Source organism: Mycobacterium noviomagense, assembly GCF_010731635.1.
GTDB classification, from domain to species: Bacteria; Actinomycetota; Actinomycetes; order Mycobacteriales; family Mycobacteriaceae; genus Mycobacterium; species Mycobacterium noviomagense.
This window is the reverse complement of record NZ_AP022583.1, coordinates 4442002-4557344: the sequence shown is the minus strand read 5'-3', so window position 1 is coordinate 4557344 and position 115343 is coordinate 4442002. Positions and strand designations below refer to the sequence as shown.

The window sequence follows — 115343 nt, the reverse complement described above, 5'->3', positions numbered from 1 at the left end:
ACGCGGGCCGGAGCTTCGGCTGTATGACACGGCCGATCGGCAGGTTCGCCCAGTGGCGGCAGGCAAGACGGCAACCATGTATGTCTGCGGTATCACCCCGTATGACGCCACCCATCTGGGCCACGCTGCCACCTATCTGGCCTTCGACCTGGTGCACCGGTTGTGGCTGGATCTGGGGCACGACGTGCAGTACGTGCAGAACGTCACCGACGTCGACGACCCACTGTTCGAGCGGGCCGACCGCGACGGCGTCGACTGGCGCGAGCTCGCCGAGCGCGAGGTCGCCTTGTTCCGCGACGATATGGCGGCGCTACGGGTACTGCCGCCGCAGCAATACGTTTCAGCGACCGAGGCCATCGCGGAAGTCGTCGAGCTCGTCGAGAAGATGCTGGCCTCCGGCGCGGCATACGTGGTCGACGGCGAATACCCCGACGTCTACTACCGGGCCGACGCCACACTGCAGTTCGGCTACGAATCCGGCTATGACCGCGACACGATGCTGCGGCTGTTCGCCGAGCGTGGCGGCGACCCGAACCGCCAAGGCAAAAGTGACGAACTCGACGCGCTGATGTGGCGTGCCGCGCGGCCGGGAGAACCGAGTTGGCCGGCGCCGTTCGGGCCCGGCCGGCCCGGCTGGCACGTCGAGTGCGCCGCGATCGCGTTGAGCCACATCGGTACGGGCCTCGACATCCAGGGCGGCGGTAGCGATTTGATCTTTCCGCATCACGAGTTCACCGCCGCCCATGCCGAATGTGTAAGCGGGGAGCGCCGATTCGCCCGCCACTACGTACACGCCGGGATGATCGGTTGGGACGGCCACAAGATGTCTAAGAGCCGGGGCAATCTCGTGCTCGTATCGACGCTGCGCGGTCAAGGCGTCGAGCCGTCGGCTATCCGGCTGGGCTTGCTGGCCGGGCATTACCGAGCTGACCGCTACTGGAACGCACAACTGCTCGACGAGGCGACCGCTCGGCTGCACCGGTGGCGCACCGCGACTGCGCTGCCCGCCGGTCCCGACGTCGCCGACACCATCGCCCGGGCTCGCCGCTACTTGGCCGACGACCTCGACACCCCGAAAGCCCTTGCTGCCGTTGATGGTTGGGTCACCGACGCGCTGGAGTACGGGGGACAGGACCCCGCCGCTCCGCAGGAGTTGGCAGCCGCGGTGGACGCGCTGTTGGGTGTAGACCTGTAATCGCCGCGGCGGTACGTTCGTCCCATGACGCCCGTCAGCTCACAAGTCGTATTAATCACCGGTGCTGCAGCGGGAATCGGCGCGGAAGTCGCCCGCCGGCTGCGCGACAAGGGCGCCAAACTAGTGCTGACCGACTTGGACGAAGCGCAGCTGGGGAAACTGTGCGCCGAACTCGGTGACCAGTGGGCGCTTGGCGTGGCGGCCGACGTCCGCGACCGCGCGGCGATGCAGGCCGCGGTCGACCAGGCCGTCGAACGGTTCGGCGGCATCGACACGGTGATAGCCAACGCCGGAATTATCAGCTACGGCTCGGTACTTCAGGTCGATCCGGACGCCTTCCGCCGGCTCATCGACGTCAACGTGCTCGGGGTGTACCACACGGTGCGGGCCGCACTTCCGTCGGTGATCGAGCGTCGTGGCTACGTGCTGATCGTCTCGTCGCTGGCCGCCTACGCCGCCCCCGCCGGTCTGGCGCCCTACTGCGCTTCCAAAGCCGCGGTCGAGCACTTCGCCAACGCATTGCGGCTGGAAGTGGCGCATCTGGGCGTCGACGTCGGATCGGCCCACATGTCGTGGATCGACACCGCGATGGTGCAAGACACCGAGGCGGACTTGTCGACGTTCGCCGAGATGATCAGCAAGCTGCCGTACCCGATGAACCGCACCACGTCGGTGCACAAGTGCGCGCGGGCCTTCGTCAAGGGCATCGAGCGGCGCAAGCGCCGCATCAACTGCCCGCCCTGGGTCGGAGCGATCCGTTGGCTGCGCCCGGTGCTGTCGACTCCGGTGGGCGAAGCGCCGGTGCGGCGGCTCGTGCCGGATGTGCTGCCCCGCATGGACGCCGAAGTGGCCGCGCTCGGTCGTTCCACCAGCGCCCACACTGAGGCGCTCGAGAACCGCTAGCATCCACGGGCGCGAGCGTGCGTGTTTGTCCACGACACGCCGGGTCAGCACGGCATTCTGTGCACGCTCGGCGCCCGAGATAATGCCCGAACTACCGCCCGAAACCGGGGCGGCGGCGCCGTAGATAACGCTCGAATTCGGCGGCCAGCGCGTCGCCGTCGATCTTGCCCAGCGCCTCATGCATGTCGACTTCGGCGTCGCCGCGCTGCTCGAGCGAGGTCACGTACTCGGCGATCTCCTCGTCCTCGGCGGTCATCTCGCTGACCGCCTGCTCCCACTCCTCGGCTTGGGCCGGTAAATCCGCCAGCGGCACCTCGATGTCGAGCACGTCCTCGACGCGGCGCAGCAGCGCGACCGTGGCCTTAGGGTTGGGGGGCTGAGACACGTAGTGCGGCACTGCAGCCCAGAAGGTGACCGCGGGAATACCGGCCGCTACGCAAGCGTCCTGGAACACGCCCGCGATGCCGGTTGGGCCTTCATAGCGGGTTTCCTCCAAGCCGAAGCGGCGCGCCGACTCCGGCGAGTAGGCCGCCCCGGACACCGGCACCGGCCGAGTGTGCGGTGTGTCGGCCAGCAGCGCCCCGAGGATCACGACGGTCTCCACATTGAGCTTGTCGGCGATGGCCAGCAGCTCAGCGCAAAACGTGCGCCAGCGCATATTGGGCTCCACCCCGTGCATCAGCACGATGTCGCGGTCGCTGCCCGGCGGGTGGCAGTGCGTAATCCGCATTGCCGGCCACACCAGCTCTCGCGTCACCCCGTCGACCTGGCGGATCACCGGCCGGTTCACCTGGTAGTCGTAGTAGGCCTCGTCGTCGATCTCGACGATCGGCTCGGCCTCCCAGATGGCGTCTAGGTGCTCCACAGCGTCGCTGGCGGCGTCGCCGGCGTCGTTCCAGCCCTCGAAAGCCGCCACCACGACGGTGTTGTGCAATTCGGGCAGCGCGGCCCTGGAATCGGGCGGGGTCACAGGATCAGCGTACGGCGTCGCACAGGCTGTTCGCGCTGTGACGAACAGACCATTTGAATAGGCCAGCTATGCTTGTCCGGGTGACTTTCTCCAACGATCACGCCTACGACACCGACTTACTCGACACCTTGGCGCAGCGCGTCATGGTGGGCGACGGCGCCATGGGCACCCAGCTGCAGGCCGCGGAGCTGACGCTCGACGACTTCCGCGGCCTGGAGGGCTGCAACGAGATCCTCAACGAGACTCGCCCCGACGTGATCGAGACCATCCACCGCAACTACTTCGAGGCCGGCGCCGAGGCGGTGGAGACCAACACCTTCGGCTGCAACCTGTCCAACCTCGGCGACTACGACATCGCCGACAAGATCCGCGACCTCGCACACCGCGGCACCGCGATCGCGCGGCGGGTGGCCGACGAGCTTTCCACGCAGCAGCGCAAACGCTACGTGCTGGGCTCGATGGGACCGGGCACCAAGCTGCCCACCCTCGGCCACACCGAATACGCGCTGATCCGCGACGCCTACACCGAGGCGGCGCTGGGCATGCTCGAGGGCGGCGCGGACGCCGTCCTGGTGGAGACCTGCCAGGACCTGCTGCAGCTCAAGGCGGCGGTGCTGGGGGCACGGCGGGCGATGACGCAGGCCGGGCGGCACATCCCGGTGATCACCCACGTCACCGTAGAGACCACCGGCACCATGTTGCTGGGCAGCGAGATCGGGGCGGCGCTGACCGCGATCGAGCCGCTCGGTGTCGACATGGTCGGCCTGAACTGCGCCACCGGGCCTGCCGAGATGAGCGAGCACCTGCGCTACCTGTCGCGGCACGCCCGCATCCCGGTGTCGGTGATGCCCAACGCGGGCCTGCCTGTGCTGGGCGCCAACGGCGCCGAATACCCGCTGCAGCCCGACGAGCTGGCCGAGGCCCTGGCCGGATTCATCGCCGAGTTCGGAGTCGCGCTGGTCGGCGGCTGCTGCGGCACAACCCCAGACCACATCCGCCAGGTCGCCGAGGCCGTGCGCACCGTCACCCCCGCTCAGCGGCAGATCACCTACGAGCCGGCGGTGTCCTCGCTGTACACCTCGGTCCCGTTCAAGCAAGAGGCGTCGGTGCTGGTCATCGGGGAACGCACAAACGCCAACGGCTCCAAGGCTTTCCGTGAGGCGATGATCGCCGAGGATTACCAGAAGTGTCTGGACATCGCCAAGGAGCAGACCCGCGACGGGGCACATCTGCTGGACCTGTGCGTCGACTACGTGGGCCGCGATGGGGCGGCCGACATGACCGCGCTGGCCAGCCGGCTGGCCACCGCGTCGACGCTGCCGATCATGCTGGACTCCACCGAAACCGCCGTGCTGCGAGCGGGTTTGGAGCACCTAGGCGGGCGCTGTGCTATCAACTCGGTCAATTACGAAGACGGCGACGGCCCTGACTCCCGGTTCCACAAGACCATGGAACTGGTCGCCGAGCACGGCGCAGCGGTGGTCGCGCTGACCATCGACGAAGAGGGCCAGGCCCGCACCGCCGACAAGAAGGTGGCGATCGCCGGACGGCTGATCGACGACATCACCCGCAACTGGGGTGTCGATGAGTCCTCCATCCTCATCGACTGCCTGACCTTCACCATCGCCACCGGACAGGAGGAGTCGCGCCGCGACGGCATCGAGACCATCGAGGCGATCCGCGAACTGAAGAAACGCCACCCGAACGTGCAAACCACGCTCGGGTTGTCCAACATCTCGTTCGGGCTCAATCCCGCTGCGCGCCAAGTGCTCAACTCGGTGTTCCTGCACGAATGCCAGGAAGCGGGGCTGGATTCGGCGATCGTGCACGCGTCGAAGATCCTGCCGATCAACCGGATTCCGGAAGACCAGCGCACGGTGGCGCTGGATCTGGTCTACGACCGCCGCCGCGACGGCTATGACCCACTGCAAGAGCTGATGGGCATGTTCGAGGGCGTGTCGGCGGCGTCGTCGAAAGAATCCCGCGCCGCCGAGTTGGCCAAGCTGCCGTTGTTCGAGCGATTGGCGCAGCGGATCGTCGACGGCGAGCGCAACGGCCTGGAAGCCGATCTCGACGAGGCGATGACCCAGAAGGCGCCGCTGGCCATCATCAACGAGGACCTGCTGGCCGGCATGAAAACCGTTGGGGAGCTGTTCGGTTCGGGTCAGATGCAGCTGCCGTTCGTGCTGCAGTCGGCCGAGGTGATGAAAGCCGCGGTGGCCTATCTTGAACCGCACATGGAGAAGTCCGAGGACGACCAAGGCAAGGGCCGGATCGTGCTGGCGACCGTCAAGGGCGACGTGCACGACATCGGCAAGAACCTCGTCGACATCATCTTGAGCAACAACGGCTACGAAGTCGTCAACCTCGGCATCAAGCAGCCGATCGGCAACATCCTCGAAGTCGCGGAAGACAAGAGCGCCGATGTTGTCGGCATGTCGGGGTTGCTGGTGAAATCCACTGTGGTGATGAAGGAAAACCTCGAGGAGATGAACACCCGGGGGGTCGCCGAGAAGTTCCCGGTGCTGCTCGGCGGCGCGGCGTTGACCCGCAGCTACGTGGAAAACGACCTCGCCGAGGTCTATGAGGGCGAAGTGCATTACGCCCGCGATGCGTTCGAGGGCCTGAAGTTGATGGACACCATCATGAGCGCCAAGCGGGGGGAGGCGCCCGACACCGACAGCCCGGAGGCAATCGCGGCCCGCGAAAAGGAAGCCGAACGCAAGGCCCGCCACGAGCGCTCGAAACGCATTGCGGCACAACGCAAAGCAGCTGAGACGCCGATCGAGGTACCCGAGCGCTCCGACGTCGCAGCCGACGTCGAGGTGCCGACGCCGCCGTTCTGGGGGTCGCGGATCGTCAAGGGCCTGGCTGTTGCCGACTACAGCGCGTTGCTCGACGAGCGTGCTTTGTTCCTGGGCCAGTGGGGCCTGCGCGGTGCACGCGGCGGCAAAGGCCCGTCCTATGAAGAGCTGGTGGAGACCGAAGGGCGGCCGCGGTTGCGCTACTGGCTGGACCGGCTGTCGACTGACGGGGTGCTGGCGCACGCCGCGGTGGTGTACGGCTACTTCCCGGCGGTCTCCGAGCGCGACGACGTCATCATCCTCACTGAACCGACACCGGATGCGCCGGAGCGGTTCCGGTTCACCTTCCCGCGCCAGCAACGCGACCGGTTCCTCTGTATCGCGGACTTCGTCAGGCCACGGTCACTGGCCACCGAACGTGGCCAGGTTGACGTCCTGCCCTTCCAGCTGGTGACGATGGGCGATCCGATCGCCGACTTCGCCAATAAGCTGTTCGCCTCCAACTCCTACCGCGACTACCTCGAGGTGCACGGCATCGGCGTGCAGCTCACCGAGGCGCTGGCCGAGTACTGGCACCGACGGATCCGCGAGGAGCTGCGCTTCTCCGGCGATCGGGCGATGTCCAGCGAGGACCCGGAATCTGTGGAGGACTACTTCAAGCTGGGCTACCGTGGCGCCCGGTTCTCGTTCGGCTATGGCGCCTGCCCTGACCTGGAGGACCGGGTCAAGACCATGGCGCTGCTGCAGCCAGACCGCATCGGGGTGAGCCTGTCGGAGGAGATGCAGCTGCATCCCGAGCAGTCCACCGATGCGTTCATCCTGCATCACCCCGAGGCCAAGTACTTCAACGTCTGACGCCTATGGCTTACTCAGCGTCGGTCCGGACCGCCGTACGGTTCGCGTCGATCGCTGCGCTCGGCGGGCTGTTCTTCGGCTACGACGTCTCGGTGACAAACGGCGCGGTGGCTGCACTGCAAGACCAATTCCGTGTCGGCAACGCGCTGCTGGGTTTGGCGGCCGGCGCCGGGCTGCTGGGTGCCGCGGCAGGAGCGATTACCGCGGGCCGAATCGCCGACCGGATGGGCCGGCGGTCAATGATGAAGCTCGCGGCCGCGCTGTTTCTGGTGTGCGGAGCGGGTACCGGGCTGGCCGGCAGCATCTGGATCTTCATCGTCTGCCACGCGGTCGGCGGCGTCGGTATCGGAATCGCATCTGTGGTGGCGCCGGCCTACATAGCCGAGATTTCGCCACCGCGTATCCGCGGTCGCCTCGGCTCGCTGCAGCAGCTCGCCATCGTGTGCGGCATTTTCTTGGCCCTGGCAGTGGACTGGGTGCCGTTTCACATCGCGGGCGGTTCCCGCGAACAACTGTGGCTGGGGCTGGCCGCTTGGCGCTGGACCTTCCTCGCCGAGACCATCCCGGCGATCCTCTACGGTGCGCTGGCTTTCAGGATTCCGGAATCACCGCGCTATCTGGTTGCCGCACAACAACTCCCAGAAGCGCGCCGGGTGCTTTCCCTGGTGCTCGACGACCGTGACGTCGACGTCACGGTCCATCGCGTCCAGGAGACGCTCAGGCGAGACCATCCGCCGTCGTGGCGTGATTTGCGCAAGCCGTCCGGCGGCCTGTACGGCATCGTGTGGGTGGGGCTCGGAGTGGCGGTCTTTCAGCAACTGGTCGGCATCACCGTGATCTTCTACTACGGCAGCGTGCTGTGGCAGGCGGTCGGTTTCGAGGAGAGCGCGTCGTTCGGCATCGCGGTGGCCACCTCCGTCGTCAACGTGGCGATCACGTTGATCGCCATGGCGCTGATCGACAAGGTCGGCCGCAAGCCGCTGCTGTTGACCGGGTCGGCCGGCATGGCAGCGATGTTGGCCACGTTGTCGGTCGTCTTCGCTCACGTCCCGATCGTCGGCGGCAAGCCGCACCTCACCGGAGCCTCCGGTGTGGTCGCGCTGATCGCCGCCAACGTCTTCGTGGTGGCGTTCGCAGTGTCGTGGGGGCCGGGGCTTTGGGTGCTGCTGGGCGAGATATTTCCGAACCGCATCCGTGCTGCGGCGCTGGGATTGGCGTCGGCCTGCCAGTGGTTGACCAACTTTGCGGTTGCGTTCACCTTTCCGTCGCTGCGTGAGGCGCTCGGTGTGGCGTACGGCTTCTACGCGCTGTGTGCCACGTTGTCGTTTGTGTTCGTGTGGCGATATGTCCGGGAGACCAAGGGCGTATCGCTGGAAGACATGCACGCCGGGTTGTTGCATGAGTGAACCGTTCCGTGTTCGTGGCGGCTCACGGCTCAAGCGAGCGACACCGGAAACTGCCGTGACTTTGCTGGCCGGCACGTGAAACAATCGCTGCCCGTGAAGACTTTCGAGGATCTGTTCGCCGAACTCGGCGAGCGTGCCCGCAACCGACCGGCTGGCAGCGCCACCGTTGCCGCGCTGGACGGCGGAGTCCATCAGCTGGGCAAGAAGATCCTCGAGGAAGCCGGCGAAGTGTGGCTGGCCGCCGAATATGAGCCCGACGACGCGCTGGCCCAGGAAATCAGCCAGTTGCTCTACTGGACACAGGTGTTGATGATCTCGCGCGGGCTGACCCTCGACGACGTGTACCGGAAGCTGTGATGGCATCGACTGACCGCGGCGGTGCATCGTCGATGCTGCGGGTCGCCGTGCCCAACAAGGGTGCGCTCAGCGAGCCGGCCACCGAGATCTTGTCGGAAGCCGGCTACCGTCGCCGGACCGACCCGAAGGATCTGACCGTCCTGGATCCCATCAACAACGTCGAGTTCTTTTTCCTGCGGCCCAAAGACATTGCGGTCTACGTCGGATCCGGTGACCTTGACTTCGGGATCACCGGACGGGACCTGGTGCGTGAGTCCGATGCGCCGGTGCGGGAACGCTTGGCGCTGGGTTTCGGGTCCTCCAGCTTCCGATATGCGGCCCCGGCCGGCCGCGAGTGGACCACCGCCGATTTAGCCGGCGCGCGAATCGCCACCGCCTACCCGAATCTGGTACGAAAAGATCTGGCCACCAAGGGAATTGAGGCGACGGTAATCCGGCTCGATGGCGCTGTGGAGATTTCGGTGCAGCTGGGAGTCGCCGACGCCATCGCCGACGTGGTGGGCTCCGGTCGCACGCTGGGGCTGCATGATTTGGTGGCCTTCGGTGAACCGCTGTGTGATTCCGAGGCGGTGCTCGTCGAACGAGCCGACCCCGACCGGCATGACCCCGTCCACCCTGCCGCCCGCGACCAGATGGTGGCCCGCATACAGGGGGTGGTGTTCGGCCAGCAGTATCTGATGTTGGACTACGACTGTCCGCGTTCGGCGCTTGACCAAGCCACCTCGATCACACCGGGGTTGGAGTCACCGACCATCGCGCCGCTCGCCGAGCCTGACTGGGTAGCGGTCCGCGCACTGGTACCGCGCCGCGACGTCAACGCGATCATGGACGAGCTTGCCGCTATCGGAGCCAAGGCGATCCTGGCTTCCGACATCCGTTTCTGTCGATTCTGAGCACTCGCGGTATCCGCGCCGCCGCTGTGTTAGCGTGCCGGACTGTCCCCGTGCCAGGAGGATCGCCGTGACGCACACACTTGTGCTGCTGCTCGCATTGTTGATCGGTGTCGTCGCCGGATTACGTGCCCTGACAGCTCCCGCGGTGGTGGCATGGGCGGCCCTGCTCGACTGGATCAACCTCGACGGGACGTGGGCGTCGTGGACGGCTCACCCGGTGACGGTCGCCATCCTCACCGTCCTTGCGGTCATCGAACTGGTCACCGACAAGCTCCCGATGACACCCAGCCGCACCGTCGTCGCCTCGTTCGTCGCCCGAATTGTCCTGGGCGCGTTCGCCGGCGCCGTTATCGGCACCGCCTGGGGCTACACCTGGAGCGGCCTCGGCGCGGGCGCCGTCGGCGCGGTGGTCGGCACCGTCGGCGGCTACGAGGCACGGGTCCGGCTGGTCAGCGCCACTGGCGGCCACGACCGCTCAGCGGCGCTCCTGGAAGATACGGTCGCGGTCCTGGGCGGGGTCGCCGTAGCCGTGATGACAGCGGTTCTCTAGCAAAGCATTTCAGCGGCGTCGCCGGCCGCAACCGCGGTCGGCTCCGTCGGCTGGCTGGCGGGCCAACCCGGATACGGCGGCGGCGTTCCCCCGAAAGCCGGGCAGTGCTGCTGGTGCGGGCACCAATCGCAGAGCCGCGACGGCCTGGAACGGAAATCCCCAGTGGCACCTGCGGATTGGATGGCCCGCCAGATCGCCATCAGCGTCTTCTCGAAGCGCAGCAGCTCTTCGTGGTCGGGGGAGTAGTCGAGCAGCTCACCGTCGGCCAAGTAGATGAGCCGCAGCCGAGTCGGAAGCACACCGCGCGACCGCAGCAGCGCCACGGCGTAGAACTTCATCTGAAACAAAGCCTTGAACTCCGCCAGTGCGCGCGCCGCCGGCGGTGCCTTGCCTGTCTTGTAGTCGACCACCCGCAACTCACCGGTCGGCGCGACGTCGATGCGGTCGATGAAGCCGCGCAGCAGCGTGCCGTCGGCCAGCTCGACCTCGACGCGCTGCTCGCAGCTTTGCGGGTCGAATCGGGTCGGGTCTTCCAGCCGGTAGTACCCGGACAACAATGCGCGGGCCTCGTCGAGCAATTCGGCCTGCTGTTGCGGGTCAAGCGCGGCGGCCAACTCCGGTTGCTCGGCGACCATCTGCTCCCAGGCCGGCGCGACCAGCGTCAGTGCGGTGTCATGGCCACGCTGCACCGGCGGCAACGCGTAGAGCTGTTCCAGCGCCGCATGGACCACTGAGCCCCGTAGCTGGGCCGTCGACGGCGGCTCGGGCAACCGGTCGATCGCACGGAACCGATACAGCAGAGGGCACTGCTTGAAGTCGGCCGCCCGTGACGGGGACAACGCCGCCGGCCGTGCCACCTGCGCGGAAGCAGGTGTACCGGTGCATGTCGACGTCATGGCCTGATGCAATCACAAAGCTCCGACAAAAACCCGCTACCACACCGATGTCTGTGTCCAGACGATTGTGGAGACGTGCGGAGCCCCCTGCTGCGATCGACACCTCGTCGTGGCGTCGGCCACAAGGTTTCCTGACCGCGCAAACAGGGAAAGTTGCATGCGTGGGTGCAAGGCGTTCGCTACGCCAGCCACAAGCAATTGACTTCACCAAGGATCGTCAACCGATGACTCAGGCCAGACACGGGCGTGCAGTCGGACACGCCGATCGCGGCCCGGTGCCCGTTGGCATGGTCGGCACAGACGGCGTGGTTCACGGTCGGCACGAGCTTCGGTATCACCACGGCATTCACCGGCGGGCGCTGCACCGCCCGCTGCCGAGCCGCAGTGGCGGCAGCGACCACATCGCCGTGCCCGACGCCATTCAAACCGACGCCGCAATTAACCCCGGAAGCTCCGGCGGTGCCCTTGTCGACATGAACGGTGCGCTCGTCGGAGTCAACTGTGCGATCGCGGTGGTGGCCGACGACAGCGGCCAGGGCCGAATCGGTTCCACCGGTTTGGGTTTCGCCATACCGGCCGATCACGCCAAGCGCGTCGCGGATGCACTCATCGCCGACGGCGTCGCCCCGCGCACATAAAGCGGACGGTCTGCCTGATCCGGATATCGGCTTGGCGCAAAGGCGAATCCGTCAATGGGTGCCGGCAATCACCGAAGTACCCGATGCACTCGGCGCCCCGCGCACCGGTTACCGCCCGTGTGCTGGCACGCTAGACGACTGTGTCAATGATGTCGGGGACCGGCCCGTTCGCTGTGGGTGACCGTGTCCAGCTAACCGACACCAAGGGTCGCCACTACACGATGCTGCTCACCGCGGGCGCCGAGTTCCACACCCACCGCGGCGCGATCGCCCACGACGCGGTGATCGGCCTGCCCGAAGGCAGCGTGGTGAAATCCAGCAACGGCGACGACTTCTTGGCGCTGCGCCCGCTGCTCGTGGACTACGTGATGTCGATGCCGCGCGGTGCCCAGGTGGTCTATCCGAAAGACGCCGCGCAGATCGTGCATGAGGGCGACATCTTCCCAGGGGCCCGGGTCCTGGAAGCCGGCGCCGGATCAGGCGCGTTGACCTGCTCACTGCTGCGGGCGGTCGGGCCGCACGGGCAGGTGATCTCCTACGAGGTGCGGGCCGACCACGCCGAGCATGCCCGCCGCAATGTCGAGGCGTTCCACGGCCGCCGACCGGACAACTGGCAACTTGTCATCGCCGACCTCGCCGACTGCGATCTGGCCGCAGGCGCCGTGGACCGGGCGGTGCTGGACATGCTCGCGCCATGGGACGTACTGGACGCGGTGTCGCAGATGCTGGTCGCCGGTGGTGTGCTGATGATCTACGTGGCCACCGTCACCCAGCTGTCGAAGACCGTGGAGACCTTGCGCCAACAGCAGTGCTGGACTGAGCCGCGAGCGTGGGAAACGCTGCAACGGGGGTGGAACGTCGTCGGGCTGGCGGTTCGCCCGGAGCACACCATGCGCGGCCATACCGCGTTTTTGGTCTCGGCGCGCCGGCTTGCCCCCGGCACCGTCACGCCGACGGTCTTGCGCCGCAAGCGACAGCTGTAGGTAGCTCGGTCAGTCGTCGTCGCTGCGATGCAGGCCGCGGCGCACCGACAGCAACTCGAACTCCGGGTGCGCGGCCACCAAACGTTCGGCGGCGTCGAGCACCTCGACGGCATGGCCGCGATCGCCCGACACCATGGCCACACCGATGCCGGCCCGCCGGTAGAGGTCGTGCGACCCGGTCTCGCCGGCCGACACGCTGAACTTGCGCTGCAGTTCGGCTACGAGAGGGCGTATCACCGAGCGTTTTTGTTTCAGTGAGCGCACGTCGCCGAGCAGCACGTCGAATTCGAGCCAGCCGATCCACATACGGGTTGACTACGGCGTCGGCATGGGCGGCGTAGCGGTCTGCGGGCTGCCGAAGCCCAGCAGCATGTCCGCGGTCTGATGCGACAACTGCCAGCCACTTTGGTAGGGCTTGAACTCCATCGGGAACGAGAACCCGGGAGCGTCCCGTTTCGGTGAGCTGACGTTGACGGTGGCCACCACATCGGCCGGATCTTTGTCCGACCAGGCGAGGTCTGTCGCGTTGAAAGTCACAGGCGCGTAGCCGCCGTCGACCAATGCGGTGGCAAACTTTTCCAGAGCCGCGGCATTATCCGGTGTCGCGCTTTCGACGAGGTTGACCTTCTGGGCGCCCGGCACCGCCGGGTCGGCGAGCCGGTACAACACGTCGGTGAGCGCTTCGGGTGGGGGCAGCGGCGGAGTCTGCGGAGTGGGCGGGGGACTCGACGCCACCGCTGTCGACGCAACCGATGACGACCCTGCACGTGACGACGACGACGGGGCAGAGCCGCGCCCGCTATGCGAGCACCCTGATAGCCCAAGTGCCGCCACAACGGTGGCGGCACTCAAGACGACCAACAGCTTCCGGCGCATCCATCCAGGAGCGGTCAGCCCGAGGCCTGCACGGCCTGCAGCAGCGACATCGCCGAACTCCGGGACAGCTTCCAGCCGCCCTGGTTGACGAATGTGATGTTCTGGGTCGTCGGCGCAAGATTCGGGCCTGAGGCAGTGATATCCGCCGAGGCGGCACCGGGTCCCGCCGGCGCAATGTTCGCGACGGTGAACGACAGCGGGAGCGAACCGTTTTGGGCCGCTTTTTGCAGCTTCCGGTCGGCGATGCGGCCTTCGACCCCGCCGACGCCGCCTTCGACCAGGCTGCTCTTGCTCGCAAACGGAACGTTGGGGTTCTGCAGGCCGTTGAGAACGCTGACGAGTTGGTCGGGGGTCGGCACGTCGGCCGCCGGATCGAGCGGCAGCGGCGCGCCGAAGGCGACCGGCTGCACGTGAGGCGCCGACACGGCTATTGATGCAATCGATGTCACACCAGCGGCCGCTGCACCTATTGCGGCGACGGCCGCCAAGCCTGTGGCTAGGGATTTCACGTTTTTGGGTGTCCTTTCGATCGGCCTGATTCGGTGCGAAGGCTACCAGTGGGTACTTATGTGTTGAATTTTGATCCCTACATGAATCCCAAATCGCCGGTAGCGTTGAAGTATCCGCCGCGCCAACTTCCGGCGCCGCGAAAGGAGCTCAACATGGGTGACTCAGAGCGTGAAATGTTCGGAACCCCTCGGGAACGAGAGTTGTCCAGCGACGACGCCGCCGAATTAGAAGAGTTGCGGCGCGAAGCCGCCCTGCTTCGAGAGCAACTCGACAACGCTGTCGGATCGCAAGGACCTGTCCGCGGAGCCCGTGATGTGCACCAACTCGAGGCGCGTATCGACTCCCTGGCTGCGCGCAACTCCAAGCTGATGGAAACGCTGAAGGAAGCGCGCCAGCAGCTGCTGGCGCTGCGCGAGGAAGTCGACCGGTTGGGCCAGCCGCCCAGTGGTTACGGCGTGCTGCTGGCAACCCACGACGACGACACGGTCGACGTGTTCACCTCCGGCCGCAAAATGCGACTGACGTGCTCTCCGAACATTGACGTCCACACCCTAAAGAAGGGCCAAACCGTCCGGTTGAATGAAGCCCTGACCGTTGTCGAGGCCGGCACATTCGAATCGGTCGGCGAAATTTCCACCTTGCGCGAAATTCTTTCCGACGGTCACCGGGCCCTGGTCGTCGGCCACGCGGACGAGGAACGCATCGTCTGGCTTGCCGAGCCGCTGGTTGCCGAGGACCTGCCTGACGGGATTCCGGACGCCCTGAACGACGACACGAGACCGCGTAAGTTGCGTCCCGGCGACTCGTTGCTGGTCGACACCAAGGCCGGCTATGCGTTCGAGCGCATCCCGAAGGCAGAAGTCGAAGACCTCGTGCTGGAGGAGGTGCCCGACGTCAGCTACGACGACATTGGTGGCCTCTCTCGCCAGATCGAGCAGATCCGCGACGCGGTCGAACTGCCGTTCCTGCACAAGGAGCTCTACAAGGAGTATGCGCTGCGCCCGCCCAAGGGTGTGCTGCTTTACGGACCGCCGGGCTGCGGCAAGACGCTGATCGCCAAGGCGGTGGCCAACTCGCTGGCCAAGAAGATGGCCGAGGTCCGCGGCGACGACGCCAAGGAAGCCAAGTCGTACTTCCTCAACATCAAGGGCCCCGAGCTGCTTAACAAGTTCGTCGGCGAGACCGAGCGCCACATCCGGTTGATCTTCCAGCGGGCCCGCGAGAAAGCCTCCGAAGGAACGCCGGTGATCGTGTTCTTCGACGAGATGGACTCGATCTTCCGCACCCGCGGCACCGGGGTTTCCTCCGATGTGGAGACGACGGTGGTCCCGCAGCTGCTGTCCGAGATCGACGGGGTGGAGGGGCTGGAGAACGTCATCGTGATCGGCGCCTCCAATCGGGAGGACATGATCGACCCCGCGATCCTGCGGCCCGGCCGCCTCGACGTCAAGATCAAGATCGAACGGCCGGACGCCGAAGCCGCGCAAGACATCTTCTCCAAGTACCTCACCGAGGAGCTGCCGCTGCACGCCGACGACCTCGCCGAATTCGGCGGCGACCGTTCGGCCTGCATCAAGGCGATGATCGAAAAGGTTGTCGAGCGGATGTACGCCGAGATCGACGAGAACCGGTTCCTGGAGGTCACTTACGCCAACGGTGACAAGGAAGTCATGTACTTCAAGGACTTCAACTCCGGGGCGATGATCCAAAACGTCGTCGACCGGGCGAAGAAGAACGCGATCAAGTCGGTGCTGGAGACCGGTCAGCCCGGGTTGCGTATCCAGCACCTGCTGGATTCGATCGTCGACGAGTTCGCGGAGAACGAGGACCTGCCCAACACCACCAACCCGGATGACTGGGCGCGGATCTCTGGCAAGAAGGGCGAGCGAATCGTCTACATCCGCACGCTGGTCACCGGCAAGAGCTCCAGCGCGTCGCGGGCCATCGACACCGAGTCGAACCTGGGCCAGTACCTGTAGGCGCACCCTCGTGCGCGAGCGGGCGCGTGTTTGTACACCGACACGCCGCAAAGCCCGTACAACTGCGCCCGCTCGCACCCGGCGCCGGCGGGTCAGTCGGCCAGCAGCGAATAGCTGTTTTTCAGGTCGTCCTGCAGAACCTGCGCGGCGTGGGTGGTGGTGTCAATGCGCAAAGGGGCCTCCAGCACTCGTGACTGGTAGGTCCATCCCTCCGGCAAGTTGAGCCGCTCGCCCAGTTTGGGCAAGTCCGCGCGCGACAGGTTGGGGTCCACGATCTGGCTCCAGGTCTGCATCACCCAGCGTCGGAAAGCGGGGTCGTGCAGTTCGTATATCTCTTCTCCGGCGTCGAAGGTGAAGACCGTGTTGCGGTCGACCTGATTCGCGGTGTAGGGCGCCGGGTTCAACGCGGTCAGCAAGACGGTGGCCTGCAGCTGCATCTCGATGCCGCCGAAGTTCTTGATCAGCCGCGGACCCTGGGACGTCTTCTCGATGCTGTTCATCAGCCAGTAGCGCGGCCCGTTGAGCAGCGCTGCGGCCGCGCCGTTCTCCGCCGCGATGGCCTGCGGGTCAAGCTTGGACCACAGTTCGGCGGGGCAGTCGTTGAGCGGGAAGCTGTTGTAGACGTTGGCCTGCGGGCCCGCTTCGCCGGGGGTTACCAGCAGCACTTCGCCATAGCGCTTCCCGGACAACCCGGTCAGCGGCTCACGCAGCGCTTCGGCGGACACCAGGGTGAAGTTAGTCATTGGGCGTCACATGCGTCAATGCCGGCGGTCACCGTTAGCAAAGCCTTAGCCCGCCGTTTGCCGACGGGCGCCCGGCGTAGCCGGGCCCGCCGTCCGGCATGCGGCTCCTCCTCGCCCCGCTTCGCGGGCCGCATCGTCGCCGTCGCTGGGTTGGATTGTGCGGCTCCTCCTCGCCCCGCTTCGCGGGCCGCATCCTCGCCGTCGCCTAGGCTTTAGCCATGCAAAGGATTATCGGGACGGAGGTCGAGTACGGCATCTCGTCGCCGTCGGACCCGACCGCGAACCCGATCCTCACCTCGACCCAGGCGGTGCTGGCCTACGCGGCGGCCGCCGGCATTCAGCGCGCCAAGCGCACCCGCTGGGACTACGAGGTGGAATCACCGCTGCGTGATGCCCGCGGGTTTGACCTGAGCCGCTCAGCCGGCCCGCCGCCGGTGGTCGACGCCGACGAGGTCGGCGCCGCCAACATGATCTTGACCAACGGGGCGCGACTCTACGTCGACCACGCACACCCCGAATACTCCGCGCCCGAATGCACCGACCCGCTGGACGCGGTCATCTGGGACAAGGCCGGGGAGCGGGTGATGGAGGCGGCCGCCCGCCACGTCGCCAGCGTGCCCGGGGCGGTGAGGCTGCAGCTGTACAAAAACAACGTCGACGGCAAGGGCGCCTCCTACGGGTCGCACGAGAACTACCTGATGAGCCGCCAGACCCCGTTCTCGGCCGTCATCGTGGGTCTGACCCCGTTTCTGGTGTCCCGCCAGGTGATCACCGGCCAAGGCCGGGTGGGCATCGGCCCCGCGGGCGACGAACCCGGGTTTCAGCTCGCGCAGCGCGCCGACTACATCGAGGTCGAGGTCGGCCTGGAAACCACGCTCAAACGCGGCATCATCAATACCCGCGACGAGCCCCACGCCGACGCCGACCGATACCGGCGACTGCATGTCATCATCGGCGACGCCAACCTCGCCGAGACATCGACATACCTGAAACTCGGTACCACGGCGCTGGTGCTCGACCTGATCGAAGAGGGCATCGACTTAAGCGATCTGGCGCTCGCGCGCCCGGTGCACGCCGTGCACACCATCAGCCGCGACCCGTCGCTGCGGGCCACGGTGGCGCTGGCCGACGGCCGGGAACTGACCGGGCTTGCCCTCCAACGGATTTACCTGGACCGGGTGGCGAAGCTGGTCGACTCCCGCGACCCCGACCCGCGCGCTAACGACATCGTGGAAACCTGGGCGCACGTACTCGACCTGCTCGAGCGCGATCCGATGGAGTGCGCCGAGCTGCTGGACTGGCCGGCCAAGCTGCGCCTGCTCGAAGGGTTCCGCCAGCGGGAGAACCTCAACTGGTCGGCCCCGCGGCTGCATCTGGTCGACCTGCAGTACTCCGACGTCCGGTTGGACAAGGGCCTCTACAACCGCCTGGTCGCCCGCGGCTCGATGAAGCGGCTGGTCACCGAACAACAGGTGCTCAACGCGGTGGAGAACCCGCCCACCGACACCCGCGCCTACTTCCGCGGCGAGTGCCTGCGCCGATTCGGCGCCGACATCGCCGCCGCCAGCTGGGACTCGGTGATCTTCGACCTGGGCGGCGACTCGCTGGTGCGCATTCCCACGCTCGAGCCGCTGCGTGGCAGCAAGGCGCACGTCGGGGCGTTGCTGGATTCGGTCGACAGTGCGGGTGAACTGGTGGAACAACTGACGACGTGAGCTTCGTTACGGAAGGAAAGGTCGGCGTGGACCGGTAGGGTAGAGGAACCGGCGCCGGCGTGATGCGGCGCCGATGACGAAGCAGGAGGCAGCGATGGCTCAGGAGCAGACCAAGCGTGGCGGTGGCGGCGGCGATGACGACGACCTCACCGGCAGCAACGCCGCGGGCCAGGAGCGTCGCGAAAAGCTGACCGAGGAAACCGACGATCTGCTCGACGAGATCGACGACGTTCTCGAGGAGAACGCCGAGGACTTCGTGCGCGCGTACGTCCAAAAGGGCGGACAGTGACCTGGCCGTTCCGCGATCGCCTTGTCACGAATTCAGCACTTCCCGGAGTCCCCGCTAGCCCCGTAGATCTGTCCTCGTTCGCCGACTTCCTGCGCCGCCAGGCGCCGGAGCTATTGCCGGTCTCCGCCGGCGCCCCCGAGCCCGTCGGAACCGGTGCGCCCAGTCACCAGCTGCCGCATGGGACAACGATCGTCGCGCTCAAATACCCCGGTGGTGCGGTCATGGCCGGTGACCGCCGATCCACCCAGGGCAACATGATCGCCGGGCGCGACATCAAGAAGGTCTACATCACCGACGACTACACCGCGACGGGCATCGCCGGCACTGCCGCCATCGCGGTCGAGTTCGCCCGGCTCTACGCCGTCGAACTCGAACACTACGAAAAGTTGGAAGGCGTCCCGCTCACCTTCAACGGCAAAGTCAACCGCCTGGCGATCATGGTCCGCGGCAACCTCGGCGCGGCCATGCAGGGGTTGGTCGCGCTGCCGCTGCTCGCCGGCCTCGACATCGACGATCCTGATCCACAAAAGGCCGGCCGCATCGTGTCGTTCGACGCCGCTGGAGGCTGGAACATCGAAGAAGAGGGCTACCAGGCGGTGGGGTCGGGTTCGATCTTCGCCAAATCGTCGATGAAAAAGCTCTACTCGCAGGTCACCGACGCCGATTCGGCGCTGCGGGTGGCGGTGGAGGCGCTCTACGACGCCGCCGACGACGACTCCGCCACCGGCGGGCCGGATCTGGTTCGCGGCATCTTCCCCACGGCGGTCAACATCGGACCCGAGGGCGCCGTCGACGTGCCCGAGGAGCGCATCGCCGAGCTGGCCCGCGAGGTCATCGAAAGCCGGTCGCGCGCCGACACTTTCGGCCCGGACGCGCAAGCGGGTGAGAAGTGAGCTTCCCGTATTTCATTTCGCCCGAGCAGGCGATGCGCGAGCGCAGCGAGCTCGCCCGCAAGGGCATCGCCCGGGGCCGCAGCGTGGTGGCGCTGGCCTACGCGGGCGGTGTGTTGTTCGTCGCCGAAAACCCGTCGCGCTCGCTGCAGAAGATCAGCGAGCTCTACGACCGGGTCGGCTTCGCGGCCGCGGGTAAGTTCAACGAATTCGACAACCTGCGCCGCGGCGGCATCCAGTTCGCCGACACCCGCGGCTACGCCTACGACCGCCGCGACGTCACCGGCCGACAGCTGGCCAACGTGTACGCGCAGACCCTGGGCACCATCTTCACCGAGCAGGCCAAGCCGTATGAGGTCGAGCTGTGCGTGGCCGAGGTGGCGCACTACGGCGAATCCAAACCCCCTGAGCTGTACCGGATCACCTACGACGGGTCGATCAACGACGAGCCGCACTACGTCGTCATGGGTGGCACAACCGAGCCGATCGCCAACGCGCTCAAGGATTCCTACACCGAAAACGCCGACCTGGCCGACGCGGTGCGGATCGCCGTCGAGGCGCTGCGGGCGGGCAGCGGCAACGGCTCGGGCGACCAGCCGGCCTTGGGTGTGTCGACCCTGGAAGTCGCGATCCTCGACCAGAACCGGCCGCGACGGGCGTTTCGGCGGATCACCGGCGCGGCGCTGGAAGCGCTGCTGCCCAAACCCGAGGCTTCTGGCTCGGCTGACGGCAAGTCGTCGAAGTAGCCCGCCGATTGAACGTCGCGCACTTCGCGTGACGCGTATTCGGCGGGTCGCGTAGCTTGGCCCACAGGACAGGATTGCAAGCTGCGGAGGTCGCCCGATGAACGCGCTGCATATCCCGATAATCGACTCCTTCGCGGGGCAGTACCTGTTCTTGTCGAACTTCGCACCTGCGCCCACCCCGCATCGGGGCTGGCTGTATCCAACCAGCGAACATGCCTTCGCCGCGGCGAAGACGCGCGACCCTGCGGCGGTTGCGGCCATTCGTGACACCGATGATCCGGCACGCGCCAAGCAGATCGGGCGTGCCGCGCCGCTGGTCGAGGGCTGGGAAGCCGGCGGCAAATTCGCGGCGATGGAAGAGGTGGTCAGCGCCAAGTTCGATAACAACCCCGGCTTGGCTCGCCGGCTCCTGGACACCCACGGCGTACTGCTGGTGGAAGGAAACACCTGGCATGATCAGGTGTGGGGGTCCTGCCGGTGTGACGACCATTGCGACATCCCCGGCGGAAACGCGCTCGGTGTCATCCTGATGGCCGTGCGGTTACGGCTGGCGGCGCGGCATCGGTGACCGGTTCGGCCGCGACGCGGGACCCGAACAACACCAACGGCTTTGGCCGCAGCCCGGACAGTGTTGCCACAGTGTTGCCGAACGCTGAAATCGGTGCTACCTTGCGGGAGCACCTCGTTAGGCGAGGCTCCTGGACGAACATAGGCCACTGATCTGACGACGTCGAGAGACGCCCAAGATCAGGACAGATCTCCCCGGCTTAAGGGGTGGTCCCAAGTGGCTTTCCCGCCTCGGCGGGCATACGTCGGCCAGTGCCAAAGCTCAACGTGTGAGGGCAATGTCGCCGCTCGACCCGCATCTGCGGTGTCCCTCTGTGTGCATGTTGTGACCGGGATCGAGTACGGAAGGCGGGTGTTCCCATGACCAGCACGATCGACTTCCACGTCGTCGGTTCAGCCGATGGGCTGCGCCTGACTCCGTACGAGGCTATGCAGCAGGACTTGCTGTACATCCGCGGCGAGCTGGAGCGCGCCGGTATTCCGTTCCTACTCATCCGCGGCGCGGACGGACGCCCGGCACTCGTGGTCGATATCGCCCTGCGCGCCCGGGTGGCCGACGCTTTGATGGCGGCCTGCCTGGACGCGCCGCTGCGCGCCAAGGTTCTCGACGGCACTGGCCGCCGCTCTGTGTATCTCGGTGACGGGCTGCTCTCTGTGTCACCGGACCCGCGGTTGCTGCGGATATTCCGCCGGCGCGAATGCCCGCGCTCCGGCATGCGTTACGGCGCCTCGGCCGGCGTCGAACTGCAGTTCTGGGTGTTCGACGGCGAGCAGGCGGTCTGCCCCATCGAGAACTCGCTGACCCGCAAGACCTTGGCGCTCAGCGAGGTTGAATACACAGAAGTCGAACTGCACGGCCGGACATGGCCGACGATCGCCGGGATGTTCACCCCGCACGCCGGGGACATCACGTTCGACATCGACATGGTGTTCTCCTGGGTGGACGGCAACGACCCGGAGTTCCGGGCGCGCCGGGCGGCGGCGATGGCGAATCACGTTGTGGGGGAAGGTGATGACGCCGACGCGCGGATCCGCCACATCGACGAGCTGAAGTACGCCCTGCGGTCGGTGCACGCATTCGCGCCGTGGGTGCGCCGGATCTTCATCGCGACCGACTCGCCGGTACCGCAGTGGCTGGCTCCGCACCCGAAGATCACGATCGTGCGTGCCGAGGAGCACTTCACCGACCGTTCCGCGCTGCCCGTGTACAACAGCCACGCCGTGGAGACCCAGCTGCACCACATCCCTGGCCTGGCTGAGCATTTCCTGTACTCCAACGACGACATGTTCTTCGGGCGGACGCTGTCGCCGGCGATGTTCTTCTCCCCGGGCGGGGTCACCAAGTTCATCGAAGCGGGAACCCGAATCGGGTTGGGCGTCAACCACCCCGAGCGCAGCGGCTTCGAGAACGCCGCACGGGTCAACCGGCAACTGCTGTGGGAGAGGTTCGGCAAGATCATCACCCGTCACCTGGAGCACACCGCTGCTCCGTTGCGCAAGAGCGTCCTGTTCGAGCTCGAGCGCGAGTTCGCGGAGGACTTCGCCCGCACTCAGGCGAGCCGTTTCCGGTGCAGCACCGACATTTCGGTGACCAACTCGCTGTATCACTACTACGCGTTGATGACCGGGCGGGCGGTGCAGAACGAGGCGGCGAAGGTGCTCTACGTGGACACCACCTTGCGGTCTGGGCTGGCGAAACTGCCGAAACTGCTGAGGAAGCGCAAGTTCGACTTCTTCTGCCTCAATGACGGCAGCTTCCCCGAGGTGAGCGCCGAGGAGCGAGCGCGTGCGGTTGGCGAGTTCCTGGAAGGCTACTTCCCAGTGCCGGCACCGTGGGAGCGGGCCGTCGCCGACGAGTGAGACGACCCAGCGGGCGGGTGCGTTGGTCCCGTCCGCTGGGAATCACCTGCGGTGTGCCAATTGCGGTGGGATGCGCGGTATTCGGGCCGCCGGCAGGATGCTCACCTGAGCGTCGCTGAGTTCACGCTGCACCGTTCCGGGCGGGACGAACCGCCCGACCGTGGGTCCGGCGGCCAGCGGAATGACGGTGTGTACGACAGTGTCTGGGTAACAGTGCACGAGATTGAACGCCTGTGCGCCGTCGCGCCCACGAGTTCCCGGCGTCAGCAGATCTTGGGTGTAGCAGCTGGCCGAGGCCACCGACACCGGGATGCCGGCGAAAGTGGCTGTGGTCGAGTAGTGCAGGTGTCCGGCCAGGATGCTGCGCACGTCGGTGCCGCGTAGCACGTCGGCCAACGCTGTCTGGTCGCGCAGCTCCACCATGACAGCGAGATCCTGCACGCAGGGGATCGGGGGGTGGTGCATGGCGAGGATGGTGCCGAACGGAGCTGGGTCGGCCAGCTGGTCGGCCAGCCACCGCAACTGCTCGGGCGCGATCTCGCCGTGGTGGTGGCCGGGAACCGAAGTGTCCAGCACCACTACGCGCAATCCGCCGATATCGTGCACGCGGTCCATCGGCGCCATCGTCGGGCTCTCGCGCAACAGATGTTCGCGCAGCGCGGCTCGATGGTCGTGGTTGCCCATCACCCAAATGACCTGAGCGCCAAGGCGGTCGGCCAACGGCTCGACGAGTTCGCGCAACTTGCGGTAGGCGTCCGGCTGGCCGGTGTCGGCCAGGTCGCCGGTGAAGATCAACGCGTCGGGACAAGTTTGGGAGGCCTCCAGCCGCTCGAGCAGCTCGGAAAACCGGGCGTCCGCGTCGACGTGTCCGTAAAGGTCGTCGTCGCCGGCTACTAGATGGGTGTCGCTGATGTGTGCAATGACGTGGTCCGGCCGCGGATGCTCCGCGGCCCTGGGTCTATCCACCGGACTACAAGCACCTCTCTGATGAGCAACTAGCACCCTCGACTTTACCGAAGCGGTATCGGAATGCCGGTAAAGCGTGCCTTGACGTCGAGTGACGTTACGACGAACTACCTGGAGCGGCGCCCGTCGGTGTCCGAGGCCGCCGTGGTTCGTCGCAGCTCATCGAGCTTGTCGGCCAACCCGGTGAAGCCGGCGGCGTGCGTGCGTAGCCGCGCGGTCTCGGTCGCTGAGGCCGGCATGCCTCACCCTGGCACGTGAGCGCAGCATGTCACCTGCACCATCCACAGCGGGGCTTCCACACCCTATGCGCGTTTAACCAGTACGCTCGAATCGTGCAGCGGCGAATCATGGGCATCGAGACCGAATTCGGTGTCACCTGCACATTTCACGGCCACCGGCGTCTGTCACCGGACGAGGTGGCCCGATACTTGTTTCGTCGCGTCGTGTCCTGGGGCCGCAGCTCGAACGTGTTCCTGCGCAATGGCGCCCGGCTCTACCTCGACGTGGGCAGCCATCCGGAGTACGCGACCGCCGAATGCGACAACCTGGTGCAGCTGGTCACCCACGACCGCGCGGGCGAGCGGGTGCTTGAAGACCTGCTGATCGACGCCGAGCAGCGGCTGGCCGACGAGGGCATCGGCGGCGACATCTACCTGTTCAAGAACAACACCGACTCGGCCGGCAACTCCTACGGCTGCCACGAGAACTACCTGATCGTGCGGGCCGGCGAGTTTTCCCGGATCTCCGACGTGCTGCTGCCGTTCCTGGTGACCCGCCAGCTCATCTGTGGGGCCGGCAAGGTGCTGCAAACGCCCAAGGCCGCCACGTTCTGCCTGAGTCAGCGCGCCGAGCACATCTGGGAAGGCGTCTCGTCGGCCACCACCCGCAGCCGCCCCATCATCAACACCCGCGACGAGCCGCACGCCGACGCCGAAAAGTACCGGCGCCTGCACGTCATCGTCGGCGACTCCAACATGTGCGAGACCACCACCATGCTCAAGGTCGGCACGGCGGCGCTGGTGCTGGAGATGATCGAAGCGGGCGTGGCGTTCCGGGACTTCTCGCTGGACAACCCCATCCGGGCCATCCGGGAGGTCAGCCACGACGTCACCGGCCGGCGCCCGGTGCGGTTGGCCGGCGGGCGGCAGGCCAGCGCGCTGGACATCCAGCGCGAGTACTACGCCCGCGCCGTCGAACACCTGCAGACCCGGGAGCCCAACGCCCAGATCGAGCAGGTGGTCGACCTGTGGGGCCGCCAGCTCGACGCCGTCGAAAGCCAGGACTTCGCCAAGGTCGACACCGAGATCGACTGGGTGATCAAGCGCAAGCTGTTCCAGCGCTACCAGGACCGTTACAACATCGAGCTGTCCGACCCCAAGATCGCGCAGCTCGACTTGGCCTACCACGACATCAAACGCGGTCGCGGGGTGTTCGACCTGCTGCAGCGCAAGGGCCTGGCGGCGCGGATCACCACCGACGAGGAAATCGAAGAGGCCGTCGACACGCCGCCGCAGACCACCCGCGCCCGGTTGCGCGGCGAGTTCATCAGCGCCGCGCAGGCAGCCGGACGTGACTTCACCGTCGACTGGGTGCATCTCAAGCTCAACGACCAGGCGCAGCGCACGGTGTTGTGCAAAGACCCGTTCCGGTCGGTCGACGAACGGGTCAAGCGGCTCATCGCCAGCATGTAGCGGTTACTCTGCTAGGCGATGCCGACCTCCAAAGTCGAACGGTTGACGAACCTCGTCATCGCGCTGCTGTCCACCCGCGGCTACATCACCGCCGAGAAAATCAGGGCAACTGTGGCCGGCTACTCCGAAAGCCCCAGCGACGAGGCGTTCTCCCGCATGTTCGAGCGCGACAAAAGCGAGTTGCGCGACCTCGGTATCCCCCTGGAGACCGGCAGGGTGTCAGCGCTGGACCCGACCGAGGGCTATCGCATCAACCGCGACGCCTATGCGCTGCCGCCGGTGGAGCTGACGCCCGACGAGGCGGCCGCCGTCGCCGTGGCCACCCGACTGTGGGAGTCGCCCGAACTGATCACCGCCACCCAGGGAGCATTGCTCAAGCTGCGGGCGGCCGGGGTGGACGTCGACCCCGACGCCCCGGTGGCGATTGCCTCGACCGCCGCGCTGCCGGGGTTGCGCGGGTCGGAGAACGTACTGAGCGTGCTGTTGGCAGCCATCGACGCCGGGCGAGCGGTACAGTTTCCGCACCGGCCGTCGCGCAGCGAGCCCTACACCACCCGCACCGTTGAACCCTGGGGTGTGGTGACCCACCAGGGCCGCTGGTATCTCGTCGGGCATGACCGCGACCGCGACGCCACCCGCGTCTTCCGGTTGTCCCGCATCGGCGCCGAGGTGACACCGATCGGTCCAGCCGGCGCGGTCACCCGTCCCGAAGGCGTCGACCTTCGCCAGATCGTGGCCCAGACCGTCGCCGAGGCGCCGACGGGTTTGCAGGCGCAGGTGTGGGTGGCCGACGGGCGGGCCACCGCGTTGCGGCGCGCTGGCAAATCGCTGGGTCCGCGCCAGTTGGCGGGCCGCGACGGCGAGGTGATCGAACTCGACATCGGATCCAGCGACCGGCTCGCGCGGGAAGTCACCGGCTACGGCGCGGACGCCGTCGTACTCGAGCCGGCGTCCCTGCGTGACGAGGTGCTGGCCCGCCTGCGGGCCCAGGCGGAGGTCAGCGAAGTGCAGCGCTCATGACTGCCGTGTCGACTCGGCTGGTGCGGCTGCTGAACATGGTGCCGTATTTCCAGGCCAACCCACGGATCACCCGCGCCGAGGCCGCCGCGGACCTGGGCGTGACCGTCAAACAACTGCAGGACGATCTCGACCAGCTGTGGTGTTGCGGTCTTCCCGGCTACGGGCCCGGCGACTTGATCGACTTCGAATTCTCGGGCGACACCATCGAAGTGACGTTTTCGGCGGGTATCGACCGGCCGCTGCAGCTCACCTCCCCGGAGGCCACCGGTCTGCTGGTGGCGCTGCGGGCACTGGCCGACATCCCCGGCCTGGTAGATCCCGAGGCCGCGCGCAGCGCGATTGCCAAAATCGAATCGGCCGCCGGCAGTGCCGCACACGGCACCCACGCAGCCGCGGTCGAGGAGCCGGCGCCCGCCGAAAGCGAAGCCGCGGCCGCGGTCCGCGCCGCGGTGCGCGACAACCGCGCACTGGCCATCGACTACTACTCCGCCTCGCACGACACGCTGTCCAGCCGGATCGTCGACCCGATCCGGGTGCTGTTGATCGGCGACCACAGCTACTTGGAGGCGTGGTCCCGCGAGGCCGAAGGGGTGCGGCTGTTCCGGTTCGACCGCATCGTCGAGGCCCGGGTGCTCGACGAGCCGTCGGCGCCTCCGGAGCCGGCAGTGCAATCGCCACCCGACACCTCGCTGTTCGACGCCGATCCCTCGCTGCCGTCGGCGACATTGCGGATCGCGCCGTCGGCGTCGTGGATGTTCGAGTACTACCCGATGCGCCTGCTGCGCGAGCTGCCCGACGGCCACTGCGAGGCGGCCATGACGTATGCCTCCGACGATTGGATGACGCGGCTGGTGCTCGGCTTCGGGTCGGCGGTGCAGGTACTGGCGCCGGAATCCTTGGCCAAGCGGGTGCGCGAGGCGGCCGTGGCGGCGCTGGACGCATACCAGGCCGCGGCGCGGTCCGGGTAAGACCCCTGCGAGCTGCGGTAGCATCGGGTGGACGTCTGGAGGTAATCAAAGTGGGCAGTCTGAGTCCGTGGCACTGGGCGATCCTTGCCGTCGTGGTGGTCCTGCTGTTCGGTGCCAAGCGGCTTCCCGACGCGGCACGCTCGCTGGGCAAGTCGTTGCGCATCTTCAAGTCAGAAGTCCGTGAACTGCAAAACGAACACAAGTCGGAGACGCCTGCCACTCCCACCGCGCCGACCACCCCGGTGCAGTCCGAGCGGGTCGAGCCGCCGGCGGCCGGCGGCCAGTCGGCCTAGCCCGGCGTCCTCGTCGCGGTGCCCTGAGCGGCACTGATTCGCCCGTCGTGCGCACCACCCGAATACTGCGGCGCCTCGATCCGCGTCTGCGCCGCAGCCGTACCAACCCCGACGGCACGATGTCGCTGGTGGATCACCTCACCGAGCTGCGCACCCGGTTGTTGATCTCGCTGGCCACGATCGCGCTTACCACCGCAGTCGGATTTGTCTGGTATTCGCACTCCTTGTTCGGCCTGGAAAGCCTCGGTGAGTGGCTGCGGCATCCGTACTGCGCGCTACCGCAGTCGGCCCGCGCCGAAATCGCCCCTAACGGCCAATGCCGGTTGCTGGCGACTGCGCCGTTCGACCAGTTCATGCTGCGACTGAAAGTCGGGCTGACCGCGGGGTTGGTGTTGGCCTGCCCGATGTGGCTGTATCAGCTGTGGGCATTCATCACCCCGGGGCTGTACAAAAAGGAGCGCCGCTTCGCTGTGGCGTTCGTGATTCCGGCGGCGCTGCTGTTCATGGCCGGGGCGGTGCTGGCCTACCTGGTCTTGTCGAAGGCGTTGCGGTTCCTGTTGACCGTGGGCAGCGACGTGCAGGTGACCGCGCTGTCGGGCGATCGCTATTTCGGGTTCCTGATCAACCTGCTGCTGGTGTTCGGGATCAGCTTCGAGTTTCCGCTGCTGATCGTCATGCTCAACCTGGCGGGTGTGCTCAGCTACGCCCGGCTCAAATCCTGGCGGCGCGGACTGATCTTCGCGATGTTCGTGTTCGCGGCGGTATTCACGCCCGGGTCTGATCCGTTTTCGATGATTGCGCTGGGCCTGGCGCTGACCCTGCTGCTCGAGCTGGCCATCCAGATCGCCCGGCTGCACGACAAGCGCAAAGCCAAGCGGCAGGCCATGATTCCCGACGACGAAGCCTCGCCCATCGAGCAGCCGTCGCCGATACCGGAACCCTCGCACATCGCCGGAGCCCATGACGACATCACCTAGGCCCCGATGTGCCGACCGTGCGTGTCTGTACGCGGACACGCCGCCGCAGACGTACAACTGCGCACGCTCGCGCACGTCGGCGGCGGCGCCGTGACCGGGGTGCCGGAGCTGACCCGGTTTGCCGCGGAACTGCCCTTTGCGCTGGACGACTTCCAGCAGCGCGCCTGCGCTGCTCTGGAGCGGGGCCACGGTGTGCTGGTGTGCGCGCCGACCGGGGCGGGCAAGACGGTGGTCGGCGAGTTCGCCGTGCATTTGGCGCTGGCCGCCAGCGGCAAATGCTTTTACACCACGCCGCTGAAAGCGCTGAGCAACCAGAAACACACCGACCTGACCGCACGCTACGGCCGGGATGCGATCGGGCTGCTCACCGGCGACCTGTCGGTCAACGCCAATGCGCCCGTGGTGGTGATGACCACCGAAGTGCTACGCAACATGCTCTACGCGGATTCACCTGTGCTGCAAGGGCTTTCCTACGTCGTGATGGACGAGGTGCATTTCCTCGCCGACCGGATGCGCGGCCCGGTCTGGGAAGAGGTCATCCTGCATCTGCCCGACGAGGTGCGGCTGGTCAGCCTGTCGGCGACAGTCAGCAACGCCGAGGAGTTTGGCGGCTGGATCCAGACCGTGCGCGGCGACACCACCGTGGTGGTGGACGAACACCGGCCGGTGCCGCTGTGGCAGCACATGCTCGTCGGCAGACGACTTTTCGACCTGTTCGACTATGACACCGACGCCGGCAAGCCGCGGGTATCGCCAAACCTGGTGCGGCACATCGCCAATCGGCGCGAAGCGGATCGTCTCGTCGACTGGCGGGGCCCCCGCCGGCAGGCGGGAAGAGCAGGACCCGGCCGATCCGGTTCCCGACAGGGTTTCTACCGGCCACCCAGCCGGCCTGACGTCATCGCGACGTTGGACCGCGAAGGGCTGCTACCCGCGATCACGTTCGTGTTCTCCCGCGCCGGCTGCGACGCCGCGGTCGCCCAATGCCTGCGCTCGCCGCTGCGGTTGACCACCGAGGAGGATCGGGCGCGGATCGCCGAGGTCATCGATCACCGCTGCGGCGACCTGGCCGACGAAGACCTTGCCGTCCTCGGCTACTACGAGTGGCGCGAAGGACTGATGCGCGGGCTGGCCGCCCACCACGCCGGGATGCTGCCGGCGTTCCGGCACACCGTCGAGGAGCTGTTCACCGCCGGATTGGTCAAGGCCGTGTTCGCCACCGAGACGTTGGCGCTGGGAATCAACATGCCCGCCCGCACAGTGGTGCTCGAACGGCTGGTGAAGTTCAACGGTGAGCAGCACCTGCCGCTGACACCGGGGGAGTACACCCAACTGACCGGCCGGGCCGGTCGGCGCGGCATCGACGTCGAGGGCCACGCGGTGGTGATCTGGCACCCCGACATCGACCCCGCCGAAGTCGCCGGCCTAGCCTCCACCCGCACCTTCCCGCTGCGCAGCTCGTTTGCCCCGTCGTACAACATGACGATCAACCTGGTGAACCGGATGGGACCCGAGCAGGCCCACCAGTTGCTGGAGCAGTCGTTCGCCCAATACCAAGCCGACCGTTCGGTGGTGGGGCTGGTCCGTGGTATCGAGCGCGGCCAGCGGCTGCTCGACGAGATCGCCGGCGAGCTGGGCGGCCACGACGCGCCGATCCTCGACTATGCGCGGCTACGGGAGCGGATCTCGCAGCGGGAGCGCGCCCAGGCCCGGGCGTCGCGCGCGCAGCGGCGGCAGGCAGCCAACGACGCGCTGGCCTCGCTGCGCCGCGGCGACATCATCACGATCACCCACGGGCGCCGCGGCGGCTTGGCGGTGGTCCTGGAATCCGACCGCGACAGCACCGATCCGCGGCCGCTGGTGCTCACCGAAAACCGTTGGGCAGGCCGGATTTCCTCGGCCGACTACTCGGGCGCGTCGGCGCCGGTCGGGTCGATGACCTTGCCCAAGCGGGTCGAACACCGTCAGCCTCGGGTGCGCCGCGATTTGGCGTCGGCGCTGCGGTCCGCCGCCGCCGGGCTGCCGAACCCCACGCGGAGCAAGCGGGGTTCGAAGGGTGAGAGCAGCGACGGTGCTTTTCAGGACCGTGAGCTGGTGTCGCTGCGTGAACAGCTGCGCCGTCATCCGGCCCACCACGCGGCCGGTCGGGAAGCGAAGATGCGGGTCGCCGAGCGCTACCTGCGCATCGAACGCGAGAACGCGCAGCTGCAGCAGAAGGTGGCCGCGGCCACCAACTCGCTGGCCCGCACGTTCGACCGCATCGTCGGGCTGCTGACTGAGCGCGGTTTCATCGAGATGGCCGACGGTGATCCACAGGTCACCGATGACGGCCGGCTGCTGGCTCGCATCTACAGCGAGAGTGACCTGTTGGTTGCCGAATGCCTGCGTACAGGCGCGTGGAACGATCTGCGGCCTGCAGAGTTGGCGGCGGTGCTGTCGGCGGTGCTGTACGAATCACGCGGAGGTGAAGGCCCCGGCGCGCCAGCTGGCACGGAAGTACCCACTGCGCCGTTGCGCCGCGCGCTTTCTCGCACCCGCCGGCTGTCGGAGGAATTGCGCGCTGAAGAGCAGCGGCACCGGATCAGCCTGAGCCGCGAACCCGACGAGGGCTTCGTCACCGCCATCTACCGCTGGGCCAGCACCGGGGATCTGACCGCAGCGCTGGTCGCCGCCGACGAGTCAGGCGCCGGGGTGTCGGCGGGGGATTTTGTGCGGTGGTGCCGACAGGTGCTGGATCTGCTCGATCAGGTGCGCAAAGCTGCCCGCGAACCCGAGCTGCGGGCTACCGCCCAGCGTGCGATCGACGACGTCCGGCGCGGCGTCGTCGCAGTTGACGCGGGGTAGGCTGACGCCGAGCTACGGTTACATCCGGTGAAGCAGGACCAGGACTGAGAGGACCTAACACACGATGAGCGGACCGCAGGGATCCGACCCCACCCAGCCGTGGCAGCCGGCCGGCCAGGGGGAGAACCAGCAATCGACGGGCGGTGACCAGCCGACTGCTCAGCCCTCGTCGCCGTGGCAGCAGCCCTCCGGGGAACACTCGACGTGGCAGCAGCCCTCCGGGGAACACTCGACGTGGCAGCAGCCCTCCGGGGAACAGTCGACATGGCACCCGCCTGCGTACACGTCCTCGGAATACCCCCAGTACCAGCAGCCGACTGGTCAGGTCTACCCGCCATACCAGCAGACCATGCCCGGCTATCCGCAGGCTGAGCAATACGGCCAGCCAACCCAGTACGGCCAGCCAACCCAGTACGGCCAGCCAACCCAGTACGGCCAGCCAACCCAGTACGGCCAGCCGGGCCAGTACGGCCAGACGGAGCGATACGGCCAAACCGACCAGTACGGCCAGCCCGGCCAGTATCCGCAGCAGCCCGGCCAGTTCGGCCCGCAAGGGCCGTACGGTCAACCGGGTCAGTATCCCGGCCAATACGGTCAATATCCCGGCCAGTATGGCCCGCTGGGCGAACAGCGGCCGCAGCGCTCACGTGCGGTGATCGGCACCGTGATCGGCGTATTCGCCGCGATCGTGGTCGCGGTCGTGCTGGTGCTCGGCTTCTGGGCGCCCGGATTCTTCGTCACGACCAAGCTGGACATCAACAAGGCGCAAGCCGGGGTACAGCAGATCCTCAGCGATGAGACCAACGGGTACGGCGCCAAGAACGTCAAAGACGTCAAGTGCAACAACGGCCAGAACCCGACCGTCAAGAAGGGCGCCAGTTTCGACTGCGACGTCAGCATCGACGGCACCAAGCGTCAGGTGACGGTGACCTTCCAGGACAACAAAGGCACCTACGAGGTCGGCCGGCCGAAGTAGGCCAGCAGACGTAAAGATCCCTTTTCCTGCCCGAAAAAGGGCGATTTTGCGTTCTGCTCGCGCAGTTGGTTTAGGGCAGGGAGTCCAACGCCTTTTGCAGCCGGGCGACCGGGGACCCGACCCCGAGCCGGGTCGCCAGTTCCGCGGTGCGCCGGGGATGGGCAGCCGCCAGCGGCAGGGCATCGCTGCGCGTCGACAACTTGACGGGTGCATCGGTGGCCACCCGCACCACCGGCCCGGCGGCCTCGATGTAGTCGGCCGCCTTGCGCAGCTTCGCCCGAACACCTTTGGGCACAGACGATTTCGGGTCTTCAGCGGCGGCCAGGATGGCGGCCAGCGAGCCGTGCTGAGCCAGCAACGTCGCAGCGGTCTTCTCGCCGATGCCCGGCACACCGGGAAGACCGTCGGACGGGTCGCCGCGCAGCAAGGCCAGCTCGGCGTAGGCGGCGCCGGCCCGATCGGGGGGCAGCCCGTAGCGGTCGGCTACCTCACGCGGCCCCAGCAGCGTCGCCTTGGTCAACCCACGCGCCAGGTAGAGCACCCGGACCGGGGCCGGGTCGTCGGCTACCAGTTGCAGCAGGTCGCGGTCCCCGCTCACGACGACGACCGGGTCGCGGCGTTCTCGGGCGGCCAGTGTGCCGATCACGTCGTCGGCTTCGTAGCCAGCTGCTCCGGCAGTGCAGATGCCGAACGCGTCGAGGATGTCCTCGATCATCTCCACTTGCGGGGTCAGCTCGTCGGGCACGTCCTCGACGTCTTGGCCTGTCGGGTTTTCCTGTTCGACCCGGTGCGCTTTGTATGACGGGATGGCGTCCACCCGAAACTGCGGACGCCAGTCCAGATCCAGGCACACTACCAAGCGGGCGGGCCGTTGCTGGGTGATGACCACGGCCATCGAGTCCAGGAAGCCCCGCACCGCGTTCACCGGTCGCCCGTCGGGCGAGGTGATCGAGGACGGCACCCCGTAGAAGGCTCGAAACCACATGCTGGCGCCGTCGAGCAGCAACAAGGGTGCGGGCATGCAGGTCACGTTAGCCTGATGCCATGCGTTCGCGCCGATTCGACGCCGACATCTATGCACGCCGGCTCTCCGCGGCGACCGCCGCCACAGCCAAGGCGGGACTTGCCGGGCTGGTCATCACCCCTGGCTACGACCTGCAGTACCTGATCGGTTCGCGCGCACAGACTTTCGAGCGGCTCACTGCGCTGGTGTTGCCGGTCTCCGGTGATCCCAGCGTGGTGGTGCCGCGACTGGAGCTGGCTTCGCTCAAGGAGTCGGCCGTGCCGGAACTGGGCCTGACGGTGCGGGATTGGGTCGACGGCGAGAACCCTTATCGGCTGGTGGCCGACGCCCTGGGCGGGGCCAAAGTGGCGGTGACCGAATCCATGCCCGCACTGCACCTGCTGCCACTCACCGACGTGCTGGGTGTGACGCCGGTGTTGGCGACCGGTGTGCTGCGCGACTTGCGGATGGTCAAGGATGCGGCCGAGGTCGATATGCTTCGCACCGCGGGTGCGGCCATCGACCGGGTGCATGCCCGAGTGCCCGGGTTTCTGGCGCCCGGTCGAAGAGAGGCCGACGTCGCCGCCGACATCGCGGAAGTCATTGTCGCCGAGGGCCATTCGGAGGTTGCGTTCGTCATTGTCGGGTCTGGCCCGCACAGCGCCGACCCGCACCACGAGTGTTCGGATCGCGAATTGCAGGCCGGTGACATGGTCGTCGTCGACATCGGCGGCGCCTGCGGGCCCGGCTACCACTCGGACTCGACGCGCACCTACAGCCTCGGCGAACCGAATCCCGAAGTTGCGCAGCATTATTCGGTGCTGCAGCGCGCCCAGCGCGCCGCTGTCGAGGCAGTGCGTCCGGGAATAACCGCCGAAGAAGTCGACGCCGCCGCCCGCGATGTGCTGGCCGAAGCCGGCTTAGGGGAGTATTTCGTGCACCGCACCGGCCACGGCATCGGTCTGGCGGTACACGAAGAGCCATACATCGTCGCCGGCAACCAGCTGCCACTGGCCACGGGCATGGCGTTTTCGGTCGAGCCCGGCGTCTACTTCCCGGGCCGCTGGGGGGCGCGCATCGAAGACATCGTCGTCGTCACCGACGACGGTGCGATGCCTGTCAACCACCGGCCGCACGAGCTGATCGTGGTTCCGGCCTAGCGGCTCGTCGCCGCGGTGCTGATGGTGGAGACCCGCTGCGCCCGGCCCCGCCGCGCTTGCGATCGCCACGTAGGTTGGCGTTGTGTCGCTGCTGAACCTCGCGTTGTTGCCGATCCGTATCGCGCTCCGTGTCGCCGACGCCGTCGTGCACACCGTCGCACCCACGCCCGCACCGTCCGGTGAACTGGTCGTGGTCCACGGCATGCCCGAAGGTGTGCCGCCCGCAGCGCTGCAGCCGGAGCCGCCGCTTCCAACACCGGCCGGATGGCCGTTCGGTGAAGAGTTTCCCCGTACCTGCGGCACTGGTCGCCTCGCCGGCGGTGCGCTGTTCTGGACCGATTTCCTATACGACGACCACGGCGCCACCGGCCTGCCGATAGGCGACCTGAAGATCCAGGCCCCGCCGCGCGGCACCTACGTCTATCCGAAGGGGCCCGCGGCCAACAACGGCGCCGACATCTTCCGGGTCGCGATCGGGCTGACCGACACCGATACCTGGTGGCGCGTCGACTGGAACACGCTGGTGGACCCGGCGGTGCCGATCGCGCTGTTCACCTTCGACACCGACCGCGGCGGCGCGACTTCCGAGGTATGGCCAGCCGGCGCCGGAATACGTTCCGCAGGCATCGACTTGGCGCTGCTGGTCTCCAGCAGCGGCGCGCGGCTGATCGACCTCGCCACCCAGGTGACAACGCCGGTCGAGCACAGAGTCGATAAGAAATCGCGTTCATTCCTGGCATGGATACCGCGCTCGGTGGTGGAACCCGCTGGTACCTGGACCGTTCGGCTGGCGGCGGGCCTGGCCAACCCGGCGGGCGACGGTTTCGCCGATGTGACCCTCGAGCACGGCGCGCGAGACGGCCAACCCAACGTCTACAACGTCACCTTCCGCACCAACGAACAGGAGCCGCCGCACCTGAACTTCTGGTCGGACAAGGCCCAAGCCGCCGCCCTGACCGAGGGCGACGTATCGCAGTTCTCGGTGGCCGTCGCATGGGACCAGCTTGCGGGCCGCGCAAAAACCCCCGACCCGGTCATCACCGGGCCCTCCACCCGGTGGTACGTGTCCTCGGTCGAGCTGGGCCAAGGCGGCGTAGCCGACCAGAACATCCTGGACATCTTGAACACCAAGCCACTTTTCCTCGGGCGGGTGCAGCCTTACTCGGTTTGCCTGCCGGCGACGTACGCGCCGGGCCGCAAGCTGCCGCTGACCCTGCTGCTGCACTCGCTTTCCCTGGGGCAAAGCCAATTCGCCGCGCTCGACCCACGCCTGCTGCACGAAGTGTGCGACGCACGTGACTCGGTGGTGGTCACCCCGCTGGCCCGCGGACCATCGTGTTGGTACTTCGACGAAGGCGAACTCGACGTCTGGGAAGTGTGGGCGCGGGTCGCCGAACAGCTCGGCACCGACCCCAATCGCACTGTGATTTCCGGCTATTCCATGGGCGGCTACGGCACATACAAACTCGGGCTGGCCTACCCGGAAGTGTTCGCGCAGGCGGTCGTGCTCGCCGGCCCACCGACATGTGGCGTTCGGCTGCTGCCCGACATCGACATTCCAGCAGACTTGGACCTCGAGTCGCACTGCGCACGTGAGGGCGACACATGGCGGCTGCTGGTCAATGCCCGTTGGCTTCCGTTCGTCATTGCCCACGGGCAGCTCGACGAACTGGTGCCGTTCGCGTCGGCTGCTGAGCAGGCGCTGGAACTCGACCGGCTCGGCTACCGGTACCGGTTCACGGACTATCTGTTCGAGGACCACATCGCCTGGGTGTTTCAGGACAGGTTCGACGACCCGGTCGCCCACATGGGCACCGGTCTGCGGCAAGCCGATCCGGGCCACATCACCTTCGCGTGGTATCCACAGCTGGTGCGGGACGACCTCGGTATCGGGCCGCACCAGGTGTGGTGGTTGTCCAAGTTGGCGGCCGACCCGAAGCTGGCGGCGAGCCGCGGGGCGATCGCCGAGGTCGACGCGCGCTCTTACGCCCGCCCGGACCCCACTCACACCACGCGGCGCCACACCGGATTGGCGCTGTTCGACCACACGCCGGGGTTGGTCTCGGAGCTCAAATGGCTGCCAGGGTCGGCTGTGGCGCCGCTGCCGTATCTGACCCTGCGTCTCACCGGGGTGGCCAGCCTGACCGTGGACGTCGCCCGAGCGGGTTTGACGTCGCTGCCGTCGTCGACGATCGCGGTGGCCACCGACAGCGCCGCCCAGATCACCCTTGCCGCCCTGCCGGCGGATGCGACTGTGCAGCTCGACGGTAAGCCGACCGGCGCAGTCGTCGCGGTGTCCGCTGGCCGGCATCAGATCACACTGACCCGCTCACAAGCGAAGTCGGGTGTGAGTGCGTCCGCGCGATTAGGCTGATGCGATGATCGATCAAGACCGCGCCGCCGCCCGCCGTGACATCACCGACGCCTTGATCAAGGCCCTCGAACGCCGGCATGAAGTGTTGGACGCGATCGTGGACGCTGACGATCGACCCGCTGCCGTCGACGCGATCGTCGCCTTGCTCGGTACCTCCCGCCTGGGCGGCGAGGCGGTGATGTCGATGGCGTTCGACCAGCTCACCAAGGACGCGCGACGCAAGATCGCCGCCGAGCTCGACGACCTCAACAGCCAATTGAGCTTCACCCTCAACGAGCGCCCGGCCAGCGCGGGCGACACCCTGGAGTTGCGGCCGTTCGCCGGCGAATCGGACCGTGACATCTTCGCCGCTCGGACCGCCAACATGGGCGCCTCGGGCGACGGATCCGGCGGGCCCGCCGGGGGTCTCGACGACGAAATCCGCGAGGCAATGGCACGCATCGACGCCGAGGAGGCGGCCTGGTTCGTCGCCGTCGACGGAACGCAGAAGGTGGGAATGGTCTTCGGCGAGCTGGCCGACCGCGAGGTTCACGTCCGGATCTGGATTCATCCCGATTACCGGCATCGCGGCTACGGCACTGCCGCGCTGGCCAAGTCGCGACCTGAGATGGCGCGCTATTTCCCCGCGGTGCCGCTGGTGATCCGAGCGCCCGGCGCCACGCCGGTCTGACGACCGCTAGGTATCGGCGCGCAGCCGAACCATGCGTGTCGTGCTGCTCTCATCCAGCTCCACCAGTTCGCTGCGCGACCGCAGGAAGTCGCTGAACGAGCGGAAGCCCAGCGACTTTTCACTGAACGACGGGTCCATCCGCTTCATCTGCGCTTTGACCGCCGAATTGTGCAGCCACTCCGCGTCGTCCTTCTCGTGACCCATCCGCAGAGCGCGCTCCAACAAGCCGGTAGCCGCGGCCTGCGGGTCGGGCGCAGCCGGCTCCTCGTCAGGCTCTTGCGCTGCCTTGGTGCGACGGGGACGGCGCGTCGGCGTCGCACCGTCCTTGGCCTGCGGGGCCGGAACGCCCGGCAACGCGTCGTAGGTGACGAACTCGTCACACGCGGCAGTCAGCGACCGGCTGGTCGAACCAGCCACACCGATCCCGACCACATAGCGGCCAAGCCGCTTGCAGCGCTGGGCAAGCGCGATGTAGTCCGAGTCGCCCGCCACGATGACAACATGGGTCAGGTCGGGCAACCGGAACATGTCTTCGACCGCGTCCACCGCCAGGCGGATATCCGCGCCGTTTTTGCCGTACGCCGCGGCCGGGAAAAGCTGCACCAAATCGACTGCGCGACCGACCAATTGGCCGCGATAGCTGGCGTTGACATCGGCTGACCAGTCGGCATAGGCCTTGGTGAGCACCAAAGTGCCGAACGACGAGGCGAAATCGATGATTGCTCCGACATCGACGGTCGCCTTCGCCAGCCGCTCGGGCTCCTTGTCGAAGCCGCGCGCCTTGTCGCGCTGGAACGAGTTGCGGCCGTGAACCTGGTCATACCGCGACATCACGATGTTGTCGAAGTCCAGATAGACCGCAACACGCGTCGCGGCAGGTTCCGTCATAGCTTTAGTCTGGCTCAGCGATCCCAGCTCGTCGCGAGTTTTCCACCGGCAAGAGCTGTCCGGAAGTCAGCCCTCGGTCCGCTCCAGCAGGTCGGCGGATCCCAGCACACGCTCCACGTGCACCTCGATGACCACCCGTCGCGGGTTGGGCCGCGGGGTGCGGTAGCGCTGAGCGTAGCGCAGCTCGGCGTCGCGCACCGCGTCGATGTCGCTGTTCACACTGGCCCGCCCCTCCAACGACAGCCAGCGGGCGCCGTCGACCTGGCTGAGCACAGCAACCCCGCCGCGCTCGGCGTTGACCGCCTTTTGCGAACCGCCGGTGGTGATCACCCGGGCGATGTGTGTCTTGGGGTCGAAGGTGAAACCCACCGCCACCACGTGCGGCGACCCGTCGGCGCGCAGCGTGGTCAGCATCGCCAGATGGCGCTCGGTGAGGAACGCCAGCGCGTCGGCGCTGAGCCGGGTAGTGGTTTTCGCCATCGCGGCCCACGTTAGCGCAGGCCATAATCGCAGCCGTGGATGACACGGGTGGCGGGCCTCTCGTCATTTTCGGTGGCCGCAGCGAAATCGGGACCGAGGTGGCGCTGCGTCTGGCACCCGGCGCGACCGTGGTCCTGGCCGCGCGGCGAGCCGACCAGCTCGGCGAGCAGGCCGCGATGATGCGCACGGCCGGTGCCGCGGCCGTACACACCCGCGAGTTCGACGCCGACGACCTGGACTCCCACGGGCCGCTGGTCGAGTCGATCATTGCCGAGCACGGGCCCATCGGCACCGCCGTGCTGGCGTTCGGGATCCTCGGCGACCAGGCCCGCGCCGAGACCGACGCCGAGCACGCGGTGGCGATCGTGCACACCGACTACGTTGCGCAGGTCAGCTTGCTGACCCACCTGGTCGCGACGATGCGAGCGTCGGGCCGCGGATCGCTGGTCGTGTTCTCGTCGATCGCCGGGGCGCGGGTGCGCCGCGCCAACTACGTCTACGGCTCGGCCAAGGCCGGCCTGGACGGCTTCGCCAGCGGATTGGCCGACGCGCTGCACGGTACGGGTGTGCGGGTTCTGATCGTTCGGCCCGGGTTCGTGATCGGCCGCATGACGCAGGGTATGACGCCCGCGCCGCTCTCGAGCACTCCCGCCCAGGTGGCTGCCGCGACGGTCCGCGCCCTGGCCAAGGGCCGGCGCACGGTGTGGGTTCCCTGCGCATTGGGGCCGGCGGCTGTCGTGATGCGGCTGCTGCCTCAGTTCGTCTGGCGCAGGATGCCACGATGAACCGCGCTGGCGACGATGCAGGGCGAAGCGATGGGGAGGAGCGGCGCCAAATGATTGTGGTCGTGGGGATCGGCGCCGACGGCATGGCGGGCCTGTCGGAGGTGTCCCGGTGCGAGTTGCGCAGCGCCATAATCATCTACGGGTCACAGCGGCAACTCGACCTGCTCGACGACAGTGTGGCCGCGGCGCGCCGGCCATGGCTGTCCCCGATGTTGCCCGCGCTGGAGGGTCTGCTCGACTGTGACACCGACGTGCATGTGCTGGCCAGCGGTGATCCGCTGCTTTACGGGATCGGTGGCACGTTGATTCGGCTGTTCGGCGCGGAGCGGGTGCGGGTCCTGCCGCACGTGTCTGCGGTGACGCTGGCGTGCGCGCGGATGGGCTGGACCGTTGCCGACACCGAAGTGATCAGCCTCGTCACCGCCGAGCCACACACAGCGGTACGCCGCGGCGGGCAGGCGGTCGTACTGTCTCGCGACGCCGCCACTCCGGCGACTCTGGCGCGGCTGCTCACCGAAAACGGCCGGGGCGACTCCGAATTCAGTGTGCTCGAGCAGCTCGGCGGTCCCGGGGAGCGCCGCCGCGACGGCACCGCCCGCGAGTGGGCGGCCAACGCGCTGGGCGACGTCGACGACCTCAACGTGGTCGCGGTGCGTTACCTGCCCGACGAGCGGGTGGCGCCGTTGCCCGACAACGCTTTTTTCCACGATGGCCAGATCACCAAGCAGAGCATGCGGGCGGTGACGCTGGCCGCGCTGGCGCCACGGCCGGGGGAGCGGTTGTGGGACGTGGGCTCGGGTTCAGGCAGCATCGCTGTCGAGTGGTGCCAAAGTTGGCGTGGCTGCACCGCTGTGGCGTTCGAACGCGATGCAGCGCGCCGCGACCGCATTGGCCGCAACGCCGTTGCGTCCGGTGTGAGCATCGACGTACGTGGCTCAGCGCCTGACGCTTTCGACGGCGCGCCGACGCCGTCGGTAGTCTTCATCGGCGGCGGCCTCACCCAGCCGGGGCTGCTCGATGCCTGCCTCACGCATCTGCCGACCGATGGCCGTTTGGTCGCCAACGCTGTCACGGCGGAGTCGGAAGCCTTTGTAAGTCAAGCACATGCGCGGCTGGGTGGGCAGCTGCGGCGCTTCCAGTATTACCAGGGCGAGCCGCTGGGCGGTTTCACGACCTGGCGCCCGCACCTGCCGGTCACCCAGTGGGAGGTGACCAAGCGGTGACCGTGTACTTCATCGGCGCCGGCCCCGGCGCCGCCGACTTGATCACCGTGCGCGGACAGCGGCTGCTCGAACAGTGCCCGGTATGCCTTTACGCCGGGTCGATCATGCCCGACGACGTGCTCGCGCTGTGCCCACCCGGCGCCCGGATCGTCGACACCGGTCCGCTCACCTTGGAGCAGATCATCGGCGAGATCGCCGACGCCCACGCCGCCGGCCACGATGTAGCCCGTCTGCATTCCGGTGACCCGTCGCTGTACAGTGCGCTGGCCGAACAGTGCCGCCGCCTCGATGCCCTGGGCGTCGACTACGAAATCGTGCCCGGCGTACCGGCTTTCGCCGCAGCGGCCGCGGCTTTACGCCGGGAGCTGACCGTCCCCGGTGTGGCGCAGACGGTGACGTTGAGCAGGGTCGCGACGCTGTCGACGCCCATGCCGCCGGGTGAAGAGATCACCGCCCTGGCCCGATCAGGAGCCACCCTGGTGTTGCACTTGGCCGCTACCCAGATCGCCGCGATCGTTCCGCAACTGCTCGCTGGCGGCTACCGGCCCGGAACACCCACGGCCGTCGTTGCTTTCGCGAGCTGGCCGCAACAGATCGTGCTGCGCGGGACGCTGGCCAATATCGCCGAACAGATGCACGCCGCGGGCGTCACCAAGACGGCGGTCATCATCGTCGGCGATGTGCTGGCCGCGCAGGGATTCACTGATAGCTACCTGTATTCGACCAGGCGATCCCGGGGGAGTCGGCACTGATGCGGGTCTTATTGCTCGGCGGAACCGCCGAGGCCAGAGCACTGGCGCCCCGGCTCCATCCTGACGTCGACGTCATCAGCTCGCTGGCCGGCCGGGTGCCTGACCCGGCACTGCCGGTGGGTGCGGTCCGCATCGGCGGGTTCGGCGGTGTCGACGGGCTGCGCCGGTGGCTGCGCGACGAAAAGGTCGACGCCGTCGTCGATGCCACACACCCGTTCGCGGCTACCATCACGGCCCATGCGGCGCAAGTGTGCGAGGAACTGGGGCTGCCACATCTGGTGCTGGCCCGCCCTGCCTGGGATCACGGCGATGCGATCGTCGTCACGTCCGATACTGAAGCGGCGAAAGTGGTTGCCGAGCAGGAGTATTCGCGAGTGTTTCTGACTACCGGCCGGTCCGGTGTCGGGGCGTTCGTCCACAGCGACGCGTGGTTTTTGATCCGCGCGGTGACTGCACCGGATTCCGATCGCCTGCCTCGCCGCCACCAGTTGCTGCTCTCGCGAGGACCGTATGACTACGCCGGGGAATACGCGCTGATGCGCGAGCACCGCATCGACGCGCTGGTCACCAAAAACAGCGGCGGACAGATGACTCGGGCGAAGCTCGACGCTGCCGCGGCGCTGGATATTCCGGTGGTGATGGTGGACCGCCCGCCGCTGCCACCGGGTGTGACCACAGTGGGCAGTGTCGCTGAAGCCGTCGAATGGGTTGGCGGAATTGATGCTGAGACGATGTAGCGACCGCTAGATCGCTACCTGGTCGACCAAAGCGGCTGGCTCGCTTGGCTGCTCGCCCCGTTGCCGTCGATGGTGGTTGGCCGAGGCCGCACGCCACAGCATGGCAGGACGCAGCAGTCGCGTCGGCGGATCAACGAGGGCAATCACCTTGTTGAACTGGTTAAATGCGGCAGCATCGAATTCGGCAGCCGCCAACACGCGATCCACATACCCGTTGAGCAGCCTTGTTGCCAGGGGTCGCGCGCCTTCGATTTCAGGTAGCGCCAGATCGCCACCGGCCGCCAGCTGCCACGCCTGGCGGATCGCCGGCGCGGTAGCCCTGAAAAATCGAGAAGCCAAATCGGTTGCGCCCCCGGTCAAACAGCTACGCAGCGCTAGCGCTTCCAGCGCAGCCACCGTCATACCTTGCCCGTATACCGGGTTGAAGCTGCAGACCGCGTCACCTGTGACGAGCAGCCCGCGCGGAAAGCGCCGCATCTTGTCATAGCGGCGCCACCGGCTGGACGGAAGACGGTGTTGCGCCACGGCGCCGATGGGTTCGGCGTCGCGCAGCGCGGCCACCACATGCGGCGGCGCGAATTCCTCGGCAAAGTCGCATATGGCGGAAAGCTGGCAGGGGGGCACCCGGCCCGCCATCCCGAACACGGTGAGCATCCCCCTCTCATGCTCACAACGCAGGAAGCCCATGCCGGTGGGCCTCCCGGGCACAACACCGATCATCACGCCCATCTCATGAAGGGCGGAGGGCCGCAACCGGAGGAGTTGACTGGCGTAGGCCAGGCGTACCACCACCTGGTCTTCGACTGGACGGCCGTAGCCGAGCTTCTCCAGCCAGAGCGGCGTGCGGGCTGCGCGTCCGGTCGCGTCGACGACCAGATCGGCCGACACAGTGACCCCTCGCCCGCTGTGTCGGTCGATCGTCTGGGCGCCCGTGACCCGGGCGTGGTCCGTCGTCGACGTCAAGGCCACCACATCGCGATCCTCGAGAAACGTGACGTTGTCGATGGAGCGGACGCATTGCCGGACGTGGTGTTCCAAGAACGGCCTGCTCGTCAGATACGCAGTGAGATCCTCGGCAGAACCGGTGTTGACCGCCCGGTGACCGGCAAGGCTGAAATGCAGCTTCGACAAGTCGCTGCCGTCGAAGTGAGGCGCGCCGTCGAGCACCAGCTCGTCGAGAATCCCGGGGAACAACTTTTCCAGCGCCCGCGCACCCCCCGCGAGCAGGGCATGTAGGTGACGCCCTTGCGGTACGCCGCGGCGGTTGGTGGGTTGGTCAGGCAGCATGTCGCGCTCTACCACTGTGACCGTCTCGAAGAAGTCCGACAGCGCACGGGCGGCCAGCAAGCCGGCCATGCTCGCACCCAAGACCACTGCGCGGTCCCCAACCTTGTCCATTGCACACCCGCCTTCGTCGAGTTGTCTGGCGACGAAACCCATACTCATGGCGACGGCCGGGACGGCATAGCGTAGTCGACTACTCGCGAATCACTGCTGAACTGCCACGTCACAGACCGGTGCACGGCTATAGTCGGCGCGTGATCAGCGGCGATCCGCTGACCGGGCGTGAGAGCGAACTGAAAGTTATTCGCCGTGCGCTGAGCGGGTTTGGCAATTGCTCTGGCGTCGTCATCGCCGGAGCCGCCGGCGTGGGTAAGACCCGGCTCGCGCGAGAGGTACTGGCCCGCGCTGCCGCTGCCGGTGACCGCACCAACTGGATTGCCGGCACTGAATCGGCGCGACCACTTCCGCTGGGCGCATTCGCCGCACTGCTCACCGACGCGATCGCCGACCCGTTGCCCAATGTGCGGCGCGTGATCAACACCTTTGTCGCCCAACAAAATCGGACCCGGGTCCTGATCGGCGTGGACGACGCGCACCTTCTTGACGGGCTGTCGGCACACGTCGTGCACCAGTTGGCGTCGACCCGCGGTGTGCGACTTGTCGTCACAGTGCGAACAGGCGCGGACGAGCCCGATGCCGTCACGGCATTGTGGAAAGACGAGCTGCTGATGCGGCTGAATCTTGGGCCGCTGTCAGCCGAGGCAACACGTTCGCTGATCGAATCCTCCGTCGGCGGGTCGGTGGATGCCCGCAGCGCCGAGCGGTTCTGGCAGCTAACCGGCGGCAACGCGCTGTTCTTGCGGCAACTCCTCGCCGACCAGATCGAGGCCGGCCGAATGCGACAGGTAGCGGGGGTGTGGATGTGGGACGGCGACGTCGCGGTATCGCCCAACCTCAGCGACATGCTGGGTCGGCAGCTGAGCCGGATGAGCCCGGGGGTGGCACGTGTCGTCGACACCTTGTCGCAGTGCGAACCTCTTGGCGTCGAAGTGCTTTGCGATCTGGTGCGCCGACGAGACCTCGAATCTGCTGAGCAGATGCATTTGGTCACGGTCGAGCGAGCGGGAAGCGAGCGCTTGGCGCGGCTGGCGCATCCGCTGTTCGGCGAGCTTCGACGCGCAACCGCCGGGGAACTGTATCTGTCGAAGATCCGTGGACGGTTGGCGCGACGACTGGGTCAGGAGGTCGACCGCGACATGCGGGCGACAGTGCGCCGGGCCCTGCTCACCCTCGACTCCGATTTGGATCCCGATCCTGACCTATATCTCACGGCGGCACGCTACGCGATGATGCTGTTAGATCCCGATGCGGCCGAGCGGTTCGCGGCCGCGGCAGCGGCGTGCGATGCACCTGACGCGGCGCCGATGCGGGCAATGACGCTCGTGCTTCTCGGCCGAGGGGAACAAGCCGAGGAGGTTCTCCGCGGCGTGTGTGAGAGCGGTCGCGAAGATACTCACCGATGGTCGACCATCCGGGCCGCCAACCTGATCTGGATGCTCGGCCGGCCGAAGGAGGCAGAGGCCATCCTCGACGACTTGGCTGCGGCAACCGAATCACCATCCGAGGGCAATGCACGGATCGCCATCGAAGCCTGCGTCGATGCGGTGTCTGCGCGCTGCGCTGCGGCAGAAGAGAAGGCCAGGGCAGCACTTGGCTCGGGCAAGCTCTCCGACTTTCACGCGATGATGGCCTCGATCGCGCTGGTCATGGCAATGGGCGCACTTGGTCACGTCGACGACCTGAGCGTCGTCGCCGAGCGGGCCATCGACCGAGCGATCGCCGCGTTCGAATCGTCGCCGATGCGATTCTGGTTCGGCGCTGTGCACGCCCGCGCCTGCCGATTGACCGGCCGGATCGACGAGTGCGTGCAGTCCGCACAGCGGATCTCGGACTCGGCACGAGACGTTCCCGGTCTCGCATACGCCAACCTTGCCTTCTTGTTGGGGCACGCCGAACTGGTGCGCGGCTCCGTTGCCAATGCCGTCGGGCTCCTGCGCGAAGCCCGTGCCGGAGTTCAAAAACACGGCGCCACAACGGGTTTACGTCCAGCCAGTTGCTTCGGATTGGCCGAAGCGCACGCCAAACTGGGGCAGGTGGCCGCAGCGGAGGAAGCACTCGCCGACACTCAGCGGTTCGTGCCGGCCGAATATCTGTTCATGCAGACCGCGTTGTCCCTGGCGACTGGCTGGACACTGGCGGCCAAAGGGTTTCTGAGCGACGCCATCGCGGCCGCGCATGAGGCGGGCATCGAGGCGCGCGAGCGCGGTCAGCCGACCCATGAGCTTGCGTGCCTTCAGGCAGCGGCCCAATGGGGTGACGCGTCCGACGCGAATCGAGCCCGTGAACTAGCTGACGCATTGTCGCTTCCTCTCGCGAATATCGTTGCGCAGCATGCTAAATCATTGCTGGCCGGCGACGGCGAGGGTCTGCTCGCGGCATCGTCGGGATACCGAGCGATCGGTGATCGTGCCGCCGCCGCCGATGCCGCCGCACAGGCCGCTGCGGTCTTCACCGGCGGGCAGCAACGGCAGCGGGGACTCTACGCGGGGGCGATCGCGCGGGAGCTGGCCGACGAATGCGGCGGGCTGTGCACCCCGGCGTTGCACAGCATGGTGGGGCTTCCGCTGAAGGGCCGCCAGCGTGAGGTGGTCGAATTAGCCGTTGCCGGTCTGTCCAACCGCGAGATCGCCGAGCGGCTGGTGATGTCGGTGCGCACCGTTGAGGGCCACCTCTACCGGGCCTGCCAGCGCGTTGGGGTGAGCACACGCGACGAGCTCAGTACGGTGATTCGGGCCGGCGCAGCCGATGAAGGCTGACGTCGTCGAGTTGCATCTGGCGGTGTGCCGACGATTCGGTGCTGCAGTCCGGGTAGGCGACAGGAAGTGGGATCGCCCGTCTCCATGTGAGTTGTGGAGCGCACGGGACGTCGTCGAGCACGTGATCGGCTTTCACGACGCACTGGTTTTGCGGCCCTTGGGATTAAAGCCGGATCGTCCGCGCGACGACCCACGCCGGCGCTGGGAGCTGACGTTCGACCGGTTGTGCGCGGCATTCGATTGCGGCGATGTCTTGGAGCGCGTCGTCGAGGTGCCGGCCGTCGGGAACAATCCACCCGCCCGCCGCGAGCTGACCACGCTGCTGTCACGGCTGACTCAAGACGTGTTGGTGCATACCTGGGACCTGGCTCGCGCGGTCGGGGTGGACGACCGGCTTGATCCGGATTGGTGTGCAATGTTTTTCGAGCAACTGCCCGCGGATCGCGACACGCGTAGCGCATCGGGGATGTTCGCGGCCCCGGTTCCCATCGACGACGACGCCGACATCCAGTCGAAGCTGCTCGCTCGGCTCGGGCGCGACCGGTCCTGGGAGGCGCGAGCAGACGCAAAAGCACCCAAAAGGGCCCCGTTTGAGGGGCTTTAGCGTCTGCTCGCCGGTCTATGACGGGTAGCGCCGCGGTGTGAACACGCGGTCGTCGGATTCTGAGGAATACCACTGCGTTTGCGACGAGCCGACGATCAGCAGGCAGCGCATGTCGACCTCGGCGGGATTGAGATCGGCCAGCCGCACCACCGTGACCTGCTCACCGGGCCCGGACACGTCGCGGCCGATCACCACCGGGGTGCCCGGGTCGCGGTGGGCCAGCAGCAGATCCCGCATGGCGGGGACCTGCCAGGTGCGCGTCTTGGAGGCCGGGTTGTAGATCGCCAACACCATGTCGGCGGCAGCCGCGGCCGACAGCCGGGCCGCGATCACGTCCCACGGTTTAAGCCGGTCGGACAACGAAATCACCGCATAGTCATGGCCCAGCGGCGCGCCCACCCGGCTGGCGACCGCCTGCGCGGCGGTCATCGCGGGAATCACCCGGACCTGCACGCCTGGCCACTGCTTGGCCTCCTCGAGCACCGCGGTGGCCATCGCGAACACCCCGGGATCGCCGGAGGACACCACCGCCACCGCGCGGCCTTGCTCGGCCAGCGCACAGGCGAGCCGAGCGCGTGCCGCCTCGTCGGTGTTGTCGCTGGGATGACGACGTTGACCGTCGCGGGCTGGGACGCGATCCAGGTAGGGGCTGTAGCCGACCAGGTCCGTGGCGGCGGCCAGTTCGCGGCGGCTTTCCGGTGTCATCCAGTCGGTGTGTCCCGGGCCCAGGCCCACCACCGCGACGGCGCCGGCTCGCGCTTGGCGGCACTGACCACCCGGCAACAGCGCCAGCGAAAAGTACGGCACGGTGGTCTGGTCGACGTCGGCGGCGGGCAGCACCCGCTGCCCGGTGGTGCTGGCCCGCTCCACATAAAACGCGTCATCGAGCCGGCCGGCCAGCGAAAGCGCTTCGCGCACAGCAGGGTAGGAGCGTCCGAGTTTCAGAACCACTGCGGCGTCAGCGTCGGCCAGCCGCCGGGACAACTCGGCGACACCCAAGGTGCCGGGCAGCACCGACAGCACCTCGTCGCCGGCCACCAGCGGTGTCGCGATCGCCGCCGACGCGGCGCTGACCGACGTCACACCCGGCACGATGACCGCGTCGAACCGCTGCGTCAGCCGGGTGTGCAAATGCATATACGAGCTGTAAAACAGCGGGTCGCCCTCGGCCAGCAACGCCACATCGCGTCCCGCGTCTAGGTGCGCAGCGATCCGCTGCGTGGCCACTACATAGAAATCCTCCAGCGCGCCCGCATAGCCGCCAGGGTGATCGGTCCCCTCGGTGGTCACCGGGTAGACCAGGTGCTCCTCGATCTGGCCCGGCCGCAGATACGGCTCGGCGATACCGCGGGCGATGCTGCGGCCGTGGCGGGCGCTGTGATAGGCCACCACGTCGGCCTCGCCGATCACCCGGGCCGCCTTGACCGTCACCAACTCCGGGTCGCCGGGCCCCAACCCGACGCCGAACAGCGTGCCGCGCTTCGTCACCGGGTGCTCGCCGCTATCGCGTTGACGGCGGCGGCGGCCATCGCGCTACCGCCGCGGCGGCCCAGCACGATCAAGTACGACATCCCGCGCGGGCGGTCGATCAGCTCCTGCTTGGACTGCGCCGACCCGACGAAGCCGACCGGCCCGCCCAACACCGCCTCCGGTGCGGGCACGCCCTCGTCCACCAATTCCAGTAACCGAAACAGAGCAGTGGGCGCGTTCCCGATGGCCACCACCGCGCCCGCCAACCGATCGGCCCACAGCTCCACGCCAGCGGCCGAGCGGGTGGTGTGCCGGCGAGCGGCCAGCTCAGCGGCCCGTGGGTCGGCAACCAAAGACACCACCTCGTTGCCTCCGGGAAGCCGGGTAATTCCGGCGGCGACCATCGAGGAATCGCACAGCACCGGGGCTCCGCCGCTCAGGGCGCCGCCGGCACGGGCGACGACGTCGTCGGTGTAGGCGACATGCTCGGTCAGGTCCACCTGACCGCAGGTGTGAATCAGCCGGACCACGACCTGCTCGACGGCGGCGGGAAACCGGGTCAGGTCCGCCTCGGCCCTAATGGTCGTGAACGACTGCCGGTAGATCTCGGCGGCATCGCGAACGTAGTCGAGCACCCGCTCACCTTAAGACGTGCTCTGCCGGCGGCGACCCGGCAGCAGCCGGTAGCCGTCTGCGGTCGCGACCAGGACCTCACCCGCCGGCGGGCTGCCGCACGCCCGCTCGCAGCCGACGAAATGGCGGTGCACGCCGGAATCCCCACCTAACGACGCCGCCGCGTCGGCCCGCACATCGGCGGCCGACCGGGCGCAGCCCGGGCTGCCGGTGCAGGCGCTGACCGACAACCACGGGGAGTTCTCGTCGAATACCAGACTCGACGGCGCCAGCACCCGCAGCGCCGCGTCGGCCGTCGCCTCGTCAAGATCGCACACCAGTACCGAGCGCCACGGGGTGACCACCAGCGGCGCCTCGATCGCGGCCAGCACCTCGGCGACCCGAGTGGTCAACACCCCAAGCGGTACGGCCGCACCCAACGCGATGCGCCCGTCGTCCTGCGGTAGCCAGCCCACCGGCGGCCGAAGAACCACAGGAAACTTGGCGGCAGCGAGCTCCACACCCGGCAGCAGAACCGAGACGTCAGCCAATTCGATTACCCGCCAAGCTTTTCCGCGAACGGCGACAAATCTTGCTGCCAGCCCCACCAATGTTAAAACGACGTCGTCGATCTCGAGTCGAATGCCGGTATCGCGCCCGGCAAGCAGCAGCGCGACGCCGTCGTCGCCAACATGCACGCCCAAGTCGGCCGCCAACCCCGACACGTCACCGCGTCCGTCGTCGATGCTGAACCAGAATCGGCCCGGTAAGTCCGTCAGCGTCGGCTCAGCCTGGAGCGCCGCATCCAGCTCGGCCACCCATCGCCGCACATCGGCTCGGCCTCCGACCCGCCCGGATAGCGGCGAGGCGACGATATTGCGAACCCGCTCATGCGTCGCCGACGGCAGCAGACCGGCCTCGGCCAGCGCACCGGCCACCGCCTGCGTGTGGGTGATGCCGCGAATCTGGATGTTGCCGCGCGCCGTCAGCTCCAACACCGCCGACCCGAACCGGCTCGACACGTCGGCCAGCACCGCCCACTGCCGGGCCGTGATCATCCCGCCGGGCAGCCGCACCCGCACCAGCGCGCCGTCGGCGGCCCGGTGTACCTGCAGGGCGCCAGGGCACTGGTCCCGGTCACGCGCTCTGGGCATGAGCTTACGGTACGGGCTTCTCGCAACCGAGATTGCGTCACACGGAAGAAAACCCTTATGCCATCGGTTGACTGCCGCTTAGCGTGTGAGCCCGTAACGACGCGTTGCGTCGGATTCGCATGCGTCCCAACCGCTTCGGTCAAACCTTGCCGACACGAACCCGGTGCACCAGGCCGCAGGCGGATGACCCCATCCGCCGCCCTGGTGGCAGCCCGGGATCGGCGGGAGGGAAAATCTGGTATGCGGCGCAACTCGGCGTTCAATACTGCGAGTGACAGCGGTTGAAGCCCGGCTTGAGCGAGGCGACCATGGCTGAAAGCCCGATGACATGGGTGGACGGGGCGCTGGTCACCGTCGACCAGCGTGCGCTTCCGCACGAGCTGCGTTGGCTAAGGATCACGACGGTCGATGAGCTCATCGAGGCGATCCAGACATTGGCCATTCGCGGGGCTCCGGCGATCGGGCTATCCGGGGCGTTCGGTGTGGCGCTGGCGGCGTTCACGTACGACGGTGACGCCGAGAAAGTGGCGTCCGAAGCCGCCCGAATCGCCTCGGCACGACCGACCGCCGCCAACCTTGCCTGGGGTGTGCAGCGCGCCTTGGCCAAGCTGCCGCAGGGCGCCCAGGCGGTGCTGGACGAGGCCCTCGAGATCCTCGCTGAGGGCGACCGCGTCAACCGGGCCGCCGCCACTCATGCGGCCGATCTGGTGCAGCGGTTGTGCCCGGACCGGCCGCTACGGATCCTCACCCACTGCAACACCGGGCCACTGGCCACGGCCACCTTCGGCACGGCGCTGGGCACGCTACAGGTACTGCATACCCGCGATGCGATCGACGAGGTCTTGGTCAACGAGACCCGCCCGCTGCTGCAGGGAGCCCGGCTGACGACCTGGGAGCTTGCCCAGGCCGGAATCCCGCACCGGCTGGCCGTCGACTCGGCCGCGGCGTGGGCGATGGCCACCGGACAGGTGGACTGCGTGGTGGTGGGCGCCGACCGGATCAGCGCCGACGGGTCGGTCGCCAACAAGATCGGTACGTACGGACTGGCGGTGGCCGCTCACCGCCACGGCATCCCGTTCATCGTCGTCGCACCCGAATCGACTCGCGATCTGGCCACCGCGACCGGACACGGCATCGTGGTCGAAGAGCGCGACCCGGCGGAGATTACCCATCTCGTTGACGTCGCCACCGCACCGACCGGCACCGCGGTGTTCAATCCCGCGTTCGACGTCACCCCGGCAGAGCTCGTCACCGCCGTGGTCACCGAAAACGGCGTCATCGACGATGCCAACCATGTTGCCACGGGCCAAATCCCGCGCATCGCAGGCGAACTGTATGCCCGCGGTTGGATGCCAGGCACCGCAGGCAACATCTCGGTGCGTATCGGCCAGACCGCGCTGATCACCGGCAGCGGGCTGTCCAAAGGAGAGCTCACGACGGGCGACCTGGTAACAGTGAATATCGCTGACTCCCAGCAAGTTTCGGGAACGCGACGGCCTTCGGCGGAGACTGCGATCCACACCGCCATCTACCGCGCCACCGACGCCCAGGCGGTCGTTCATGTCCACCCGCCCCACGCCACCACCCAGTCGATCGACGCACCAGCTGCCTTGCGGTTCAGTGGCTATGAACTCATCAAGGGACTCGGAGCAACGGACACCATCGACATCCCGGTGTTTGACAACCACGCTGACGTGGCCCACATCGGCGCCGACATCCAGCGCCATTTGACCGAGCATCCGGAAGCGCCGCCGGTGCTTTTCGTCGCCGGACATGGCGTCACCGCCTGGGGCGTCGACCTGGCACAGGCCCGCGACCGCGTGGAATGCCTGGAGGCCATGTGCGAGCTGGCGACGCTGAGCGGTCGCCGCGAGATCGGAACCCACCGGGAGGAAGCGAGATGACCCTCTTGCAAGTGATGGCCGACGGCGACGCCGCCGACGTGCGGTTGCGCACCGACGACCCAGGCGAGATCGGTGCTGAGCTCGCCAAACGCGACATCGTTTTCGACCGCTGGCCCGCATTGCCCGGCCTCGACAAGACCATGCCCACCACCGAAATCCTGGCCGGCTACGACGAGCGCATCGCCGAACTGAACGCCGACGGTCGCTACAAGTTCGTCGACGTGGCGCGGCTGCACCCGGATGACAGCGACCCGGGATGGCCGGACCTCGCCGCGGCCGCCCGGGACAAGTTCCGCTCCGAGCATCGCCACGCCGAGGACGAAGTGCGCTTCTTTGCCGCCGGCCGCGGCTGCTTCTACCTACATCTCCCCGGCGAAGTGGTTGCGGTGGTGTGCGAGGGCGGTGACCTGCTGTCGGTGCCGGCCGGCACTCGGCACTGGTTCGACATGGGTGAGCGCCCCGATTTCGTAGCGGTCCGGTTTTTCGAGCACGAGGACGGCTGGATCGGCGACTTCACCGGTGACACCATCGGCGAACGCTTCCCGACGCTGGACGAGCTCGTTGCGGCATGATCGCGGCCATCGTTCTCGATATCGAGGGCACCACCAGTCCCGCCCGCTCGGTGCGGGAGGATCTGTACGGCTATACCAGGAAGCGCCTTGCGCAGTGGCTGTCCGAAAACCGTGATGGTGCAGCTTCATCGGTGATCGCCGCCACCCGCGAGCTCGCCGGACAACCCGACGCCGACACCGCGGAGATCGCCGAAATCTTGCGCGGCTGGCTGGATTCGGATGTGAAAGCAGAGCCACTGAAAATCGCGCAAGGTCTGATCTGCGCCGAAGGTTTCCGCAGCGGCGCCCTGCACGGCGAATTCTTCGACGACGTGCCGCCCGCACTGAGCGCGTGGCACGACGCCGGCATCGCGCTCTGCGTGTACTCCTCGGGTTCAGTGCGCAACCAACAAGATTGGTTCGCTCACGCCCGCGGCGGGTCGCTGGCGTCGTTGATCAGCGGCTGGTTCGACCTCACCACCGCAGGCCCGAAACGCGACGCTGCGTCCTACCGGAAGATCGCCGAAGCCATCGGGCGGCCCGCGGAGCAGATTCTGTTGCTGTCCGACCTCGCCGACGAACTCGACGCTGCAGCGGCCGCCGGCTGGTCGGTGCTCGGCGTGACCCGACCTGGCGAGCCGAACGCGCCGCGGTCCCCGCACCGCTGGATCAGTTCCTTCGCCGAGGTGGATGTGCTGTCGTCGCTGCGTTGAGCGACACCTAGTCCATCAGAAATCACGCCGCAGGCTCATCGGTGTGGTGGCCGGCATGTCGCCACCGGCGATCACGGTGCGGGCGATCGGCGTCAAAGCGTCGAGCAGCGTTGTGATTTCATCGTCGTCAAGACCGTCGAACGCGCGCAGCGACAGCGCATCGGTGGTGTCCTCGACGTGGTGTTTGATCTCGATGCCGGCGGCAGAAAGCGAGCCGTCGCCATTCAGCAGTCCGCGGTCGGCGAGGCTTTGTTGGCAGGAGAGCCACTCGGCGTCCTCGTAGTGGCGGGTGCGTTTGATGTAGTCCGCGGGCACCGCTCCGGCCGCGGCATGCAGCACATTGGATTCCCGCCCGGAGACCCCGGCGGCGGCCAGCGCCGCGACATGGCCGTCGCCGCGATGCTCGCGCAGCAGAGTGGTCGCATGCCACAGCGCGGCCACCGGATCGGTCGGCCAGGGCAGCGCCAGGTTTGCCGCATACAGCGCCCGACCGTCCACGGACGCTGCCTGCGCCGCTTTGACGACTAATTCGACTGCAGCGCAGATATTCTCGTCGTCGCCGTGCACGCCGTATCGGTGTAGCGCGGCCACCGCGGACTCTTCACGAGCCTGCAGCGCCAGCTGCGGGCCGGCGATGTCCCACGCCGCGGGAAGGGCTTTGGCTACGCGCGCCGGCGCGAAGTTGTAGAACAGCGCCGTGACAACGGGCGGCGGCACCGGCCCCAGCGGCGCCGACCGCGCAGCGAAGTAGCCCATCCAGAATCCGCGATAGCCCAACGCGTCCAAGGCGGCGCGCGCCTCGGGCGCGAAGTAGGTGACGGCATGAATGGGTTCGAAGCGATCGTAGAAGCGGCGGGCGAGTTCTGGTTTACGTTGCACTACTGCAGTCAACCATCAGGCGGAACTGGCGCCGGATTTGGTGCCGTCGGCAGAGCGCTGCTGTCGGCACGGTGCGAGTGGTGGAGGGTTAGGGCGGTTAATTCCGATTAACAGCCGCATTGCCTTCGACGCCGCAAATCCTAGCCGCCGCAGTAGTTGTGGGTGGTGTCGTTGCAGAAATTCCAGTCCCGCATCGAACCCATGCTGACTTGAAGGGCCACACCGTTGTTGCCTGAAACGGATGCCGGCGGCCCGGTGAACGGGGCACCGACGCCGGTGACGAGCTTGATCGTCACCGGCTCGCCCACGGTGTGATTGCTCAGATTCGAGGCAGCTTTGACGTTCCCGGTGGCGGTGCCACCCGAGACTGACGTCAGCATGAAGTTCACGCTGGCGGGCGGTGCGTCGGCATAGTCGTCGTGCCCAGAACACGCGGCTGGGCAGGCCGAGATGTCGGCATACGTCAGCCGACCCGACCCATCGTTGTTGATGGTGAGTCGCGACGCGTGCGCGTGCCAGGACCCGGTGAACGAAGCTATACCCGGCATGTCGGTGGCCGAACACGGCGTGAACGCGAGCGCGGCAATCGCCAATCCTGCCAAGGCAAGCAATGACATGAATAAGATATGCCGCACACCATCGCGTCGCGATGGCCATCTCACTCGGGCCATTGCCATGCGCGCTCCCTTCTCGTCCTGATAGGACCGCGGGCCCTATCCTGCCCGCGTTTGTGACCTAACGGAAGCGTGAGCCGAGCTGGTTCGGTGAACGCCGGAACGGCACTGCGAACTGCTGTGTCAGCCCACGATTTTTGACTTGGACGTGCGCACCGCCTGGCACCCACATCGGAGCTGTCCCGGCAGTATGCGGTACGAATGACGGGTGCCCGAGCCGACCGTGGTGTTGTTGTCGACGTCCGACACCGACCTGATCACCGCGCGCGCCAGCCGCGCCAACTACCGGTGGGCCAACCCGGCGCGGCTGCTGCGCGATGAGCTGCCCGAGTTGCTCAACGGCGCAGACATTGCGGTTGTCCGCTTACTCGGCGGCTACCAGGCCTGGCAGGACGGCATCGACACAGTGCTGGCCAGCGGGGTGCCGGCGATCCTGGTCAGCGGGGAGCAGTCACCGGACGCCGACCTGACCGAGCGGTCGACAGTGCCCGCGGGGATCGCGGTGCAGACGCACATCTACCTGGCCCAGGGCGGGGTGGCCAACCTGCGCCAACTGCACGCGTTCCTCTCCGACACGTTGATGATGACCGGGTATGGGTTCAGCCCGCCGGTGAGCACACCGATGTGGGGTGTGCTGGAGCGCGCGTTCGCCGCAGCCGCCATCCCCGGCCGGTTTGATGCTGGCCGACCCGCTGCCCCCGGCTCCGCCGCGGTTGCGATCGGCCCGACGATCGCGGTGCTGTACTACCGGGCCCAGCAGCTCGCCGGCAACACCGCCTACGTCGAAGCGCTGTGCGACGCGATTGAAGCCGCAGGCGGTCGACCGCTACCGGTGTATTGCGCATCGCTGCGCACCGCAGAGCCCGACATGCTGGCGAAATTGGCCCAAGCCGACGCAATGGTGGTCACCGTGCTGGCTGCCGGAGGAGTTACGCCGGCCAAAGCCGCAGCCGGCGGCGACGACGATTCATGGAACGTCGAACACCTTGCCGCCCTTGATATCCCGATCCTACAGGGATTGTGCCTGACCAGCTCGCGACAACAATGGCACGACAACGACGACGGGCTCAGCCCGCTGGACGCAGCCAGCCAGGTCGCGGTGCCGGAATTCGACGGCCGCATCATCACAGTGCCGTTCTCGTTCAAAGAAATCGACGAGGAAGGCCTGATCTCCTACGTCGCCGACCCGGAGCGCTGCGCCCGAGTCGCCGGGCTCGCGGTTCGGCACGCCCAGTTACGCCGCACCCCAGCCGCCGACAAGCGGGTGGCGATCGTGTTTTCGGCGTATCCGACCAAGCACGCCCGAATCGGCAACGCGGTTGGTCTCGACACCCCGGCCAGCGCCGTCAAGCTGTTGCGGGCCATGCGTGAGCACGGCTACCGGATTGGCGACATCCCCGGCGTCGACGCCCAAGACGGCGACGCGCTGGTGCATGCGCTGATCGAACGCGGCGGCCAGGATCCGGACTGGCTCACCTCCGGCCAGCTGGCCGGCAACCCAATCCGGGTGTCCGCCAAGGACTATCGCGCTTGGTTCGCGAGCTTGCCCGCTGATTTCACCGACGCGGTCCAAAAACACTGGGGCACGCCGCCCGGTGAGCTGTTCGTCGACCGGACCAACAATCCGGACGGCGAAATCGTCATCGCCGCAATTCAAGCCGGCAACGTGGTGCTGATGATCCAGCCGCCGCGCGGCTTCGGCGACAACCCGGTCGCCATCTACCACGACCCGGATCTGCCGCCCAGCCACCACTATCTGGCCGCCTACCACTGGCTGGACACCGGATTCAACGCCCACGCGGTGGTGCATCTGGGTAAGCACGGCAACCTCGAGTGGCTGCCGGGCAAGACGCTGGGAATGTCGGCGGCCTGCGCCTCCGACGCCGCGCTGGGCAACTTGCCGCTGGTTTACCCGTTCCTGGTCAACGACCCGGGCGAAGGCACCCAGGCCAAACGGCGTGCCCACGCGGTACTCGTCGACCACCTCATCCCGCCGATGGCCCGCGCCGAAACATACGGTGACATCGCCCGATTGGAGCAACTGCTCGACGAACACGCCGCCGTCGCCGCGCTGGACCCGGCCAAGCTGCCCGCGATCCGCCAACAGATCTGGACGCTGATCCGGGCCGCCAAGATGGACCACGACCTCGGGCTGACCGAACGCCCCGAAGACGACTCGTTCGACGACATGCTGCTGCACGTCGACGGGTGGCTGTGTGAGATCAAAGACGTCCAGATCCGCGACGGCCTGCACATCCTGGGGCAGGTTCCAGAAGCCCAGCAAGAACTGGACCTGGTGCTGGCGATCCTGCGGGCCCGGCAGCTCTTCGGCGGCCACGCGTCGGTACCCGGGCTGCGCCAGGCGCTGGGGCTTGCCGAGGACGGCAGCGACGAGCGCATCTCCGTCGACGAGGCCGAAGGCCAAGCCCGCGAACTGCTACAAGCGTTGCAGGACACCGGCTGGGATCCCGACGCGGTCGAGCGGCTGACCGACAATGCCGAGGTGGCGGCCGTGCTGCGCTTCGCCGCGAGCGAAGTGGTGCCCCGGCTGGCCGGTTCGGCGAACGAAATCGACCAAGTGCTCAGGGCATTGGACGGCCGGTTCATCGCGGCCGGGCCGTCAGGGTCGCCGCTGCGCGGCCTGGTCAACGTGCTGCCCACCGGGCGCAACTTCTACTCCGTCGACCCCAAGGCGGTGCCGTCTCGGCTGGCGTGGGAAACCGGTGTGGCACTGGCAGATTCGTTGCTTGCCCGCTACCGCGACGACTACGGGTGCTGGCCGCGGTCGGTTGGCCTTTCCGTGTGGGGCACGTCGGCGATGCGCACTGCTGGCGACGACATCGCCGAAGTCCTTGCGCTGCTTGGTGTCCGACCCGTCTGGGACGACGCGTCACGACGGGTCGTGAACTTACAGTCCATCCCGTTGACGGAACTGAGCCGACCCCGCATCGACGTGACGGTGCGAATCTCTGGGTTCTTCCGCGACGCGTTCCCGCACGTGGTGACCATGCTCGACGACGCCGTGCGGCTGGTCGCCGAACTCGAGGAACCCGACGAGGACAACTACGTACGCGCGCACGCCCAAACCGACCTCCAGCAGCACGGCGACCAGAGACGCGCCACCACAAGGGTTTTCGGATCCAAGCCGGGCACGTACGGGGCCGGCCTGTTGCAGCTTATCGACAGCCGCAACTGGCGTGACGACGCCGACCTCGCGCAGGTGTACACCGCATGGGGCGGATACGCCTACGGCCGAGACCTCGACGGCCGGCCGGCGGCCGACGACATGAACCGCCAATACCGGCGCATCGCCGTCGCCGCCAAGAACACCGACACCCGCGAGCACGACATCGCCGACTCCGACGACTACTTCCAATACCACGGCGGCATGGTGGCCACCGTGCGCGCGCTGACCGGGCAGTCCCCGGCTGCCTACATCGGCGACAACACCCGTCCCGACACGATCCGCACACGCACACTCTCGGAAGAGACCATCCGGGTATTCCGTGCCCGGGTGGTCAACCCGCGCTGGATGACGGCGATGCGCCGCCACGGCTACAAGGGCGCGTTCGAAATGGCCGCAACGGTGGACTACCTGTTCGGATACGACGCGACGACGGATGTGATGGCCGACTGGATGTACGAGCAGCTCACCGAGCGCTATGTGCTGGACGCCGAAAACCGCAAATTCATGGCCGAATCCAACCCCTGGGCGCTACACGGGATGGCCGAACGGCTGCTGGAAGCCGTCAGCCGCGGCATGTGGAGCGACCCGCAACCGGCCACCCTCGACGGATTGCGCCAGGTACTGCTGGAAACCGAAGGCGACTTGGAAGGCTAGCGGTATGCCACCCACCTTTGCCGACATCGCGAAATCGCGTTACGTCTTGCTGACTACCTTCACCAAGGACGGCCGGCCCAAGCCGACGCCGATCTGGGCCGCCCCGGACCGCGATCGCCTGCTGGTTATCACCGAAGAAAAGTCGTGGAAAGTCAAGCGAATTCGCAACAATCCGCAGATCATGCTGGCGGCGTGCGATGTGCGTGGGCGGCCGAAGTCCGACCCCGTCGAAGCGACCGCAGCCATCCTGGACAAGTCGCACACGGCTGCCGTCTACGACGCCATCGGCAAGCGCTACGGCATTCTCGGGCGAGTATTCAACTGGTTCAGTAAATTGCGCGGCGGCATGGAAAATAACGTCGGGCTGGAATTGCGGCCCGCCCGTTAGCTGCAGCCGCGCTACGCCGGCGCGGCCTTCCCCAGATGTTCGCCGAAGAATGCGAATACCCGCGCCCAGGCATCCTGGCTGGCCGCCTCGTTGTAGCCGAAACCGGTGATGCGCAACAGCGGCTGGGCGGGCAGTTTGTTGGCAAAGCTGTGCCCGGCGCGGGGATAGACCTTCACATCGTTGGGGATGCCCTTGTGGTTGAGAAGCCGGTGCAGCTTATTGGGTGCGCCGATCCCGAGCGGGTCGCGGCTCCCGAAGCTGGCCACGATCGGGCACGCGCCGTCGAGGGCTTCGTCGAGGTGACGGGGGAGCGGTGTGCCGTAGAACGGTGCCGAGGCGCCAAACCCCTTGGGGGCCATGACCAATGCGAACTGTCCGCCCATGCAAAAGCCGGCGATGCCGATCCGGCCCGAACATTCCGGTCGTGACTGCAGGTAGTCGCGGGCGGCCAGGATGTCGTCAAACGCGGCACCCTGCTTGCTGAACAGGTCCCGAAACACCTTCATCAAGCAGCGAGCCCTGCCGCCGCGCGCGAACAGATTGGGCGTGATCGCCACATATCCCGCCGCCGCGATGTGATCGGAGATCTGCCGCTTGTCGGGTTCGTAGCCAATCGCGTCGTGAATCACCACGACGCCCGGAAACGGACCCTGCCCGTCGGGAACACTCAACAGCGCATCGATGGGACCGGCCGGGGTGTCAATCTCGATGGTCGTCATGACGCTTATCTAACTGCAGCGGCCTGCCGGTTGTGGAACTTCGACGCCGCCCACAGACGTTGGCCTCACATGGTCTCGCGGCTTTTTCTCGCCTACGTGGTCATCGAGCTCGCGGCGGTGGTGGCTCTGGCCTGGACGATCGGCATCGGATGGACGCTGTTGATACTGCTGGTCACCTTTGTTGGCGGCATCGCGGTGGCCGGTTCCCAAGTCAAGCGTTACCTGGCCCGGTTGCGGTCGCCGGATGCGCTCACCGATGGCGTGCTCGTTGCGTTGGGCGCTGTGTTGGTTGTGGTCCCGGGACTGGTCAGCACCGTAGCCGGACTGCTGCTTCTGCTGCCTGCGACCCGGGCGGTGGCACGTCCGCTGGTGGCCGCGCTGGCGGCCCGCGGTGTCGGCCGTCCGCTGGTCATCCTCACCACGCTCGCCGAGCAGCGGTCCCGGTCCGCGCAGCGCGACGTCATCGACGGCGAGGTCCTCGACGTCACCGATGTCGGGCCGCCCGCCCAGCCGCGCCCCAACCCGTAGTTTCGCCCGTGTGATGCCGACCCCGGTACGGCTGCTGGTCAACGGCCGCGTCCACAGCCCGTCGCACCCGGAGGCCACCGCGATGGCGGTGCGTGACGGCGTCGTGGCCTGGTTGGGTAGCGACGACGTCGGTCGCGACCAGTTCCCGGACGCGGACGTCGCTGACCTCGACGGCGGCTTCGTCGCACCCGCATTCGTCGACAGCCACGTGCATCTCACCGCCACGGGCCTCACGCTCACCGGGCTGGATCTGCGGTGCGCGACCTCGCGTCGGCACTGTCTAAAGCTGATCACCGACTACGCGGCCGCGTACCCGGGCCAGCCGCTGTGGGGTCACGGGTGGGACGAATCCGCATGGCCGGAAAACCAACCACCGACAACCGCCGACCTCGACGCCGCGCTCGGCGACCGGCCCGCCTACCTGACCCGTATCGACGCGCACTCCGCGCTGGCCTCGACCGGACTGCGGCGGCTGATCCCCGGATTGCCGGCCGGGCGCTCTGCAGCCGCACAGCAGCCGCTGTCCGGCGACGCCCATCACCTGGCCCGCGCTACGGCGCGCGACCTGTTGACGACGACGCAGCTGGGTGAGGCCCGAGCCGCGGCTCTGAACGCCGCCGCCGCGGCCGGCATCGTCGCCGTGCACGAATGTGCCGGCCCGGACATCGGCGGTCTCGACGACTGGCATCAGCTGCGCAACACCAACCACGCCGTCGAGGTGATCGGCTACTGGGGCCAAGCTGTCACCAGCCCAGCCCAAGCCCGGGCCGTCGTGGAGGCCACCGGCGCCCATGGGCTCGCCGGCGATCTGTTCGTCGACGGCGCTCTCGGCTCGCACACCGCGTGGCTGCACGCGCCCTACCACGACGCCCCCGACTGCACGGGGGTCTGCTATCTCGACTCCGATGCGATCACCGCTCATGTGCGGGCGTGCACCGAGGCGGGTGTGACGGCCGGTTTTCACGTCATCGGCGACGCCGCTGTCTCGGCGGCGGTGGGCGCACTGGAACGGGTCGTCGACGATCTCGGCGTCACGGCCGTCGCCCGCTGCGGGCACCGCTTGGAGCACCTCGAGATGGTGAGCGCTGCCCAGGCCGCCAAGCTGGGCGCATGGGGAGTGATCGCAAGCATGCAGCCCAACTTCGATGCGCTGTGGGGCGGTGACGACGGGCTGTATGCCCGCCGCCTCGGGATCGTCCGAGGCACCCGGCTCAACCCGTTTGCGCTGTTAGCATCGCAAGGCGTGCCTCTCGCGTTCGGTTCCGACGCTCCGGTCACGGCCTTGGACCCCTGGGCTACCGTGCGCGCGGCCAGCGCTCACCGCACTCCGGGCAGCGCGGTATCCACGCGGGCCGCGTTTGCTGCCGCCACCCGCGGCGGCTGGCGTGCCGCCGGAGTGCGTGACGGCCTGACGGGCACCTTGGTTCCCGGAGCGCCCGCCTCTTACGCGGTTTGGGAGGTCGATGAACTCGACGTGAGCGCTCCCGACGATGCGGTGCAGCGGTGGTCAACCGACCCGCGGTCGCGGACACCCGCATTGCCACGGCTGGGCCCGACCGATACGTTGCCGCGTTGTCGGCAAACGGTTCACCGGGGTGCGGTCATCTATGGCTAGGACACCCAAGTGGCTGCCTCGCGGCGGGCGGTTCAACGACGTCACCGAGATCATCCCGGCGATCGGTGACGACGACACCGGCACCGACGTCGCTGACGACGATGCCGGAACCGACGACACCCCCGACGGTCGGCACGAGACTGCGGTCGACGACGACGCCGCCTCGTCAGAAGAAGCAGACCACGGCCAGCGGGTAGCACCGCGACAGCGACTGGCTGACCTCGGCGCCGCGATCCTTGGCTGGCTGCGCACCGTGCTGCTGCCACGCTTGGTCAAGGCCCTGCTGCCTCGGCTGCCGCGGCTCGCGATGACGGTCGCGGCCGGTTTACTGCTGTGCGCCAGCTTCCCGAGCTTCAACTGGTGGTGGGCCGCCATCGTCGCGTTCGCGCTGCTGGCCTGGGTCCTCACCCGCCCGGCCACCACACTGCTCGGCGGCCTGGGATACGGCTATCTGTTCGGGCTGGTGTTCTATCTGTCCTTGCTGCCCTGGATCGCCGACCTCGTCGGCGCGATGCCATTGACAGCGCTGGTCATCGTGTGCGCAGTGTTTCCCGCCCTCTTCGGCCTGCTGGCCGTGGTGGTACGGCGACTGCCCGGTTGGCCTATCTGGTTCGCGCTGCTGTGGGCGGCCCAGGAGTGGGCGAAATGCACGGTGCCCTTCGGCGGGTTTCCGTGGGGCGTGGTGGCTGCCGGCCAAACCGAGGGACCGTTTCTGCCGCTGGTCCGCCTCGGCGGCGTGTCGGTGTTGTCGACTGCGATCGTGCTGACCGGTTGCAGCCTGACCGCGATCACGCTGGAAATCGTGGCGTGGTGGGGACACAGCCGCACCACCGGAGCCACCGCCGCCGGAGCCACCGACACCGCGGAAGCGCCTCCCGCGGTCGTATTGCCCGGGATCTGCATCTGCCTGGTGCTGTTGGCCAGCATCATCGTGTGGCCGCCGGTCCGGCGTTCCGGGGCGGGGGCCGACAATGACCCAACCGTCACCGTCGCCGCAGTGCAGGGCAACGTCCCCCGACTCGGGTTGGACTTCAACGCGCAACGGCTGGCGGTGCTGCACAACCACGTCCGGGAAACCATCCGGCTCGCCGAAGACGTCCATGCCGGTCGCGCACCGCAACCGCAGTTCGTCGTCTGGCCCGAGGACGCCTCGGAAATCGACCCGCTGCTCAACGCGGACGCCGCCCAGCAGATCACCGCTGCCGTCGACGCGATCGGAGCGCCGATCCTGGTCGGCACGCTGACCGACGTTCCTGGCGCGGCCGGCGCCAAACCGGCCGCCCGAAACACGGTGATCGTGTGGAACCCGAGAACCGGGCCGGGCGAGCGCCACGACAAGCAGATCGTGCAGCCGTTCGGCGAGTACCTCCCCTGGCGGGGATTCTTCCGCCATCTCACCGCGCTGGCCGACTGGGCGAGCAATATTGTGCCCGGCGAAAGCGCCGGAGTGGTGCACGCTGCTGGCGTTCCCGTCGGCGTGGCCACCTGCTGGGAAGTGATCTTCGACCGCGCCCTGCGCGAATCCGTCCACAACGGCGCGCAGGTGCTGGCCGTGCCCGCCAACAACGCCAACTTCAACCAGCGGATGAGCGAGCAGCAGCTGGCCTTCGCCAAGCTTCGCGCTGTGGAACTCGACCGCTACGTCGTCGTCGCCAGCAACACCGGGATCAGCGCAGTCGTCGCGCCGGACGGCCGCGAGCTGGTACGCACCGACTTCTTCGTGCCCGCCTACCTGGACAACCAGGTGCGGCTCAAGACCACGACGACGCCGGCCGCAGGCTTGGGACCGATCGTGCAATGGGTTCTGGTGGGAGCCGCCGTGGCGGTAGTGCTCGCCGCCATAAGGCACAATGGGTGGTTCCCGCGTCCCAAGCGCAGCCGGTCCACCGACGACTCGATTGCGCCTGGCGACCGATCCGACGCCCCGCCAGACGACGGTGAAGACGCCGCGTCCGATGCGGATGATGACGAAACCCCCGCCGCAGGCGGGCGACATGCAGCCCGGTCCGGGCCAGACAAAGGAGCGACATGACCACCGGCCAGTCGACATCCGGCGCTACGGGTGAGCGTCCCAGCCAGCGCACTCTGGTGATCATCCCCACCTTCAACGAGCGGGAGAACCTGCCCCTCATCCTGCAGCGGCTGCACCAGGCCCGTCCGGACGTGCACGTACTTGTCGTCGACGACGACAGCCCGGACGGAACCGGGCAACTCGCCGACGAAATGGCCTCGGCGAACCCCGACTGGCTGCATGTCATGCACCGCACCACCAAGGACGGGCTCGGCGCGGCCTACCTGGCCGGTTTCGGCTGGGGACTGGCGCAGCAGTACTCGGTTCTGGTGGAGATGGATGCCGACGGCAGCCACGCACCTGAGGAACTGCACCGGTTGCTCGACGCCGTCGATGCCGGCGCCGATCTGGCTATCGGGTCGCGCTACATCGACGGCGGAATGGTGCGCAACTGGCCGTGGCGGCGAGTCGCGCTGTCCAAGGTGGCCAACACCTACTCGCGGCTGATGCTGGGCATCGGCGTGAACGACATCACTGCCGGTTACCGCGCCTACCAGCGCGAGGTGCTGGAGACCATCGACCTGTCGGCGGTGGACTCCAAGGGCTACTGCTTCCAGATCGACCTGACCTGGCGCACGATCAGCAACGGCTTCACCGTTGTCGAGGTGCCCATCACGTTCACCGAGCGCGAACTCGGCGTGTCCAAAATGAGCGGATCCAATATCCGCGAAGCGATTGTGAAGGTCGCCCAGTGGGGGATCAACGGGCGGCTGGACGGCCGATCACGCCGCGCAGCCACTACCGCGCCCAGCAGCTCCAAGCGCTAGCAGATTGTGCTGTCAGGCCGTCAGCTACCGCGACGGCGCTGCCTGATGATTTCCAGCCGCTCCTTGAGCAGCTCGTCGAGCTCCTCGATCGTGCGCCGCTCCAGCAGCATGTCCCAGTGCGTGCGCGGCGGCTTGACCTTCTTCGGCTCCGGCAGGTCGCCCTCGATCAGTACGCCTTCCATACCGTTGCGGCACAGCCAGGTACCGGGGATCTCGGCGTCGTCGGCGAATGGAACCTCGAATTCCTCGCCGTTCTCGGTGCGGTACCGCGCAATCTGGCGTGGCGCCAGGTCATGGTTGCGGTCAGTCTCGTAGCTCACGGCGCCGAGGCGACTACCCCTTAGGACGCGATCAGCCATGGGCTTACTCCTCCGAACTCCTCTGAGCTAATTTCTCTTCGGCTTGACAACGCTCTGACAGGCTCACGCGTTCCCGTGCGCCATTGCCGCCGGGCAACGCGACGCGACCACCCATGATACCGGGATCGCGGTGCGCGCACCGTTACAGTCTTCAGGCGTGACGCGTCGCAGCAGATCCCAGCCGTGCCGCTGGTGTGGTCGTGACGTCGCCGATAGCGGGATGGGCCGGCGGCGACAGTACTGTCGGCAATCTTGTCGTCAACGGGCCTACGAACAGCGGGCCTCGATCAGCGGAGTCAACGCGCTGCCAGCCGATGCGGTGGTGCTGTCGGCCCGAGAGGCCGCCGAGCTGTCCGACCGTGTTTATCAGGTGCGGTGCGCCGCAGAAGACGTCGCCACGGCGCTTGACGAAGGCGCCGAAAAGGCCGAATTGCGCGAGTTGTGCGACGCACTGCTGCAGGCGATCGAGGCGGCCGACGGCTGGCGCTGATCGCGGTTTGCCACCGCTGCCGCGCGAGGTTGACCACGGTGTCCGCTGAGGGCCGATTGCAGGTACAGTCGCGCCATGACGGCTGGGCGGTGCGGTTGGCCGTGTGCCTGGCCGGCGAATCGGGCGGGCGACGCGGTGCGGCGGCACCGCGACGTGTATAAAGCCGGGGGATATCGGGAGTGTTGACAAACCGTGCCGAGGTTGGCCTTGCTGCTCACCAATGACGGTGTGCGGTCGCGGCCCAGGCCGACACCGTTGCGGGCACAGACTCCCGTTGCGCGGTGAGCCCGCTTTCACCGGACAACCAAGCGAGGAATAGCGACATGGCTGATCAGCTCCAGCATGCGACCGAGGCGCTGCGCAAAGCGCTGGTGCAGGTCGAGCGCCTGAAGAGCAAGAACCGCGCGTTGCTGGAACGGTCGAGCGAACCGATCGCGATCGTCGGCATGTCGTGCCGCTTTCCCGGCGGCGTCGATGCACCCGAGGCCCTGTGGGACATGGTGGCCGAAGGCCGCGACGTCATGTCGGAGTTTCCCACTGACCGCGGCTGGGACCTGGACAGCTTGTTCGATCCCGATCCCGATGCGCCGCACAAGTCCTACACCCGCTATGGCGGTTTCGTCGACGACGTCGCGGGTTTCGATGCGGGGTTCTTCGGGGTTTCGCCGGCCGAGGCGTTGGCCACGGACCCACAGCATCGGATGCTGCTGGAGCTGTCGTGGGAAGCGTTGGAGCGGGCGGGAATTGACCCGACCTCGTTGCGGGGCAGCGCCACCGGTGTGTTCGCCGGCATCATCGTGCAGGGCTACGGCATGCTCGCCGAAGAGATCGAGGGCTACCGGCTGACCGGCATGACCTCGAGCGTGGCCACCGGCCGGGTGGCCTACGTGCTCGGGCTGGAAGGCCCCGCGGTTTCGGTCGACACCGCGTGCTCGTCGTCGTTGGTCGCGCTGCATATGGCGGTGCAGTCACTGCGATCCGGCGAATGCGATCTGGCGCTGGCCGGTGGCGCGACGGTGAATGCCACTCCGACGGTCTTCGTGGAGTTCAGCCGGCACCGCGGGCTGGCACCGGATGGCCGCTGTAAGCCCTATGCGGGCGCAGCCGACGGTGTCGGCTGGTCCGAGGGTGGCGCGATGTTGGTGGTGGAGCGGCTTTCTGATGCCCGCCGGTTGGGTCATCCGGTGTTGGCGGTGGTGCGCGGCAGCGCAGTCAATCAAGATGGTGCGTCGAACGGTTTGACTGCCCCCAATGGTCCGTCGCAGCAGCGGGTGGTGCGTGCCGCGTTGGCCAATGCCGGGTTGAGTCCGGCTGACGTTGATGTGGTGGAGGGCCACGGTACCGGCACCACGTTGGGCGATCCGATTGAGGCGCAAGCCCTTTTGGCGACGTACGGGCAAAACCGTTCGGAGCCACTCTGGTTGGGCTCGATCAAGTCGAACATGGGTCACACTCAGGCCGCCGCGGGCGTGGCGGGTGTGATCAAGATGGTGCAGGCGATGCGCCACGAGCTGTTGCCGGCGACGTTGCATGTCGATGTGCCCAGCCCACATGTAGATTGGTCGGCGGGGTCGGTGGCGTTGCTGACTGAACCGCGGCCCTGGCCCGCTGAGGACAGGATGCGCCGGGCAGGGGTGTCGTCGTTCGGGATCAGCGGCACCAATGCGCACGTGATCATCGAGGCCGCTCCTGCTGCTGAGCCGCGCCAGAACGCACCGAAGCCGGCGGTGGTGCCGTGGGTGGTGTCGGCGAAGACCGCCTCGGGGCTGGCCAAGCAGGCGGCCCGGCTATCGCAGCACCTCGCCGCACATCCGGAATTGGACCCGGCCGATGTCGGGTGGTCGTTGGCGGGCCGTTCGGCCTTCGAGCATCGGGCGGTGGTGCTCGGTGCCGACGGTGAGCAGTTGCGTGCCGGGCTGGCGGAACTGGCCGAAGACAACCCGGGTACTGCAGTGGTGCAGGGCGGCGTGCGGCCAGCGGGCAAGGCGGTGTTCGTCTTCCCGGGCCAAGGCTCCCAATGGCTCGGCATGGGCGTCGAATTGCTCGACACCGCACCGGTTTTCGCACAGACGATCAACGAATGCGCGCAGGCCTTCTCGGAATTCGTCGACTGGTCGCTGATCGACGTGCTGCGCGGTGCTCCCCGGGCCCCGGGCCTGGACCGCGTGGACGTCGTGCAGCCGGCACTGTTCGCGGTGATGGTGTCGCTGGCCGAACTGTGGCGCTCGATCGGCGTGCGCCCCGACGCGGTGATCGGCCACTCCCAAGGAGAGATCGCGGCCGCCTACGTCGCCGGCGCGCTGTCGCTGCGTGACGCGGCTCGTGTGGTCACGCTGCGCAGCAAGCTGCTCAGGGAACTGGCTGGCCATGGCGGGATGGTGTCGCTGGCATGCGATGTGGAGCGGGCGCGAGAGCTGTTGTCTGCGTTCGCCGATCGGATCAGCATCGCCGCTGTCAACGGGCGCTCGGCGGTCGTGGTGTCCGGCGAAGTCGCGGCACTCGAGCAGCTGATGCAGCAGTGCACCGATAACGACATCCGAGCACGTCGCATCGACGTGGACTACGCGTCGCATTCCGTTGACGTGGAGGCGATTCGCGACCAGCTCGCCGCTGCGCTCTCCGGCATCGAGCCCCGTTCCTCGCGCGCCGCGTTCTTTTCTACGGTCACCGGCGGCCTCATCGACACCGCCGGCCTCGACGCCGACTACTGGTATCGCAACATCCGCCAGACGGTCGAATTCGATCAGGCGATCCGCAGCGCCTGCGAGCGCGGCTACCGGACGTTCATCGAATCGAGCCCCCATCCCGCGTTGATCGCCGGCATCGAAGACACCTTCAACCACTGCGTCGGCGGCAATGGCGAGCCGATCGTCGTGCCCACCTTGGGTCGCGAAGACGGCGGCCTGCAGCGGTTCCTCACGTCGGCCGCCCAGGCGTTCGTGTCCGGTGTCGCAGTGGACTGGCGGACGCTGCTGCCCGGGGCCGGTTTCGTCGAGTTGCCGACGTATGCCTTTGAGCGGCGGCGGTTCTGGCTTTCCGGTGTCGGTGCCGATGCCGCCGGACTGGGACTGGCCGCCAGCGAGCACCCGTTGTTGGGCGCGGTGGTGGAGTTGCCGGACTCTGGCGGTGTGGTGTTGACCGGTCGGCTCTCGCCGTCGTCCCAGTCGTGGCTGCTCGACCATGCCCTGTCGGGCGTCGTGTTGTTCCCCGGCACCGGGTTTGTGGAGTTGGCGATCCGCGCCGGCGATGAAGTGGGCTGTTCGGTTGTCGACGAGTTGACGCTGCGGACGCCGCTGATGGTGCCGGCTTCGGGATCGGTGAGCGTTCAAGTCGTGGTCGGCGCGGTCGATGAATCGGGCCAGCGGACTGTGTCGGTGTATTCCCGGCCCGACGCCGACGCCGCGTGGGTCTGCCACGCCGAGGGGGCGTTGCGGTCGGGTTCCGTTGAGCCAGCAGCCGATCTGGCGGCCTGGCCCCCGCCAGGGGCCACCGCGGTCGACATCACCGACGGGTACGAGCGGGTGGCGGCACGCGGTTACGGATACGGTCCCGCGTTTCGCGGCCTGACCGCAATGTGGCGCCGGGGCGACGAGGTGTTCGCCGAAGTGACACTTCCGGAAGCCGCCGGCGGTGTCAGCGGATTCGGTGTTCACCCGGCGTTGCTGGATGCGGCGCTGCATGCGCTCGTGGTTGCAGACCATGGCGACGAAGTAGCCCTGCCGTTTTCGTGGCAAGGCGTGACACTGCATGCGGCCGGAGCCGCGGCGGTGCGGGCCCGACTCGCGCCCGCCGGTCCGTCAGCAGTGTCGATCGAACTGGCCGACGGTCTGGGTTTGCCGGTGTTGTCGGTCGCGACGATGGTGGCCCGCCCGGTCACCGGTGAGCAGTTGATGGCGGCCGCTTCCGGGTCAGGCGCGGACCGACTCTTCGACGTGGTGTGGTCACCGGCCTCTGCGGCTGGCGCCGAAGCGACGCCGCCGCACGAGGTATTCGAGTCGCTGCCCGCCGATGCGCCGGCAGGCGTCTACGAGCGCACCCACCAGGCGCTGGCCGCGGTGCAGGCGTGGCTGAGCGAGCGCGACTCCGGGACGCTGGTCGTTGTCACCCGCGGCGCGGTGTCGGTGGCGGGCGAAGACGTCAGCGATTTGGCCGGGGCCGCGGTGTGGGGATTGGTGCGCTCGGCGCAAACCGAGCACCCGGGCCGGTTGGTGCTCGCCGACGTCGACGCTCCTCTCGACGACGCCGCGATGGCAGCGATCCTTGGGGCCGGCGAACCGCAAGTCTGCCTGCGTGCGGAACACGCCTACATTCCGCGGGTGCACGCCAGTGCAGCCGTCGACGGCGTCTTGGTGCCGCCGGCGGATCGGCCGTGGCGGCTGGGTCTCACCAGCGCCGGCACGTTCGAAAACCTCACTCTGGAGCCGGTTCCCAACGCCGACGCTCCGCTAGAGCCCGGCCAGGTGCGGGTCGCTATCCGGGCGATCGGCACCAACTTCCGCGACGTGATGATCACCCTGGGCATGTTCACCCATGACGCGCTGCTGGGCGGTGAAGCCGCCGGTGTGGTCGTCGAAGTCGGCCCTGGGGTAACCGAATTCGCAGTGGGCGATCGAGTGATGGGGTTCTTCCCTGACGGCAGCGGCACGGTGGTCGGCGGCGACACTCGGCTGCTGCTACCCATGCCGGCCGACTGGTCCTACGCCGAAGCCGCCGGCATATCAGCCGTTTTCACCACCGCCTACTACGCGTTCCTTCACCTCGCCAATGTGCAGCCCGGGCAGCGGGTGTTGATCCATGCGGCCACCGGTGGCGTGGGGATGGCCGCGGTGCAGTTGGCGCGCTATCTCGGATTGGAGATCTTCGCCACCGCCAGCCGCGGCAAGTGGAAGACCTTGCGCGCTATGGGCTTCGACGACGACCACATCAGCGACTCGCGCAGTCTGGAGTTCGAGGAGAAGTTCCGGGCGGTCACCGGTGGGCGTGGCATGGATGTCGTGCTCGATTCGCTGGCCGGCGAGTTCGTCGACGCCTCACTGCGACTGGTCGCACCTGGCGGAGTCTTTTTGGAGATGGGCAAGACCGACATCCGCGACCCCGGCGTGGTCGCCGAACACTACCCGGGCGTGCGCTACCGCGCCTTCGACCTGTTCGAGCCTGGCCGTAACCGCATGCACCAGTACATGCTGGAACTGGCAAAGCTGTTCGACGACGGCATATTACGGCCGCTGCCCGTCACCACCTTCGACATTCGTCGGGCGCCTGCGGCGTTGCGGCATTTGAGTCAGGCGCGGCACATCGGCAAGGTGGTGCTGACCATGCCTGATGGGTGGGCGGCCGGCACGGTGTTGATCACCGGTGGTACCGGGATGGCGGGTTCGGCGCTGGCCCGGCATGTGGTGACCCGCCATGGGGTGCGACATCTGGTGTTGCTCAGCCGTCGCGGCGCCGACGCTCCGGGGGCCGATGAGCTGGTCAGTGAACTCCGCGACGCTGGTGCCCAGGTGTCGGTGGTGGCCTGTGATGCGGCCGATCGGGAGGCGCTGGCCAAGGTGATTTCCGATGTCCCGGTGCAGCATCCGTTGACCGGGGTGATTCATGCCGCCGGTGTGCTCGATGACGCGGTGGTCACCTCGTTGACGACGGATCGGGTCGATGTGGTGTTGCGGGCCAAGGTGGATGCGGCGTGGAATCTGCATGAGCTGACTCGTGACTTGAATGTGTCGGCGTTTGTGATGTTTTCGTCGATGGCCGGGTTGGTGGGTTCGTCTGGTCAGGCCAACTATGCGGCGGCGAACTCGTTCTTGGATGCCTTGGCGGTGCATCGGCGGGCCAACGGCTTGCCGGCGATCTCGCTGGGCTGGGGCCTGTGGGAACAGGCCAGCGAAATGACCGGCACACTCGATGATGCCGATCGGGCGCGGCTGGGCCGAAGCGGTGTCTTGGCCCTCTTGTCCGACGAGGCGTTGCGGCTGTTCGATAGCGCGCTCATTGTCGACGAGCCGTTCCTGTTGCCGGCCCGCATCGACCTGACCGCACTACGCGCCAGCGGTGATGCCGTACCACCGATGTTCACCGAACTGGTCAGCGCGCCGGGTCGCCGCCAAGTCGACGACTCGCTCGTGGCTGCAAAGTCGAAATCGGCTCTGGCGCACCGGCTCCACGGCCTGCCGGAAGACCAGCAGCACACCATCCTGCTCGATCTGCTGCGCTCTCACATCGCCACCGTGCTGGGCAACACCACTCCGGAAGCGGTTGACCCCGACAAGGCGTTCCAAGACCTCGGCTTCGACTCGCTGACCGCCGTGGAACTGCGCAACCGGCTCAAAGCCGCTACCGGGCTGGCGCTGTCGCCGACTCTGATCTTCGACTACCCGACACCCAGCGGACTGGCCACCTACATCCGCACCGAACTCGCAGGCGTGCCACAGGAAATCAAACACGTGCCAGCGGCGCGTGCCACCGGCGACGATCCCATTGCCATCATCGGCATGGCGTGCCGTTTCCCCGGGGGAGTCGATTCCCCGGACGACTTGTGGCAGATGGTGGCCGAGGGCCGCGACGTGCTCACCGAATTTCCCGCCGACCGCGGCTGGGACCTGGCTGGCCTGTTCAACCCCGACCCCGATGTGCCCGGCGCGTGCTACACCCGAACCGGCGGCTTCGTCGACGGCGTCGCCGATTTCGACCCGGCATTCTTCGGGGTGGCGCCGTCCGAAGCGCTGGCCATGGACCCACAACAACGCATGTTCCTCGAACTGTCGTGGGAAGCATTGGAGCGGGCCGGAATTGACCCCACCTCATTGCGAGGCAGCGCCACCGGTGTTTTCGCCGGCGTAATGACTCAGGGCTACGGCATGTTCGCCGCGGAGCCGGTCGAAGGGTTCCGATTGACCGGCCAACTTTCCAGCGTTGCCTCAGGCCGGGTGGCCTACGTGCTGGGATTAGAAGGCCCTGCAATGTCGGTGGACACCGCGTGCTCATCGTCGCTAGTGACGCTGCATATGGCGGTGCAGTCGCTGCGTTCGGGCGAATGCGACCTGGCGCTGGCCGGCGGGGTAACCATCAACGCCACACCTGACATCTTCGTTGAGTTCAGCCGCTGGCGCGGACTCTCGCCCGACGGCCGCTGCAAGGCCTTCGCCGGGGCCGCCGACGGCACCGGATTCTCCGAGGGTGGCGGCATGTTGGTGGTCGAGCGGCTCTCGGATGCGCAGCGCTTGGGTCATCGGGTGTTGGCGGTGGTGCGCGGCAGCGCGGTGAACCAGGACGGCGCCTCGAACGGGTTGACCGCGCCCAATGGTCCGTCGCAGCAGCGGGTGGTGCGTGCGGCATTGGCGAATGCCGGGTTGAGTCCGGCCGACGTCGATGTGGTCGAAGGCCACGGCACCGGCACCACGTTGGGCGATCCCATTGAAGCGCAAGCCCTTTTGGCGACCTACGGGCAAGATAGGGCGGAGCCCGGAAAACCTTTGTGGTTGGGCTCGATCAAGTCGAATATGGGTCACACTCAGGCCGCCGCGGGGGTGGCGGGTGTGATCAAGATGGTGCAGGCGATGCGCCATCAACTCCTACCGGCCACACTGCATGTCGATGTGCCCACCCCACATGTGGATTGGTCGGCGGGGTCGGTGGCGTTGTTGACTGAGCCGCGGCCCTGGCCGGCCGAGGGCAAGCCGCGCCGGGCAGGGGTGTCGTCCTTCGGGATCAGCGGCACCAATGCGCATGTGATCATCGAGGCCGCTCCGCCGGTTGAGGTGCCGGTCGAGGACCGGCCTAAGCCAGCACTCGTGCCATGGGTGGTGTCGGCCAAAACCGCGTCGGGGCTATCGAAGCAGGCGGCCCGGCTGAGCCAGCACCTCGCCGCACATCCCGAGGTGGATCCGGCCGACGTCGGATGGTCGTTGGCGGGTCGTTCGATGTTTGAACATCGGGCGGTGGTGCTGGGTACCGACGGTGAGCAGTTGGTCGCCGGCCTGGGGGAGCTGGCCGAGGGCAACCAGGCCGGCGCCCTGGTGCAGGGCAGCGTGCGACCGGCGGGCAAGACCGTGTTCGTGTTCCCCGGACAAGGCTCCCAATGGCTCGGCATGGGCATGGGACTGCACGCGGCCTACCCCGTGTTCGCTGAAGTGTTCAACACCGTGGTGGCCGAGCTGGACCGGCACCTGTTGCGGCCGCTGCGCGAAGTCATGTGGGGGCACGACGAAAACCTCGTCAAATCAACAGAATTCGCCCAGCCAGCGTTGTTCGCGGTAGAAGTCGCGCTGTTCCGGCTGTTGGAATCCTGGGGCATAAAGCCTGATTACGTGATGGGCCACTCGGTGGGGGAGCTGACCGCCGCCCATGTTGCCGGAGTACTCTCGCTGGAGAACGCAGCGGTATTGGTCGTCGCCCGCGGCCGGTTCATGCAAGCCCTGCCCGCTGGCGGCGCGATGGTGGCAGTGCAGGCCACCGAAGACGAAGTGCTGCCGCTGTTGAGCGCCGGCCTGGGTATCGCCGCTGTCAACGGTCCACGTTCGGTGGTGGTCTCGGGCGCCGAAGAGGCTGTTACCGCCGTCGCGGAACACCTGCGCGAGCAGGGCCGCCGGGTCCACCGGCTCGCGGTCTCGCACGCCTTCCATTCGCCGTTGATGGAACCGATGATCGACGAGTTCCGCACCGTCGCTGCCGGACTCGCCGTCGGACAGCCCACCATCCCGATCATTTCGAATCTCACCGGCGAGTTGGCGGGTGAGGATTTCGGGTCGCCGCACTACTGGGCACGGCACATCCGGGAAGCGGTCCGCTACGCGGACAGCGTTCGCTTCGCACACTCGGCGGGGGCCAACCGTTTCCTCGAGGTAGGACCCGGGGGTGGCTTGACGGCCTCCATCGAGGAGTCACTCCCAGATGCCGAGCTCGTCTGTCTGCCGATGCTGCGCAAAGACCGCCCGGAACCGGCGAGCCTGACCAACGCGGTGGCCCAGGCGTTCGTATCCGGTCTGAGCGTGGACTGGCGCGCCATGCTGCCCGGCGGGAGGTTTGTCGAGTTGCCGACGTATGCCTTTGAGCGGCGGCGCTTTTGGCTGTCCAGTGACGGGGCAGCGGCCGACGCTGCGGGCCTGGGGCTTTCGGCCAGCGACCACCCGCTGTTGGGTGCGGTCGTGGAATTGCCCACCTCGGGCGGGGTGGTCTTAACGGGTCGGCTCTCGGCGTCCTCGCAAGGGTGGTTGGCCGATCACGCCGTCGAAGGTGTGGTGATCTTCCCCGGAGCCGGTTTCGTGGAGCTGGTGATCCGCGCCGGCGACCAAGTCGGCTGCGGCGTCGTCGAGGAACTGATGCTGGCGGCGCCGTTGGTGGTGCCGGCGACAGGCTCGGTTGCCGTCCAGGTGGTCGTCGGCGGTGCCGACCAGTCGGGTTCCCGTGGGGTATCGGTGTTTTCACGTGCCGATACCGGTTCGGGCTGGGTACTGCATGCCGAAGGCACCCTGCACGCAGGAACAGCGGAGCCCGGCAGCGAGTTGTCGGCGTGGCCGCCGCCCGGTGCTGCTCCGGTGGATCTGGCTGATTGCTATGAGCGCTTGTCGGCACGCGGGTATGGCTACGGGCCGGCATTTCAGGGACTGACTGCGGTGTGGCGCCGCGGCGACGAGGTATTCGCCGAAGTGACTTTGCCGGCGGACGCGGGAGTGTCACCGGCAGGGTTCGGGGTTCACCCGGCGATCTTGGATGCGGCGTTGCATGCACTGCTTGTGGCAGGTGAAGCCGACGGCGTCGACGGCGGGGTCTTGGTGCCGTTCTCCTGGCAGCGCGTGTGCTTGCATGCGGCCGGCGCGTCAGCGGTTCGGGCGCGGATCGTGCCGATGGGGCCGTCGTCGGTGTCGATCGAGCTCAGCGACGGGCTGGGTTTGCCGGTGTTATCGGTGGGCGCGATGGTCGCCCGGCCGGTCACCGGTGAACAGTTGCGAGCGGCGCTGTCGGGCTCGGGTCCGGACCGCCTGTTCGAGGTGGACTGGTCACCGCATCCTTCGGTGTCGCCGGCACCCGTCTCCTGGGCGCACTGGGGCGCCGCCGAAACCGCAGAACCACTTGAATCTGCACCTGCTGCATATGTTTTCGAGTCGGAGCCAGTGAAGGGGTTGGCCGGGGTCTATGCGGCAACGCATGCGGCCCTGGCGGTGGTGCAGTCCTGGCTGGCCCGCGACGGTGCCAGCATGCTGGTGGTGGTCACCCGCGGCGCGATCGCATTGCCGGGGGAGGCGATCACGGATTTGGCCGGGGCTGCCGTGTGGGGTTTGGTGCGGTCGGCTCAGACCGAACATCCGGGCCGGTTGGTGCTGGCCGACGTTGACGGGTCGATCGACGACGCCGCGGTGGCAGCGATCCTGGCCGCCGGTGAGCCGCAGCTCTGCCTGCGCGATGGTGTGGTTCAAATTCCGCGGGTGCACGGCAGCCGGGCCGTCGACGGTTTGTTGGTGCCGCCGACCGATCGGCCGTGGCGGCTGGGACTTACCAGCGCCGGCACTTTCGACAACGTGACACTCGAACCGATTCCGGACGCCGACACTCCGCTGCAGCCGGGCCAGGTGCGGGTCGCGACGCAGGCCATCGCCGCCAACTTCCGGGACGTGATGATCACCCTGGGGCTCTACCCCGACGACGACGCGGTCATGGGCATCGAAGCCGCCGGCGTGGTTGTGGAAAGCGCCTCCCGCGAAGGGCGTTTCGCGGTTGGCGACCGAGTGATGGGTCTCTTCCCGGAAGGCACCGGCACGCTGGCGGTCACCGACGAGCGGCTGCTGACGAAAGTCCCTGCGGGATGGTCGTACGCCGACGCCGCCACCGTCTCCGTCGTGTTCGCCACCGCGTACTACGCGTTGTCGCGGCTGGCTGACGTCCAGCCCGGGCAGCGGGTGTTGATCCATGCCGCCACCGGTGGGGTGGGGATGGCCGCGGTGCAGTTGGCGCGGCATTGGGGGCTGGAGATCTTCGCCACCGCCAGCCGCGGCAAGTGGGACACGTTGCGCGCCTTAGGCTTCGACGACGACCATATCGCCGACTCGCGCAGTCTGGAGTTCGAGGAGAAGTTCCGGGCGGTCACCGGTGGGCGTGGCATGGATGTCGTGCTCGATTCGCTGGCCGGCGAGTTCGTCGACGCCTCACTGCGACTGGTCGCACCTGGCGGAGTCTTTCTGGAGATGGGCAAGACCGACATCCGCGACCCCGGCGTGGTGGCCCAACACTACCCGGGCGTGCGCTACCGCGCCTTCGACCTGTTCGAGGCCGGCGCCGACGGCATTCAGCGGATCCTCACCGAGTTGACCGGGATGTTCGACGCCTTGGTGCTGAATCCGTTGCCGGTGACGACGTTCGACATTCGTCGGGCGCCTGCGGCGTTGCGGCATTTGAGTCAGGCGCGGCACATCGGCAAGGTGGTGCTGACCATGCCTGATGGGTGGGCGGCCGGCACGGTGTTGATCACCGGTGGTACCGGGATGGCGGGTTCGGCGCTGGCCCGGCATGTGGTGACCCGCCATGGGGTGCGACATCTGGTGTTGCTCAGCCGTCGCGGCGCCGACGCTCCGGGGGCCGATGAGCTGGTCAGTGAACTCCGCGACGCTGGTGCCCAGGTGTCGGTGGTGGCCTGTGATGCGGCCGATCGGGAGGCGCTGGCCAAGGTGATTTCCGATGTCCCGGTGCAGCATCCGTTGACCGGGGTGATTCATGCCGCCGGTGTGCTCGATGACGCGGTGGTCACCTCGTTGACGACGGATCGGGTCGATGTGGTGTTGCGGGCCAAGGTGGATGCGGCGTGGAATCTGCATGAGCTGACTCGTGACTTGAATGTGTCGGCGTTTGTGATGTTTTCGTCGATGGCCGGGTTGGTGGGTTCGTCTGGTCAGGCCAACTATGCGGCGGCGAACTCGTTCTTGGATGCCTTGGCGGTGCATCGGCGGGCCAACGGCTTGCCGGCGATCTCGCTGGGCTGGGGCCTGTGGAATCAGGCCAGCGCGATGACCGGCGAACTCGGCGACGTCGACTTCGCCCGGTTCGCCCGCGACGGGATCGTGGCGATGTCCTCCGAGGAAGCTCTGCAACTGCTCGACACCGCGCTCATCGTCGACAAGCCGTTCCTGTTGCCGGCCCGCATCGACCTGACCGCGCTGAAGGCGAAATTCGACGGAGGCACGCTTCCCCCGATGTTCGTCGACCTCATCAACGCGCCCGCCCGCCGCCAGGTCGACGACTCGCTGGCCGCCGCCAAATCGAAATCTGCTCTGCTCCAACGGCTCGAGGGCTTGCCCGAAGACGAGCAGCACACCATCTTGCTGGATCTGGTGCGGTCCAACATCGCCACCGTGCTGGGCAACACCACCCCGGAGGCCATCGACCCCAACCGCGCCTTCCAAGAGCTCGGCTTCGATTCGCTGACCGCGGTCGAAATGCGCAACCGGCTCAAAGCCGCTACCGGGCTGGCGCTGTCGCCAACGCTGATCTTCGACTACCCCAACTCGGCCGCGCTGGCCGGCTACTTTCGCCAGGAGCTGCTTGGCGAGGCCCAGCCAGAGGCGCAGGCGCCCGCTCCCGGGGAAGCCGAAATCCAGCGCGTGGTGGCCTCCATTCCGGTCAAACGTCTACGGCAGGCCGGAGTGCTGGACCTGTTGCTGTCGCTGGCCAACGAAACCAACGGCGCCGCAACCTCGGACGCGCCGGAAGAGACCAGCACGAAAGACATCGCCGAGATGGACCTCGACGATCTGGTCAACGCGGCGTTGCTCAACGACGACGAGTAGGCAATGCGACCGAAGGTCACCCCATGAGAATCGCGGTCACCGGAGCCAGCGGCGTACTCGGCCGCGGACTCGTCGCCCGATTGCTGAGCCACGGCCACGACGTCGTGGGCCTGGCACGCCATCGCCCTGATAGTTGGCCCAGCGCAGCGGAATTCGTTCCCAGTGACATCCGCGACTCATCCGCCGTCCAGCGTGCCGTGGCAGGCGCGGACATCGTCGCACACTGCGCATGGGCGACCAACCGCCGCGCAGACGACCCCGGCAGCCAGGAAATCAACATCGGCGGCACCGCTAATGTGCTTGCAGCCATGGCCAAAACCGACAGCCGGCGCATCGTCTTCGCGTCATCGGCGCACGTGTACGGCTCAAACCTCACGTCACCCGCCAGCGAGCACGCCCGCCCTGACCCCACATGCACAGAAGGGCGCCAGAAGACCCGAGTCGAGGAGATGGTGGCCGAGTCCGGCGCCCAATGGGTGGCAATCCGCTCAGCGCCCGTCCTCGGCCGCGACGTCGACAACTGGGTGCAGCGGCTGCTGGCGGTCCCAGCATTTCCCGGCGTCGACGGATCCGCCGACGACCGCTTGCAAGTGGTGCACACCGACGACGCCCTTCGCGCGTTCGTTCGCGCGGTGCTCGACAGCGGCATCGAAAGCGGACCGATCAACCTCGCCGCAGCAGGAGAGGTGACCTTCCGGGAAGTTGCTGCTGCGCTCGGACGCCCAATCGTACCCGTCAACGTGGGCGTGCTAAGCCGATGCACGCCAACCTTTCTCGACAAGCTGAGCCTGATCCAGAACGCTCCGCTGATGAATACCTCGCTGCTGCACGACCAGTGGGAGTTCACGCCGGCATGGAACGCCGACGAATGCGTCGAGGACTTCGTGCTGGCGGTGCGCGGCCGCGTGACCCTCGGCACGCGGGTGGTGTCGCTGCCCTGGCAGCTCGCCCGCATCCAGGAAATCCCGTCGGTCGACGCCCCTGCCGCCGACGGCGCCCTGCCGGTACTAGCGGGCCCCGAAGGCGGCAACGGCGAATTCGACACGCCGATCGATCCGCGATTCCCCACCTTTGTCGCCACCAACCTCTCCGAGGCGCTTCCCGGACCGTTCACCCCGTCCTCGGCGTCGGTGACCGTGCGCGGCCTGCGCGCCGGCGGTGTCGGCATCGCCGAACGGCTTCGCCCCGGCGGATTGATCCAGCGTGAAATCGCAATGCGCACCGTCGCAGTGTTCGCCCACCGCCTCTACGGAGCCATCACCTCCGCACACTTCATGGCCGAAACCGTGCCGTTCGTCAAACCGGCAACCATCGTCGCCAACAGCGGGTTCTTCGGACCCAGCGCGGCCGCGTTGCCGATCTTCGGCGAACAGCGCCCACCGTCGACCAGCGGCTTGGCCCGACACCTGCGCACAATCCGCAATATTGGCGTATTCGGTGTCAACCTGGTGGGCCTCAGCGCCGGCACCGCCCGCGACACCGCCGACTACAACGCCGACATCGATCGCCTGGAACAGCTTGTGGGCCAGGATCTCAGCCGACTCGACGACCACCGTCTGCTCAGTTTGATTTTGCTGGCGCGCGACCATGCCGTGCACGGGTGGGTGCTGGCGTCGGGATCGTTCATGCTGTGCGCCGCGTTCAATTCGATCCTGCGCGGTCTGTGCGGCCCCAACACCATGCCGCCGGGAGGACCCGAGTTGGTCAGCGCGCGACCGTTGGCCGCGATTCAGCGGTTGGCCGCCGCGGCCCGTCGCAACCCGGAAGTGGGCCGCCTGCTAGCCGAGCCCGGCGACCACCTCGACGCGCTGGCCAAACGCGCTCCGGACTTTCACGCCGCGGTGCTCGCCGAACTCGCGCTCATCGGGCACCGCGGCCCAGCCGAAGTCGAGATGCGCTCGACCAGCTACGCCGACAACCCTGAGTTACTGCTGGGCATGGTGGCCAAATCGTTGGGCGCGTCGGCCGCCCCGCCGGCCCGGCCAACGAACATCCCGGTATGGGGTCGTCCTGTGGCGGCCGTGGCGGGCCGGCAACTGCGCGAGCGCGAAGCGCGTCGCGACAAAATGGTGCGCGCCATTTGGGTGCTGCGCGCCCTGCTGCGCGAATATGGGCGCCGGCTGGCCGATTCCGGTGTCATCGACACCGTCGACGACGTGTTCTACCTGCTGGTCGACGAACTCGATGCGCTTCCGCCAGACGTCGCCGGATTAGTGGCGCGGCGGCGAGCCGAACAACGCAGGCTGGCAGACGTCGTGCCGCCCGCGTTCTTCAGTGGCACCTGGCATGCCGGCACCGCATTGGCGACGGTTCTCGCGCCCGGGGAAAGCCTGCACGGTCTTGGGGTGTGCGGGGGACGTGTCCGCGGCCGCGTGCGCATCGTGCGGCCGGAGACCATCGACGAACTGCAACCCCGTGAGATTCTCGTCGCCGAGGTCACCGACGTCGGCTACACCACCGCGTTCTCCTATGCGGCTGCGGTGGTGACCGAACTCGGTGGGCCGATGTCGCATGCCGCCGTGGTGGCCCGCGAGTTCGGTTTCCCGTGCGTGGTCGATGCAGCAGGCGCTACCCGCCGGCTGCCTCCCGGAGCGCTGGTCGACGTCGACGGCAAAACGGGGGAGATCCGGGTGCTCGAACTCGCGGACGACACCGCCGAAATCGACGCCAGCGCAGGGAAGTTCGAGTAACGCACGCACTAATCCCGATCTTCCCGTGCTCGATTATCCTGAGCAGCTGAATTTCTGCCCGATGCCTTCCAACGGAGGCACCGGCTGCAAACACCCGAACGGCTGGATCCCAGCGGCGGCCAACCGTACCGCTGACCGGTGCGCGTAGTTCACGCAGAACACGTCAATTTCGTCGCTGCGACAACGGAAATCGCCGAACTCCAGTGACTGCCCCGACGCGAGCTCGGCTCCGTCACCGGCGGTAAACGGCCCGGGATCAGCCCGGCCAGACCCGACTTGCAGGCTGGTGCCGTCGAAATCGACCCAGCCGCCGCGCCATCCGCCGTACACGGCCGCCGGACGCGGCGGGGGATTGGTCAGGTGGACCAAGCAGGACAACGTGCCGCCGGTGTGCTTGGCGTCCGTCATGCAGCGCACGTTGGCGCCGGAGGCGGTGAACGCGATGTCTCGACCGAGGTCGGTGGTGACGCCGTCGCGCGTCGCGCTGTGGTAGTGAGCCGCGTCGGCAGGACGAGCGGCCTCGATCCAGGCGATCGCAGCAGAGATCGGCGCCCCGGCTTGCGGTGCAGCAGACGGCGCCGGCGACTTGGTGGTCGACGGCGCAGGGGCGGTGACACTCCCGGGCGTGCTCGGCGCCGAAGTCGTTGTTTGACCCGCACGATTGCCGACCGTTGAACACCCGACGACCAGCAACAACGCTGCAAGCAGCACGGCGATGCGCATTTCGACAGGTTAGCCGCCTAAGCGTTGTTGCCCGACTAGCCACGCGTGGGCAGATCTATTTCGCTACCGTCGGATCATGCACGAACACACCGTCCGCGCAGCCACAGCCGCCGGCATCGTCGAAGGCTTCACCCGCGACGGCGTCAATCGATGGCGCTCCATTCCCTATGCTCGCCCGCCGGTCGGGCCGCTGCGTTTCCGGGCCCCGCAGCCCGTCGAGCCATGGTCGGGCGTGCGCCACTGCCATGGATTCACCAACTGCGCACCGCAGCAACGCCGTTACACGATCATGGGGTTAGGCAAGTACCAGCCGATGGGCGAGGACTGCCTGACTCTGAACGTGGTGACGCCACAAGCACCCGGCGACACGCCGCTGCCTGTCATGGTTTTCATTCACGGCGGCGGCTACATCCTGGGCAGCTCGGCCACGCCGCTGTACGACGGTGTCGGGCTGGCCCGGCGAGGTTGTGTGTACGTGTCGGTCAACTATCGGCTCGGTGCGCTCGGGTGTCTGGACCTGTCGTCGCTGTCCACACCGGAGATCACCATCGACAGCAACCTCTTTCTGCGCGATCTGGTGCTGGCGTTGCGCTGGGTCCGCGACAACATCGCGGCATTCGGCGGCGACCCCGGCAACGTGACGATCTTCGGGGAAAGCGCCGGTGCACATGCCGTCGCCACACTGTTGGCGGTACCGGAAGCCAAAGGCCTTTTCCAGCATGCCATTTCAGAAAGCCCGGCCAGTGGGATGGTGCGCTCGCGTGAGGTGGCGGCCCAGTTTGCCACCCGGTTCGCGGCACTGCTGGGTGCGCGCAGTCAAGACGCCGCGCACGCGCTGATGCAGGCGTCGCCGGCCGAGCTGGTGGTGGCTCAGAACCGCTTGATCGACCAGGGCATGGAACAGCGGCTGGGCGCGTTTCCCATCGGTCCGGTGTTCGGCGACGACTGTCTGCCGCTGGAGCCGATCGAGGCCATGCGCCGCGGCAAGGCGCACCGAGTGCCGCTGATCGTGGGCACCAATGCCGACGAGGGCCGGCTTTTCACCCGCTTCCTGCCGCTGCTGCCGACCACCGAACCGATGGTCGAGGCGCTGCTGGCCGACACCGATCCGGCTGCGCGGGAACGCATTACGTCCGCGTATCCGGGCTATCCCGCTCGCTCCGCGTGTGTGCGCCTTGGCGGCGACTTCGCCTTTAGCTCGGCCGCCTGGCAGATCGCCGAGGCGCACGGCAAGCATGCGCCTGCCTATCTGTACCGATACGACTTCGCGCCCCGACCACTGCACTGGTCGGGGCTGGGAGCCACCCATGCCACCGAGCTGCTCGCGGTCTTCGGTGTCTACCGCGGCAAATTGGGCGCGGTGCTGACTGCCGGTGTCGACCGGTGGGCCGCACTCCGTGTCACCAGCGAGGTACAGCGCCGCTGGCTTGCCTTCAGCCGCACCGGGATACCGGGCGATGGCTGGCCCGCCTACACCGAGCCGGACCGGGCGGTGATGGTGTTCGACCGCAAGTCACGCGTCGAATTCGACCCGCATCCCGAGCGCCGCATGGCGTGGGAGGGCTTCTCGCTTGCCCAGTGAAAACCCGGCCGCCCGAACCGCCCAGCCGGTCGAAAGACCAAGCGACCTCACCGCCGACTGGCTGACGGGCGTGCTGCAAGCACCCGTCACCGATTTCACCGTCGAGCGCATCGGCACGGGTCAGATGAGCGAGTGCTACCGCATTGCGCTGACCTATGCCGGCGACGCCGCGCACGGGCCGAAGGCGGTAGTGCTGAAGGTCGCCGCGACCGATCCGGTGAGCCGCCAGACCGGCCTGAGCCTGGGACTCTACGAGCGGGAAGCGCGCTTCTACCGCGACATTGCGCCGCGCCTGCGCGGGCCGGTCGCGCCGTGCTATCACGCTGCCTTCGACGCCTCGACCAAAACTTTCGATGTTTTGCTCGGCGATGCCAGCCCCGCGGTCGTCGGCGACGAAATCCGCGGCGCCACAGTGGAGCAAGCCCGGCTCGCCGTCACCGAACTTGCCCACCTGCAGGGCCAACTGCTCGGCGACACCGGCCTTGCCGACATGTCGTGGCTCAACCGCGAGGCGCCCATCAACCAGGCGCTGATCAGCCAGCTCTATGCCGGCTTCCTCGACCGCTACGGTGAGCAGATAGCGGCGCAGCACCGCCTGGTGTGCGACCGCCTCGTCGACGGATTCGACGCGTACCTTGCCGACGAATCAGGTGACGAGCGCATCCACGGCCTGGTCCACGGCGACTACCGACTGGACAACTTGCTGTTCGGTGAGGCCGGTTCCGATCGGGCCTTGACGGTGGTGGATTGGCAGACGGTCACCTGGGGGCCGGCACTGACCGACCTGGCGTACTTCCTCGGCTGTGCGCTGCCGGTCGCGGATCGTCGCGAGCACTATGACGCGCTGCTGCGCGCCTACCACAAGGCGCTCGGCGGCAACGCCCCGCTCACATTGGCTGAGGTATACGAGGGTGTGCGCCGACAAAGCTTTTTCGGCGTGATGATGGCAATCGTGTCGTCGATGCTGGTGGAACGCACCGAGCGGGGCGACACGCTGTTCCTGACCATGCTGCAACGGCATTGCGAGCACGTGCTGGACACTGACGCGCTCGCGATCCTGAGCTCGGCGCCGCTGGCGCCGCTGCTGCCGGCGCACGACGACGAGTCGGCGCACACCGCGACCGACGAACCGCTGTGGAGTGAAAGCTGGTACGCCGATTTCGCCGACGCTGCCGAGGGTTTCGGCGGTTGGTTGCGGATCGGGCTGATACCCAACCAGCGCAACGCGTGGGCGCACGCACTGTTGTGCGGCCCCGGCATCCCCACCGTCGCCGTCTCCGACTTCCACGTTGCACTACCGGACGATCCGTGGAATCTGCGAACCGGCACAATCGAATTCAGCCACGCTGCTGTCGAGCCGCTGCAGACCTACCGCGTCGTCGTGCAAGCTCAGGGTCAGTCCTACACCGACCCGGCCGCTCTGCTGCGCGGAGAACCCGGCCGCCCGGTCGACGTGGCGATGGAGTTGACGTGGGCAACGGACGGCACGCCGTACCGGTACCGGCTGGCCACGCGCTACGAAATTCCCTGCATGGTGTCCGGTCGCGTCACCGTAGACGAAACCACCTACACCCTTGACGCGGTGCCCGGCCAGCGTGACCACTCATGGGGTGTCCGCGACTGGTGGAGCATGGATTGGCAATGGAGCGCAGTGCATTTGGACGACGGCACCCATTTGCACGGCGTAGACATCCGGATTCCGGGCGCTCCCAAACTCAGTGTCGGCTACCTTCAGCCAAAAGACGGTGCCCTTACCGAGCTGCAGACGGTCGACAGTCGAGAGACGTTCGACGCCAACGGGTTACCGGCTGCCGCCACCGTGACTGTCTGTCCCGGTGATATCGTGGTGTCCGCCGATGTGCGCGGCCATGCCCCCTTACGACTGGTGGCGGCCGATGGCCGAGTGAGCCAGTTTCCACGCGTCTGGGCCACCGTCACCACAGCCGATGGCCGCAGCGGGGTTGGCTGGCTCGAATGGAACCGCAACGCATGGCACACGAGCCCGACCTGACCTCACCGAAGCGTCGAGACCAGAAAACGCCGGGAAAGGCAGGCGCATCGAGGCCGATCGTCGTGATGGGCGTAACCGGCTCAGGCAAGTCCACAGTGGGCGCCGCACTGGCTCGACGGCTCGGGGTGCCGTTCGCTGATGCCGATGCTTTTCACCCGCACGCCAACATCGCCAAAATGGCGGCCGGTGAACCGCTGAACGACGACGACCGCTTCCCCTGGCTGGAAGCAGTCGGGGAGTGGCTGGCCGCTCACCGCGACGGCGGCGTGATGAGCTGTTCGGCGCTCAAGCGCAAGTACCGCGACCAACTGCGCCGGCACTGTGCCGACATCGAATTCTTGCACCTGAGCGGATCTTTTGAGCTAATCGGTCATCGCCAGGCCGGTCGCACAGGGCATTTCATGCCCGCCACACTGTTGCAGTCTCAGTTCGACACGCTCGAACCGCTCGAGCCCGACGAGCGTGGTGTGGTCGTCGACGTCGATCAGGATGTCGACGCCATCGTCGAGACGTTTCTGGCGGGGGTTGCGCAGCGGCGCAGCGGATGACGCCGATCTCGGGCGATGGCTAGCATCGAGGTATCCCGCGTGGGAGGCAGCGCAACGATGTACCAGCTCCTGGTAGTGCTGACGGTGATCATGCACTGTGCGTTCATCTGCTACGTGGTCGTCGGTGGGTTCCTTGCGCTGCGCTGGCGTCGCACGCTGTGGCTGCATATCGCGGCGGTGTTATGGGGAACCGCCAGCGTGGTGGGCCACGTCGGCTGTCCGCTGACCGGGCTGGAACGCTGGGCCCGGCATAGCGCCGGAATGCCGCCGTTGCCATCGAAAGGGTTCATCGCCCGCTACATGACCGGTGTGTTGTACCCGGCGAGTTGGGCCGGCGCGGTACAGCTTGCGGCGTTCGCCCTTGTCGTAGTGTCGTGGGCGTTGTACGCGTGGTCTGGTCGGCAGGTACCGATGCAGCGTGCACCGATCGAGGATGGCCCGGCTAGCGCGTCTGGTTAGCGCTTACGAGCGGCCTTGGCTCGTTTGCGTGCGGTGCTGGCCAGTTCCTCGCCTCTTTCCCGGGCGGTTTCGGCGAATTCGCCGCCGCGCTCGCGGGCAGTTTCGGCCAGTTCAGGTGCGCGCTGGCGAACGGTTTCGGCGAGTTCGGGTGCGCGCTGGCGAACGGTTTCGGCGAGTTCGGCTCCCCGCTCACGGGCGGTTTCGGCGAGTTCGCTGCCGCGCTCGCGAGCGACTTCGGCAAACTCGCTACCGCGGTGGCGAGCGGTTTTCGCCAGCCTGCGCCCACGGTGGCGAGCGGTCTCGGCGAGTTCGCGAATCCGCTCGCTTTCGGCCAGTTCCTCGCCGCGTTTGCGTGCGGCCTCCAGCAGCGGTGCCCCCTTCTCTGCCGCCGTGCTGGCCAGCTCGCGACCGCGCTCGGCGCTCACCTGAAGACCGTGGCCGATTTTTTCGCCCAGAACATCGGTGTCCAGCAACGGTCCGTTGGAGCTCGCGATCGGCAATGCCCCGCTCACCGCCTCAGAAATCCGGCCCGCCGCCTGCCGGCCCCGCCATCCCAAGGACGGCTTTCCGGCCGTATCGGCTGATGCGATGATCAGGCCACCGAGCAGGCTCAGGTCGGTCAGGAAGTCGCGCCGCTTCTCGGCTTTGCGCTGCGGATCTGGCTCGCTCCAAAACATATGTGCCCCAAGGCTGCCCGGAATGACCGTGCAGGCCAGGACAGCCGAGGCAACGCGGGGCAGCTTGCCGGTCGCCAGCAGCACGCCGCCGCCGACCTGGACGGCCGCATTCACCCGGGCGAACGTCTCGTCGTCGGACGGCACTCTGGTGCCCACTGGATCCGGTAGCTTGCGCAAACCCGCCGCTGCGGGTCGCGCGGCATCCGCGGCTGCGCTCGGGTTTCGCAACGTCTCTACACCTTGGCCGATGAAGACCGCTGACAACAGCGGTCGAGCAATTCTGCGGATCAACATGGCCGCTGTGTTCCCTCGCCGGGCCGCATGCAAACCGCCGGGTGTATCGCCTCAGTAGACCTGCACGTTGTCGCTGCCGGTGCGCATCCACAGCGGAAGCACCACCCACAAACTGCCCAGTGCGATCAGCGCGCAAGCCCCGGCAACGATGGCAGCGACATGGCCTGCGACCGCATCGAAGATCACCACCGTCACGCCGGTCAGCGCGCAACCCAACAGCAGCAAACCGGTGTAGGCGAATCGGTGTGCGGTCGACACCAGTGATTTCAACCGATGCCGGCGAAACAGCAATCGGTGCATCGCGACCGGGGCGACCAGCAGCACGGTCGCGGCTACCGAGCAGACCACCGTCGCGAGATACACCGCTCGCACGGCCCAGCTCAGCGCGTGGAACGGCTGCTGGAACGGCAATGTCAGAAGAAAGCCGGTGAGCAACTGGACGCCGGTCTGCACGACCCGCAGCTCCTGCAGGAGGCTGTTCCAATTGCGGTCTAGTCGTTCGGTTTCGGTCTCCTTGCGCGCGGCGTAATCCCAGCCTTGGTCACGCTCGGGATGGTCGACGTCCACCCGTGCATCATGCCAGCTAGCACGCTGTTAGACGGCTTCACTCCAATACCAGTCGGGCTGATTTCTCCAACCGGTCGGCGATCTGTGTGTAGGAGGCGTATCCCATGCCGGCGCGCACCAGTGCGCCCGCGTACATCAATTCCAGCGTTTCGACGACGTCGGCATGACACTCGGGTCCCAGCGCGGTCACCAGGCGCTGGTGAATTTCGCGACCGATGCGCAGCCGCAGCTGCTTGACCTCGGGATCGCTGCCCAGCAACGCATTGGTCACCGCGCCCGCCAGCTCGGGTTCGTCGGCGACCAGCAGCGCGATGTGTCGCAATACGGCAATCACCCGTGCAACGGGTTCCGGGGACTCGCTGCGCGGAGCAGACGTCGCGGCCAACCGCCGCCAGAAAACCTCGGCAACCAGGTGCTCCTTGGACGAGAAATAGGTGTAAGCGGTGGCCGAGCCCACTCCGGCCACGGCAGCCACCCGACGAATTGTCAAGCCGGAGAAGCCTTCCCGGCTTAGCACCTCGATCGCTGCCCGGCCCAGCCGCTCAACGGTGTCGGCTTGCTTGGCGGTCAGTCGGCGCCTGGTCGACTCCCGAGCTACCGGGTCGGACACGTGTCTGGACACTACTACACCGTAATATGGGCAGCAATACAGACCGTGCCGCCGATAGTAGGTTCGACGAGTGAGTTCTTTGTCCAAGCCCGACGAACAGACCGCGCGGTTGTTCGACCTGGCTGACCGGGTCGCCGGCTTCATGCCGACTGACGAAGGCCGGGCGCTGCACGACGCCGCCCTGCGCTACTTCGACCATGGCATCGGCGTCGAGATCGGCACCTACTGCGGCAAGTCGACGCTGTTACTGGGCGCGGCGGCGGCTGCCGCGGACAGCGTGCTCTACACAATCGACCACCACCACGGATCTGAAGAGCACCAGCCGGGCTGGGAATATCACGACGCCTCTTTGGTCGACGACGTCACTGGCCGCTTCGATACGTTGCTCACCTTTCGGCGCACACTCGACCAGGCCGGCTTGGACGACACCGTCGTGGCGGTGGTGGGCAAGTCGGCGGTGGCGGCCCGCGGGTGGCGAACTCCGCTGCAGCTGCTGTTCATCGACGGCGGGCACAGCGAGGCCGCTGCGCATCAGGACTTCGACGGCTGGGCGCCGTGGGTGATGGTCGGCGGCGCGCTGCTCATCCACGACGTGTTCCCCGACCCGCGCGACGGCGGGCAGGCGCCCTACCAGATCTATTGCCGCGCAGTGCAAAGCGGCGAGTTCAAGGAAGTGTCGGCAACCGGGTCACTGCGGGTGCTCGAACGCACAGCAGGAGCAGCCGGTACCGCAGTCACCAATCCGTCGAGCTGCTGACGCACTCGCAGTCGAAATCGCCCTCGAGCCCGCGCGGCAGATCGGTGCCGCGGAAGATGCCGCTTCCCGGTGTGGTCGACGACAACGCGTCGGCAGCCAAGATCACCGCCGCCCCGGTCCACGTGGTTCGTTCGACCGGCCAGCGCTTGCCGTCGCTGAACACCAACCCGGTCCAGTAGGAGCCGTCGCTTTCGCGCAAGTGCTGCATGGCCGCGAACTGCTGCAGCGCAGCGCGGCGGCTGCCGACCGCGTCGAGCGTCAACACCAACTCGCACGTCTCTGCACCCGTAACCCACGGCCGGTCGTCGACACAACGGATACCGAGTCCGTCGACCACGAAGTCGGCCCACCGCTCGGCGATTCGGGCGTCTGCGGCGGGGCCGCGTAATGCACCACCGAGAATCGGGTAATACCAATCCATGGAATGGTGCGGCTTTTCGGTGAACGCCGAGGGATGCGCGGTGATGGCATGGCCCAGCCGGCCCAGTGCGACTTCCCATTCGGGTTGCGGTAGGTCGAGGTAATTCGCCAAAGCCAGTGCACAGCGGATGCTGTGGAACACGCTGGCGCAGCCGGTCAGCAGCGCCTCGGTGACCGGACCGGAAGGGCCACGTGCCCAGCAGATTTCGCCGCTCTCGAGCTGTAACTCGAGCACAAAGTCGATCGCCGCGCTCACCGTCGGCCACATCGCGGCGGCGAAGCCGCGATCACCGGTGATCAACACGTGATGCCAGACACCCACCGCGATATAGGCGCAGAAGTTGCTGTCGCTGTTGGCGTCTTCGACGACACCGGCGCGCAATTGAATCGGCCACGAGCCGTCAGACCGCTGTTGGTGACGGCACCAGTCGAATGCTCGGCGTGCGGGCCCGATGAGACCCGCGGCGCTGAGCGCCATCGCGCATTCGACATGATCCCAGGGATCGGTGTGGCCGTTTTCCGACCACGGGATCGCGCCGGATGGCTCCTGCACAGCGGCAATGGATTCCGCGGTCTGCCGACACTGTTCTGGAGTAAGGACGCCTGGCACGCCCGGCACGTCATACCAGTTCAACGGCGTGCACCGGTTTTTCGAAGTACAGCGCAATGCTCTTGCCCACCAGCGGGTTGAGCACTGATTCGGCTATCCTGGTGATACGGGGCTGCCGCGTGATGTCCCACACCAGCATCTTGTGATACGCGGACACCGCAGGGTGATCCGGTCGAGCCACCCCCACAAGGCATTTGATCCACCAGAACGGCGTATGCAGGCCGTGCGCATAGTGCGCATCCACGAATTCCATTCCGCTGCGGGTGATCTTGGCGCGCAGCTTGCTAGCCCGATAGATCCGTACGTGGCCGCCCTCGTTGTTGTGGTATTCGTCGGACAAGAACCAGCACACTCGTTCCGGCAACCACCGCGGCACGGTCACCGCCAAAGTGCCGCCCACCTTGAGCACGCGTATCAATTCGTTGATCGCGTTGTCGTCGGCCGGCACGTGTTCGAGGATCTCCGATGCGATGACGCAGTCGAAAGTCCCGTCAGGGTAGGGCAATGCCAAGGCGTCACCGACGACGGTCTCCGCCTTGGCGGACGCCGGGGCCTCGCCATTCTCGGTCATGGCGCGCAAAACCGTGTTGACATTGTCGAGTTCGGCGCCGTCCTGGTCGAAGGCGATCACGTCGGCGCCCAGTCGATACGCCTCGAAGCTATGCCTGCCTGCGCCGCAACCGACGTCGATGACCTTTGTTCCGGGACCGATGCCGAGCCGGTTGAAGTCCACCGTCAGCACGGTTCGCCCACCGCGTCGACAGCACTGTGGCGCTGGGAGTTTCTGGCGATCGCGCGCTCATAGACGTGAACGGTCTGCGCTGCCACTGACTCCCAGCTGTACACCTCGAGCGCCCGCTGGCGACCGGCCGCGCCCAGTCGCTTCCGCTCCTCGGGCGAGGCCAGCAGAGCGCCCAGCACCCGTATCAGGTCGCCGGTGTCGCCCGGCCGTACGAGCCGGGCGCAATGCCCGTCGGCGCCGAGCACCTCCGGCAACGCCCCGGCGCGGCTGGCCACGATCGGTGTGCCACTCGCCATCGCTTCCACGGCGGGAAGCGAGAAGCCTTCGTAAAGCGAAGGAATGCAAGCTATTTCGGCCGATGCCAGCAACCGGGCCAGCTCAGCGTCGGAGAGCCCGCTGGACGTGTGCACGATATCGGAGATGCCCAGCTCGGCGATCAGCTTCTCGGTGGGCCCGTTGGGCTCCAACTTGGCGACGAGTTGAACCTCCAGGTCGTGTTCGGCCCGCAGCTTGGCCACTGCGTGTAACAGATGCCCGACCCCCTTGAGCGGGGTGTCGGCGCTGGCGACCGCGATGATGCGGCCGGGAACGCGACGCTGGGCAGCGGGGGCGAATACGTCGGTGTCTACGCCCAGCGGCACGACGCAGAGCTGGTCGGGATGTACGCCGAAGTCCGTGGTGATGTCGGCGGCCGACGACGACGACACGGTGAGCAGATCCGGGATGCTGCGCGCCACCTGCTGCTGCATTTTCAAGAAGCCATACCAGCGGTGCACCAACGGTTTACGCCACCACCGGGCGGCGGCAAGGTCCAGCAGCCGGTCACGGGTGATCGGATGGTGCACGGTCGCCACCACCGGCAAGCCCATGGCCGAAATGTCGAGCAGCCCAAAGCCCAAGCTCTGGTTGTCGTGGACGACGTCGAAGTCGTGTCGCCGCTCGGCGAGCAGTCGCGCGGCGCGCAGGCTGAAGGTGCGCGGCTCCGGAAAACCAGCCGTCCAAACGGTCGCCAACTCCAGCAGATCGATTCGGTCGCGGATCTCGCGGGGATGCGGAATGCGGAACGGATCGGGTTCGCGGTACATGTCCAGGCTGGGCACCTGCCGAAGCACCACCCGCGGATCGAGCACCTCAGGGTAGGGCTGACCGGAGAACACCTCGACGTGGTGGCCGAGTTCGACGAGGCCGCGGCTGAGATAGCGGACGTATACGCCCTGTCCGCCACAGTGTGTCTTGCTGCGGTAGGACAGCAAAGCGATCCGCATGCTCATGCCCGTTCTGTTGTGGCGGTTGCCCGCTTCCGTCAACTGATCGAGACGTCAGCGAGCTGTCTGGACACGTGTCTGGACTATAGTTTGACGGCCTACGCGATGCAACGCACCTCGCAAGGCGTCAAACCGTCCTGATGCTACTGACCGGCGCTTCCGGCGCTGACCGCTGGGGCGTGCGGTCCCGCGGTGCCGCCCCGATGTGACGCAAATCAACGCCGACGTGTGAGCTGCATCATTGCATAGCCCATCTATTTTAGGAGAGCCTTACCTCTCGCTGTACCGACAAGCTGGGAGCAGGCTCATGCCGACTGACCCAACTGATTTCGAGTTCGCCTACGACCTCACATTGGACGAGGTCAGGCGGCGCACCGCGGTGCTCGACGCGATCGGCGACGACTGGGATCCGGTCCGCGCGCTGGTCGATGAGGAAAAGGCCTACGCGATGCTCTACTGCAACCTCGACGCCGAGCAGCAGCGCCACTATGACGAGCTGGTCCGGGCCGGGGTGCTGCCGGAGCGGGCGGTCGACCGTGCTGCCGATTGACCCGCAGGCCGACAGAAGTCGACGGGCCTGGTTGGCGTGCCCGAACTGCGACCACGGCGCCGGCTGCGCCGAGTGCCGAAGCAGTCGCAACTGCCCCAGCCACTGGCAGTACCTGATCGGCAACCACGCCGCGGTGCTTCACCTGCAATGCCCGACCTGTGCGCATTTCTGGTCGCTCGATACTCGGCCTGGCCGTCGCCGGCGCCCCGCTGCCTGAGCTGACCTCGCGTTAAGCGGGGATACGGTAGAGGTTGTGCGGGCGTTGATCATCGTCGACGTACAAAACGACTTCTGCGAGGGCGGCTCGCTCCCGGTGCCCGGCGGCGCGGCCGTCGCCCGCGCCATCACCGACTACCTGACCACCGAGCCGGGCTACGACCATGTGGTCGCCACCAAGGACTTCCACATCGATCCCGGTGACCACTTCTCCGACCATCCCGACTACTTCTCGTCGTGGCCCCCGCACTGCGTGGCCGGCAGCCGCGGCGCCGACTTCCATCCCGATCTCGATACCAGCCGCGTCGAGGCGGTTTTCCGCAAAGGCGCCTACTCCGCCGGCTACAGCGGCTTCGAAGGCGCCGACGAGTCCGATACGTCGCTGCTCGACTGGTTACGCCGACACCACGTCGACCAGGTCGACATCGTGGGCCTCGCCACTGACCACTGCGTGCGCTCGACCGCCGAAGACGCCGCCCGCGCCGGTTTGTCGACCCGGGTGCTGGAAGACCTTACGGCGGGCGTAGCGCCGGAGTCGACCTCAGCGGCCATCGACGAGATGCGCGACGCTGGCGTGGCGGTAGCCCACAGCGGCTGATGACCCTGCTCAATGGGCGGTCGCCAAAACCAGCGACGCGGCCGACAAGAGCAGATAGCCACCGGGGAAGGCGATGTTGGACAGCACGCGCACCCGGACGTGCGCGACGACGGCGCCGATGAAGAACAGCATCAGCCCGACGGCGGCCGCGACACCGATGAGGCGTAGACCCAGCAGCCCGGCCACCAGACCGAGCGCTCCGGCGAGCTTGAGCGTTCCCAACATGGGCAACCACGACTGCGGCACCCCGACCCTGGCCGAGTTGGCGAGCACGAACTTGGCCGGGATGTAGTCGGCCACGGCGACCACCGCGGTGACGATCGCGGTGAGCACCGTGACGGCGATGTATAGGCTCATGGTGGTCTCCTCTACAACGGCGCGTTTGGTGGATGTGCTCACCTCCATGACGGCTGCCGCGTAGAAAAGGTGACCCATGAGCGCCATTGACGATGTCGCGTACCGCTTCGACGCTGATCGACGACACCTGCGGTCGGTTGCGTTCCACCTGCTCGGCTCGACCGCCGACGCCGACGACGCGGTGCAATCGGCATGGCTGAAGGTCAGCAACGCCGATTACCACGCTGTCGACAACCTCACCGGCTGGTTCACCACCATCACCGCGCGCGAGGCCCTCGACCAACTGCGGGCCCGCAAACGACGAGCCGAGCTACCGCTGGCCGACAGCGGCGAATGGGAGCGCATCGCATCCACCGCGGCGCCGGCTGACGAAGACGTGCTCTTGACCGACGCCGTGAGCCGGGCACTCCTAGTGGTCCTGGACAGGCTGTCCCCGGCACAACGCGCCGCCTTCGTGCTGCACGACGTCTTCGGCGTGTCATTCGAGGCGATCGCAGAGATGTTGGACCGGTCGCCGACAGCGGCCAAGAAGCTGGCGAGCCGAGCCCGTCAGCGCCTGCACGCCAGACCATCCGCCAAACCCCGGCGGACAAGCGAGCACATCGAGATCGTCGAAGCGTTTTTGGCGGCCTCCCGCGGCGGCGACATCCCCACACTGCTGCAACTGTTGGCTCCGGACGTCGTTCGCCGGGTCGACCGCATCCTGGTGGCCGACGACGTTCCCACCGAAGTCCGCGGCGCCCAGCAAGTAGCCGAGGAAACCCGGCGGTTCACCCAGCGCGCCAAAGCCGGTGTGGTGCTGCTCGTCGACGGGGTTCCCGGCATTGCGATCGCACCGCGGGCACAACTGCAGGCCTTGTTGCGCATCGATATCGGCGACGATCGCCGCATCCACGCCATCGACATCGTGGGCGATCCCGAACGCCTTCGCAGCGCCGCACTGGCAGTTCCCGCTGGCGCACTCAGCAATACCACAGTTACGTCGGCTACCAACGACACCGTGCCAACATCGGTGCGCCATGGCCGCTGACAGGTTCGGGCGGCGGACGCTGTTGCGGGGGGCCGCCGCACTGGGCGCGGCGTCACTGGCCCCGTGGCCGCAAGGGTGTAGCGCCGACGACGGAGCACTGACATTCTTCTTCGCGGCCAATCCGGAAGAAGCCGACGCCCGGCTACGGGTCGTCGACGCGTTTGCGCGCCGGCATCCCGGTATCAAGTTCCGAATGCTGCTATCCGGCCCCGGCGCGGTGCAGCAGATGTCGACGTTTTGCGCCGGCGGCAAGTGCCCGGATGTGCTGATGGCCTGGGAAATGAGCTACGCGGTTCTCGCGGCCCGCGGCGTACTGCTGGACCTCAATACCCTGCTGGCGCAGGACAAAGCGTTTGCCGCGCAGCTGAGGACCGACAGCATCGCGTCGTTGTATGACACCTTCACCTTCGACGGCGGCCAGTATGCCTTCCCCGAGCAGTGGTCCGGGAACTACTTGTTCTACAACAGGCAGCTTTTCGCCGACGCGAACGTCAAGACGCCACCGCGCAGCTGGGAGCAGCCGTGGAGCTTCGCCGAATTCTTGGACACCGCAAGAGCTCTCACCAGGCAACACGGTTCGGGACGGGTCAGCCAGTGGGGATTCGTCGACACGTGGGCACCGGCGTACTCGGCTGGGCTCTTCGCCATGAACAACGGCGTACCGTGGTGCACCCCGCGGACGAACCCCACCCGCCTCAACCTCGACAACGAAGCGTTCATCGAAGGCGTCCAGTTCTACGCCGACCTCGCGACCAGACACAAGGTGGCGCCGACTACGACCGAGCAACAGTCAATGTCCACAATGGACCTCTTCTCGGTTGGCAAGGCGGCGATGGCGCTGGGCGGACATTGGCGCTACCAGACGTTCGACCGGGCCGAAGGGCTGGACTTCGATGTCACCGTCTTGCCAACCGGGCCCAAAGGCCACGGTGCCCACTCGAATATCGGTACCACCGGCCTGGCCATCGCGGCAAGCAGTCCTCGCAAGGACCAAGCATGGGAATTCGTGAAATTCGCGACAGGCCCGATCGGGCAGGCATTGATCGGCGAGTCGCGGCTTTTCGTGCCGGTACTGCGGTCGGCGATCAACTCCACCGGCTTCGCTCAGGCGCACAGCAGGATTCGCAATATCGCCGTGCTCACCGGCGGACCCGCGCACTCCCAAGGCCTGCCGATCAGCCCTGCGTGGGAGAAAGTCAACGCGCTCATCGACCGCAACTTCGGACCGGTCCTGCGCGGCGTGCGGCCGGCGACATCGTTGGCCGGGTTGAGCGGCGCTGTTGAGGAGGTGCTACGCCAGCCATGACAGCGACCGAGGAACCCGCCGCCCCGGCGCTGACTGTATCGACAGGCCGCCGCACCGCAGCTCGGCGACGAGCCCGGGCCGGACGGATGTTCGTTGCACCTAATTTGGCTGCAGTTGCGGTGTTCATGCTCTTCCCGCTTGGTTTCTCGCTGTACATGAGCTTTCAGAAATGGGATGTGTTCACCCCGCCGAGGTTCGTCGGGCTGTCCAACTTCCGCGATCTGTTCAGCTCCGACCCCCTGTTTCTCATCGCGCTGACCAACACGGTCGTCTTCACCGTCGGCACGGTGGCCCCGACAGTGCTCATCAGCCTGGTCGTCGCCGCAGTGCTGAACCGAAAAGCTAAGGGAATCGGGCTTTTCCGCACAGCCGCCTTTCTGCCGCTGGCGGTGTCTTCGGTGGTGATCGCCGTCGTGTGGCAGTTCGTCTTCAACACCGACAACGGACTGCTCAACATCATGCTCGGCTGGATCGGCGTAGGCCCCGTCCCGTGGCTGGTTGATCCCAAGTGGGCGATGGTCTCGCTGTGCTTGGTCAGTGTCTGGAAGAGCGTGCCTTTCGCCACGGTTGTGCTGCTGGCAGCCATGCAGGGTGTCCCGGACACGGTTTACGAGGCGGCCAGAATCGATGGTGCTGGCGAGGTACGACAGTTCATCTCGATCACGGTGCCGTTGATCCGCGGCGCGGTGTCGTTTGTCGTCGTGATCTCGATCATCCACGCGTTTCAGGCGTTCGACCTGGTTTACGTGCTCACCGGACGCAACGGCGGTCCGGAGACCGGAACCTATGTATTCGGCATCATGCTGTTCCAGCACGCGTTCGGGTTCTTGGAGTTCGGCTACGCATCGGCGCTGGCATGGGTGATCTTCGCGATTCTCCTAGTTTTGACCATGCTGCAGTTGCGATTTGCGCGGCGAAGCTCTTTGGAGGTGGACCGTGGTTTCGGCTGAGCGGTTGGTCAAACGCAGCCTGCTGCGCGGGGTGGCCCTCTATGTTGCGCTGATCGGGATCGCGTGGTGCGCGCTGTTCCCGATTCTGTGGGCGTTGTCCGGGTCGTTGAAGAACGAGGGTGAGGTCACCATGCCGAAGCTGTTGCCGTCGCACCCCCGGTGGTCCAACTACAGCGAGGTGTTCAGCCTGATGCCGCTCTGGCGCATGTTCTTCAACACGGTGCTGTACGCCGGATGTGTCACAGCGGGCCACGTGTTCTTCTGCTCGCTCGCCGGTTATGCCTTTGCTCGGCTGAGGTTTCGGGGCCGCGATGTCCTGTTCGTTTTGTATTTGGGCACGTTGATGGTGCCGCTGACGGTGACGGTGATCCCGCAGTTCATCCTCATGCGGATTTTTGGGTGGACCGATACGCCGTGGGCGATGATCGTGCCGGGATTGTTCGGTAGCGCGTTCGGCACCTACCTCATGCGGCAGTTCTTCCGCACCCTGCCGGTGGAACTCGAGGAAGCCGCGATTCTCGACGGATGCACGCCCTGGCAGATCTACTGGCGAATCCTGTTGCCGCACACCAAACCTGCGCTGATGGTGCTCGCGGTGCTCACCTGGGTTAATGTCTGGAACGACTTCCTATGGCCGCTGGTGATGATCCAGCGCAACAGCATCGCCACTCTCACCCTCGGTTTGGTGCGCATGCAGGGGGAGTACGTGGCTCGATGGCCGGTGCTGATGGCGGCATCGATGATGATTCTGTTGCCGCTGGTGATTGTCTACGCCGTCGCGCAACGGTCCTTCATCCGCGGTATCGCCGTGAGCGGGCTCGGTGGCTGACCCGGACAGTTTGGAAAGCGGTTATCTGTAATGGCTTCAGTGACTTTCGAACAAGCGACACGGCGCTATCCGGCGACCACGCGGCCCGCCGTCAACCGATTGGACCTCGCCGTCGATGACGGTGAATTCGTCGTCCTGGTCGGACCCTCTGGATGCGGCAAAACCACGTCACTGCGGATGGTTGCCGGCTTGGAACCGGTGGATTCCGGCAACATCAAAATCGGCGCGCGCGACGTGACCGACCTCGAACCCAAAGACCGCGATGTCGCGATGGTCTTCCAAAACTATGCGCTGTACCCGCACATGACCGTCGCACAAAACATGGGCTTCGCGTTAAAGGTGGCACGCATGCCCAAGACCGAGATCCGCGACCGAGTGCTGGATGCAGCGCGGCTCCTGGACTTAGAGCCCTATCTGAACCGCAAGCCGAAAGAGCTTTCCGGCGGGCAGCGCCAGCGCGTGGCTATGGGGCGTGCCATCGTGCGCCGCCCGCAGGTGTTCTTGATGGACGAGCCGCTGTCCAACCTCGACGCCAAGTTGCGGGTCCAGACGCGCAGTCAGATCGCCGGGTTGCAACGGCGGCTGGGCACCACCACCATCTACGTCACCCATGACCAGGTCGAGGCCATGACGATGGGGGACCGCGTCGCGGTCTTGCGCGACGGTGTGTTGCAGCAGTGCGCGGCGCCTCGCGAGCTCTACCGCAACCCAGCAAACGTGTTCGTCGCGGGATTCATCGGCTCACCGGCGATGAACCTGTTCGAAGTGCCGATCGTCGAGCATGCAGTCTCCTTGGGGGACTGGCGTATTCCGGTGCCGCGGCAGGTCAGCGAGGCCGCTGGTGAGATTGTCGTCGGCGTCCGCCCGGAGCACTTCGAGTTGGGCGGCGTCGGTGTCGAAATGGAGGTCGACGTTGTCGAGGAACTTGGCGCCGACGCGTACCTGTACGGCCGCATCACCGGAGCCGACACCACGGCGGGACAATCTGTGATCGCCCGCGCCGACGGGCACAACCCGCCTCAGCGGGGCAGCCGAGTGCGGCTGCATCCGCAACCGGGCCACCTGCACTTCTTCGATACAGACGGCTGCCGGATCACATAGAGCATGTGCGTTCAGGCCAGGCGGCAAAAGCGTCACATTGGTGAACAAGACCTAACAGGGATGGCCATCAGGTTAACAACTCTTCCGGCAGGTCCCGTCTGGTTCAGAGCGCGGATACTCTCTCGATACTTGCAAAGCGCATCGGCAAGTCGGGAGGTGTCCCATGACGCAACCACTGAAGTCGGCCACTTTGGCACCATCCCGACAGGTAATGGACAGACCACCGCACGATCGTGTGACCGTCCGAATGCGAGAACATCCGTCGCTGGCTAGATCCGCGCCGGCACGTCGCATGTTCTCAGCCAACAACGGCGTGCCCCCTCAGGTGAATCCTGCAGACGCGGCCCAGGCGCGGCTCTTCGAGACCATCCTGCAAGTGGAAATCGCCCAACTTCAGCAACTGGTGGCAGTCCTCAATTCCGGTTGCGGCGCGGACAGTTTCTCCGACCGTCGGCCCCCCGAAACGCTCAGCGAGCTGCGGGCGCGCATCGAGGACGTCCATCATCTTCTGCAGCGGCTGCGAGATCGGTTCCCGAACAGCCCCGGACTTTGATACTGGCTTGCGGTGCTATGCCTTAGCCGCACCGCTGTCGGCAGACCTAAAACCGGTCAACTCGATGCTGGTGCGCCACAGGTCAGCCGCTTTAGCGCGGTCATAGGAATCGGCCGACGAATGTGTACTGCGGAACCCCGAAAAGTATTGGCCCGACGTGGTTTTCAGCTCCGGGTCGGTGACCAGCCGAGCCAAGGCTTCAGCGGACTTGCCCGGAGTATGGACATTGACACCGGGCACCACCGTCAGTGCGGGGAGCAGGTAGCGCCACGCGAATGCCTGGATCCCGGAATAGTCACGCGCAAGCCCGGTCCCGGGCATGAGCCCGGGGTCGAATGCGTTGACCGTGATCCGCGTGGGACCTGTCGCTGGAAACGATGACGATGCGCCCCGGTGTGCTCATCACTGGGAGCAACAGCTGGACGAGCAGGAAGTGAGCGAGGTGGTTGACGACGAACGTGGTTTCCATCCCGTCGGGGGGTGAAGCTCATGCCGGAGACGATCTGGATGCCGGCGTTGCAGACTCGCCCGCAGTGGCGGCAGTTCGCGCTCGGCCAAATCAGCGACGAATCGGCGCACATCGGCCAACGAGGTCAAATCCAGTGGGAGGCCGATTACCTGACCTGATGTCTGCTGGGCCAGGCTGCGGGCCGCGTCCGCGGTCGACGCCGGATTGCGGCCGTGATCACCACCGACCAGTCCTGTTGGGCGAGCAGTTTGGCGGTGCGGTATCCGAGGCTTCCGGTGCCGCCGGTGATGACGACACAGCGGTCAGGCTTCACGATGCTCGCCCGGCGATCATGGCGAATCCTGGGGCGGTTCGGCACCGTTTCTGGCGCGGCCGATGGCAGCCGGAGCCAGCGCTCGGATGGCGGTGGTCAGGTCGGCGTACATCTGCCGTAGGTCAGTGGTTTCGAGCTCGAGTTGCAGCGCAAAAAAGCATCCGTCGGAAAATGCCACGGCGAACCGGGCCAGGTCGTCCGCGGCCACGCGCGCCGTGACGGTGTCGCACAGTGACGTCAGCAGACGCTCGATCGCGGCTCGAAAGTAGACCTGTGCATGGCCGCGCACCCGGTGCACGAGCGTCGCGGCTAATTCGTCGTTTCGGCCCTCGATGGCCAGGATGTCTAACAACCGCAAGAAGTTCGGGTTGGCCGCGACCGCGTCGGCGCCCTGCACCTGCAAGGCCTCGGCGTCGGCTTGCGGTGTCTCCCGGTCGTCCCCGCGCGGCAGCGACGCGAACCAGCGCTCGGCTCCGCGTTCCATCACTGTCGCGAGCAGTCCGTCCTTGCTGCCGAAGTGCCAATACAACGACGTCACAGGCACTCCGGCGGCTTTACAGATCGCCGATACCGGAGTGGCGGCATACCCCTTTTCCGCCATCAGCTGCTCTGCGGCGTCGAGCAGCAGCTCGCGCGACCGCGCTCCACGCTGATCTGCTTTGGTGACACGAGCAGCCGTCAACCCCGCTACCGTAGCGAGCGTCACATACAGACGTCCCCGGTTTGATCCACGCCGCGTGGGCAACCAAGATGATGGACGGCGCCTTCCGGCGCGAAGGGCAAGACATCGTCGTGGCGGGGTGGTCTTATGACGCAGTTCGCGGATACCGGGCCACTGGCTGTGTCCCGCCGCGATGAACCCGCTCGCGGGTCGGCCCGTGCGGTCGGCGGCGGAGCGGCGCAATCGCACGACGCTGCGGAGTTGGCTCAGGCCCGGATTTTCGAGGGCATGCTGCGCTCCGAGCTCTCCCAGCTGGAGCAGGCGGCGAGATCCATGCTCGACCGGGGTCTGAAGCACCGCCAGCGGCGCGCCTCGGACGATTGGCCTCCCGAGGAGCTCGTCCAGCTTCGGGCGCGTATCGACGAAGCTCACCGTCTCCTGGAGACACTGCGGCGTCGATTCCTGCACGGGCCAGAGGGTCGGGATACGCGGTAAATCGCCATTCCCGCTGACAAACGGCGCGCACAATTTCACTCAGTGACAGCGAGCCCTGACACCGGCGTAACGGTCTTTCTCTGCGGCGACGTGATGACCGGTCGCGGGATTGACCAAATACTTCCGCATCCGGGAAGCGCCGAACTTCGCGAGCCGTCGGTCACCGATGCCCGCACCTACGTGACACTCGCCGAGCGCCTCAACGGGCCAATTCCTGTACCGACCGACGTGACATGGCCGTGGGGAGAGGCGCTGTCGCTCATTGACGACTTCTCGCCCGACGTCCGGTTAGTCAACCTGGAGACCAGCGTTACCGCCGACGGCCAGTTCGCGCCCGGCAAAGCCGTGCACTACCGGATGCACCCCGACAACATCGGTTGCTTGACAGCGGTCCGGCCCGACGCCTGTGCCCTCGCCAACAACCACATCCTGGATTTCGGTCCTGGTGGACTGGTCGACACGCTGGATGTGCTGGGCCACGCCGAAATCCGTGCGGTAGGCGCTGGACTGACCGCCCAACAAGCTGAGCGTCCCGCCGTCGTGCCCTGCGGCGACGGAAAGCGGGTCGTCATCGGCGCCTGCGGTATGGCGTCCAGCGGCATCGCGCCTTCCTGGGCGGCAACCCAGGGCCGGCCGGGGGTTGCTTTCGTGGCCGACCACTCCGATCGCAGCGCTGACGTGCTCGCCGATCGGGTGCTGGCGGCGAAGCAACCCGGCGATATCGCAATTGTCTCCGTGCACTGGGGTTCGAACTGGGGTTACGACGTCGACATCCACCAAGTCCGTTTCGCGCACCGGTTGATCAACGCCGGTGTCGACATCGTGCATGGGCATTCATCCCACCATCCACGACCGATTGAGCTCTACGCCGACAAACTGATCCTGTACGGCTGCGGCGACGCGGTGGACGACTACGAGGGCATCGCGGGATACGAGGAATTCCGGCCGAACTTGCGCCTGTTGTACTTTGCCTCGGCCGACGGCTGCTGCGTCACCTTGCGGATGCTGCCGATGCGGATGCGAAGAATGCGGCTCGAGCGTGTTCCGCACGAGGATGTCGAGTGGCTGCAGCGGACCCTGGATCGGATCGGTCGGCCGTTCAGGACACGCGTTAGTGGCACCGGCGACGGTATCCTCACCGCGTATCCGTCGTAGATTGCACTGCAGAACAGGGACTTTCAGCAGCACCGGACGACCTGCCGGGTTCGCTTTGATCGGCGGGTCAGGCCAATCGCGATCCGTTGGGCACTGGACGGTCGAATCCGGCCAGTACTACCTTGCCGTCCTCGTCGTACACACCGGTCACGAGCACCTCCGAGGTGATTCCGGCCACGCTCTTTGGAGCGAAGTTATAGACGCAAAGCACTTGGCGGCCAAGGAGTTTCTGCGCATCGTAGTAGTCGGTGATTTGAGCGCTGGAAGTCTTCGTCCCCAACGGTCCCAAGTCGATGGTGAGCACATACGCGGGCTTCTTCGCGCGAGGGTGGGGCATTGCCTCGACGATGGTGCCCACGCGCAATTCCACCCGTTGAAAATCGGACCAATCGATCACGTTTCCCATAGCGTGGTTCGCTAGCGTCCGTCTGGTCTTCGCACGCAAAGGTACTTTAGCTGCTATGACGCACGGAGGGCGACGTGCCCTTAAGGCGCTGCTCTTCGATGTGCAGGGCAGCGCGACAGACTTTCATTCAACGCTGTGCTGCGAGGCCCAGCGCATCAGTGCGGGCCGGCATCCGGGCGTAGATTGGGCTGCATTTGTCAATGCCTGGCGCGCAGCATATTTCAACGCAGTGGATTCGGCGAGACCGAGTCGCGAAAAATGGGTTTCCGTACACTCGATGTACCGGGCGGCTCTGCGATCGTTGCTGGACCAATATGGCCTCACCGATCTCTCCGGCGCCGAGCAAGAAGAATTGACCTTCGCGTGGCAGCGGCTCGCGCCGTGGCCGGATGTGGTGCCTGGCCTCACGAGACTGCAGAAGAAGTACACGCTGGCCACCCTGTCCAACGCCGATGTGTCGGCGGTGGTGAACATCTCCAAACGTGCTGGGCTGCCGTGGGATGCGGTGTTCTGCGCCGAAATGGCGGGCGTGTTCAAACCGGAGCCGGCTATTTACCACATGGCTGCGCAGTATCTCGCGCTGCCACCCGGCGAGATCATGATGGTGGCCAGCCACAAATACGACATTCGGGCGGCGGCCGCGTTGGGATTCCAGACGGCCTTCGTCATCCGCCCGCTGGAGTTGGGGCCGAACGGTGCGGTCGACGTCGACTACGACGAACGGTTCGACATCAACGCGACCGACTTCCTCGACCTCGCCGAGCAGCTGGGCTGCTGAGATGTGGTGGGCTGTCTTCCACGCGGCCGTGTCCAACATGGCTGACGATGGAAGCGGCTGAGGCACTGTATGCGCAGGAGTTGAAGGAATGACTACGGTTTACGCAACCCATCCCCGGTACACCGAACACGATTTGCCGGGACATCCGGAGTGTGCGGACCGCATCCGCGCGGTGTGGCGCGGTTTGGACGAGAGCGGCATGGCCGCGCGGATGCAGCCGCTCGAAGTCCAACCTCTCGACACCGAGGCCGTGCTCGCGGTGCACACGGACGACTATCTCGCCTTGCTGCAACGCATCAACGACACGCCGCGCACCATCCATCTGGACCCTGACACTTACGCGGGACCGGACGCCCTCACCATCGCCCGGTTGTCGGCCGGTGGAGTCATTGCTGCGACCGACGCGGTGCTCAGCGGAACCGCGGGCAATGGGCTGGCTGCCGTTCGCCCGCCGGGGCATCATGCGATGCCCGATCGCGCCATGGGTTTCTGCCTGCTCGGAAACGTCGCGATTGCCGCGCGCCACGCCCAGACGCGTTACGGGATTGAGCGCATCTTGATCGTCGACTACGACGTTCACCACGGCAATGGCACCGAAGCCATGTTCTACGACGATCCATCGGTGCTCTACATTTCGACTCACCAGTATCCGTTTTATCCCGGCACCGGTGCGGCGAGTGACGTCGGGACGGGCTCCGGCGAGGGCTACACGGTCAATATTCCGTTGCCCGCCGGAAGCGGCGACGCTACCTACGCAACGGTTTTCGACACGATCGTCTGGCCGGCCGCCGAGCGGTTCGACCCTGAGTTGATCCTCGTATCGGTGGGGTTCGACGCGTACTGGGCAGATCCGTTGGCGGGGATGCGCCTCACATTGCCCGGCTATTCGCACCTGGCCGCGGAAGTCGTCCGCATGGCGCAATCGTTATGCGCGGACAAGGTCGTCTTTGTGCTCGAGGGCGGCTACGACATGGACGCGCTGCGATACGGAGCCAGCAATATCGCTCGCCTGCTGCTCGGCGAACCGCCAGTCGACCCGCCGGGCACACAACCGAGCCCACGACCCGAGCCAGACATCGAGCGCCTCGTCGCACGGCTCAAGCAGCTGCACGGCCTGTAATCAAAGGCCGCCGCACCGCGACGGGGCCAAGATGGGGGACCAGGGTGGGCAATCCGGCGGCAGTGGCTGCGGCGGCGGAGGTGTATAGGGAGGGGGAGGCGGGGGCGGCGGGGGAGCCTGATGTGGACTGCCATGCCACGGGTAGACGGTGTTGGAGTCGATGTCGATGACGCCCTCCGAGGTCCAGTACCAGTCGTGGCAGACGTTCCAGTCCCAGGTAATCGCTTGGCTACCCGGTATGGGAGGGTCGCCCGGGCACCAGTGAGTGCATGTCATCCCGCCCGGGCAGTTGCCGCCCTGATAGCTGGGCCCCGTGGCTTGAGCGGTCCCAGCCGAGAGGCTCAAGCTGGGCAGGCTCAGACCGCCCGACATCACCACGGTGATTGCGAACCGCGAAATTCGGTTCATCGTCGATTCCTCTCGACGGCGTCAACCCATCAGCGCTGTCAGTGCACGCTATGGGGCCGACTACCAATCCCAATAACTCTGCCGCGTTCGCTGGTTATGTACGTCGGGAATGCACACAAACGCAGTTGTCCTCGGAGCGAACCGACTCAACGGTGTGTGGGATGCAGACGGGCGACCATCGCCTCTACCTGCTTGCGGTTGAGCACTACGGTTGACCCGTCGGGTAAACCGAGGATGCGGTCCGTCGCGATGCCGTGGAGCTTGAGGCGCTTCACGCAGGTATCGATAACTTTGCGTCGTGATTTCGCGTCGGGTGCATCGAGCACGCGAACTACAAGTTTTTGCATGCTGGCCGCGAATCCCTGAATCATGTCGCCGACGCCTTCGGGATCGAACGTGTCGAACACACCGTCATCCACCCCTTGGGTGATGACTTCTGTCAGCATGGGTCGGAACAGGTCTTCCCAGATGGTCACAATCCTCACGAACAGGGCCTGGTTGTCCGGCTTCAGCAGTGACGCCATCGCTGCGATCTGTTCGGGAGCCCCCATGGCCATCTTGACCTGGTAACTGGCGGCCAGTCCGGCATTGAGGCGTTGCAGCGCGCTTTTGCCGGGCTGGTCGAAGACCGGACGCAGCGCCTCGAAGGCTTCAGCGGCGCTGCGTTCAGCAAGCGCAGTGACCAGCGCCTCCTTCGACGGAAAGTAATGGTAGAACGCCCCTTTCGGAGTGCCCGTTGTCGCGAGTAGGTCATTGAGACTGACATTTTCGTAACCGCGTTCCAGAAACAGCGCGAGTGCTTCGTCGAGCACTTCGGCCCGCCGGACATCCTTCGGCTTCACAATTCGCGGCATGACGGTTTCGAATCAGTCGGAGACTTCTTCAGCCACCCCACATATGTCAGATACAAACCGCACACTGCGAGTAATCCGAAACCGAGCCGCACGAAAGCGACTGCGGAACCTGACGTGTTGGTGGCGGTTTCGGCCCCTTTGACAATCAGCTGCGGCATGGCGAGCAATGTGAAACCCCGTAACAGCAAGAACCAGCCAAACAGCGAGATGATCGCCGCGGCAACACTTCGCCAATACTGGTGAAACGCAACGACAAACAGCCCACTGAAGAACAACAGCGCGCCCAGCACCCACGGCCACATCGGGTCGGTCGAGAAACTGGACAGCTGATTGCCGATGCTGCCCGCCCTGATCGCGACGATCGCAGGAACCACGGCGATGAACGGCCCGAGCACCCGGGCAAATGCCCGAGTGCGTTCCGCGCGATCGATCGTGGTGACGGGTGTGCGCATGCATACCACTCCTTTTCGAAGGGCGACGGAGGCCGTCCGTCTTAGACCACCGGTCTAGACTTTAGACCAACGGTCTAAATGAGTGCAACAAGGCCGGGGAATCCCCGCCGATAGGGACTGTCCGGCCTAGGACGGCGTGACCTTCGCATGAGGAGGTGGCTGAGCCGGATACTTGTACCAAAATAATGGTAGTCTAATGGTATGCGAACTACCATGGATAAAGCCGGGCGTTTGGTGATTCCGAAGTCATTACGCGAACAGGCCGGCATCGCCTCTGGTGAAGTAGAGATCTCCCTCGATGGGGCTGCTATCCGGATCGAAAGCGTGGCAGCCGACGACCTTGTCGAAGAGGATGGGCTTCTGCTGCTACCCAGTGGCGGTCCAAAGCTTGGCGCCGACGCGGTGAGGGAGTTGCGGCTTGCCGACCAGCGTTGAACATGTGCTGGTCGACACCAGCGCTGCACTTGCACTGGTGCAGCGTGAGAACCCATTTCACCGAGCCGCCAAGGCCAGGCTCCTAGTGTGCCGCCGGGGGTTGTCAGGGCATGCCGCGGTCGAGCTGCTGTCGGTGCTGACGCGACTGCCGCCGCCGCACCGACTTACTCCGGTTGCGGCACTTCGCTTGGAGGAGAGGAATTTTCCGGAGTCTCGCTTCCTGTCCGCAACGGATACAAAGCGCCTGTTACGGGAGTTTGCCGAAGTGGCCTTGGCCGGCGGCGCAGTTTACGACGGTCTCGTCGGTGCGGCTGCTCGCAAGCACAAGCTGATGCTCATCACATGCGACCGACGGGCTGAGCCGACGTATCGGTTGCTCGACGTCAACTATGAGCTGCTGTCGCCCGTTTCACGGTAATTGGCGATTACTTCGATTACGTCAACTGACCAAGCTCACTCCAGCTGATTCTGATTGCAGGAACTGGCCAATGAATAACGCAACGCGCCAGTCGATTTCGTCACGGTGACGAATTGACTTGGCCCGGCGGGAAGGGCGTGGCATGGTGGAAGCGCGTCGTCGGGGCTCATTCACCGGAAGTTCCGCCAGTGGCGCGCAGTCAACTCAGCTGCAGGCCCGGTTGCTGCCCAGCTAGACATTAGGAATGCGCAACCGGTCGGCGCCTGGCGCATTGGGCATCGGTGATTCAATCGGCATGAACCTCAGAGGCCTGGTCGAGCACTTTCATCCAATGCAACCCGCATGCGTTCTGTACCGATAAGCCACATTATGTTAAGTAAAAAACTCGCCGTTTTCATCGGATGAGTCAGCCCGGTCCTCGCCTGCTGTCCGGTCTCAGTGCAGTTGGCACTTTTCGCAGTCGATCTGGCACCTTACGGAATCGTCGCGGGATCTCATTCAAGTTGGCATTGGTGACCGGTCGCGACCGCACGCGCGTCGCCAGCGGATCAGACTTGTCGGTCGCTCGTGAGAAGTTGGCGGTACACCGATCGGAATGGAGCCGCCAGTGCCCGCACCTGTGGTCGAACAGCTGCCCAGGAACATGACCGATGAAACGCTCGTCCTGGCACGGCTGCCGGGCGCACGGCGCGTCGTTAACCATCGTGTGGCTGACGATCTCGCCGCAATGCGACTCGAATCCGCCCTGCCGATCCGCCGCTTCTACTCCTGGAAGGGTAAGCGCAACTATGAAGGTCGCTGGTGGAGCTCAACCACGCGCACGCAAATAGAGTTCGAGTCATTACTGGAGCGAGATGCGCTGATGATCGCCGACTTCGACGCGGAAGTGGTGGCGATCTCGGCGCAGCCTTTCGCCCTTCTGTGGCCGCGAACGACTAAGGGTTCGAAGTACCACGTCCCTGACTTCTTTCTCCGGCTGGCCAGCGGGGACGGCCGAGTGGTCGACGTCAAGCATCCTGGCGCGGTTGCTAACTCTGCGAAGCAGTTCGCGTTGACACGGGATACATGCAGTGAGATCGGCTGGGAGTACGAGATTTTCACAGGCATCGATACGCCGCACCGCCGGAACGTGCGCTGGTTATCCGGCTACCGTCACGACCGCTTCTCGCCCCCAGACAGCGTGATCACACATATCGTCGATGTGTTCGGGGAGCCCACTCCGCTTGGGGTTGGTGTGAGCCGAGCGGCGAAAGCGCTCGGCTCAACTGAACCAGCGGCCTTGGCGAACATCTATCACCTGATGTGGAGGAGGCTTCTACATGCCGACTTGTCCGTCTCACTGCGCATGGAAACGGAGGTCTCGGCATGAGATCAGTTCGGCTGTTCGACTTCATCGAGTATGACGGTGGTTCGTGGCAGGTCATGGCACAGGACGGCACCACCATCGCGTTAAAGAGCCTGGCCACGAACAGGATCCGCAAGATACCCCTACCTGATCTGCTCGGCGACGAGTCGTACCTACCAGACAACCCTGACCGGTTGCCCAGCCTCGATAACGTCGCCGTTATCGAAACGCTGGACGCGGAAACACGCACCCGAGTTGAGTTCCTGCACCGGCACGTCGTGGAGGTACTTACCGGTGTCCCGCCGAACGACGGAACGACGATCGTAAAACCCCGACCGGAGTATGACCCCACGAACCGATTGGCGGACCGCATCGAAGCAAAACTTAACGAACTCAGACAAGCCGGAACTCCCATCGGCGAGAGAAGCCTGAAGCGATACCTGTCCGCCTACCGCCGGAATGGGTTAGCGGGACTTATCGACCGTCGCAGGACAAGACAACGCACCGTGGCCGGGCGGACCGATCAGCGGATCATCGCCCTCTTGGAGACTGCGATAGCCGGCCAGACCGATCTGAGCACCGGCACCCGCGATCGCGTCATCAACCAGGTGAGGATCGAGGCGACCAAGCAAGAGATACCGCTCCCCTCACGCGCCACCATGTACCGAGCCCTGTCCGCGCTCGAGCGCAACCGACATCCCTTCGGCAATGCGACGACACGCAGAACCCAGGCGAACAGACCTGCCAGGAGCTGGGGACGCCAGGCCCCGTCCAGACCAGGGGAGCTGGTCGAGATCGATTCCACTCCACTGGACCTGATGGTAGTTAACCCGGACGGCTCAACGGGACGGGTCGACCTCACGATGGCGCTTGACATCGCGACCCGCACTGCGCTGGCGGCGATCCTTCGGCCGGTCGCGACCAAGGCAGTCGATGCCGCCGTGCTGCTCGCACGAGCCTTGACCCCAATACCGATGCAGCCCGGCTGGGCTGCCTCCCTTGCCTTTTCCAGAAGCATTCTCCCCCAGGGAATGATCGATGGAGACGACGCGGTGAAGGCAAGAATCGCGGCGAAACCCGTCATCGTTCCTGACAGCATCACGATCGATCGCGGCAAGGTGTTTGTCGGCTCAACATTTCTGAGCGCATGCGAACGACTTCAGATCAGTATCATCAAAGCGGCTCCCCGAACTCCGACCGACAAACCGCACATCGAGCGAGCCTTCGCTGCTATCAACAGCGGCTTCACCCAGTATCTCGCGGGCTACGTTGGACCAAACGTCGTCCGTCGCGGGACCGATCCCGGCGTCGACGCGCAGTGGACGCTGGCCGAGGTACAGAACCTCCTCGACCTGTGGATCGTGAGCGTCTGGCAAAACCGCCCACACAGCGGACTGCGCCACCCTGCCATGCCCCGCAAGGAATTGACACCCAACGAGGCCTACGCAGCGCTGTCAGGAATCGCCCCCGCGGTGAACGTCGCGCTCACAACCGACGACTACATAGGGCTGCTGCCCATCGACTGGAGGTCGATCCAGCCATACGGAGTCAATTTCGCTGGCCTGCACTACGATTCGTCCGGCCTGCACGAATACCGGGGCGTTAGCAGCGGACTCCCCGAACCCGCCCGAGGTCGTTGGGAGATCCGATTCGACCCCTACCGAATGAACGAGATCTTCATCCGCGACCATAAACGAGGCCGGTGGATCCACGCCGAATGGACGATGGCCAAACAGGCCCTCGCACCATTCTCCCTTGATGTGCTCAACGCCGCCAGAAGCGCTGCTGCCAAACGCGGAAGTGGCGGGGCAGGCGTCGACGTTCTGGCCGAAATCAACCGCATCCAGACCGGCGGAGCGGTATCCACCCGCGAGCGCACCGCCGCCCGGCGCAACGCGAGCACGATCCCCGTCGTCCCCGAACCTGACCCGACCCCATCCGCCGAATGCGGACCCATAGAAACCGCGGCACCGATCAAACCATCACGCCAGATCAAGGCCGCGCGACGAATCGACGAGGAGTAACCGATGGCTGTACCTGACTCGTTGAGCGCCTGGCGCGAATTCGTTGGCCACCGGCCGACGACACCTGACCTGCTCATCCCCGAAGAACTCGCCTCCCTCTCCCCCGATGCCAAATTGGACTATGACCAACAGCGAATCGCATGGCTGGCCGCCGACGTCGTACTGGAAACCGCGGACACCAAGGCCCTGGAGCGGCAAACGCGAATAATTTTGGCACGCAACGCCGCACAAACCGCCACCGCTAGGCGAGGCCTTGCGCTGAGCGGCGCTGCAGGACTGGGAAAGAGCACCGCCGCGCTTCTGATCGGCAAGCGCCACGAGAAATTCATGCGAACCAAAACAGGCCGCAATGACGCCAACTACGCACCAGTCGTGTATGCGGTCGTTCCACCCGGAACCACACCCAAGATGATGATGCTGGCCTTCGCCAACTGGCTCGGTCTGGTTATGCGCAGCAAGAACACCGCCCAGGACATCACCGAACAAGTCGTCGCGGTGCTCCGCGACCTCGGAACAACACTGGTGATCGTCGATGAAGTGCACAACCTGAAGACCAACAGCAGCATCGGTGCCGAAGCCGCCTCAGCCCTCAAGGTCTTCGGCGAGAGATTGGATGCGACTTTCATCTATGCGGGCATCGACCTGCTCACGAGCGATCTCTTCGCGGGGCACATGGGCCGTCAAATCAAGGCCCGCATGATCGTTCATGAGATGTCACCATACTGCTATGGCACCCAGGCCCATCGTGACGATTGGGTGGAGTTAGTACTCGGCCTGGAGAGCCTCCTACCGTTGGCCAAGCATCGCGAGGGCTCACTGGAGCAGCACGCCACCTACCTCTACGACCGCACCGGCGGCAGTATCGGCTCTCTGCGCGCACTACTCAGCGACGCCGCTATTGCCGCGATCCAGGAAGGGTCCGAGAAGATCGACCGCACACTGCTCGACTCGATCAAGACCGACCGGGCGGCGGACGAGCACCACGCCGCAGCGCCGCCACGCCCGCGAAAGCCCAAGCGACTCAAGCAGGCGGGATGAAGCTCAAGCCACTGCCGATCCGGACGAAGATCTACGCCGGGGAAACTGTCGACTCCTTCGCACACCGTGCATCGGTGCAAAACCACACGACCGTGAAAGCAGTCGAGACGGCATTAGTGGATAGCGGCGACCTGAAATCGAGGGCGCGTTCTGCCCATGGCCGACCAGAGGCCTGGCGGCAACTTGGATTACTACGGGCTGATGCATTTTGCGCTCCTACCACGCTGGAAGACAACGTGATCCACGAACGAAACCTATGTCTACACTGCACCCGCGGAGAAGTCGCTGTGGGCAGAATTCCTGGCACAGGTATGGTTTGCCTGCGCCACCGTCGCTGGGTTGGACAGCCTCAATTGGATATTCGGGACTACCGTCCCGCGTTAAGCGCTGAACGACGGTTCCGTGCTCTGTTCCGAAGCAGGGGACTCGTATTTGACTGCACGGCCATGATGATCGGTCTGGAGACGGCGGTCGTGGCGCTGGGCGGTGATGAACTCGAACGGCGACGGACCACAACTGGAATCCCTGCAATCGAGGCACTTGCCTATCGGGAGCAAGTCGCGATTGCTCAGATGCTCACCAGCACACAATTTCTCGACACTGCGTGCAATCCGAGCCTTGCCACGCCTGTCCGTTATGCACACGTCACTGCCCAGTTCGCAGCCGCACTGCGCGTCGACGACCGATCAGACCTCTGGCGAGGGGTTGAGAGAATCTGGGCGGTCGTTCGCACCTTGACCAACGAACTGCGACGAGCCGCCTCTCATGACCGTATACCGGACGATACTCAATTCAAGCTACTGCGGTACTCGTCGCTGCCCGCTCGCTACCGATCGGCAGGTGAATCCGTTCTACCCCGCCGCGCAAAGTCCTGGAACGGTGGCCTCGCTTAACGGTCCGATGAGGTGATCGCGACGTGACCACCAACAGCAAGCGGATCTGTACGGCGCTGCGGGTTTCCATAACGAATTGCTCGAACTCAGCGTTTTAGCGTCTCTCTAACTCCTCGATGAAGATACTCATCGCCTTCACGAATGTGTTGCGCTCGGCCTCGTCGAGTTGCTCCAGCGTGCGGCGCATCGGCTCGATCCGCTGCTTCATGGCGTTGATACCAATGGTGGGATGGAGGCGCAGGACCACGCGTCGGCCGTCGGCTGGGTCTCGTTCACGCTCGATCGCGCCAGCCCGCTCGAGATCGGTTGCCACGAGGCTGGCGGTCGCATAGGTCACGTCAAGCTGCTCGGCAAGCTCGCCGACGGTGAGCGGACCCCGAAGGAACAACTGAGCGGCGGCGCTCAGGTGGCGGGCAGTGAGGCGCGCGAAGTCGTTCGGGCTGCCTGGGAGTTGAACGTGGTCTCGACGGCGGGTGGTAGAGAAACGGATGAAAAAGCCCAGTAGTACGCGGATCTGCTGATCGAGGTCGGAGCCAGGCGCAAGCGGTGCTGGCTGCCCAGGCTGCTGCGCCGTGGCGGCTTCCGTCGGGGCTCTCAGGCCAATATCTCCCACGGAAAGAGTCTAGCGTTTTAGTTTGTTTTTGCTAAACTAAGCATCGCCTGGGCGACAAGTTCGTCGATGGTTCGTGGAAGTTGGCAGGTACGAATGGTTGATACCGACGCGCAAGACCGGCAGGACGATGTCTTCGACAGCCTGGTGGGGGCCGGCACGTTAACGGAAAGTCAAGCTTTGGCGCTTCGTCGCGAGGCGCGCGATCGCGGGCTCTACGACGCACAGGGCAACCTGGTGCCGGAGGCTGGGAAGCGTCTGGTGCTGGGCCGGGCACTCAACGTCATCTCGGGGGCCGTGGCCATGATGATGGGTGTGCCCCACGGTGGAGCTGACAGCGGGTTGCGGGGAAACGTTTGGCGCCAAAGCAGCGAGGTGATGGGTTCAGAGCGTCCGGAGATCATCGCCCAGGCCTTCGCGGGTGACAGTTGGGCCGATATCGCCAGCCGTTTCGGCGGGGAGATAGGGCGGGATCGTCTGGTGCGCGAGATGACCGATGTGACGATCAAAACCCTCGATCAGTCTGTCGATTCCGCCGCCATCAGCGACGAGCAACGCGATGCACTAGCGATATTGCTATCGGCGCGGGTGGACCACATTATGGACCATCACATGGGCATCCCTGCCAAGCTCACGGCGGTGATCGATCGTGTAACCGAGGTTCTCGGGCTGACCACAGAGCAGATCCGACAGCGACTGTACGCAGGCGAAAGCCCCGTCCAAATCGCTGCCAGTCAGGGGGTGGACCGCTCTGTGCTCGTCAGCACCATAGTCAGTGTCTTGATCGAGCCGCTGAAAGATGTTGTGGCTGTGGGCCGGTTAACGGCCGAGGAAATCCCGGCGTTGCAGACTCTGCTGGCAGGGCGGATTTCCCGCCTGGTCGACGGGAACGCGGCCACCTGGTTCCCCGCGGACTACCAGCCGCAGAGAGTCCCCCGCGACCCGTCTGCAGCACCGGCCGCCGTGGGCGCGGTGGCCCGGCGGGCCAGCGAGATCATCGGGCTGAGTGTCAAGGAGATTCGTCAGCGCTACTTCGCCGGCGAGAGCCTCACCGACATGGCAGAAGAGCGGCATGTCGATCGCGACGCGCTGATCAATGAGCTAGCGGCAACGGCCACCGAGCACATTCACGCGGCGGTGGCCGACCGCACCACAGCGGCGGAGCGTGACGCGCTGTCAAAGCTGGTGCAAGTCCGTGTGGGCCGGCTGGTCACCCACGTTGTCAGGTCGCGGCTGTCCGAAGACGCTCGCCGACTCGGGAGCACCCTGGCCAAGGTTGGCTGGAGGGCGCGGTCCTAGTGCGGCCGGCCTGGATCGCTCGAT

Annotated in this window: 103 protein-coding genes, 1 pseudogene and 1 riboswitch (2 of these 105 only partly in view); of the genes and pseudogenes, 70 read left to right on the top strand and 34 right to left on the bottom strand. The window is 66.4% G+C overall.

What is annotated here, in order from left to right:
• Together mshC and G6N15_RS21565 are read left to right on the top strand one after the other, a co-directional pair.
• Window positions 1–1195 carry the 3' portion of a cysteine--1-D-myo-inosityl 2-amino-2-deoxy-alpha-D-glucopyranoside ligase gene (gene mshC, locus G6N15_RS21570; protein WP_083088909.1) on the top strand. 41 nt of this gene lie to the left of the window's left edge, so 1195 of the gene's 1236 nt are visible here — the last part of the coding sequence; its start codon lies off the left edge, out of view; the stop codon is at window positions 1193–1195.
• 24 nt (window positions 1196–1219) lie between these two features.
• Window positions 1220–2098 carry an SDR family oxidoreductase gene (locus tag G6N15_RS21565; RefSeq protein WP_083088910.1) on the top strand — a complete coding sequence of 293 codons (879 nt, stop codon included), beginning with the start codon at window positions 1220–1222 and terminating at the stop codon, window positions 2096–2098.
• A gap of 91 nt (window positions 2099–2189) precedes the next feature.
• Here G6N15_RS21565 and G6N15_RS21560 read toward each other — a convergent pair whose 3' ends face one another.
• Window positions 2190–3068 (bottom strand): PAC2 family protein, encoded by an 879-nt coding sequence (locus tag G6N15_RS21560; protein ID WP_083088911.1) that lies wholly within the window; start codon window positions 3066–3068, stop codon window positions 2190–2192.
• A 68-nt stretch (window positions 3069–3136) separates the two neighbouring features.
• Here G6N15_RS21560 and metH point away from each other — a divergent pair, with 68 nt between their 5' ends.
• The 5 genes from metH (at window position 3137) to G6N15_RS21535 (ending at window position 9933) form a co-directional block, all read left to right on the top strand.
• Window positions 3137–6727, top strand: a complete 3591-nt coding sequence (gene metH / locus G6N15_RS21555) for a methionine synthase (protein WP_083088912.1) — start codon at window positions 3137–3139, stop codon at window positions 6725–6727.
• Between the two features lie 5 nt (window positions 6728–6732).
• Window positions 6733–8133 (top strand): sugar porter family MFS transporter, encoded by a 1401-nt coding sequence (locus tag G6N15_RS21550; RefSeq protein ID WP_083088913.1) that lies wholly within the window; start codon window positions 6733–6735, stop codon window positions 8131–8133.
• A 75-nt stretch (window positions 8134–8208) separates the two neighbouring features.
• The gene (locus tag G6N15_RS21545; protein ID WP_083088914.1) at window positions 8209–8490 is read left to right on the top strand and encodes a phosphoribosyl-ATP diphosphatase; all 282 of its coding nucleotides are present in this window, start codon (window positions 8209–8211) and stop codon (window positions 8488–8490) included.
• 32 nt (window positions 8491–8522) lie between these two features.
• Complete coding sequence (gene hisG, locus G6N15_RS21540; protein WP_083088923.1) at window positions 8523–9383, top strand: ATP phosphoribosyltransferase; 861 nt, start codon at window positions 8523–8525, stop codon at window positions 9381–9383.
• Between the two features lie 67 nt (window positions 9384–9450).
• Entirely contained in the window at window positions 9451–9933 is a 483-nt protein-coding gene (locus G6N15_RS21535; RefSeq protein ID WP_083088915.1) for a DUF4126 family protein, read from the top strand.
• On the opposite strand, the gene G6N15_RS21530 is transcribed toward G6N15_RS21535, so the two are convergent.
• Window positions 9930–10829 carry a RecB family exonuclease gene (locus tag G6N15_RS21530; protein ID WP_083088916.1) on the bottom strand — a complete coding sequence of 300 codons (900 nt, stop codon included), beginning with the start codon at window positions 10827–10829 and terminating at the stop codon, window positions 9930–9932. The genes G6N15_RS21535 and G6N15_RS21530 overlap by 4 nt on opposite strands.
• On the opposite strand from G6N15_RS21530, the pseudogene G6N15_RS23635 reads away from it, so the two are divergent.
• Window positions 10817–11455: pseudogene (locus G6N15_RS23635) on the top strand (S1C family serine protease); the annotation flags it as partial. The gene G6N15_RS21530 and the pseudogene G6N15_RS23635 sit on opposite strands and share 13 nt — an antisense overlap.
• Before the next feature lie 161 nt (window positions 11456–11616).
• The gene (trmI, locus tag G6N15_RS21520; protein ID WP_083088925.1) at window positions 11617–12450 is read left to right on the top strand and encodes a tRNA (adenine(58)-N(1))-methyltransferase TrmI; all 834 of its coding nucleotides are present in this window, start codon (window positions 11617–11619) and stop codon (window positions 12448–12450) included.
• A gap of 9 nt (window positions 12451–12459) precedes the next feature.
• Here trmI and G6N15_RS21515 read toward each other — a convergent pair whose 3' ends face one another.
• The 3 genes from G6N15_RS21515 to G6N15_RS21505 are packed head-to-tail and all read right to left on the bottom strand — an operon-like array spanning window position 12460 to window position 13856.
• Window positions 12460–12756, bottom strand: a complete 297-nt coding sequence (locus G6N15_RS21515) for a DUF503 domain-containing protein (protein WP_083088917.1) — start codon at window positions 12754–12756, stop codon at window positions 12460–12462.
• Window positions 12757–12765: 9 nt separating this feature from the next.
• Entirely contained in the window at window positions 12766–13326 is a 561-nt protein-coding gene (locus G6N15_RS21510) for a hypothetical protein (protein ID WP_163748198.1), read from the bottom strand.
• Window positions 13327–13340: 14 nt separating this feature from the next.
• Window positions 13341–13856: a hypothetical protein gene (locus G6N15_RS21505; RefSeq protein WP_232070500.1), complete on the bottom strand. Its 516-nt coding sequence runs from the start codon at window positions 13854–13856 to the stop codon at window positions 13341–13343.
• A gap of 132 nt (window positions 13857–13988) precedes the next feature.
• Between G6N15_RS21505 and arc the strand changes: the two genes are divergently transcribed.
• On the top strand, window positions 13989–15815 hold the full coding sequence (gene arc, locus G6N15_RS21500) for a proteasome ATPase (RefSeq protein ID WP_083087423.1): 1827 nt from the start codon (window positions 13989–13991) through the stop codon (window positions 15813–15815).
• A 92-nt stretch (window positions 15816–15907) separates the two neighbouring features.
• Here arc and G6N15_RS21495 read toward each other — a convergent pair whose 3' ends face one another.
• A complete protein-coding gene (locus G6N15_RS21495; RefSeq protein ID WP_139797810.1) occupies window positions 15908–16558 on the bottom strand; it encodes a hypothetical protein in 651 nt (216 codons plus the stop codon).
• A 218-nt stretch (window positions 16559–16776) separates the two neighbouring features.
• Here G6N15_RS21495 and dop point away from each other — a divergent pair, with 218 nt between their 5' ends.
• From dop to G6N15_RS21465, 6 genes are all read left to right on the top strand, one after another.
• Window positions 16777–18273, top strand: coding sequence for a pup deamidase/depupylase (gene dop / locus G6N15_RS21490; protein WP_083087411.1), 1497 nt, complete (start codon window positions 16777–16779; stop codon window positions 18271–18273).
• Window positions 18274–18367: 94 nt separating this feature from the next.
• Complete coding sequence (locus G6N15_RS21485; protein ID WP_083087421.1) at window positions 18368–18562, top strand: ubiquitin-like protein Pup; 195 nt, start codon at window positions 18368–18370, stop codon at window positions 18560–18562.
• Entirely contained in the window at window positions 18559–19455 is an 897-nt protein-coding gene (prcB, locus tag G6N15_RS21480; protein ID WP_083087410.1) for a proteasome subunit beta, read from the top strand. The genes G6N15_RS21485 and prcB overlap by 4 nt, the downstream gene beginning before the upstream one ends.
• Complete coding sequence (gene prcA, locus G6N15_RS21475) at window positions 19452–20198, top strand: proteasome subunit alpha (protein ID WP_083087409.1); 747 nt, start codon at window positions 19452–19454, stop codon at window positions 20196–20198. Before prcB ends, prcA begins: the two co-directional genes overlap by 4 nt.
• Before the next feature lie 97 nt (window positions 20199–20295).
• Window positions 20296–20766: an NADAR family protein gene (locus G6N15_RS21470; RefSeq protein ID WP_083087408.1), complete on the top strand. Its 471-nt coding sequence runs from the start codon at window positions 20296–20298 to the stop codon at window positions 20764–20766.
• A gap of 106 nt (window positions 20767–20872) precedes the next feature.
• Window positions 20873–21046: riboswitch (M-box (ykoK) riboswitch) on the top strand.
• 79 nt (window positions 21047–21125) lie between these two features.
• Complete coding sequence (locus tag G6N15_RS21465; RefSeq protein WP_083087407.1) at window positions 21126–22625, top strand: stealth family protein; 1500 nt, start codon at window positions 21126–21128, stop codon at window positions 22623–22625.
• Window positions 22626–22667: 42 nt separating this feature from the next.
• On the opposite strand, the gene G6N15_RS21460 is transcribed toward G6N15_RS21465, so the two are convergent.
• Both G6N15_RS21460 and G6N15_RS23560 read right to left on the bottom strand, forming a co-directional pair.
• Entirely contained in the window at window positions 22668–23591 is a 924-nt protein-coding gene (locus tag G6N15_RS21460) for a phosphodiesterase (protein ID WP_083087406.1), read from the bottom strand.
• 107 nt (window positions 23592–23698) lie between these two features.
• Window positions 23699–23830, bottom strand: a complete 132-nt coding sequence (locus tag G6N15_RS23560; RefSeq protein WP_264019248.1) for a hypothetical protein — start codon at window positions 23828–23830, stop codon at window positions 23699–23701.
• Window positions 23831–23923: 93 nt separating this feature from the next.
• On the opposite strand from G6N15_RS23560, the gene pafA reads away from it, so the two are divergent.
• The 7 genes from pafA to G6N15_RS21425 all read left to right on the top strand — a co-directional run bounded on the left by pafA (window position 23924) and on the right by G6N15_RS21425 (window position 32360).
• On the top strand, window positions 23924–25282 hold the full coding sequence (gene pafA / locus G6N15_RS21455) for a Pup--protein ligase (protein ID WP_139797809.1): 1359 nt from the start codon (window positions 23924–23926) through the stop codon (window positions 25280–25282).
• 18 nt (window positions 25283–25300) lie between these two features.
• Window positions 25301–26302, top strand: a complete 1002-nt coding sequence (locus G6N15_RS21450) for a helix-turn-helix transcriptional regulator (protein ID WP_083087404.1) — start codon at window positions 25301–25303, stop codon at window positions 26300–26302.
• Window positions 26299–27270, top strand: a complete 972-nt coding sequence (locus G6N15_RS21445) for a helix-turn-helix transcriptional regulator (protein WP_083087403.1) — start codon at window positions 26299–26301, stop codon at window positions 27268–27270. The genes G6N15_RS21450 and G6N15_RS21445 overlap by 4 nt, the downstream gene beginning before the upstream one ends.
• 50 nt (window positions 27271–27320) lie before the next feature.
• Complete coding sequence (tatA, locus tag G6N15_RS21440) at window positions 27321–27563, top strand: Sec-independent protein translocase subunit TatA (protein ID WP_083087402.1); 243 nt, start codon at window positions 27321–27323, stop codon at window positions 27561–27563.
• 119 nt (window positions 27564–27682) lie between these two features.
• Window positions 27683–28540 (top strand): twin-arginine translocase subunit TatC, encoded by an 858-nt coding sequence (tatC, locus tag G6N15_RS21435; protein ID WP_083087420.1) that lies wholly within the window; start codon window positions 27683–27685, stop codon window positions 28538–28540.
• 90 nt (window positions 28541–28630) lie between these two features.
• A complete protein-coding gene (locus G6N15_RS21430; protein WP_083087419.1) occupies window positions 28631–31384 on the top strand; it encodes a DEAD/DEAH box helicase in 2754 nt (917 codons plus the stop codon).
• Between the two features lie 64 nt (window positions 31385–31448).
• Window positions 31449–32360 carry a DUF4333 domain-containing protein gene (locus G6N15_RS21425; protein ID WP_083087401.1) on the top strand — a complete coding sequence of 304 codons (912 nt, stop codon included), beginning with the start codon at window positions 31449–31451 and terminating at the stop codon, window positions 32358–32360.
• Between the two features lie 70 nt (window positions 32361–32430).
• Here G6N15_RS21425 and G6N15_RS21420 read toward each other — a convergent pair whose 3' ends face one another.
• Window positions 32431–33381 carry a 5'-3' exonuclease gene (locus G6N15_RS21420; RefSeq protein ID WP_083087400.1) on the bottom strand — a complete coding sequence of 317 codons (951 nt, stop codon included), beginning with the start codon at window positions 33379–33381 and terminating at the stop codon, window positions 32431–32433.
• Window positions 33382–33404: 23 nt separating this feature from the next.
• On the opposite strand from G6N15_RS21420, the gene G6N15_RS21415 reads away from it, so the two are divergent.
• The 3 genes from G6N15_RS21415 (at window position 33405) to G6N15_RS21405 (ending at window position 37567) form a co-directional block, all read left to right on the top strand.
• Window positions 33405–34523 carry a M24 family metallopeptidase gene (locus G6N15_RS21415; protein ID WP_083087399.1) on the top strand — a complete coding sequence of 373 codons (1119 nt, stop codon included), beginning with the start codon at window positions 33405–33407 and terminating at the stop codon, window positions 34521–34523.
• A gap of 82 nt (window positions 34524–34605) precedes the next feature.
• Window positions 34606–36897 (top strand): alpha/beta hydrolase-fold protein, encoded by a 2292-nt coding sequence (locus G6N15_RS21410; protein WP_083087398.1) that lies wholly within the window; start codon window positions 34606–34608, stop codon window positions 36895–36897.
• Between the two features lie 4 nt (window positions 36898–36901).
• Window positions 36902–37567 (top strand): GNAT family N-acetyltransferase, encoded by a 666-nt coding sequence (locus G6N15_RS21405; protein ID WP_083087397.1) that lies wholly within the window; start codon window positions 36902–36904, stop codon window positions 37565–37567.
• A gap of 6 nt (window positions 37568–37573) precedes the next feature.
• On the opposite strand, the gene G6N15_RS21400 is transcribed toward G6N15_RS21405, so the two are convergent.
• A complete protein-coding gene (locus tag G6N15_RS21400) occupies window positions 37574–38455 on the bottom strand; it encodes an NYN domain-containing protein (RefSeq protein WP_083087396.1) in 882 nt (293 codons plus the stop codon).
• 66 nt (window positions 38456–38521) lie between these two features.
• Window positions 38522–38935: a F420-dependent biliverdin reductase gene (locus G6N15_RS21395; protein ID WP_083087395.1), complete on the bottom strand. Its 414-nt coding sequence runs from the start codon at window positions 38933–38935 to the stop codon at window positions 38522–38524.
• Between the two features lie 35 nt (window positions 38936–38970).
• Between G6N15_RS21395 and G6N15_RS21390 the strand changes: the two genes are divergently transcribed.
• From G6N15_RS21390 to G6N15_RS21375, 4 genes are read left to right on the top strand one after another with little or no spacing between them, the layout of a single operon-like run.
• Complete coding sequence (locus G6N15_RS21390) at window positions 38971–39720, top strand: SDR family NAD(P)-dependent oxidoreductase (protein WP_083087394.1); 750 nt, start codon at window positions 38971–38973, stop codon at window positions 39718–39720.
• Window positions 39721–39770: 50 nt separating this feature from the next.
• Window positions 39771–40943, top strand: coding sequence for a precorrin-6y C5,15-methyltransferase (decarboxylating) subunit CbiE (cbiE, locus tag G6N15_RS21385; protein WP_083087418.1), 1173 nt, complete (start codon window positions 39771–39773; stop codon window positions 40941–40943).
• On the top strand, window positions 40940–41695 hold the full coding sequence (gene cobM / locus G6N15_RS21380; RefSeq protein WP_163748195.1) for a precorrin-4 C(11)-methyltransferase: 756 nt from the start codon (window positions 40940–40942) through the stop codon (window positions 41693–41695). The genes cbiE and cobM overlap by 4 nt, the downstream gene beginning before the upstream one ends.
• Window positions 41692–42432 carry a cobalt-precorrin-6A reductase gene (locus G6N15_RS21375; protein ID WP_372506530.1) on the top strand — a complete coding sequence of 247 codons (741 nt, stop codon included), beginning with the start codon at window positions 41692–41694 and terminating at the stop codon, window positions 42430–42432. The genes cobM and G6N15_RS21375 overlap by 4 nt, the downstream gene beginning before the upstream one ends.
• Window positions 42433–42438: 6 nt before the next feature.
• Here the strand turns inward: G6N15_RS21375 and G6N15_RS21370 are convergent, their stop codons facing one another.
• Window positions 42439–43830, bottom strand: coding sequence for an FAD-dependent oxidoreductase (locus G6N15_RS21370; protein WP_139797807.1), 1392 nt, complete (start codon window positions 43828–43830; stop codon window positions 42439–42441).
• A gap of 140 nt (window positions 43831–43970) precedes the next feature.
• Here G6N15_RS21370 and G6N15_RS21365 point away from each other — a divergent pair, with 140 nt between their 5' ends.
• Together G6N15_RS21365 and G6N15_RS21360 are read left to right on the top strand one after the other, a co-directional pair.
• Window positions 43971–46592, top strand: a complete 2622-nt coding sequence (locus G6N15_RS21365) for a LuxR family transcriptional regulator (RefSeq protein ID WP_083087392.1) — start codon at window positions 43971–43973, stop codon at window positions 46590–46592.
• Window positions 46582–47196: a TIGR03086 family metal-binding protein gene (locus G6N15_RS21360; protein WP_083087391.1), complete on the top strand. Its 615-nt coding sequence runs from the start codon at window positions 46582–46584 to the stop codon at window positions 47194–47196. The genes G6N15_RS21365 and G6N15_RS21360 overlap by 11 nt, the downstream gene beginning before the upstream one ends.
• A 15-nt stretch (window positions 47197–47211) precedes the next feature.
• Here the strand turns inward: G6N15_RS21360 and G6N15_RS21355 are convergent, their stop codons facing one another.
• From G6N15_RS21355 to cobG, 3 genes are read right to left on the bottom strand one after another with little or no spacing between them, the layout of a single operon-like run.
• A complete protein-coding gene (locus tag G6N15_RS21355; protein WP_083087390.1) occupies window positions 47212–48684 on the bottom strand; it encodes a precorrin-2 C(20)-methyltransferase in 1473 nt (490 codons plus the stop codon).
• On the bottom strand, window positions 48681–49301 hold the full coding sequence (locus G6N15_RS21350) for a precorrin-8X methylmutase (protein WP_083087389.1): 621 nt from the start codon (window positions 49299–49301) through the stop codon (window positions 48681–48683). The genes G6N15_RS21355 and G6N15_RS21350 overlap by 4 nt, the downstream gene beginning before the upstream one ends.
• A gap of 9 nt (window positions 49302–49310) precedes the next feature.
• On the bottom strand, window positions 49311–50432 hold the full coding sequence (cobG, locus tag G6N15_RS21345; protein ID WP_083087388.1) for a precorrin-3B synthase: 1122 nt from the start codon (window positions 50430–50432) through the stop codon (window positions 49311–49313).
• A 308-nt stretch (window positions 50433–50740) separates the two neighbouring features.
• On the opposite strand from cobG, the gene G6N15_RS21340 reads away from it, so the two are divergent.
• From G6N15_RS21340 to mtnC, 3 genes are read left to right on the top strand one after another with little or no spacing between them, the layout of a single operon-like run.
• Entirely contained in the window at window positions 50741–52336 is a 1596-nt protein-coding gene (locus tag G6N15_RS21340) for a bifunctional S-methyl-5-thioribose-1-phosphate isomerase/methylthioribulose 1-phosphate dehydratase (RefSeq protein WP_083087387.1), read from the top strand.
• Window positions 52333–52908: a 1,2-dihydroxy-3-keto-5-methylthiopentene dioxygenase gene (locus G6N15_RS21335; protein WP_083087386.1), complete on the top strand. Its 576-nt coding sequence runs from the start codon at window positions 52333–52335 to the stop codon at window positions 52906–52908. The genes G6N15_RS21340 and G6N15_RS21335 overlap by 4 nt, the downstream gene beginning before the upstream one ends.
• Window positions 52905–53600 carry an acireductone synthase gene (gene mtnC, locus G6N15_RS21330; RefSeq protein WP_083087385.1) on the top strand — a complete coding sequence of 232 codons (696 nt, stop codon included), beginning with the start codon at window positions 52905–52907 and terminating at the stop codon, window positions 53598–53600. The genes G6N15_RS21335 and mtnC overlap by 4 nt, the downstream gene beginning before the upstream one ends.
• A gap of 15 nt (window positions 53601–53615) precedes the next feature.
• Here the strand turns inward: mtnC and G6N15_RS21325 are convergent, their stop codons facing one another.
• Both G6N15_RS21325 and G6N15_RS21320 read right to left on the bottom strand, forming a co-directional pair.
• Window positions 53616–54479 (bottom strand): SCO6745 family protein, encoded by an 864-nt coding sequence (locus G6N15_RS21325; RefSeq protein WP_083087384.1) that lies wholly within the window; start codon window positions 54477–54479, stop codon window positions 53616–53618.
• 140 nt (window positions 54480–54619) lie between these two features.
• On the bottom strand, window positions 54620–55096 hold the full coding sequence (locus G6N15_RS21320; RefSeq protein ID WP_083087383.1) for a hypothetical protein: 477 nt from the start codon (window positions 55094–55096) through the stop codon (window positions 54620–54622).
• 265 nt (window positions 55097–55361) lie between these two features.
• Between G6N15_RS21320 and cobN the strand changes: the two genes are divergently transcribed.
• Entirely contained in the window at window positions 55362–58994 is a 3633-nt protein-coding gene (gene cobN / locus G6N15_RS21315) for a cobaltochelatase subunit CobN (RefSeq protein WP_083087382.1), read from the top strand.
• A 4-nt stretch (window positions 58995–58998) separates the two neighbouring features.
• Window positions 58999–59382 carry a PPOX class F420-dependent oxidoreductase gene (locus G6N15_RS21310; protein WP_083087381.1) on the top strand — a complete coding sequence of 128 codons (384 nt, stop codon included), beginning with the start codon at window positions 58999–59001 and terminating at the stop codon, window positions 59380–59382.
• A gap of 11 nt (window positions 59383–59393) precedes the next feature.
• Here the strand turns inward: G6N15_RS21310 and G6N15_RS21305 are convergent, their stop codons facing one another.
• Entirely contained in the window at window positions 59394–60101 is a 708-nt protein-coding gene (locus tag G6N15_RS21305) for a dienelactone hydrolase family protein (RefSeq protein ID WP_083087380.1), read from the bottom strand.
• Between the two features lie 69 nt (window positions 60102–60170).
• On the opposite strand from G6N15_RS21305, the gene G6N15_RS21300 reads away from it, so the two are divergent.
• Genes G6N15_RS21300 through G6N15_RS21285 form a run of 4 tightly spaced genes read left to right on the top strand, consistent with a single transcriptional unit; the run spans window position 60171 to window position 65082 of the window.
• Window positions 60171–60629 (top strand): FxsA family protein, encoded by a 459-nt coding sequence (locus G6N15_RS21300; RefSeq protein ID WP_083087379.1) that lies wholly within the window; start codon window positions 60171–60173, stop codon window positions 60627–60629.
• 13 nt (window positions 60630–60642) lie between these two features.
• Window positions 60643–62244 carry an amidohydrolase gene (locus G6N15_RS21295; protein ID WP_083087416.1) on the top strand — a complete coding sequence of 534 codons (1602 nt, stop codon included), beginning with the start codon at window positions 60643–60645 and terminating at the stop codon, window positions 62242–62244.
• A complete protein-coding gene (gene lnt, locus G6N15_RS21290; RefSeq protein ID WP_083087378.1) occupies window positions 62237–64276 on the top strand; it encodes an apolipoprotein N-acyltransferase in 2040 nt (679 codons plus the stop codon). The genes G6N15_RS21295 and lnt overlap by 8 nt, the downstream gene beginning before the upstream one ends.
• Window positions 64273–65082, top strand: coding sequence for a polyprenol monophosphomannose synthase (locus G6N15_RS21285; protein WP_083087377.1), 810 nt, complete (start codon window positions 64273–64275; stop codon window positions 65080–65082). The genes lnt and G6N15_RS21285 overlap by 4 nt, the downstream gene beginning before the upstream one ends.
• Before the next feature lie 20 nt (window positions 65083–65102).
• Here G6N15_RS21285 and rbpA read toward each other — a convergent pair whose 3' ends face one another.
• The gene (gene rbpA, locus G6N15_RS21280) at window positions 65103–65441 is read right to left on the bottom strand and encodes an RNA polymerase-binding protein RbpA (protein ID WP_083087376.1); all 339 of its coding nucleotides are present in this window, start codon (window positions 65439–65441) and stop codon (window positions 65103–65105) included.
• A 157-nt stretch (window positions 65442–65598) separates the two neighbouring features.
• On the opposite strand from rbpA, the gene G6N15_RS21275 reads away from it, so the two are divergent.
• From G6N15_RS21275 to G6N15_RS21265, 3 genes are all read left to right on the top strand, one after another.
• On the top strand, window positions 65599–65931 hold the full coding sequence (locus G6N15_RS21275; RefSeq protein WP_083087375.1) for a hypothetical protein: 333 nt from the start codon (window positions 65599–65601) through the stop codon (window positions 65929–65931).
• A gap of 323 nt (window positions 65932–66254) precedes the next feature.
• The gene (locus tag G6N15_RS21270; protein WP_163748192.1) at window positions 66255–78701 is read left to right on the top strand and encodes a type I polyketide synthase; all 12447 of its coding nucleotides are present in this window, start codon (window positions 66255–66257) and stop codon (window positions 78699–78701) included.
• 23 nt (window positions 78702–78724) lie between these two features.
• Window positions 78725–81391 carry an NAD-dependent epimerase/dehydratase family protein gene (locus G6N15_RS21265; protein WP_083087373.1) on the top strand — a complete coding sequence of 889 codons (2667 nt, stop codon included), beginning with the start codon at window positions 78725–78727 and terminating at the stop codon, window positions 81389–81391.
• 33 nt (window positions 81392–81424) lie between these two features.
• Here G6N15_RS21265 and G6N15_RS21260 read toward each other — a convergent pair whose 3' ends face one another.
• A complete protein-coding gene (locus G6N15_RS21260; RefSeq protein WP_083087372.1) occupies window positions 81425–82114 on the bottom strand; it encodes an RAD23 family protein in 690 nt (229 codons plus the stop codon).
• Window positions 82115–82190: 76 nt separating this feature from the next.
• On the opposite strand from G6N15_RS21260, the gene G6N15_RS21255 reads away from it, so the two are divergent.
• From G6N15_RS21255 to G6N15_RS21240, 4 genes are all read left to right on the top strand, one after another.
• Window positions 82191–83696, top strand: coding sequence for a carboxylesterase/lipase family protein (locus G6N15_RS21255; RefSeq protein ID WP_083087371.1), 1506 nt, complete (start codon window positions 82191–82193; stop codon window positions 83694–83696).
• Complete coding sequence (locus tag G6N15_RS21250; protein ID WP_083087370.1) at window positions 83686–85707, top strand: DUF7064 domain-containing protein; 2022 nt, start codon at window positions 83686–83688, stop codon at window positions 85705–85707. The genes G6N15_RS21255 and G6N15_RS21250 overlap by 11 nt, the downstream gene beginning before the upstream one ends.
• A 65-nt stretch (window positions 85708–85772) precedes the next feature.
• A complete protein-coding gene (locus G6N15_RS21245) occupies window positions 85773–86255 on the top strand; it encodes a gluconokinase (protein ID WP_232070499.1) in 483 nt (160 codons plus the stop codon).
• A 57-nt stretch (window positions 86256–86312) separates the two neighbouring features.
• The gene (locus G6N15_RS21240) at window positions 86313–86714 is read left to right on the top strand and encodes a DUF2784 domain-containing protein (RefSeq protein WP_083087368.1); all 402 of its coding nucleotides are present in this window, start codon (window positions 86313–86315) and stop codon (window positions 86712–86714) included.
• Here G6N15_RS21240 and G6N15_RS21235 read toward each other — a convergent pair.
• The 3 genes from G6N15_RS21235 to G6N15_RS21225 are packed head-to-tail and all read right to left on the bottom strand — an operon-like array spanning window position 86711 to window position 88862.
• On the bottom strand, window positions 86711–87685 hold the full coding sequence (locus G6N15_RS21235; RefSeq protein ID WP_083087367.1) for a DoxX family membrane protein: 975 nt from the start codon (window positions 87683–87685) through the stop codon (window positions 86711–86713). The genes G6N15_RS21240 and G6N15_RS21235 overlap by 4 nt on opposite strands.
• Before the next feature lie 51 nt (window positions 87686–87736).
• Entirely contained in the window at window positions 87737–88252 is a 516-nt protein-coding gene (locus tag G6N15_RS21230; protein ID WP_083087366.1) for a DUF6328 family protein, read from the bottom strand.
• Between the two features lie 37 nt (window positions 88253–88289).
• Complete coding sequence (locus tag G6N15_RS21225; protein WP_083087365.1) at window positions 88290–88862, bottom strand: TetR/AcrR family transcriptional regulator; 573 nt, start codon at window positions 88860–88862, stop codon at window positions 88290–88292.
• A gap of 142 nt (window positions 88863–89004) precedes the next feature.
• Between G6N15_RS21225 and G6N15_RS21220 the strand changes: the two genes are divergently transcribed.
• A complete protein-coding gene (locus tag G6N15_RS21220; RefSeq protein WP_139797812.1) occupies window positions 89005–89619 on the top strand; it encodes a class I SAM-dependent methyltransferase in 615 nt (204 codons plus the stop codon).
• On the opposite strand, the gene G6N15_RS21215 is transcribed toward G6N15_RS21220, so the two are convergent.
• Genes G6N15_RS21215 through G6N15_RS21205 form a run of 3 tightly spaced genes read right to left on the bottom strand, consistent with a single transcriptional unit; the run spans window position 89597 to window position 92656 of the window.
• Complete coding sequence (locus G6N15_RS21215) at window positions 89597–90673, bottom strand: prenyltransferase (RefSeq protein ID WP_083087364.1); 1077 nt, start codon at window positions 90671–90673, stop codon at window positions 89597–89599. The two genes, G6N15_RS21220 and G6N15_RS21215, sit on opposite strands and share 23 nt — an antisense overlap.
• Complete coding sequence (locus tag G6N15_RS21210) at window positions 90660–91391, bottom strand: class I SAM-dependent methyltransferase (protein WP_083087363.1); 732 nt, start codon at window positions 91389–91391, stop codon at window positions 90660–90662. Before G6N15_RS21210 ends, G6N15_RS21215 begins: the two co-directional genes overlap by 14 nt.
• Window positions 91385–92656: a glycosyltransferase family 4 protein gene (locus G6N15_RS21205; protein WP_083087414.1), complete on the bottom strand. Its 1272-nt coding sequence runs from the start codon at window positions 92654–92656 to the stop codon at window positions 91385–91387. Before G6N15_RS21205 ends, G6N15_RS21210 begins: the two co-directional genes overlap by 7 nt.
• 307 nt (window positions 92657–92963) lie before the next feature.
• Between G6N15_RS21205 and G6N15_RS21200 the strand changes: the two genes are divergently transcribed.
• Both G6N15_RS21200 and pncA read left to right on the top strand, forming a co-directional pair.
• Complete coding sequence (locus G6N15_RS21200; protein ID WP_083087362.1) at window positions 92964–93206, top strand: DUF6400 family protein; 243 nt, start codon at window positions 92964–92966, stop codon at window positions 93204–93206.
• Window positions 93207–93459: 253 nt separating this feature from the next.
• Window positions 93460–94020 (top strand): pyrazinamidase PncA, encoded by a 561-nt coding sequence (gene pncA, locus G6N15_RS21195; RefSeq protein ID WP_083087360.1) that lies wholly within the window; start codon window positions 93460–93462, stop codon window positions 94018–94020.
• 9 nt (window positions 94021–94029) lie between these two features.
• On the opposite strand, the gene G6N15_RS21190 is transcribed toward pncA, so the two are convergent.
• The gene (locus G6N15_RS21190; RefSeq protein ID WP_169922505.1) at window positions 94030–94377 is read right to left on the bottom strand and encodes a DoxX family protein; all 348 of its coding nucleotides are present in this window, start codon (window positions 94375–94377) and stop codon (window positions 94030–94032) included.
• A gap of 76 nt (window positions 94378–94453) precedes the next feature.
• On the opposite strand from G6N15_RS21190, the gene G6N15_RS21185 reads away from it, so the two are divergent.
• The 6 genes from G6N15_RS21185 to G6N15_RS21160 all read left to right on the top strand — a co-directional run bounded on the left by G6N15_RS21185 (window position 94454) and on the right by G6N15_RS21160 (window position 100146).
• Window positions 94454–95407, top strand: coding sequence for a sigma-70 family RNA polymerase sigma factor (locus G6N15_RS21185; protein WP_139797805.1), 954 nt, complete (start codon window positions 94454–94456; stop codon window positions 95405–95407).
• Window positions 95397–96713: an ABC transporter substrate-binding protein gene (locus G6N15_RS21180; RefSeq protein WP_083087358.1), complete on the top strand. Its 1317-nt coding sequence runs from the start codon at window positions 95397–95399 to the stop codon at window positions 96711–96713. The genes G6N15_RS21185 and G6N15_RS21180 overlap by 11 nt, the downstream gene beginning before the upstream one ends.
• An 86-nt stretch (window positions 96714–96799) precedes the next feature.
• Window positions 96800–97663, top strand: coding sequence for a carbohydrate ABC transporter permease (locus G6N15_RS21175; protein ID WP_139797811.1), 864 nt, complete (start codon window positions 96800–96802; stop codon window positions 97661–97663).
• A complete protein-coding gene (locus G6N15_RS21170) occupies window positions 97650–98492 on the top strand; it encodes a carbohydrate ABC transporter permease (RefSeq protein ID WP_083087356.1) in 843 nt (280 codons plus the stop codon). Before G6N15_RS21175 ends, G6N15_RS21170 begins: the two co-directional genes overlap by 14 nt.
• A 30-nt stretch (window positions 98493–98522) precedes the next feature.
• Window positions 98523–99593, top strand: coding sequence for an ABC transporter ATP-binding protein (locus G6N15_RS21165; protein ID WP_083087355.1), 1071 nt, complete (start codon window positions 98523–98525; stop codon window positions 99591–99593).
• A gap of 292 nt (window positions 99594–99885) precedes the next feature.
• A complete protein-coding gene (locus G6N15_RS21160) occupies window positions 99886–100146 on the top strand; it encodes a hypothetical protein (protein WP_083087354.1) in 261 nt (86 codons plus the stop codon).
• A gap of 15 nt (window positions 100147–100161) precedes the next feature.
• On the opposite strand, the gene G6N15_RS23410 is transcribed toward G6N15_RS21160, so the two are convergent.
• Window positions 100162–100467, bottom strand: coding sequence for a Rossmann-fold NAD(P)-binding domain-containing protein (locus tag G6N15_RS23410; RefSeq protein ID WP_232070301.1), 306 nt, complete (start codon window positions 100465–100467; stop codon window positions 100162–100164).
• A gap of 168 nt (window positions 100468–100635) precedes the next feature.
• Here G6N15_RS23410 and G6N15_RS23400 point away from each other — a divergent pair, with 168 nt between their 5' ends.
• Window positions 100636–100773: a hypothetical protein gene (locus G6N15_RS23400; RefSeq protein WP_232070300.1), complete on the top strand. Its 138-nt coding sequence runs from the start codon at window positions 100636–100638 to the stop codon at window positions 100771–100773.
• A gap of 171 nt (window positions 100774–100944) precedes the next feature.
• Here the strand turns inward: G6N15_RS23400 and G6N15_RS21150 are convergent, their stop codons facing one another.
• Window positions 100945–101610, bottom strand: coding sequence for a TetR/AcrR family transcriptional regulator (locus tag G6N15_RS21150; RefSeq protein ID WP_232070299.1), 666 nt, complete (start codon window positions 101608–101610; stop codon window positions 100945–100947).
• Between the two features lie 126 nt (window positions 101611–101736).
• Here G6N15_RS21150 and G6N15_RS21145 point away from each other — a divergent pair, with 126 nt between their 5' ends.
• Complete coding sequence (locus G6N15_RS21145) at window positions 101737–102084, top strand: hypothetical protein (protein ID WP_083087353.1); 348 nt, start codon at window positions 101737–101739, stop codon at window positions 102082–102084.
• A 42-nt stretch (window positions 102085–102126) separates the two neighbouring features.
• On the top strand, window positions 102127–103239 hold the full coding sequence (locus G6N15_RS21140) for a CapA family protein (protein ID WP_083087352.1): 1113 nt from the start codon (window positions 102127–102129) through the stop codon (window positions 103237–103239).
• A gap of 67 nt (window positions 103240–103306) precedes the next feature.
• On the opposite strand, the gene G6N15_RS21135 is transcribed toward G6N15_RS21140, so the two are convergent.
• A complete protein-coding gene (locus G6N15_RS21135; protein ID WP_083087351.1) occupies window positions 103307–103645 on the bottom strand; it encodes a tRNA-binding protein in 339 nt (112 codons plus the stop codon).
• Between the two features lie 55 nt (window positions 103646–103700).
• Between G6N15_RS21135 and G6N15_RS21130 the strand changes: the two genes are divergently transcribed.
• Both G6N15_RS21130 and G6N15_RS21125 read left to right on the top strand, forming a co-directional pair.
• The gene (locus G6N15_RS21130) at window positions 103701–104423 is read left to right on the top strand and encodes a haloacid dehalogenase type II (RefSeq protein WP_083087350.1); all 723 of its coding nucleotides are present in this window, start codon (window positions 103701–103703) and stop codon (window positions 104421–104423) included.
• Between the two features lie 88 nt (window positions 104424–104511).
• Entirely contained in the window at window positions 104512–105543 is a 1032-nt protein-coding gene (locus G6N15_RS21125) for a histone deacetylase family protein (protein WP_083087349.1), read from the top strand.
• Here G6N15_RS21125 and G6N15_RS21120 read toward each other — a convergent pair whose 3' ends face one another.
• The 3 genes from G6N15_RS21120 to G6N15_RS21110 all read right to left on the bottom strand — a co-directional run bounded on the left by G6N15_RS21120 (window position 105544) and on the right by G6N15_RS21110 (window position 107257).
• Window positions 105544–105951, bottom strand: a complete 408-nt coding sequence (locus G6N15_RS21120) for a hypothetical protein (protein ID WP_163748191.1) — start codon at window positions 105949–105951, stop codon at window positions 105544–105546.
• 146 nt (window positions 105952–106097) lie between these two features.
• Window positions 106098–106805 carry a TetR/AcrR family transcriptional regulator gene (locus G6N15_RS21115; RefSeq protein ID WP_083086927.1) on the bottom strand — a complete coding sequence of 236 codons (708 nt, stop codon included), beginning with the start codon at window positions 106803–106805 and terminating at the stop codon, window positions 106098–106100.
• On the bottom strand, window positions 106790–107257 hold the full coding sequence (locus G6N15_RS21110) for a hypothetical protein (RefSeq protein ID WP_083086928.1): 468 nt from the start codon (window positions 107255–107257) through the stop codon (window positions 106790–106792). Before G6N15_RS21110 ends, G6N15_RS21115 begins: the two co-directional genes overlap by 16 nt.
• A gap of 213 nt (window positions 107258–107470) precedes the next feature.
• Between G6N15_RS21110 and G6N15_RS21105 the strand changes: the two genes are divergently transcribed.
• From G6N15_RS21105 to G6N15_RS21080, 6 genes are all read left to right on the top strand, one after another.
• Window positions 107471–107692, top strand: coding sequence for an AbrB/MazE/SpoVT family DNA-binding domain-containing protein (locus tag G6N15_RS21105; RefSeq protein WP_232070298.1), 222 nt, complete (start codon window positions 107471–107473; stop codon window positions 107690–107692).
• Window positions 107676–108110 carry a type II toxin-antitoxin system VapC family toxin gene (locus G6N15_RS21100; protein ID WP_083086929.1) on the top strand — a complete coding sequence of 145 codons (435 nt, stop codon included), beginning with the start codon at window positions 107676–107678 and terminating at the stop codon, window positions 108108–108110. The genes G6N15_RS21105 and G6N15_RS21100 overlap by 17 nt, the downstream gene beginning before the upstream one ends.
• 607 nt (window positions 108111–108717) lie before the next feature.
• The gene (locus G6N15_RS21095) at window positions 108718–109479 is read left to right on the top strand and encodes a TnsA-like heteromeric transposase endonuclease subunit (protein WP_232070297.1); all 762 of its coding nucleotides are present in this window, start codon (window positions 108718–108720) and stop codon (window positions 109477–109479) included.
• Window positions 109476–111479, top strand: coding sequence for a Mu transposase C-terminal domain-containing protein (locus G6N15_RS21090; RefSeq protein WP_083086932.1), 2004 nt, complete (start codon window positions 109476–109478; stop codon window positions 111477–111479). The genes G6N15_RS21095 and G6N15_RS21090 overlap by 4 nt, the downstream gene beginning before the upstream one ends.
• Before the next feature lie 3 nt (window positions 111480–111482).
• Window positions 111483–112517 carry a TniB family NTP-binding protein gene (locus G6N15_RS21085; RefSeq protein WP_083086934.1) on the top strand — a complete coding sequence of 345 codons (1035 nt, stop codon included), beginning with the start codon at window positions 111483–111485 and terminating at the stop codon, window positions 112515–112517.
• Window positions 112514–113410 (top strand): hypothetical protein, encoded by an 897-nt coding sequence (locus G6N15_RS21080; protein WP_139797767.1) that lies wholly within the window; start codon window positions 112514–112516, stop codon window positions 113408–113410. Before G6N15_RS21085 ends, G6N15_RS21080 begins: the two co-directional genes overlap by 4 nt.
• A gap of 94 nt (window positions 113411–113504) precedes the next feature.
• Here the strand turns inward: G6N15_RS21080 and G6N15_RS21075 are convergent, their stop codons facing one another.
• A complete protein-coding gene (locus G6N15_RS21075) occupies window positions 113505–114023 on the bottom strand; it encodes a MarR family winged helix-turn-helix transcriptional regulator (RefSeq protein ID WP_083086936.1) in 519 nt (172 codons plus the stop codon).
• Between the two features lie 93 nt (window positions 114024–114116).
• On the opposite strand from G6N15_RS21075, the gene G6N15_RS21070 reads away from it, so the two are divergent.
• Together G6N15_RS21070 and G6N15_RS21065 are read left to right on the top strand one after the other, a co-directional pair.
• Window positions 114117–115319: a hypothetical protein gene (locus tag G6N15_RS21070; RefSeq protein WP_083086938.1), complete on the top strand. Its 1203-nt coding sequence runs from the start codon at window positions 114117–114119 to the stop codon at window positions 115317–115319.
• Window positions 115319–115343, top strand: the beginning of a protein-coding gene (locus G6N15_RS21065) for an ABC transporter substrate-binding protein (protein ID WP_163748188.1). 893 nt of this gene lie beyond the right edge of the window; the window shows 25 of its 918 coding nt (coding positions 1–25); its start codon is at window positions 115319–115321; its stop codon lies beyond the right edge, outside the window. Before G6N15_RS21070 ends, G6N15_RS21065 begins: the two co-directional genes overlap by 1 nt.

Excerpts from the sequence above, each read along its gene's own strand:
- G6N15_RS21565 (WP_083088910.1), top strand. The coding sequence starts at position 1,220 with ATGACGCCCGTCAGCTCACAAGTCGTATTAATCACCGGTGCTGCAGCG.
- metH (WP_083088912.1), top strand. The coding sequence starts at position 3,137 with ATGCTTGTCCGGGTGACTTTCTCCAACGATCACGCCTACGACACCGAC.
- G6N15_RS21550 (WP_083088913.1), top strand. The coding sequence starts at position 6,733 with ATGGCTTACTCAGCGTCGGTCCGGACCGCCGTACGGTTCGCGTCGATC.
- hisG (WP_083088923.1), top strand. The coding sequence starts at position 8,523 with ATGCTGCGGGTCGCCGTGCCCAACAAGGGTGCGCTCAGCGAGCCGGCC.
- G6N15_RS21530 (WP_083088916.1), bottom strand. The coding sequence starts at position 10,829 with ATGACGTCGACATGCACCGGTACACCTGCTTCCGCGCAGGTGGCACGG.
- trmI (WP_083088925.1), top strand. The coding sequence starts at position 11,617 with ATGTCGGGGACCGGCCCGTTCGCTGTGGGTGACCGTGTCCAGCTAACC.
- G6N15_RS21515 (WP_083088917.1), bottom strand. The coding sequence starts at position 12,756 with ATGTGGATCGGCTGGCTCGAATTCGACGTGCTGCTCGGCGACGTGCGC.
- G6N15_RS21510 (WP_163748198.1), bottom strand. The coding sequence starts at position 13,326 with ATGCGCCGGAAGCTGTTGGTCGTCTTGAGTGCCGCCACCGTTGTGGCG.
- arc (WP_083087423.1), top strand. The coding sequence starts at position 13,989 with ATGGGTGACTCAGAGCGTGAAATGTTCGGAACCCCTCGGGAACGAGAG.
- G6N15_RS21495 (WP_139797810.1), bottom strand. The coding sequence starts at position 16,558 with ATGACTAACTTCACCCTGGTGTCCGCCGAAGCGCTGCGTGAGCCGCTG.
- dop (WP_083087411.1), top strand. The coding sequence starts at position 16,777 with ATGCAAAGGATTATCGGGACGGAGGTCGAGTACGGCATCTCGTCGCCG.
- G6N15_RS21485 (WP_083087421.1), top strand. The coding sequence starts at position 18,368 with ATGGCTCAGGAGCAGACCAAGCGTGGCGGTGGCGGCGGCGATGACGAC.
- G6N15_RS21470 (WP_083087408.1), top strand. The coding sequence starts at position 20,296 with ATGAACGCGCTGCATATCCCGATAATCGACTCCTTCGCGGGGCAGTAC.
- G6N15_RS21465 (WP_083087407.1), top strand. The coding sequence starts at position 21,126 with ATGACCAGCACGATCGACTTCCACGTCGTCGGTTCAGCCGATGGGCTG.
- G6N15_RS23560 (WP_264019248.1), bottom strand. The coding sequence starts at position 23,830 with ATGCCGGCCTCAGCGACCGAGACCGCGCGGCTACGCACGCACGCCGCC.
- G6N15_RS21450 (WP_083087404.1), top strand. The coding sequence starts at position 25,301 with ATGCCGACCTCCAAAGTCGAACGGTTGACGAACCTCGTCATCGCGCTG.
- G6N15_RS21445 (WP_083087403.1), top strand. The coding sequence starts at position 26,299 with ATGACTGCCGTGTCGACTCGGCTGGTGCGGCTGCTGAACATGGTGCCG.
- tatC (WP_083087420.1), top strand. The coding sequence starts at position 27,683 with ATGTCGCTGGTGGATCACCTCACCGAGCTGCGCACCCGGTTGTTGATC.
- G6N15_RS21425 (WP_083087401.1), top strand. The coding sequence starts at position 31,449 with ATGAGCGGACCGCAGGGATCCGACCCCACCCAGCCGTGGCAGCCGGCC.
- G6N15_RS21420 (WP_083087400.1), bottom strand. The coding sequence starts at position 33,381 with ATGCCCGCACCCTTGTTGCTGCTCGACGGCGCCAGCATGTGGTTTCGA.
- G6N15_RS21415 (WP_083087399.1), top strand. The coding sequence starts at position 33,405 with ATGCGTTCGCGCCGATTCGACGCCGACATCTATGCACGCCGGCTCTCC.
- G6N15_RS21405 (WP_083087397.1), top strand. The coding sequence starts at position 36,902 with ATGATCGATCAAGACCGCGCCGCCGCCCGCCGTGACATCACCGACGCC.
- G6N15_RS21400 (WP_083087396.1), bottom strand. The coding sequence starts at position 38,455 with ATGACGGAACCTGCCGCGACGCGTGTTGCGGTCTATCTGGACTTCGAC.
- G6N15_RS21395 (WP_083087395.1), bottom strand. The coding sequence starts at position 38,935 with ATGGCGAAAACCACTACCCGGCTCAGCGCCGACGCGCTGGCGTTCCTC.
- cbiE (WP_083087418.1), top strand. The coding sequence starts at position 39,771 with ATGATTGTGGTCGTGGGGATCGGCGCCGACGGCATGGCGGGCCTGTCG.
- G6N15_RS21370 (WP_139797807.1), bottom strand. The coding sequence starts at position 43,830 with ATGGACAAGGTTGGGGACCGCGCAGTGGTCTTGGGTGCGAGCATGGCC.
- G6N15_RS21360 (WP_083087391.1), top strand. The coding sequence starts at position 46,582 with ATGAAGGCTGACGTCGTCGAGTTGCATCTGGCGGTGTGCCGACGATTC.
- cobG (WP_083087388.1), bottom strand. The coding sequence starts at position 50,432 with ATGCCCAGAGCGCGTGACCGGGACCAGTGCCCTGGCGCCCTGCAGGTA.
- G6N15_RS21340 (WP_083087387.1), top strand. The coding sequence starts at position 50,741 with ATGGCTGAAAGCCCGATGACATGGGTGGACGGGGCGCTGGTCACCGTC.
- G6N15_RS21335 (WP_083087386.1), top strand. The coding sequence starts at position 52,333 with ATGACCCTCTTGCAAGTGATGGCCGACGGCGACGCCGCCGACGTGCGG.
- mtnC (WP_083087385.1), top strand. The coding sequence starts at position 52,905 with ATGATCGCGGCCATCGTTCTCGATATCGAGGGCACCACCAGTCCCGCC.
- G6N15_RS21320 (WP_083087383.1), bottom strand. The coding sequence starts at position 55,096 with ATGTCATTGCTTGCCTTGGCAGGATTGGCGATTGCCGCGCTCGCGTTC.
- G6N15_RS21310 (WP_083087381.1), top strand. The coding sequence starts at position 58,999 with ATGCCACCCACCTTTGCCGACATCGCGAAATCGCGTTACGTCTTGCTG.
- G6N15_RS21305 (WP_083087380.1), bottom strand. The coding sequence starts at position 60,101 with ATGACGACCATCGAGATTGACACCCCGGCCGGTCCCATCGATGCGCTG.
- G6N15_RS21300 (WP_083087379.1), top strand. The coding sequence starts at position 60,171 with ATGGTCTCGCGGCTTTTTCTCGCCTACGTGGTCATCGAGCTCGCGGCG.
- G6N15_RS21295 (WP_083087416.1), top strand. The coding sequence starts at position 60,643 with ATGCCGACCCCGGTACGGCTGCTGGTCAACGGCCGCGTCCACAGCCCG.
- lnt (WP_083087378.1), top strand. The coding sequence starts at position 62,237 with ATGGCTAGGACACCCAAGTGGCTGCCTCGCGGCGGGCGGTTCAACGAC.
- G6N15_RS21285 (WP_083087377.1), top strand. The coding sequence starts at position 64,273 with ATGACCACCGGCCAGTCGACATCCGGCGCTACGGGTGAGCGTCCCAGC.
- rbpA (WP_083087376.1), bottom strand. The coding sequence starts at position 65,441 with ATGGCTGATCGCGTCCTAAGGGGTAGTCGCCTCGGCGCCGTGAGCTAC.
- G6N15_RS21270 (WP_163748192.1), top strand. The coding sequence starts at position 66,255 with ATGGCTGATCAGCTCCAGCATGCGACCGAGGCGCTGCGCAAAGCGCTG.
- G6N15_RS21265 (WP_083087373.1), top strand. The coding sequence starts at position 78,725 with ATGAGAATCGCGGTCACCGGAGCCAGCGGCGTACTCGGCCGCGGACTC.
- G6N15_RS21260 (WP_083087372.1), bottom strand. The coding sequence starts at position 82,114 with ATGCGCATCGCCGTGCTGCTTGCAGCGTTGTTGCTGGTCGTCGGGTGT.
- G6N15_RS21255 (WP_083087371.1), top strand. The coding sequence starts at position 82,191 with ATGCACGAACACACCGTCCGCGCAGCCACAGCCGCCGGCATCGTCGAA.
- G6N15_RS21245 (WP_232070499.1), top strand. The coding sequence starts at position 85,773 with ATGGGCGTAACCGGCTCAGGCAAGTCCACAGTGGGCGCCGCACTGGCT.
- G6N15_RS21240 (WP_083087368.1), top strand. The coding sequence starts at position 86,313 with ATGTACCAGCTCCTGGTAGTGCTGACGGTGATCATGCACTGTGCGTTC.
- G6N15_RS21235 (WP_083087367.1), bottom strand. The coding sequence starts at position 87,685 with ATGTTGATCCGCAGAATTGCTCGACCGCTGTTGTCAGCGGTCTTCATC.
- G6N15_RS21220 (WP_139797812.1), top strand. The coding sequence starts at position 89,005 with ATGCCGACTGACGAAGGCCGGGCGCTGCACGACGCCGCCCTGCGCTAC.
- G6N15_RS21205 (WP_083087414.1), bottom strand. The coding sequence starts at position 92,656 with ATGCGGATCGCTTTGCTGTCCTACCGCAGCAAGACACACTGTGGCGGA.
- G6N15_RS21200 (WP_083087362.1), top strand. The coding sequence starts at position 92,964 with ATGCCGACTGACCCAACTGATTTCGAGTTCGCCTACGACCTCACATTG.
- G6N15_RS21190 (WP_169922505.1), bottom strand. The coding sequence starts at position 94,377 with ATGAGCCTATACATCGCCGTCACGGTGCTCACCGCGATCGTCACCGCG.
- G6N15_RS21185 (WP_139797805.1), top strand. The coding sequence starts at position 94,454 with ATGAGCGCCATTGACGATGTCGCGTACCGCTTCGACGCTGATCGACGA.
- G6N15_RS21180 (WP_083087358.1), top strand. The coding sequence starts at position 95,397 with ATGGCCGCTGACAGGTTCGGGCGGCGGACGCTGTTGCGGGGGGCCGCC.
- G6N15_RS21175 (WP_139797811.1), top strand. The coding sequence starts at position 96,800 with ATGTTCGTTGCACCTAATTTGGCTGCAGTTGCGGTGTTCATGCTCTTC.
- G6N15_RS21165 (WP_083087355.1), top strand. The coding sequence starts at position 98,523 with ATGGCTTCAGTGACTTTCGAACAAGCGACACGGCGCTATCCGGCGACC.
- G6N15_RS21160 (WP_083087354.1), top strand. The coding sequence starts at position 99,886 with ATGTTCTCAGCCAACAACGGCGTGCCCCCTCAGGTGAATCCTGCAGAC.
- G6N15_RS23410 (WP_232070301.1), bottom strand. The coding sequence starts at position 100,467 with ATGCCCGGGACCGGGCTTGCGCGTGACTATTCCGGGATCCAGGCATTC.
- G6N15_RS23400 (WP_232070300.1), top strand. The coding sequence starts at position 100,636 with ATGCCGGAGACGATCTGGATGCCGGCGTTGCAGACTCGCCCGCAGTGG.
- G6N15_RS21145 (WP_083087353.1), top strand. The coding sequence starts at position 101,737 with ATGACGCAGTTCGCGGATACCGGGCCACTGGCTGTGTCCCGCCGCGAT.
- G6N15_RS21135 (WP_083087351.1), bottom strand. The coding sequence starts at position 103,645 with ATGGGAAACGTGATCGATTGGTCCGATTTTCAACGGGTGGAATTGCGC.
- G6N15_RS21130 (WP_083087350.1), top strand. The coding sequence starts at position 103,701 with ATGACGCACGGAGGGCGACGTGCCCTTAAGGCGCTGCTCTTCGATGTG.
- G6N15_RS21125 (WP_083087349.1), top strand. The coding sequence starts at position 104,512 with ATGACTACGGTTTACGCAACCCATCCCCGGTACACCGAACACGATTTG.
- G6N15_RS21120 (WP_163748191.1), bottom strand. The coding sequence starts at position 105,951 with ATGAACCGAATTTCGCGGTTCGCAATCACCGTGGTGATGTCGGGCGGT.
- G6N15_RS21115 (WP_083086927.1), bottom strand. The coding sequence starts at position 106,805 with ATGCCGCGAATTGTGAAGCCGAAGGATGTCCGGCGGGCCGAAGTGCTC.
- G6N15_RS21110 (WP_083086928.1), bottom strand. The coding sequence starts at position 107,257 with ATGCGCACACCCGTCACCACGATCGATCGCGCGGAACGCACTCGGGCA.
- G6N15_RS21105 (WP_232070298.1), top strand. The coding sequence starts at position 107,471 with ATGGATAAAGCCGGGCGTTTGGTGATTCCGAAGTCATTACGCGAACAG.
- G6N15_RS21090 (WP_083086932.1), top strand. The coding sequence starts at position 109,476 with ATGAGATCAGTTCGGCTGTTCGACTTCATCGAGTATGACGGTGGTTCG.
- G6N15_RS21085 (WP_083086934.1), top strand. The coding sequence starts at position 111,483 with ATGGCTGTACCTGACTCGTTGAGCGCCTGGCGCGAATTCGTTGGCCAC.
- G6N15_RS21080 (WP_139797767.1), top strand. The coding sequence starts at position 112,514 with ATGAAGCTCAAGCCACTGCCGATCCGGACGAAGATCTACGCCGGGGAA.
- G6N15_RS21070 (WP_083086938.1), top strand. The coding sequence starts at position 114,117 with ATGGTTGATACCGACGCGCAAGACCGGCAGGACGATGTCTTCGACAGC.